This is a genomic window from Sphingobium sp. AP50 (assembly GCF_900109095.1).
Classification (GTDB): domain Bacteria; phylum Pseudomonadota; class Alphaproteobacteria; order Sphingomonadales; family Sphingomonadaceae; genus Sphingobium.
In genome coordinates this window covers 57,672-163,984 of record NZ_FNYZ01000014.1, presented here as the reverse complement: position 1 = coordinate 163,984, position 106,313 = coordinate 57,672, and the positions used below count along the sequence as shown (strand labels likewise).

Below are 106,313 nucleotides of genomic sequence, written 5' to 3'. Positions count from 1 at the left end.
GACGACGTGATCGAATATGCCCTCCCGGACGCGGTTGTCGCCCGAGCGATCCTGGAGGGCCGGCTGTCGGCCTTCGACACGGCCTCGGTCTCATGGGAGCAAGCGACCGGAGAGATCGAGGGACTGAGCCAGGCGGATCTCGCCCGGATTGCGGATGAATCGGCGAAACGGACCTTGCTCGCGGGGCGTGAGCGCGTGGAGACAGCGGATCTTCTCGCGGCGATCGCTGAGCGAAGGGCAGCGGCCCGACGGTAACGATGGCAGACGAGGAAGCGCGGCCGCATCCGCATATCTACCTGCAGGGGACAGGGGCGCGCCAGGGGTACACAGCCTATCAGGCGGGCGGCGATGGGGGCGGAGGACCGCCGCAGCGCGACAGGGCCGGTCACGCAAACGCTCTAGCCCAGGCCCTGACGCAGGTGGTGCAGCAGGGGGAGACGATCCTTGCAAGCCGCGAGCCCGCTGTGGCGGCGGGCGAGAAGGGCTTCTACGTCGAATTCACGCTGCCCGCGGACCAGGCGGACATCGTCGACAAGTTAGAGAACCGACGCGGCCGTTTTCCCATCGAGCTGGTAAACGTGCACCCTGCCGAAGAGGGGCTCGTCTCGGCAACGGTGTTCGTCCCGGAGAAGCAGAAGGACTATTACCTCAAGAAGGTCACAGCCTATCGCGACGAAGACACGGTTAGGCAGAAGACGCTCGACGATGGCTCGACCGTGGAAATTCGCAAGCCGAAAAACCAGCGCCTCGTCGCCTCGCTCGAGACGGCACGGCTGGCGGTCGCGCGGTCCTTCTACACCGACCAGGTAGATCTCTTCCCCGCGCCGGGTGTTGAGGCCTGGTGGGAGGTCTGGGTCCGAAAAGGGACGAAGGGGTCGTTCGACAAGGCTGCACAGGCGCTCGGCATGGCGACGCGCGAATATAGCCTCGAATTCGCTGAACGTGATGTCGTCGTCGCAAAAGGCACACCGGAACAGCTCGGCCGGGTCATCGCGAACACCGACAGCGTCGCGGAACTCCGCCTCGCACGGGATACGCCCTCGCTGTACATGGGCATGGACGGCGCCGAGCAGCGGACGTGGAGCGCCGACCTCGCCGACCGGCTCGTGCCGATCGACGGCGAAGTGCCCGCCGTCTGCCTGCTCGATTCCGGAACGACCATCGGCCATCCGCTCATCGCGCCCTATCTGGCGCCCGGAGACCAGCAGGCGTTTGACGCCGCCTGGAACGTCGAGGACGTTAGCACGCAGGCTCATGGAGGGCATGGCACGCAGATGTCGGGGACGCTGCTCTACGGCGACCTCATGGACGTGCTCGACGGGACGGGGCCTGTGACCGTCAGGCACCGGCTCGAGTCCGTCAAGATCCTGCCGGATCACGGCGCCAACGACCCCGATCTGTATGGAGCGATTACGGCCCAGGCTATTGCACGCGCCGAGATCGCGGCGCCGAACCGGCCAAGGGCGATCTGCCTCGCCGTCACCAGTCTCGGCGATCATGGTCGAGGGAGACCATCGGCCTGGTCGGCGAAGCTCGACGCGATCGCTTTCGGCCGCGACGAGGTGCAGCGCTTCATCGCGGTCGCCGCAGGCAATATCCGCGAGGCGATCGTCGCGGCCGACTATCCCGCGCGCAACGACACGATGCCGATCGAAAGCCCGGCCCAAGCCTGGAATGCACTGACGGTGGGCGCCTTCACCGAGCGCACGCTGATCACGGATCCGACCTATGCCGGCTGGAGCGCGCTCGGGGCGGCCGGCGACATCATGCCGCGCAGCCGCACCTCCGTCAGCTGGATCCGCGAGTGGCCGCTCAAGCCCGATGTCGTCTTCGAAGGCGGCAACATCGGTCACGATCCAGCGACAGGCCAGGGCGACCATGTCGATGATCTCGCCTTGCTAACCACCTATCGTACGATGGCGGAGCGGCCGTTCACGACGACGGGCGATACTAGTGCGGCGACCGCGCTCGCCGCACGCATGGCGGCAGAGATCATGGCGGAGAAGCCTACTTTGTGGCCCGAGACGGTCCGTGGTCTGATCGTGCATTCTGCAGAGTGGACCGCAGCCATGCGCGCCCACCAAGGCACCATTGGCAAGCCCGCTCTCGTGCGGCGATACGGTTTTGGCGTTCCGTCACTGGCGCGCGCGCTTGGCAGCCTCGATCACGATGTGACCCTCATCATTGAGGACGAAATCGTGCCGTTTAAGATGAAGAGCGGGGCGGCCGTTACAGATGAGCTGGCGGTTCATCAGTTACCATGGCCCCGCGAGGCGCTCCTAGCGCTGGACCCCGCGACACTTGTTCAGCTGCGGATTACGTTGAGTTACTTCATCGAACCGAACCCCGGCGAGCGCGGTCTCTCGCGGCGGCACGTCTATGCGAGTCATGGTCTGCGCTTCGACCTGAAGCACGCTGATGACCCGATGGATACCTTTTTGCGCCGACGCACATCGGAGGCGGGCGCTCGGCCTTCCAAACGCGCCGCATCAGACACCGGTTGGACTGTGGGTCCGCAACTGCGTAACAGAGGTTCGCTCCACGCGGATATCTGGGAGGGAACTGCAACCGAGCTTGCCGCCCGTGACGCAATCATAGTCTATCCGACTGGCGGCTGGTGGCGGGAAAATGTCGCGCAAGGCCACGTCGGAGAGCCGGTACGTTACAGCCTCATTGCCAGCATCCGTGCGGCACCAGGCACCGAATTATACGCGGAGGTTGTAGCGCAGGTCACTCCGGAGATCGCGATCGAGGTCTAGGGCAATGGATCAGGGGCAAGAAGGCCTCGTGCGGCGGCGCAAGTCCGAGCTTTGATATGCGGTTTTCGTCTACCATTCACCAAGTGCGAACCGGCGAACCGGCGAACCGGCGAACCGCTGAACGGTGACGTGGCTGTGCTCCTCCTGGCATGTTGGATGGGCGCAGTTGGGACCTTGCGGCCGTTCTTGCTTCAGTGTCTGAACGGCAGCGCCCGACGAAAGCCGATGTTCCCGATTTTGGCCATACATCGGCATTAAACGAGCGAGACTGGCCGAGAACGGACTGACATGTTTCCGGCGACGAGCTGCGGAAGCGGACCGTCGTTCGGGGGAACGCTTCGAGCCATCGAAGCGCCAGCGGGAATAGGATCATCGGAGGCTGTATTCTTCGGCCAAGCTAGCGAATCAGCGGCCTCCCCAAATCGCTTTGTGGAGCGCTCCTCACACGCGCTGGGAGGCTGAGGCACAGTTGTGTTCTGTCAAACCCGAGGCAGGCACAAACCTCGTCAAGCAAATGATCGGGAACTCGCATGCGCGCTTCCGTGAGCGCGGCAAATAAAACGTCGGCGAGTTGCTCGGCGTCCAACACGGCGCGGACCTGTGCGCTCAGAAGAAGGTCGGTAGTCGTGGCGACGGTGAGGACCGGAAATCGGGCGGCGGCAATGCTGATAGCTTTGCGCTCGTCGATCAGCGCGGTCGCGCCGAGGTGGAGTGCGAGTGCGAGCGTGGCGGCCTCGCCGTCGTCTAGCGTTTGGGTGGCGCGTCCGGCGACTAGGCTCAGGTAGACGTCCTCCGCCTCTGCCGGCAGGTCGATGACGGTGACGTAGCCGGCCGCGATCAGCGGAGTGATGCCATCGTGTGCGCTGCGGCCCTTGTCGCGCCCGCGTTCAAGTTCGCCGAGCGCGATGCTCGGGATGATCGTAGGCTTGGACAAAGTGCGCAGAACATCATTTGCGCGCCCCCCGGCGACGAGGTTGATCCAGACGCTGGCGTCCGCGACGAGCGGCGGTTCAGGCCGAAAACGAACGGGATCCATCCGTCTCAGCTCCTTCCGCCTCGAACTCGTCTATTAGGGTCCGGGCATCGACGCGATCGATGTGGAGGAGCCGGGCAATCTGGCCTTCGCTGAGCAGTGCCTGGCGCCAGGCTTCGCTGGCCATCACGCTCATGCGCATCGAGATTTGGCGCCGCGCGTCGACCTTCGCATCGTCCGGCGGGATCAAGTCGCCGAGCACCTCAAGCGCCTGCGCATCAGTGATCCCACCTTGTTGGACGAACCAATCCCACGTTCCCGGCTTAGCGAGCCCCAACTCTTCAAGACGCCGGAGCATGGCTTCCCGGGAGACGCCGAAAACGTGGGCCAGCAGGATGACGTGGCGGCGGGTCAGTTTCGAGGCCCCGGCGGTCATCTCTTGAAACTTGACGCTCACGGCCCGGGCCGGGGTAAGGAAGCACCGCGCAAAGGTGTTGGCATAGCGCTCCTCTCGGGTCGAGTCCGGCGTCCCGTCGTGAAGCGTATCCGGCGACTGGCGGGTCGAGATGAAGTGCCCCAACTCATGCGCCCCGGTCTGCGTGCGGCGGTCGCGCGGGTGATCGGCATTCAGCAGGATGCACGCACCCGCGCGCTCGTCGAAGGCGTAGAGTCCAGAGATTTTCGGATCGAGCTTGCGGACATAGACGCGCGCGCCAAGCTGAAGTTCGAGCAGGCTCACGATATCGTGGACCGGTGCCAGTCCGAGCCCCAGCCATTGGCGCAATTCCGCAGCGTCCTGTTCGGCCTGAAGGGCCACATTGCCCGGGACAAGAGGGCGCTCTGGCGGATCGAGCCGCGCTCGCTGAATACCCAGCAGGTCCTCAAACTCAACTTCGGCCTGAACGAGGCGGTTGAGCAATTCGATGGCTGCTTGTAGCTTGTCGCTCTGCTCGCCAGTGTGACGGAACCGGGGCCGCAGATCGATGCGGATGCTGTCTTGGCGCAGCAGTTCGTTGAGCGACAGGCCGTATAGAACCGCCAGTTTCTGAAGCTCGTCGACGCGCGGCCGGCGCTGCCCCTGCTCCATCGCGACCAGAGTGGTGCGCGCGACATCAAGCGCAGCCGCGGCCGCAGCCTGCGTGATCTTGGTGTTCTCGCGGGCCTGCCGCAGCAGGTCTCCCAAGTCCTTGGGCGACAAGCCGCCCGGTATCAGTGCCATGGCGACACCCTGGCCACGCGGGCGACGAACGAGCGATTGCCAAGGCTGGTGAGGAAATCGAGCCACTCGGCCCGGTGTCGCTCGAGCAAGCCCGTCAGGGCGCTCTCGCCTTCGGCCATTTCCATCCCGAGCGCTTCGGCAGTTTCGCGGGCGACACGCCGGACGGTCCGCTGATGCAACTCGGAACCGCTGAGCGCCGCGAGATGATCGAGATGGAGAATACCGGCCAGCGCATAGTCGCGAAAAGCCGGCGACATGCCGGAGAAGCCTGCCACGGCGCCATCTTCCAATTCGGCGGCGCCGAGGTTTTCCCAGATATATCGCGAGGCCGGTTCTTCGATCCCGGCACGGTGGATGCTCATGCGCCGCAACATGCAGGCTGCGCAGACGCCGCACTGACGGCGCTCGCCATCGAAGCTGACGCGGCGCGAATCCTGCCAGCACGAGCGCGTATCATGCCAGGTGGGCGGGGTGGCAAGAGCGCTGGCCAAGGCGAGGGTTTCCCCCTTGGTGTTCCAGATACGCGGATATTCATAGGTTGGGGCCTTGTCGGTAAGGGCTTGAAACAGCCGCTCGATACGTCGGGTGAACGCGGGATGGACCCGATAATCGGGATAGCTCTGTCCAGACGAGACGAGGATCGGTCCAAGCGCGCCCTGCCCGCTCTCGGTCACCACGATGCGGTCGACGGGCGCGAGTTGGGCGGCAATGCCTGTGATCACCGCGAACTTGAAGCCCCGAGACCGCGCGGATGATTCGACGCGCTGGCGTTTGCCGAGCCTTACGTCGAACGGTACGATCGCGAAGCGGCGCTTCTTGCGCGGGACCTTCGTGCTGTCGACCCCCTTGGAGCCGAGACGGACACGGACGAGGCCGCCTTTTTCCTGGTCCTCCACGATCGCGGCGACGGCCCGGGAGTCGAGCCCGTCGCTATAGGGCATGATGACCTTGTCGGGGGTGTCGAGTTCGAGGCGGCGCGGCGTGATTTTCACAACGGGATCGCGGCGTGTGGTGAAGCTCACGGTCCAGCGATCGCCAGTTAGAAAGGCGAGCGCCTCTTCGAGCGCGCTACGGACCGGCGGCGAGCTCCATTTCTCTTCGTCATGCACCGCGACGAGCAAGTCGAACGACCGTGCCCAGCCCCAGGCCGGCCGCCGGACGCTGAGGTCGCAATATTCGACGGCGGCAGCGATCACGAGCAGATCGATCAGATCGCGCCGCCAGTCGGCGAAGAAGAAGTCCTTGAGCCCTTCGATCGACAGCGTGATGGTCTGGCCGAGTGTCGCCACGCGCGCGCCCTCTCGCGGCGCTTCGTCCATCTCAATGGCATCGACACGGTGCGGCACCGCATCCGCGGCATGATAGAACTTGGCGGTCAAAGCGGAACTCCGTCATCAAGGCCGGAATAAACGACGGTGGCGGTTCGCGCTGGCGCATCCGGTGCCCGCAACAGAATCCGGGCGACGCCGGATACATCCACTCTGCCATGCGCCTCTTCGAGACGCGAACGGGTGGCGCGCGCCCGGTGATCCGAGGCTTCGCGGTGCATATGCTCTTCGATCTGCCGACTGCCCGCGAGCATCCGGTCCGACACGCTTGCCTCCGCGGCCCGCTGGAGCGCCGCCTGCCCGCGCAGCCCGTCTTGCAAAGCATCGATCGCGTTATTCACGAGCCCATGCTCCATGGTCGAGGAGCATTCGCGGTGCAGCGCATTCAGATCGGCGGTCGGAAGGTCACGAAAGAGCCCGGGCTCATCGGGGCCGATGATCAGGGCCGTTACGCGACGCACGAGCCCAGCGGAAAGCTCCGCACGGCAGTCACGCTCCGCTGCCTGCTGCAGCGCCTCGGAAATTTCGGGCGCCGAGAAAGACGACAGATAGGCGCGCTTCGCCGTCTGCTTCCACTTCGGTGACATCGGCAACGAACGGTACGGACCATCGCTCATTTGAAGTCCTCCTGTCAGGTTAAATGGTCGATTGACCTGACAATGTCAACATTTCTAGTGGGAGAACCTGTCATTCATCTGATCGTGACACTCCGCCACGCACCACAGTGGCCCCACCGCGTAGGAGCTGGCAGTTCGATAGGAATGACCTAGACTGCGCCATCAGTTTGCAACGAGCGTGGTTTGATGTTCATCGAAAAGCTCACCCTTACCAATTTCCGGTGCTTCGGGCCGGATGCGACGACAATCGAGCTTTGCCAGGGTCTCACCACGTTCGTCGGTGTGAACGGCGCCGGAAAGACCGCTGCCCTGCAGGCGCTTCAGCGACTGTTCGGGATTACAGGTGATGAGCGCCGGCTAAGGCGCCAGGACTTTCATGTGCCGGTCGACGAAAGCGCGCCGCCACTCAGCCGCACCCTGTCGCTCGATGTTATCCTCGCCTTTCCCGAACTCGATTCTGGCGCAGGAGCCAGCGCTGCCGTTCCGCAATATTTTCAGCAGATGGCCGCAAACGATGCCGGCCAGCTGAAATGCCGCCTGCGGATAGAGGCAACCTGGACCGACGACGGTTCGCTCGAAGGGACGGTGGAACAGAAGTATTGGGCTGTGCGAACGCTAGGAGCGTTCACTGAGCTCGACTGCATCGACATCAAGGCGCTCGATCGCGCGCGGATCCAGATGATCTACGTGCCTGCCTCAAGAGACGGCGCCTCGCAGGTCGCGTCTTTCCTGCGCGGGCGCCTCTGGCGGGCGATCAACTGGTCGCCTGCGGTCCGGCAGAGCTTTCAGGAGGCCGGCACGCAGCTCAATACCGCCTTTGCCGGCGAAGCCGCGGTCGGTTTGGTGGCAAGTGCGGTCACGCGGCGTTGGCAGGAGGTGCATACAGCGGGCACCGACACTACCCCTCTATTCCGCCCGATCGACCTTCGATTTCAGGAGTTCATTCGCAAGGTCCAGGTGATGTTCAGGCCCGATGAAGCTGGGCGCGAGCGAGCGCTCGACGATCTGAGCGACGGTCAGCGTTCACTGTTTCACCTCGCGATGACCGCAGCTACACTCGATGTCGAGGCGGGCATCGCCGGCGCAGGCGCCGGCACGGGTTTCCAGCCTGGAGGCGTCCCACTACCGGCGTTGACGCTAATCGCCGTCGAAGAGCCCGAGAACAATCTCGCGCCATTCTACCTCGCGCGGATCGTGAAGCAGATCGAAGATCTGACGGCAGGCGCGCGAGCGCAGGCGATCATCTCTAGCCATTCGGCGAGCATTCTGGCGCGCGTCGAGCCGGAGCAGGTGCGCTATTTCCGGCTCAAGCCAAAGAGCCGAACGGCGCAGGTCAGGCGTATCGAGCTTCCCGAGAATATCGAGGAGGCATCGAAGTTCGTGCGTGAAGCCGTGCGGACCTACCCGGAGCTCTATTTCGCGAAGTTTGTCGTGCTGGGCGAGGGAGCATCAGAAGAGGTCGTGTTACCACGCCTAGCAGAGGCGATGGGGCTTGAGATTGACCGGTCTTTCGTTGCGGTCGTGCCGCTTGGCGGCCGGCATGTGAACCACCTGTGGCGCCTGCTCAATGCGCTCGACATTCCGCACGCAACGCTGCTTGATCTCGACTGGGGACGCAATGGCGGCGGCTGGGGTCGGATCAAGACGAGCTGCGAGCAGCTCCTAGCAATCGGTCTGCCGGCGGCAAATGTTCTCAAGGACGGCCTGGACCTGCTCGGTGTCGCTGCCTTCGACGGCTTCAATCAGGCCGACACCGCGGGCATTATCGGATGGATCGAGCATCTCCGTCGCTTCAACGTCTACTTCGCGGCGCCGCTCGACCTCGACTATTCGATGCTGTGCGCCTTCCCGGCGGCCTATCGCGTGTCCGAACCGGGACGAACCGGGCCCTCCGGTCAGGGCGATCCGCGTGATGCAGTGCTCGGCGAGCACCATCTCGGCCATCTTTATGCCACCACGGCGGATACGGACCTCCGCTGGTATCGCTATCTTTTCCTCGGGCGGGGGAAGCCCAGCACCCACGTCCGCGTGCTAAGCGCGATGGCGCCGGCGGACATGGCGGCCAGCGCCCCGCCCGAGTTGCGCGCACTGCTGCAATCGATAGTGCAGCGCTTGGCGCCACCTCCTCCCGCACCGCCACCGGCGTCATAATATGCCCCTCATTGCCCCTGACGACTGGAGGCCGCGCGGGATCGACGATCTCGAACCCAATGCCTGGCGCGCTTTGCGAGCGCCGGGCTCGACCTCGATCATCGCCGGGCCGGGCGCCGGCAAGACCGAATTTCTCGCCCAGCGCGCGGCCTATCTGCTCGAAACAGGCATCTGCCCGGCCCCCTTCCGCGTGCTCGCTATCTCCTTCAAGACCGACGCTGCCGATAATCTCGCGGCGCGCGTGCGAAAGCGCTGCCCACCCGAACTCGCCAATCGGTTCACATCGCTCACCTTCGATGCTTTCACCAAAGGACTGGTGGACCGTTTCCAGCCGGCCATTCCGATGCCTTGGCGACCGAGCCGGCCCTACGATATCTGGTTGCCGACAAAACAGCAGACCGAGGGCCATCTGACGGAAAGCCGGCTGGCGGCGCCGGTTGAGTGGCAGCCGGCAATCGCAGGCATTTCCGCCTTCGGATTTGAATCCAGTTATGTCGGCCGGTATCGATTACCGTTACAGCAGCAGGCGGCGCAGTCGGGACCGGAGTTGGCAGTCCAGCGCTGGTGGCCGCGCATGCTCCAAGCCCAGCCGCGGTCGAGTATGACCTTCACAAGCCTGAACAGGCTCGCCGAACTGCTCATGCGTGCGAGCCCGCATATCCGCCGTGCGCTGCAGATGACCTATCCGTTCGTGTTCGTCGACGAGTTCCAAGATACGACCTACTCCCAGTATGATTTCCTGATGTCGGCGTTTCACGGCTCGGCGTCGATCATAACGGCGGTCGGCGACGACAAGCAACGGATCATGACCTGGGCGGGGGCCCGGCCCGACGCTTTCGACCGGATTAAGGCGGATTTCGCAGCCGCCCCGATCCCGTTGTTGTTCAACTTCCGCTCGTCACCTGATCTCGTGCGGATCCAGCATGTTGTTGCGCGGGCGCTCGATCCACAGGCGGCCGAGGGTGTTTCGCGGACCGAACAACAAGTCGATGGCGATGTCGCACAGGTGTGGAGCAGCGCCACGAAAGACAGCGAGGCGCTGCATCTCGCACGTTGGCTCTTGAGCGACATGCAGGCGCGCGGACGCCAACCGCGCGATTATGTGATCCTGGTCAAGCAACGCGCCGACCTTTTCGAAGCCGATCTTGCGAAACGCTTCTCGGAAGCGGGGCTTCGGATCCGCAACGAAGCACAACTGCTCGGCAAGATGAGCCTGCAAGATCTATTGAGCGATAGCGCAGCAAAGCTCGCACTCGCGCTTCTACGGCTCGGGGCGGATCAGCGCGCGCCAGCCGCGTGGCAGCACTGCTCCGACGCGATGCGCGATCTGAGGGCGGTTGCCGGCGACGATATGGTAGGCGACGCGCAATGCGAGGCGTTGCTCGCAGGCTGGGTGAAGAGCCTGCGAAGTGACATGGCCCAACTGGTGCCTGCGGGAGACAGCGCCGCCACGCTGGCGGGGCGGGCCTTCGCCTTTCTCGGGATGGATTCGCTTAGACGGAGCTATCCTGAATATGCCCAGGGCGAGCTCCTCGATATCGCTGTCGAAGCGTTCAGGACGCATCTCGTAGCGAGCGCCTTGGGTGCAACAAGCTGGTCCGCTGCTTTGGACGCCTTCGAGGGGACCGGTCAGATCCCGCTAATGACCGTACATAAGAGCAAAGGGCTCGAATATGACACGGTGGTGTTTGTGGGCCTCGACGATCAGGCGTGGTGGTCACACAAGCCGGGGGATGCCGAGGGGCTGGCGACCTTCTTCGTCGCGCTGTCGCGCGCGAAGCAGCGAGCGATTTTCGCGTTCTGCCGGGGACGGGGTCAGCGCAATAAGGTGGCGGAGCTGTTCCAGTTGTTGGCCAATGCGGGTGTTCCCGAGTTCGAGATCTAACGATCGGGATCGCGGCGACAATCACGGATCAGTGGTGCCCTCATACGGCGATAACCCACGTCCGGCATGTGAAGCAGTTCGAGCGCTTGGTTGGCCGCCTGAACGAACGGGTATTCACGGCGACGCCCGCGCCAAACCGGACAGGCTGGTTCCCCCCCAAAATCGCGCGATGCGGAAGCCGCTGCACGCGGCCAGCGGGTATGAAGCGGACTGCCTGCAATTTTGAGCACCGCAGAGCTCGGCCAAGGCGAAATAGGGCGCACGGCGGACTGGCAGGTTTGCGCGATCTGAACGACAGGTTGCGGCAAAAGCCGACGCTTACATCACCGACGCTGAATGTCTAAAGCTGGTCGCGAGCGTCCGGTTGCCAGACGCTCTACGTCTAGCGAAAGAGATCAATGCGCACAGTCGGTAAAGGTTGTTTTCTGTGGTAGAGAGCGCGAAAGGGTATGACGTGTCAGACGATAAAACTTGCCTATAATTCTTGGACGCCAGATCCGATTCCCTGCGATCGGGCCCGCGGCGTCAAAACTACGGATCACTTGATTTAGTGATTTTTAGGGCTCGATCTAAATTAGAAAGCACGCTGGTGAGCAAAGTTGCGGTTGTCGGGGCGGGCGCGATCGGAGCCACCGTTGGGGCGTGGCTGACAAAGCGCCCGGCAATCGATCTGACGTTTTGTGTACGGACACCCTTTGAACATCTGAATGTGGAGACGCCCCAAGGACTTATAACGGCAACGCCACGGCAGATCGTTGACTTATCAAAGGCCGAAACGGTCGATTGGGTGATCGTTGCCACTAAGACTTACGACGCCTTGGGAGCAGCGAGCTGGATCAATGCGCTAAGCGACCTCAATACGCGCGTGGCCGTCTTGCAGAATGGCGTTGAACATCTTTCGCGGTTTCCGTCGGTTAATCGCGATCGCATTGTACCTGCAATCGTGGACATCCCCGCGGAGCGGACAAAGCCGGGTAGCGTGAAGCAGCGCCGGGATGGGTCTATAGTCGTCCCTGCAAACGCAAATGGCCACGATTTTGCCGCGTTGTTCACTGACACGTCGATTGATGTTCAGACAGTCGAAGATTGGCAATCCGCTGCATGGCGCAAGCTTGCGATCAACTGTGCTGGCGCCGTCAACGCATTGACCATGCAGCCCTCCGGAATAGCGCGAGATGCAGAGATCGCCGAGCTCATGCGGGCATTTGTTCGCGAATGTGTCGCTGTCGGTAGGGCGGAGGGAGCCGTGCTAACCGATAGGCTGCCCGATGAAGTCGTGGACAATTACCAGAATGGTCCCCCAGATTCGATCAACTCCATCCACGCTGATCGTCTGGCTGGGCGTCAAACCGAGGCGGACGCACGCAATGGCGTGATTGCGCGTTTGGCTCGCCAGCATGGTTTGAGCGCCCCGCTAAATTTCATGGCATGTATCTTGTTGAAAGAAGGTCCCGCAGCAGTCTGATGCAATCGGGTTTCTATCGACGAAGCTCAGGACGATCCTCGAACGTCGGTGGATCATTGAGCAGCTGCTGAGCGCCTTTTAAACCCACGTATGAATGATTTGCACGGCGTCGACAGCTAGCCTGCGGAAACCTAGACAAAGGATTCCGTGTGAAACAGCTTGAAAATCAGACAGCGCTCATCACAGGCGCTTCGCGCGGTTTAGGCCGCGCAACGGCATTACGCCTCGCCAAAGCAGGCGCGCATATCATTGCGCATTACAGCAACAGCACGGCAGGCGCAGAAGCGGTCGCGGAGGAAATTCGAGCAGGGGGCGGACGCGTAGACTTGGTCGCTGCCGACCTGTCGGCGCCTGATGGCGCGCATCAAGTTGCGCGTGCGATCAAGGAGCTTGGAGTTTCCAAAATCGACATCCTTGCGGCGAATGCCGGTACCAGCGGTCTGAGTTCAATCGAGGAACAGACAGTCGAGAATTTTGACTATCAATTCGCCGTCAACGTGCGAGCACCGTTTTTCCTCGTCCAGCAGCTGCTTCCATTCATGCATACCGGCGGGCGCATAGTCCTGTGGTCGTCCAATGTTGTTTCTACTGCGATGAATGGCGCATCCGTCTACACAGCAACAAAGGGCGCCATTGCCGTATTGACGAGAAATCTGGCGAAGGAGCTTGGTCCTCGCGGCATTCGGGTCAACGCAGTTGCACCGGGGGCGATCGACACCGACATGGCTCAGATCGTTCTAGGTAACGAAGAGGGCCGCAATATGGTCAAGTCGATGCAGGCTCTTGATCGCATCGGGAAACCCGAGGACATTGCCGACGCAGTCTTGTTTCTCGTAACGGACCAATCGCGGTGGCTGGACGGTCAGTCCCTAGATTTGAGTGGCGGCTTCAACCTTTGAACCAAGCGCGCGCGAGGGCATGCCCTCGCGCGCGTTCTAAGGGGGAACGAACGCCTTACCAAAAGATAGCGAACCCTCCGCCCTGCTTACGCCTCAAGATTGCTCGGCTTGCCCGTTTAGATTGATTACTTGTTCAATCGGTGCGACGATGAGGCCGTCCCGACCGAGTACCGACAGGTCACCGATCCGTTCGCGCTCACGGGGTTTGATAGGACTACCCTCGAGGTAGCTTTGGAACACACCCTCATCGAGGCCGACAAAACGGACGAGGCCAGGCTGGGGCAACGACGCCGCCAGCGTCCTTGCCGTGTCGAGATCGACGTCGAGAAGGCCGAACGGAGATATGACCGACCCGGAGAACGATCGCTTCTCCTCGTCCGTGACAATGCGCATGCGTGAACGCGCGACTGGGATCAGTCCGTCGTCGCTCATCTTCAAAAGGCCAAGGCCCTGGGCTGTCTGTGCCACGTGGACGCGCGCGACGGCCTGTACGAGGTCATCATGTTCCTCGGGCGTCGGCTTGTCGCCCTCGGTCTCAGGGTCGAGAGCATATAGGAACGGATCGCGCGGCGGATCAGCTAGGCCCCAACGCGACATCACTGCCCATCCCTTTACCCGCTTGGAACGCCATTGGACCCGCGATCCCGGAGGCTGGCGCTTTTGGACACGAATGCCCGTGATCTGACCGCTGGCAGTCTTGATCGGCCCTGGGACACCGCCCCTTGTGGCATTGCCTTTCTGATGTGAGCCCTTGGCTTCCCCGATCGCAAGTTCGCCGGGACGTGCGCAGACCCAGTCTGGCATTTCGGTTTTCGAGCGGGGCTTGCGACTGACCCGCCAATTTCTGGACAGATGAAAATTATCGCCATCAATGGATGCGAACCAGACGAAGTCGTGATGCTGCGCAAGATATGCGCGCGCGAAGAATCTGCCGAACAGACCCGAAAAGGAGCGGCGCATTTCGGTGCCCCGTCCCGGACCGTTTTCACGCCATACAAGATCGGTCCCAGGCTCGAGTAAATCTTCTAGGAGACCGAACAGAGTCGAACCGCTCGGCGCCGTTTGGAGGATCTCATTCCACGCGCAGCGCGCCACTTCCTCGATGTCTAAGGTGACCCGGCCAAGCGGACCTCCGCTTGAACGCCGCAGATGCACTGGGCAGGCCGATTTGGGCTCGATGATGTAACGCTGCGAACGAGTGCTCATTTTCTACTCTCGACGACCCCGCACAGATGATGAGCAATGATCTTGGCTTCAGTACACTTAAGCGTCTGCCAGCCTTGGAAGCCGTTCTCTAGTCTCGTGTGACCAAATCATATCGATCAGCGTTCATAACTTTCGTCCAAGCAGCAACGAAATCCCGAACGAACTTCTCGCCAGCATCTTCAGAGGCGTAGACCTCTGAGATTGCGCGAAGCTGAGAGTTGGATCCAAAAACGAGATCGGTTCTTGTCGCGGTCCAACGCTGGTCGCCGGTTATGCGGTCATTACCAACAAAACAGCCGTCCTCGCTTTCCATCCGCTGCCACGCGGTTTCCATATCAAGGAGGTTGACGAAAAAGTCGTTGGTGAGGTGCCCGACGCGTGTGGTGAGCACGCCGCGTTCGGATCCACCATGGTTGGCGCCGATGACCCGCAAGCCGCCGATCAGCACGGCCATTTCGGGGGCGGAGAGCCCCAGCAGTTGAGCGCGGTCAATCATCAGCTCCTCGGTCGGGACGCTGAATGGCGATGCCAGATAGTTCCGAAATGCGTCTGCTTTGGGCTCGAGCATGCTCATGCCCTCGATATCAGTCTGGCTGGCGAGGGCATCGACGCGGCCGGGCGTGAACGGTACCGCTACACTGTATCCGGCAGATCGCGCCGCGCGCTCGATGCCGACGTTGCCGCCCAGTACGATCAGATCGGCCAGCGATACCTGTCGGGTGCCATTGTCGAACCGAGTTTTAACGGCCTCGACCGCTATGAGAACGCGCTCGAGTTCGATCGGCTCGTTGATGGCCCAGTTCCTTTGGGGGGCGAGCCGGACCCGCGCGCCATTGGCGCCGCCACGGTGATCCGAGGTGCGATGGGTAGCCGCTGACGCCCACGCGGTTTTCACGAGGTCCTGGGTGCTCAGTCCCGAAGAGGACAGGTCCGATTTGAGCGAGGCGATATCCTGATCGTCGAGAACATAGCTGCTTGGCGAAGGCAGTGGATCCTGCCAGATCAAATCCTCGGCGGGCACATCCGGCCCCAGATAGCGCGCCTTGGGCCCCATATCGCGATGGGTGAGCTTGAACCAGGCGCGAGCAAACATGTCGCCAAAATGCGCCGGGTCTGCCCGGAACCGCTCCATGATCACCCGATAGGTGGGATCGGCCTTCAACGCCATGTCTGCCGTCGTCATCATCGTCGGCACCTTGACCTCGGGCGTATGGGCCTTGGGCGCGAGGGTCTCTTCGGGGTTTCCGATCGGCTGCCATTGTTGCGCGCCCGCGGGGCTCCGCACAATCTCGTAATCGTGGTCGAGGAGCATATCGAAGAAGGTCATGTCCCAGGCGATCGGCGTCGGGGTCCAGCTGCCTTCGATACCGGAGGTGATGGTGTGGTCGCCGGTTCCGCTCTCGTGGGTGTTGTGCCAGCCAAAGCCCTGGAAGGCGATATCGGCCCCTTCTGGTTCGGCACCAACGAGCCTGGCATCGCCTGCGCCGTGCGATTTACCGAAGGTATGACCACCGGCTGTGAGCGCGACAGTTTCCTCGTCATTCATTCCCATTCGCTTGAAGGTTTCGCGAATGTCGCGCGCGGATAGAAGCGGATCGGGTGTCCCGCCGGGGCCTTCAGGATTGACGTAGATCAGCCCCATCTGGATCGCGGCGAGAGGCTCTTCCAGCGCCCGACCGGCCGCTTCGTCGATCCGGGTGAGATTGCCTTCCTGGCCGACCCATTGTTCCTCGGTGCCCCAATAGATGTCGCGCTCCGGCTCGAAGAGATCGACCCGGCCGCCGCCGAAGCCGAAAACGGGCCCACCCATGTCCTTGATCGCAACATTGCCGGCGAGGATCATCAAATCGGCCCAGCTGATCTTCCGACCATATTTCCGTTTGATCGGCCACAGCAGGCGGCGAGCCTTGTCGAGATTGGCGTTGTCCGGCCAGCTGTTGAGGGGGGCAAAGCGCTGCTGCCCAGCGCCTGCGCCGCCACGACCGTCGCCAGTGCGATATGTCCCAGATGAGTGCCACGCCATGCGGACGAAGAATGGGCCGTAATGCCCATAGTCGGCCGGCCACCAGGGCTGGCTGTCCGTCATCAGCGCGACGAGGTCGGCCTTTACCGCAGCGAGGTCGAGAGATTCGAACTCCGCGACGTAGTCGAAGTCGGTCCCCATCGGATTGCCCGACAGGCCATTCTGTTGGAGAATGTCGAGGGAGAGCTGGTCGGGCCACCAGTCGCGATTTGTCCGACCCAGAAGCGCTCGCTTGGCGGCCCTGCCTGCCATCGGGCAGCCAGAAGTTTCCTGGGTCAGTCGTGCGTCCATTGTCGATACCTCGTTCGCGCAAGGGCTTAAGCCTTGGTGTTTCCATCGGGGAAGATTGATGCACGGCGCGAGGTGCGGCTGTCGGCTATACGCTGCGCACAAACGGCATACTTGCGTATAGGTCAGGCGCCGATTTCGATCACGCTGGGCACCAGCCAACCGACTTCGTCCCGGTCGTGGCTGACATAGAGGACGGATACGCATAGTTCATCGCGGACAGAGGCTGTGTCGCAAGAGCAGGTGCTGCAAGAAACAGAATAGGGATGAGACGGCGAGGCGGATACTGAGCAAGAAGCGCCTGGTCATTTTCGAAAAAGCGGAAGGGGCCCATTTGGTACGGTGATCAAAAGTCGATGACATCGACCATTTCTCCGGCGGCAAGCGCGGGCGAATTGGGCGTCTGCCGGACGAGCAGCGTGGCGTTCGCGAGTTCAAGCTGCATGCCGGAATCCTGATTATCGACCTTCACGATACCGTCAGGGTCGGCATAAGCACGAAGAAATGTCTCACGAACTCCGGTCGATGGTAGCGGGCTGGCCAAACGGGCGCGGCGCCATTGCAACGCATGTGATGGCTCCCGTCCCGTAAGCCCTGCAAGGAGGGTTGTGAGGAACAGTCGAGCGGTGACCATTGCAGAGCTCGGATTGCCCGGGAGGCCAAGAACGAGCGTTGTCCCGAGGCGGCCGAACCATACCGGCTTGCCTGGCTTCATCAGAACCCTCGGGAACAAGATTTCTGCGCCGAGGCCGATGAATGCTTGCTTGGAAAAGTCCCGCTCTCCGACGGAAGCGCCGCCTGTCATGATGACGAGATCGGCAGAGCGCGCGGCCTCACCGGCCGCGTGGGTAATCGTGGCGATGTCGTCGGAGATGCGGTGCCGGCCGATGATCTGCGCGCCCCAAGTCTCAGCGAGCGCTGCGACCCCATAAGAAATGCTCTCGGGAATGGCGAACCGGCGTAAGCGCGCGCTGCCGGGAGGGAGCAGCTCGTCCCCTGTCCCTAATATGGATATGCGGGGTCGCCGCCAGACTTCGAGCTCATCCAGGTCGGCACCGGCTGCGGCCACTATCGCCTGCGGATCGAGCCGGCGGCCGGCCGGAAGGAGCGCATCGCCTGCCGCGAAGTCCAGCCCCGCCTGTCGAATGTGCCGACGCGCGGTGGACGGGTGGAGCATTGTCGCGAGTGATCCGTCGCGTTGGACCTCTTCCTGCACGACAACCCGATCGGCGCCGCCGGGAATAAGCGCGCCAGTGAATACCCGCACGCATTCGAGCAGTCTGACGGTGCCCTCAAAAGGTGTTCCTGGAAAAGCGGTGCCGACGACCTCGAACGGAGTGCTCAGCGAGAGGTCTTGATCCCGCAGGGCGTAACCATCCATCGCCGAGACGTCGCCGGCGGGCGAGGTAATTTGCGCGATGCACGGCGCCGCAAGAATCCGACCATGCGCATCGCCAAGCGCTACGGTTTCCGGACCCAACGGAAGCGCGGCTACTTTGACAAGCGCAAGAGCGTCATCGAAGGAGATCATGGCGCGTCCCATTCGCGCGAAATCGGATCATGGTCTGGCATTGATGCGAACGTACGGGGAGCGAGTGGCACTCACCAGCTATCCGCGAGGATGATTGGCCACCGTGCAGACAGCATCACCCGCCAGTCGCGCTCATGTGACGCGCGGTGGAGGGAGCGATGCCTCGTCCAATCTCGAACAGGTGGCGAGGGGGTTTGGCGCGCAATGCCTCATCCAACCCCGCGTCGAGGCCGGCCATGCCGCCATCACGATAGGCTGTTTTTAGGTCAACATAGTCTTCATGACCAAGGCACATCGTGAGCTGCCCGTCTGCGGTGAGCCGAATGCGGTTGCAGCCCTCGCAAAAATTCCCGCTCATCGGCGTAATGAGACCGAGGCGGGTGCTGGTGCCGGCAAGCTCGAAATAGCGCGCTGGCCCACCTGTTCGATGAGTGCTTGGACGCAGCGCGAACGAGCCTTCAAGGTCGGCGCGCACTGTCTCCAGCGAAAGATACCGGTCTGTTCGATCTTCCTCGACGACGCCAAGAGGCATCGTCTCTATCAGCGTGAGATCGTGCCCTTCGTCGCCACACCAACGCAGCATCGTCCCGAATTCCTGGTCGTTGAGACCCGCAAGGGCGACCATGTTGATCTTGATCCGAATACCGTTTGTCCGCGCAGCCTCGATCCCGTCCAGGACATGGCCGAGATCGCCCGTGCGCGTGATGTGACGGAACAGCGCTGCATCTCGCGTGTCGAGACTGACATTGATCCGGCGGACGCCCACGTCCGCAAGCAGGGCTGCATGCTGCGCGAGCCGTGTGCCGTTAGTGGTGAGCGTGACCTCTTCGAGCGGTGAAGTGGCTAAAAGGTAGCCAAGCCGATGCGCGAGGTCCGGCAGGCCGCGCCGTGTCAGTGGCTCTCCACCGGTCAGCCTGATGCGGCGGACGCCGCGTGCTATGAGCCGCTCGCTGATAAGCGCCATTTCCTCGACGCTAAGGAGGTCTGCGCGGGGAAGGAAGCGCATGGTCTCGGACATGCAGTATCGACAGCGCAGGTCGCATCGATCTGTGACTGATAGGCGCAGATAGGTGATGCGCCGTCCGAAACCATCGGCGAGGGCTGACGCTGGCTGCGGAGCCATAGTCTGCTCGCTTGCAGCGCTGTCCGTCATTGGCGCGTGGGTCCCCATCGTTTTCAAGTTGCCTGCTATGGCAGTTATCCGGCGATACTACACCGTGGGCGTCGTGCTGCGCGGCAGCTATTATACGCACGTATGCGCGATCCGAGGCCAGCGCGGCGAGGCGGCCATACCCGCGTATAATCCCACCGCGACGCGATGAGTGGGAAGACAAGCTGCCGCGACGGCCGCGTCGTCGCTTCTTTTTATGGAGCAGAATTCCAGTGACCGGGTTTGAGGCCGCAGCCGCGACCGCAGAATATTTGCGCTCGATCGATCCCGGTCGGGAAGCACGTGCGATCGCCTATACACAAGGAGCGCACTGGATCCTGCTATGGGCCCTCCTTCTGAAAATATTGGCCGACTGGCTCATACTGCGAATGAGACTGCTCGAGCGGGTACGCGACGGCGTCCAGCGCACGCGACTGCGGCCGAAGCTGGCCGCTTTCTGCTGCGTATCGGTCTTCTTGCTCGCGAACTGGGTGATCCTGCTGCCGTGGGCAATCTACGCGGAATGGGCGCGCGAGATCAGCTACGGGCTCTCGAGCCAGCCTCTCGTCCCCTGGATCGCGCAAGGTGCGATCGTCGCTTTGTTCGCAGCCCTTTTTCTGGGCCTGCTCGCCACCCCCGTTTATGCGCTCATCCGCCGATCTGGGCGGCGCTGGTGGCGCTGGTCGAGCCTTGTCGTGGTCGTCTTTGCCTTCGTCGGTATCGTCGTTGGTCCGGTCGCGTTCGGATCCTTGTTCAACACCGCGAAGCCGGTGCCGGCTGGACCGGTTCGTACAGCAGTGGTTGCCCTTGCGCGGGATGCCGGCATTCCGTCAGATCGCATTGTCGTCTCGAACAGCGCGAGCCAGACAAACCGTTACACAGCCACCGTGGTGGGCGGACCGGGCTTTGCCACGATCGAGCTGAGCGATGAGATGTTGCGGAGTGGCGCGGACCTCGCCGAGGTGCGCGCTGTCGTCGCCCACGAGATCGGTCACTATGTCCATCACCACCTGATGATCCTCGCGCTTGTGGTTGCGTTTCTGGGAACATGCGGCTTGTGGGCGGTCGATCGCACTTTCCCTTACATTGCGCGGCTGGCGGGACGGCCGGATCTCTCGATTGGCGACCCGGCGGGTGCGCCGGCGCTACATATGGCGTTGGTAACCTTCATGCTGCTGACGTCGCCAATCATCGTCACAGCCCAGCGGGCGGTCGAAAACGATGCCGACATGTTCGGTTTATCGCTCGCGAACGAGCCGAGCGGCGCGGCTCGCAGTCTTCTGCGAACGGTCGACTTCCGGGCAAGCAGACCGTCTGCGCTTGAGGAGACGCTGTTCTATGATCATCCCAGCATCGCGCACAGGATTGAGCGGGCCATGCAGTGGAAGGCAGTGCACCCCGGCCAAGAGGGTGCCCTGCGGTGAGAGCGCGAAGCCTAACCGCTGCAGCGGTGAGGCTCATTCTCAGGTGCTTGGTTCCATACCTGTGTATGGCGCCTGCGCCTGCAGGTACGATTTCTCTTTCCGGTCTGCGCTGCGATCTTGTCTCCATCGGCAAAATCGGAGGCAGACCCATGCGGACGCTGTGCGATCAAGTGGCTAAATATGGACCCTCGGCGAGCGTCATCGCCATCGTGCTGGGCGTCGCATTGTTCTCCGGGCTCCTGGCGTATCGTATCGTCGAGGACCCGGTCTGGACGGTCATCATCAGTGCGATGGTCACTGTCACCCTCGTCTCCGTGACCGCCCCACGATCGGAAGCGCGCAAAGGAGGGCATGGCCGTGCATAGGTTCGCTCACCGCGCTCGGCAGACCGCCTGGGCAGTTCTTCCGATCACACTGCGCATGTCGCCTGAGGAATTGACGTTCGTCGTGGCGAGCTCGCAGCTCATCTACACCGATCTCTCCAGGCGGATCGGCCAATTCTGCCGCGCCCACGGTGCCCGTCGCAGCGCGACGGATACAGGGACGGTGGGCTTGGTCGAGCAATGGTGAGGCCGCTCCGTATCCGGATCGTCGGTGGCTCGATTGCCGGTCTTTTCGCGGCAATCCTGCTTGATCGCCAGGGGATGGATGTCCGGATCTATGAGCGCTCAGGTGCCGATCTGTCGGGGCGTGGAGCTGGACTGACGGGCGGCCGCGAGCTGTTCGACGCGATCCACAAGATCGGCTGTAGCAATGTGAGCCGTTTGAGCGTGCTCTCGGACCGACAAGTCATGCTCGACCAGCAGGGCGGTGTGGTCGCTGACCAACCTGCATCCGGGTCACGCTTCTCCTGGGATTTGCTCTATCGGACGGCCCGCGCCAAGCTTTCCGACAATCAATATGTGCAGGGCCGCCATGTGGTCCGCGTCGAGCATCTCGAGGATGGCGCTGCGGTAGTGTTCAAAGACGGCGAGCAGGAGCGGGCCGATTTGGTGATCGGCGCAGACGGCGTGGCATCAGTCGTGCGGCAGCTGGTCGACCCTGATCATTTTGCCAATGATTATGCAGGCTATGCCGCCTGGCGCATCCTGCTGCCGGAACAGCAGCTCCCCCAAGGCCTGTCGTCGATGCGTAATGCGCTGGTCGCCTTCAGCTGGCCGGGTATTCAGTCGATCGGATATATGGTCCCAGGTGGTGCCGGCGAGATCGAACCCGGTCGGCGTCGGTATAGCTGGGGTTGGTACAGACCGGCGTCTGCGCGCGAACTGACTTCGCTTTTCACGACGGCAGATGGCCATCGGTTTGAATATTCGCTGCCTCCCGGCAGCATGTCCGAAGAGCGTGTCGAGGAATTTCGCCGTGATGCAGCAGCCCTTCTGCCGCCTCAATTCGCGGAGATCACGCAATCCGAGCACCGGCCCTGGATACAGGGAATATTCGATTATCTGCCTCGCCGTCTGGTCGCAGGGCGCGTCGTTCTTCTGGGCGATGCGGGGGCGCTTGCTCGGCCTCATGTCGGGATGGGCACGTCAAAAGCCGCCGGTGATGCGGTCGCGTTGGCCACCGCTCTCGGTGCTGCGGGCACGATCGGGGAGGCATTGCGCGCGTTTGAGCGTGATCGTCTCGCTTCCGCGCAGTGGCTGGTTATGCGCAGTCGCGAAATCGGGGCATCGTTACGCTTGGCTGGTTGACGGTCAACGCTGACCGCGTTTTAGGCAGCGTTGATGCCGTTTTCCGCCATCACGGATCGTGATCCGATCGGCATCGTGATGCAAAAGCGCACGCCGCGATCCGGTCTCGGGGCCGCGGTAATTGTGCCGGCATGCGCCTCGATGATACTTTTTGCGACCGACAGACCCATTCCCATTCCGTCGCTCTTCGTCGTAAAAAAGGCCTCAAAGACGCGGTCGGCGTCCGCGCCGAGGCCGGGACCTGTGTCGGAAACCTCGAAGTGGAAGCCCTCCTCGCCGCAACTGGAGCTGACCATGATGTCGCGCGTACCCTCCGGCTGATTTGCCATTGCTTGGGCAGCATTGACGATCAGATTGATCAAGACCTGCTGGAGTTGGATGCGGTCGGCGACGATCAAGGGGAGGTCGCGGACGAGCGCGACGCTGGTCTGCGCGCCAAGAGCCGCGGTCTGGCGCCGGGTGATGTCGAGCGTCTCTTCGATCATTGCGTTCACGTCGAACTCGGTTCTGGTCCCACTGCCCTTCATGGCCATGCGCCGCGTTCGTGTGATAATCTCGGACGCCCGTGTCGCTTCATTCATGATCCGCTGGATCGCGGCCTTCGCCTCGACGATGTCGGGCTCCGTGCGAGCAAGCCAACGGCGTGCGGCGTTGCTATTGGCAACGATCGCAGCAAGGGGTTGATTAACCTCATGCGCGATGGAAGCCATAAGTTCTCCCAGCATTGCCACGCGGCCGGCATGTGCGAGATCGGCCTGCGCGCGAGCGAGAGCCTTTTCCTTTCCGACTCGCTCGCTGATATCAACGAGGCCGACGACGACAATGACCTGTTCAGACGGGTTTTTCGGAAAGGCGCAACTCAAAAGAATGTCAATGAGCGCGCCGTCCTCGCGACGCATGACTGTCTCCGTCTCGTAACTTTCCTCGCCTGCGAGATAGGCGAGCAGATTACGATTCCAGGCATCGAGTCCGGCGTCGGGAACCCAATCGCCGAGCGATCGGCCAATCACGGTACTGCGCGCCAAGCCGAACATCGAACACGCTTTTTCGTTGAGGTCGAGCACCGGGGTTGCATTGAGGCCCCGGCGAACCACGCTCAAATCTGTTCGCAAATGGCGCACGAGGTCGGGTACGGTTGCCTCGAGCTCTGCGATGAGAGTGCGCAGGTTGCTGAGGTCAATTTCCCAGAATCCCACAGCGGTTCCATCGAACACGCTGTGGTAGCGCTGCTGTTCGCGGCTCAGGTCGAAAACGAGGGTATGAAATCCTTCGAACCCGTCGACCCCCATGCGCGGCACGTAGCGAATAGCGGCGTCGCGCCAACCATCCTGGCGATGAGGAACTCGAGCCTCAAAAGAAACCGACTGACCAATTTTGACGCGTTCAAGATACGGAATACGAGTTGAATAGGCCTCACCGCCAAGAAATTCGCTCATATGAAGACCAACCAGATCTTCTGGCGCACGTCCATACCAGATCAAGTGGTGATCGTTAGCGTATCGACACACATGATCTGCGTCAAAAAAAGAGATCAGTGCGGGAATGGCGTCGGTAGTATGCCGCACATAATCATAGACAATCGGTTTAGCAACGCCATCATCCATGCGTATAGGTCCCGTTGACGAGCGGTAACGCTGCCGTCAGTTTACTGTTGTTATGCCAATGCCTGAAATCAAAACGGACACGCCGAGCCCGATCGTCTACATCGTCGACGACGATGCGGGATTGAGAGAGGGGCTGGACGCGCTGTTTCGTTCGGTGGGTTACACGACGCGCCAGTTTGGATCCGCCACCGAGTTCATGGAGTCGGGCGCGGCGAAGACCGCTGGCTGCCTCGTCCTCGACATCCGTTTGCCAGGGTTGAGCGGCCTCGATTTTCAGGAGAAACTCTCGTCGGCGGGTATCACCATGCCGATCATCCTGATGACTGGACATGGCGACATTCCCATGACGGTGCGCGGCATGAAGGCTGGGGCGGTCGATTTCCTGCCCAAGCCTTTTCGGGAGCAGGATATGCTTGACGCTGTAGCCTCGGCCTTGGCACGCGATGCCTCGGAACGTGAAGAGCGCCGGCAGGACGAGGAGCTGCGTGAACGGGCCGAGGGCCTGAGTTCGCGGGAACGCGAGGTCATGTCGCGGGTCGCTACCGGCAAAATGAACAAGCAGATCGCTTATGACCTGGGACTGAGCGAGATCACGGTCAAGATCCATCGCGGCAATGCGATGCGCAAGCTCGGCGCCAAAACGCTCGCCGACTTCATCCGCATGATCAACACGCTCAACCTCGATCGCTGAACCCCGGGCGGTTCCGTCATCCGTGCGTATGATTCCCAGATGCCTGGATGTGGGGCAACAAGACACCGCCGGCCGTAACAGGCGGGCGGCAATGCAAGGATAGATCGATTGGCGCTGCAGCCTCTCATTGCAATCGTGGATGATGACGAGGGGCTGCGAGTCTCTCTGGATGGGCTGGTACGAAGTCTGGGTTATCGCGTCTCGACGTTCAGCAGTGCGGAAGCCTATCTGTCCTCCGCTGTGGCAGCGGAAAGCGCCTGCATCATCAGCGACGTACAAATGCCGGGCGGAATGAGCGGTATCCGGCTGGCCCAAAAAGTCAAAGCATCGAGTGACCCGATACCGATCATCCTTATCTCTGCATTCGTGGATGAAAGGGTAAGTGCCGAAGCCAATGCGGCTGGCGTGCACGCATTTCTTCGCAAACCCTTCGACGGTGAGGTTCTGATAGACCTGGTCGAGGAGGCGCTCTCCGCTTAGGCGAGGCGCCGGTGCGGCCGATCCAAAATGGATGACCGCGACGAAAGGCTTGAGGATGGTCATCAGCGCGTGATCGGCGGTTGATGAAGGGGGATGCCCATTGCCGGAACAGTCAGAATTTCGATCGCGCCGTGTTCGACCTCGGTAACGAGCAAGGCGTGATCGGACGGACAGAACGCGACATTAGTCGGCAGATGACCGTTGGTCTGCAGCGACGGAAGAAGCGTTCCATCCCCGCCGATCACCGCGACCCGGCCCTCGCCATAAATCGCGCAGTAAAGCCGTCCATCCAGGTCGAATGCCATTCCATCCGGGCCAGAGAATGTCATGCCGCTGTTTTCAGCGCTGACCTGAGCGAACAGCTCAAGTGCACCGTCCAGTTCTTGACGGAGGATTCGTCCGGTCAGCGTCTCATTCACATACATTGCGCCGGCAGCATCGAAGGCGATGCCGTTGGCGAAGCGTAAGTCGTTCGCAAGGCAGCGTAGGACCACACCGGTGGCGGGATCGATCTCGTAAACGCAACCCCGGTATGCAGCGGTAGCGAAATCAGATCGAATTGCGAGTCCGGTGATGAACGCTTCTGGCTGCATGCCGGAATCGGTCATGTAGAGCAGCCCATTTGGTCCGAAAGCAAGATCGTTGGGAAACAGGAACGGATGGTCGCGGTAGCCCGTGACCCGCAACAGCTCGCGCCCCAGGCAATCGATGCGCACCAGAGAATTGCCAGGGCCGCCTGCAACCCAAAGGTGGCCATCGCCATCAAGCGCGAGCCCTGTCGGGCGGCCTCCCGCGTTTGCATATATCCGCTGTGCAATCTCGTTATGCAGCAGGGTCACGCAAGCGCGTTCCTCGCCCATCTCCACCAGCGCGAACGTACCATTGCCAAGCGAAACTGGTCCCTCAGGTTGTGAGAAACCCTGAGCCAGCACGGGATTGCGGGGAGCAGCGCGAATGGACGGGCACGTCACAAGACGGCTCGCTTCGGAGAATTCCGATCCGCCAAGCGACGGCACACTAATACGCCCATTTCCCCACCCGCACGTTTCGCACACGCGTCCCGCATTTAACGGACCGCGCTGGCTCCGAGATGGACGCGACAGAATGATAGATTTGGGAAGCTGTTGCACAATCCCTCTGTTCAGGGGGGTCGGGCAATTATTTTGTCCCTCGAGACGAGGCTTCTTGGATGAGCCGATGACGCGACCAGGAAGAAAGGCCGCTCAAAAAACCGCGTCGGCCCTCAAGTTGACAGGTGGATGTCCCTCCATGGAGGAGCGGCGGGGAAGACCTCGCTTAGGAAAGAAAGGAATGCCTTCACATTCGGGTTCGCTCGCCGGCTATCGGGCCACAGGGCGGTTACATTAAAGACCTCGACTGAAAACGCGCCCAAGATCGGCGTCACTTCGCCGCGCGCGACAAAGGGCGCGGCAAGATAGGTGGGTGAAATGCAGATTCCACCGCCGCTCGCGACCACGGCGATAACGGCATCGCTAACATCGACAACTATGCCCGCCGGTGGTGTGATTTCAACGATCCTATCGCCAATTTTGAATGGCCATCGCAGCGTCTGTCCCGAACTCTGATATCGGAAATTGACGCATTCATGCTGTGCAAGCTCGTCGGGATGCTGGGGGGTGCCGCGCGCTGCTAGATATGCGGGCGACGCAAAGGCGCAGAGGCGATGGGGGGTTAGTTGCCGCGAGATGAGGCGGGAGTCCGCAAGATCACCCACACGTATAGCTACATCGACGCCTTCCTCGATGATATCGACCACGCGATCGCTCAAGCGCAGATCCACGGCCAACTTTGGATAGCGCACCCGGAAGTGCGTGAGAGCAGGTGCGAGAATGTGGACACCAATCGGCAAAGGCGCAGTCACCTTGATGAGACCGGCCGGTTCAGCCCGGGCCGCGAAAGCGGCCTGCTCGATCTGTTCCGCTTCGTGGAGCAGCCGAAGCGTTCGCTCGTGAAGATTTCGACCTTCAGGCGTGAGCGTGAGAGACCGCGTCGTTCGTGTGAACAGCGAGAGGCTGAAATGATGCTCGAGACGCTGGACGCTTCGGCTGACGGCAGATGGCGAAATCCCGAGTGATCGCGCAGCGGCAGTGAAGCTGCCAAGCGATGCGGATCGCGCAAAGGCGATCAAACCGGTCAGCCGCTCCAGTCCAATTTGTTCCGTCATGGTATAAGTAAAGCACCTTCGAGTATAATTATCAAACCCAAAGCAATGGACTATCTCACAACCAAGGCGCCGAGGCGGCGCTGGATGGAGAAGTGAAAATGTCCAAAGTGAATCCTGCCGCAGGTGTGGGCGTCGCCAATCAGCTCGTCGACCGCACTGTTGTCATCGTTGGTGGAACCTCGGGAATCGGGCTTTCGGCTGCAATCCAGGCCAAGGAAGCAGGCGCGAAGGTAATCGTCATCGGATCGAATCGCGAGCGCGCTGCCGAAGCGGCGACCCAGAACGGGCTCGACGGCTATCGGGCGGCGGATGTAACCGACAGCGTGCAACTCGAAGAAGCGCTGGCCGACATTCCGCACGTCGACCATCTTGTCCTGCTCGCTGGCAGTTTCATCGCAGGTAAGATCCTCGAGGCCGATATCTCCTACCTCAAGCGCGCGTTCGATGAGCGCGTCTGGGCGTCGATCTTCGCGATCCGCGCGTTGGGCGATCGGCTCGCCAAGGATGGTTCTGTGACCTTCATATCGGGCGTTCTGGCAGACCGTCCAAATGGATATGGCACTTCCGTCCTCGCATCAGCCTCGGCGGCAATGGAAGCGCTGGCCCGTGGTCTGACCCTTGAGCTCGCTCCGCGCCGCGTAAACACCCTCTCGCCGGGGCCGATCGATACGCCTCTGCTCAAGAAGACGCTTGGAGATGGACGCGACGCGTATGTCGAGCATCTCGAGGCAACTCTACCGCTGCATCGTCTGGGAACAGCCGAGGAAGCAGGCGCCGCCGTCGTATTCTTGATGGCCAACGGCTTCATGAACGGCACGACCCTGAAGATCGACGGGGGGGCGGCGCTCGTTTGAGCCCATCCTAATCCACTGGGCTCGACCCACTTGGGTCGAGCCTGCATGTTTCCCAGGAGGACCAAATGCCCGGTCTCTTTGACCCGATTGAATTAGGAGCGATCAAGGCTCCGAACCGCATCCTGATGGCGCCGATGACGCGTGCCCGCGGAACCAAGGCACATGTGCCGACGCCGATGATGGAGCAATATTATCGCGACCGCGCGTCAGCCGGGCTCATCATTTCAGAAGCCGTGGGGATTACCCAGCAAGGTCTTGGATGGCCTTATGCTACGGGCCTGTGGACGCACGAACAAATCGCCGGTTGGCGGCGGATCACCGATGCGGTTCATGAAGCGGGCGGACGCATCATCGTCCAGCTGTGGCATATGGGTCGTGCTGTCCATCCAAGCTTCCTGGATGGGGAACGCCCGGTCTCGGCGTCCGCCACGACAGCACCCGACCATGCTCACACCTATGATGGCCGCCAGCCTTATGAGGAGGCTCGCCATCTGCACGCCGACGAGATCCCGGTCATCCTTGCCGATTTTCATCGCGGCGCCCTGAATGCGATCGAGGCGGGCTTTGACGGCGCGCAGATACACGCCGCCAACGGCTATCTGATCGACCAGTTCCTGCGTGATAGCGCGAACTTGCGGGATGACGAGTATGGCGGTTCGACCCGCAATCGGATCCGCCTGCTCAAGGAAGCGACGCAGGCCGTCGCAGATGCGATTGGTGCCGATCGGACGGGGGTGCGTTTGTCGCCGAATGGAGAGACGCAGGGCGTCTCTGACAGCGACCCGCTTCCCTTGTTCGCTGAAGCGCTCGAGACGCTGTCCGAGATAGGCATTGCCCATCTCGAACTTCGCGAGCCGCCCATCGACGGCACCTTTGGGATCGGCGAAGTCGATCCTTTGGCAGCGCAGCTACGCCCCTATTTCAAGGGGCCCTTGATCCTGAACTCGGATTTCACGCCAGAACGGGCGGAAGCAGAAATTGCGGCGGGCGTGGGTGACGCCGTCGCCTTCGGCCGACCATTCATCGCCAATCCGGATTTGCCCTACCGCATTCGCGAGCATTTGCCGATTGCCACGGATGACGCGAGCACGTGGTTCACTCAAGCTAGCGAGGGATATAACTCTTACCCTGCTGCTATCTGACGAAGGCGCAAGCACTCGGAATTGTTCGCCCGCTACGCACAGCGTAGCGGGCGTTCGCGTTTGCAACGCGAGCACATTATTCACCCAGAAGGTCCTGGACCAACACGGTTTCCAGAGCGCTATCCGGTGACAGGCCCATATAAGCGCCGTGTCGCTATGCTTTCCAGGATTTAGGTCGGGCATCCTCGCGTATAATGGCCTGCGAAGTATCAAGAAGGGTATCTGAAATTTGTCGACGCGGGGTCGGCGGTTTGATGGAGATCAGTGATGCGTCACGAGGCGCAAGGCCAAATGCCCGGGCGCCTGAGCTCTGCTGGAGCCGTGGCCCATCTTCCTGTCCGTGATCCGCTCGCCGGGCGCATGGCGCATGATCTGCGCAACATTCTCCAGATCATCTCTGGAAACCTCACCCTGCTTTCGCGACGCCTAACCGATGATCCGGCCGCGATGAAGCACATCGACCGCGCGCTCGCCGGTGTCGACCTTGGCACCAGGCTTGCCGGATCGGTTATCGGCGGTAACCATGTCGCATGCAACGGGCGGCTGTGTGCAATTCAAGCCGAACGATCGACGATCGTAGCTACACTGGTTGAGGCTGCAGGTCCGGGTATCGACGTAAAGCTCGACATTCCAGCCCTATTACACCTGGTCCCGGTAGATCTGGCGGCGCTCGAGAATACGTTGATCAATCTCGCGATCAATGCGCGTGACGCCATGAACGGGCATGGCACGCTGACGGTTAGTTTTCGCAATATGTGTTTGCCTTCGGGTCCTGCAGTAGAATTGAGGGTTGAGGACACGGGATGCGGTATGTCCGCAGCGATAGCAAAGTGCGCATTTGAGCCATTTTTTACCACGAAGGGTAAAAGGGGCAGTGGGCTCGGCCTGGTCACCGTTCGGCAGTTTGCCGAAGATTGCGGCGGACACGCGTCAATCGACAGCGTTGAGGGGCGCGGCACCATCTTCCGCATCGTTCTTCCTTCGACGCCGATGTTCCGATGATCGAGCGGAGCTTCCCCAAGGTGGCGCCCGGCGATCCGAGCAATCCTCCTCCGACTGTCTTTGCCGCTGATCAATCGATATTTGATCCTGCTGACCCATATGTGAGGACCGAGCAAACCTTTCCGCATTTGTCGCCGGAGATGATTGACCGGGTCTGCACCTACGGCGCGAGTGAGACAATCGGCGCGGGCGGCGTGCTTGCATCGCCCGGCCAGCGCGGTGTCGATTTTTTCGTCATCACCAGCGGCCGCGTCGGTATTTTCGCCCGCGAACGCGATGGCACTCAGTCGCTGATTGTGGAACATGATGCGGGCCAGTTCACCGGCGAGCTCGATCTCCTCAACGAGCGCGAGAGTCTGGTTGAGGCCCGGGTGATCGAAGATGCAAAGATCGTGCGCCTTGATCGACCCTCGTTCCAACGGATGATCGTCGGGGAGCCCGATGCTGCTGAGATCATCTTGCGGGCCGTGATCCTAAGACGAATGGGCATCATTCGATATGCTCACAACGGGCTTACTGTGATCGGCCGAGCTAATGATGGCGCTACGCTCGAGGTCCAGCGCTTTTTGCTACGCAACGGCTATCCGCTGCGTGTCGAGGATGCGGACGAAAGTCCACAAGCACAAAAGCTCATGGCGGAGCTAAGCCTGGATAACGCCGACCTGCCTGCTGTCGTTCTCGCGAGTGGGGTAACCTTGCGGCGACCGACGATCCATGCGCTTGCGGACGCGATCGGCCTAATGGAGCCACTTGATCCCGCGCGTGTCCACGACATCGTCATCGTCGGTGCTGGTCCAGGAGGCCTTGCCGCCGCCGTTTATGCGGCGTCCGAAGGTCTCGACACCATCGTCATCGAAGGGCACGCGCCAGGCGGCCAGGCCGGCACGAGCAGCCGGATCGAAAATTATCTCGGCTTTCCGACCGGAGTCTCTGGCCAAGCGCTGGCGGGACGTGCGCACGTGCAGGCACAGAAATTCGGTGCGCGCCTCGCTATCTCACGCAAGGCAGTGTCACTCGATTGCAGCGTGGTGCCCTATCGCTTGGTGCTAGATGACGGCTCTGCCATTAACGCGCGGGCGATCGTCATTGCTACAGGCGCGCGGTATCGGCGTCTGGGAGTGAGAGATGATGCGCGCTACGAAGGGCGCGGCATCCATTATGCAGCCACCGCAATGGAAGCGAACCTCGCAGCTAATCAGGAGGTCGTTGTCGTAGGTGGCGGAAACTCCGCTGGCCAGGCGGCTATCTTCCTGTCGCGCGGCGCGCGCCACGTTCACATCCTCGTGCGCGGGGACGGGCTGGCCGCGACAATGTCGGATTATCTCATCCAGCGTATTGCCTCTTCTCCAAAGATCACGTTGCACAGCCATACGGTGGTGTCGGGGCTTTCGGGCGAGCCGTTTCTGCGAAAAGTTGACTGGCGAAATACGCTGACCGGAAAGGAGGGATCGATTGATACCTCGAGCCTATTTGTGATGGTGGGGGCCGAGCCAAATACCACGTGGCTTGGCGATTGCGTGCATCTGGATGAGCGCGGCTTCGTTCTTACCGGACAGAAAGCTGGCCGGGCGGATGACAGTATGTTCGAAACGTCACTCGCTGGCGTCTTTGCGATTGGTGATGTGCGCTCGGCCTCGGTCAAGCGTGTCGCATCGGCGGTGGGCGAGGGGTCCGTAGTCGTATCAGCGATACATCAGTTTCTCGATCCTGCCTGAAAGGAAGCTTTAGCATGGATGAGTGTAGCCATACGCGGGTCATCAACACGGTCACGCCAAGCGCCCGCGGCTGTGAGGAATGTCTCAAGACCGGCTCTTGGTGGCTTCACCTGCGCGTATGCCGGACGTGCGGGCATGTCGGATGCTGCGATCAGTCGCCGAACAAGCATGCAACGGCTCATTATCATGCGACACATCACCCAATCATTGAGGGCTACGACCCGCCTGAAGGCTGGGGCTGGTGTTACGTCGACGAGGTCTTCCTCGATCTGGGCGATAACGTCACGCCGCAGGACGGACCGATTCCGCGTTACTATTAAAACAGTATCGCGAGGCTGGCGGTCATGACGCATACGGTCAATGATAACGGCGGACTGGCCCGCGCCATCTCAAACGGACTTCTCAGGTTTCAGTTTAGTAACACTTCGGTCATGGCGGCCATGAAAACCGGCCCGGCTCCAAAAGATTTGTCGCGCTCGGCGCTTCGGGGCTGCCCGGATATTTTCGCGTATATGCAGGGCGACCGAAAGTTACCGCAGATCGAACGGTCAAGCTTCAATCACGGGAGGCATTGGGCGTGGTAGGAGACTTTGCTTCGACGTTCGAAAGGCTGACTGCGCTACCCAGGAAAGGCCGGGCGGCTACATCCACGCTTGAGGAGTTTATCGGGATAGATGGTCTTTGCAGGAGATATGGACAGTGAGTGAGCTCCAGGCGAGCCTCGACGCGGCACGTGCGGTGAATACAGGCAATGGCCGTTTCCAGGCTCATGTCGAAACGGCTGGTCTGTCTTTCTTCGCCGACGAACCGCTGGCGGCAGGTGGGCTCGGGTCGGGACCAACACCCTATCAATTGCTTGCGTCCGCGCTGGCCGCATGCACGACAATGACCCTCAAACTCTATGCCGCACACAAGGATCTCCTAGTCGATAGCATCGAGACTCGCGTGGAACATCGCCGCGATGAAGATGTCGTGCCGGCCGACATCTTTGTTCGCCGTATCAGGATCGACGGGACGTTGGATTCGGCGCAACGGTCGCGGTTGCTCGAGATTGCGGATCTCTGCCCTGTCCATCGGACACTCACCGGCGGTGCCCGGATTGAGACGGTCTCGGAGGGTGCCCCGCTGGCAGCGGCACCATCTACCAATCACGTTGTCGATATGGAGGCGCTCATTGCCGTCGGCCGCGGTTCATACGATTTCACCCAATGAACGCGGTGTCTTCTGCCGCAGAGGGTTTTCTCATCCGCGAAAGCGACCTTCCGTCCCGATCATTTGCTCACGTCTCGGCCTCAGGTGAGCGCCGCGTCATAGAACGGGTGCTTGCCGACGAAGTGCCAGTCGCGCTCGAATATCAGGGTATCGGCTACGCGGTCCTGATGGCTACGCCGTTCGATCTGGTTGATCTTGCGTACGGATTCAGCCTCAGCGAACGCCTGATCGATCAAGCCGACCATATCCTGGAAGTCGAAGAGCTCAGCGTCGAGGGCGGTATCCTCCTTAGGATCACCTTATCCGACAGTGTCTCGCCGCGCATCTTGGAGCGAGTTCGTCACCGCGCAAGCGACGCGTCATGCGGGCTGTGTGGCATCGAGAATCTCGAGCAGGCCATGCGACCATTGCCGCAAGTTACCAATCGCAGTGAGGCCAATGAGGCTGCGTGCTTTGCCGCATTGGATGCGCTATCCGAGCACCAGCGGCTCAATCATGCCACGGGTGCTGTTCACGCCGCCGCTGCCTGCGCCTCCAGCGGTCTTGTAACAGCTGTTCGCGAAGATGTTGGCCGACACAATGCCTTCGACAAGCTTATTGGGTCGCTATTGCGTGCCGGTAAGAGCTGGGACGGCGGTTTCGCCCTCCTCACATCGCGCTGCTCGTTCGAACTCGTCGAAAAGGCGGTATTGGCCGGATGCCCAATGCTCGCAACCATCTCCGCGCCGACTGCACTGGCGGTAGATCGCGCCGGCGAAGCGGGGCTATCGTTACATGTCCTGGTTCGGCCCGACGCCCTGCTGGTGAACCTGTCTTGATGCGCGTGCTCGGCGCGGTACTAGCTGGCGGTAGATCGCGGCGCTTTGGGAGAGACAAGGCTCTGGCGACTTTGGGCGGCCGGTCTCTCATGGCGCGTTCCCAGGACCTGATTTCCGGTTGGACGCAGGCGTTGGTCATCTGCGGCCGCGAGCCTGGTCTGGCCGATCGGCCAGCTCCGGACCAGGGGCCGCTCGGGGGGCTAAACGCTGCTCTCCATCACGGACGCAGCAATGGCTACGATGCGGTTCTGAGTATTCCCTGTGATACGCCCGTGGTTCCCAATGATGCATTTGCTATACTGCTTGGTATGGGGACTAGCTCTTATCTGGTAGGGTGTCCCGTCATCGGGCTATGGTCTTGTGACCTGGCCGATGAACTAGATACATTTCTTGCAAGCGGTCGGCGATCAATGCGAGATTGGGCGGCGCGCGCCGATGCTCGGCCGGTTGACTATGCACGGAAGATTCCGAACGTGAATACTGCGGCCGATCTTTTGTGGTTGATGGTAGACCACAGTTGAATGTTCCATTCGAAGGTCGTCAAACGGTGAAATACCGGTCAGAAGGAACTGACGATGATCAGACGCCCAACGAGCTTCACTGCTGAAAGCCGCTTGGATATGTGCACGTCTTAGCCGCTCATACGCCAGTATGAGGTGCTGAACCCGTCGTCTGATTTCGTCCCAATTCAGAATGCCGATGATGCCTGCATCACAATTTTGATGATGGGAGGCCATCCGCATGAACATGATCCCCGACTTCGAAGCGAAAGCCTTTTTCGGCCGCCGCGATGGCCGCAGCTGGCGTCGTCGTAGCCTGCTCCTCATACCGATCGCGGTGGTGGGAATCGTTGGGTTCAAGATTGCCGATCACGGCGATCCGGCAGTGGCTGCCGCGCCGCCCCCCAATGTGAGCGTCGCTGTGCCGCTCTCTCGCGATGTGACCGAATGGGATGACTATATCGGCCGTTTCGTGCCGAGCGAGACCGTCGAGGTGCGACCGCGGGTCTCTGGGCAAGTAATGGCCAGGCATTTCCGCGACGGTGATATCGTTCAGAAAGGCCAGCTGCTCTTCACAATAGACCAGCGTCCGTTTCTTGCGGCCCAGGCCGAAGCACGCGCTTCGGTTGCGAGTGCGCAAAGCGCAGTCACGCTCGCCAGAGCCGACCTGGGCCGGGTTGATCGTCTGACCGGTGACGACGCCGTCTCGGGCGGTGAAATCGACGCGCTGCGCGCTAAGCTGCAATCAGCACAAGCCGCGTTCGCAGGCGCCCAGGCGCGGCTGCGGCAACGCGCGCTCGAGGTCGAGTGGACCCAGGTGCGGGCGCCGGTCGCGGGCCGCATCTCGGATCGACGGGTTGATGTGGGTAACCTGGTAGCGGGGGGAGAAGCCAATACAGGCAGCCTCCTGACGACCATCAACGCACAGGATCCGATCTACTTTTCATTCGACGCGTCCGAAGCGCTCTTTCTCAAGACCAAACGAGCTCGCGAGAACGGCGAACCTGCGACCGCTGTCGAAATCCGCCTTCAGGATGAAACGGGCTATAAGTGGCAGGGCAAGCTCGATTTCACCGATAATGGCCTCAATCCGAGCTCAGGAACGATCCGCGGCCGCGCGACGATTGCGAACCCTAAGAATTTCCTGACGCCCGGTATGTTCGGCAACATGCGCCTCGCTGCTGGCGGGCATGCACGGGTGCTGCTCATACCGGATACGTCGATCCAAACGGATCAAGCGCGCAAGACGGTTCTGGTTGTTGGTGCTGACGGAACGGTAGTCACAAAGCAGGTGACGGTCGGCGCACTGGTCGACGGCCTTCGTATCATCCGAACGGGTCTTTCAAGTTCCGACCAGGTCGTCATCGCGGGCATGCAGTCGGCGACGCCGGGCTCCAAGGTGACCGCTACGCGTGGAAAAGTCATGCCTGAGGCAGCACCGCTATCGCCAAACTCGAGCATTCCCGTCGCGGCGCAGGCCTCCTTCGCCACGTGATCCAGTCCGGGTGGGGCGGCAAGGCCGACCCGCCCACTGGTCCTTGGCCCGTCTCCTGCGGCCGGGGACCACCCTCTCTTGCATCGAAGGATTGGAGCCATGCGCTTTTCCCGCTTCTTTATCGATCGGCCGATCTTTGCTGCCGTCATTGCTGTGCTCATCACCGTCATTGGCGCGCTTGCCTATTTCGCTCTGCCGATCTCGCAATATCCCGACATCGTGCCGCCGACCGTGACGGTGACCGCACAATATCCTGGCGCGTCGGCCGAAACCGTCGCTGAAACAATCGCCTCGCCGATCGAGCAGGAAATCAACGGCGTTGAGGACATGCTCTACATGAGCTCGCAGTCCACCGGCGACGGGAAGGTGACCATCACCGTGACCTTCAAGATCGGCACTGATCTCGATTCAGCGCAGGTACTGGTGCAAAATCGGGTGGCCGTTGCCACGCCGCGACTTCCTGAGGAAGTTCAGCGACTAGGAGTCGTGACACGCAAAACCGCTCCAAACTTTCTGATGGCGATCAACGTTCTGTCACCGGATGCGTCGCTGAAACCGGATTATGTTTCCAATTACGCATTGACCCAGGTGCGCGACCGTCTGGCTCGCATTGAGGGTGTTGGCGACGTAAATATCTACGGCGCTCGTGATTATGCGATGCGGATCTGGATTGATCCGGGCCGCGCCGCAGCCCTAAACCTCACTGCCGACGAGATCGTTGGCGCGCTTCGCGCGCAGAACGTCCAGGTTGCAGCCGGTGCGGTCGGCGCACCACCCTACAACCAGCATAATGCGTATCAGGTCGGCGTCGAGACGCTTGGTCGGCTTTCCGATCCGCAGCAATTCTCCGATGTAGTCATCCGTACCGACGCAGACGGGCATCAGGTTCGCGTCGCCGACGTCGCCCGGGTCGAACTTGGGGCCGCTGACTATGGTACCAACGCCTATCTCTCGAACAAGCCGTCGGTCATCATGGCAGTGCTGCAGCGGCCGGGCGGCAACGCCCTATCGTCGGCGCTCGCGGTCCAGGCGGAGATGAAGCGGCTAGGCAAGCGGTTTCCGCAAGGTCTTGAGTACAAGATCATCTACAACCCAACCGAGTTCATCAGCCAATCGATCGATGCGGTCTACCATACGCTCGGCGAGGCCGTGGTGCTGGTCGTCCTCGTTATCTTGATTTTCCTGCAGAGCTGGCGCGCGGCGGTCATTCCGATCATCGCCATCCCTGTGTCGCTGCTGGGCAGTCTCGCGGTACTTGCTGCGGCCGGCTATTCGCTGAATACGCTTTCGCTGTTTGGCATGGTGCTCGCGATCGGCATTGTCGTAGATGATGCGATCGTCGTCGTCGAAAATGTCGAACGCAATATGGAGCGGGGCCTCAGCCCGAAGGAGGCGGCACGGATATCGATGGACGAGGTTTCGACCGCGCTCGTTGCAATCGTGCTGGTCCTGTGTGCGGTGTTCGTGCCGACCCTTTTCCTGACAGGCTTGTCGGGTGCCTTTTACAAGCAATTTGCCGTGACCATCTCGTCGGCCACGATCTTCTCGCTTGTCCTCTCGCTGACCTTGTCGCCGGCGCTCGCCGGGATCCTGCTCAAGCCCAAAAGCGAGCATGCTTCGGGGAATGACAGTCTTGTCCGACGGTGGGCAAGGCGGGGTGCCGATGCATTCAACAATGCCTTCGAACGCCTGAGTGATCGCTATGCGAGGCTCACTCATTATCTGGTGCAGCAGCCCAAGAAGATGCTTGTCGCCTACGTTGCACTGATCGGAGCGACGGTCGCGATGTTTACCGTCACGCCCTCAGGTTTCATACCTGCGCAGGATCAGGGCTTCTTCCTCGCCGTAATCCAGCTGCCTTCGGGTTCATCCCTGGAGCGGACGGATGCAGTGACGCGTGATGTCGCCGCCAAGATCTTGCCGGTGAAAGGATTGCGCGGCGCGGTGATGTTCGCCGGATTTGATGGCCCATCCCAGACAGCCGCACCAAACTCGGCCGCAATCTACTTCCCCTTCAACAGCTTCGATGAGCGCAGGAAGGAGGGTGTGACCTACGCCGGCATCATGGAGCAGGCCGGTAAGGCGGTGGCCGGTTACCGCGATGCGCGCGTACTTTTGGTGCCGCCGCCGCTCATCCAGGGCATCGGCAATGCTGGCGGCTATCGCATGATGGTCGAGGATCGCGAGGGCCGTAGCTACAAGGAGCTCGCGCAAGTCGCCAATGACCTCATCACGAAAGCCAACAAGACCGAGGGAGTGAAGCAGGTTTATACCTTCTTCGAGACGGCAACACCGCGGATTTTCGCCGATGTTGATCGTCGCAAGGCCTCGATGCTGGGCGTGCCGCCTGAGCGCGTACTCTCCACTCTCCAGAATTATCTTGGTTCGTCCTTCGTCAACGACTTCAACCTCCTTGGCCGGACGTATCGAGTGACGGCGCAGGCAGAAGCGTCAGCGCGCAATTCGGTGGCGGATATCGCTAACCTCAAGACCCGATCGGACTCGGGAGCCATGGTGCCGGTGGGCGCCGTCTCGACCTTCCGGGACAAGACCGGCCCTTACCGTGTCGTCCGCTACAATCTGATGCCGGCCGTAGAAGTCGATGGCGATACGCCAGCGGGCTTCTCGACCGGACAGTCTCTCCAGGTCATGGAGAAACTGGGTGATGCAATGCCGGCGGGCTACGACCATGAGTGGACGGGCATCGCCTATCAGCAGGAAACCGCTGGCAACACGGCGGGCATCGTGTTCGCCATGTCCACGCTGTTTGTCTTCCTGGTGCTCGCTGCGCAGTATGAAAGCCTGACACTGCCGCTCGCTATCATCCTGATCGTGCCGATGTGCCTATTCGCAGCGATGATCGGCGTGAACGTGAGAGGGATGGACAATAATGTCCTCACCCAGATTGGCCTGGTGGTGTTGATTGCGCTTGCGGCCAAAAACTCGATCCTGGTGGTCGAATTCGCAAAGCAGGCCGAGGAGCAGGGTAAGAGCTGTATCGAAGCTGCAGTCGAAGCAGCACGTACGCGGCTCCGTCCGATCCTGATGACGAGCTTCGCCTTCATTCTTGGCGCCGTTCCGCTTGTCATAGCAGACGGGGCAGGAGCGGAGCTTCGCCAAGCACTCGGCACTGCTGTTTTCTTCGGCATGGTCGGCGTGACCGGCTTCGGCTTGCTGTTCGCGCCAACCTTCTACGTCGTCTGCCGTGGGCTAGGCGACCGCCTCTCTAACCACCCGGCCTGCAACGCGGCCGAGGATTTCCTCGCCAAGCTGTGTGCCCGCAAGAACGGCGCTGCTGCGCTTCAGCCCGCTGAATAAGGATCAGATCGATGACCAAGACCCTCTTCGTCATGCTCCTCGCGAGCGCTTCGCTGACCGCATGTGCTGCCGGTCCCGACTATCGCCGGCCCGAAACCGCATCCAGCGCGGCAAAACCTTTCCTCGGGGCTGGAAATCCAAGTGTGACAGCGGACGCCGCCGTCGATGCCCAATGGTGGCGGCTGTACAATGACGAGGTCCTCAATGGGCTCATCGTCGATGCGCTGCGGGCCAATACCGACTTACGGGTTGCGGTGGCCCGGCTCGAGAAAGCGCGGGCCAATCTGAAGGGTGCCAAAAGCGACCGCTTGCCGCAAACCAATATCAATGCTTCGCTTGTCGATCAGCGGGTGCCAAGCCAGCAGGGCTTTGTGACCGGCCGGCGGTTCTGGAGCGCCGACCTTGGGCTTGATGTCTCTTATGAGGTCGATCTCTTTGGACGAGTGAAGCGAAACGTGGAAGCCGCCCGCGGTGACTGGCAGGCGGCCGAGGCGGATCGCGATGCGGTGCAAGTCGCGGTCGTGTCCGACACGGTGCGGGCTTATGCCGACGCGACGGCTTCGGCGCAGCAGATCGCGGTGGCCAAGGAAACGGTCGATCTTCTCGACCGGTCGGTGCGAGTGACAGGAGCACGGGTCGACGCGGGTCGCTCGCAGCGCCTCGACCTTATCCGCATCACGGCATTGCGCAATCAGCGGCAGGCGGATGTGGCCCCGCTCGAGGCTGAGAGAGACAGTGCATTGTTCCGGCTCGCGACGTTAACGGGACGCACGCCGCAGGACCTACCCCAGTCGATCAGAGATGCGACAGTGCTTCCCAAGATCGAGCGCCCGATTCCGATTGGTGACGGGGCGCAGCTGATTGCACGCCGTCCGGATGTGCGTGCCGCCGAGCGCCGCCTTGCTGCGGATACGGCTCGGATCGGTGTCGCGACCTCGGACCTCTATCCGCACATCTCGCTTGGCGGACAAATCGGAACGACCAGCGCGGGGCTTTCCGACGTATTCGGGGGTGGGCCTTTCCGCTGGTTGCTGGGACCGCTCATCAGCTGGAGTTTCCCCAATATCGCGGCGACGCGGGCGAAGATTGCTGGGGCCAGGGCTGATACTCAGGCCTCGCTCGCCACCTTCGACGGGACAGTTCTCACCGCGCTCGAAGAGACGGAGACGGCGCTGTCTGCTTATGCACATGAGATTGATCGCCACCAAGCCCTGGTTGCCGCCCGCAGCGAGGCTCAGCGCGCGGTGAACGTCTCCATGGCGCGGCAAAAGCAAGGAACGATCGACTTTCTGACGGTGCTCGACGCCCAGCGAACACTGGCAGACGCACGGGCCGATCTTGCAGCTTCCGATGCCCGCATCGCATTTTTCCAAGTCGATCTGTTTAAGGCACTCGGCGGTGGTTGGGAGCAGAAGGACTTGGCTACGAATGTCGCATCACGCTAAATTCGATCTGAATTGAAACGCAAGTGATAGGCTGGTCCGAAGCTCCAATGTGTTACCATGTGTGCGCTAGCTTCTGTGCGGTAGTCTTGCGGAGATGAGATTGACTCATTTGTTATTCTCTGTCTTCGTTCGTATGCGATGAGGACGGCCCATCATAACCTGAGGAGTTTCATTTTATCAGGCTGGGCTGTGCGCTGATACTGAATCATGCTTATGGATCAGCGTGGATGTAAGGCCCAGTAGCGGGCTGGCTCCTATTCGTGTTATTCTGATTACACTCGCGTCTGTCCGATTTCCGAAGGGCACCCCGAACCTGTTGCGCGGGGGAGACGCGAATGCCGTACGTCAGCGAAGGGAGGGCTAGGTCCCGGCAAAGAGGCTTGGCCGTCTGGCGCCTGGCTACTTTGCTCTTTGTTACTCTGTTCATCGGGGTGACCGGCGGTTTGGCTGCGGATTCGTCAACACCCGACACGCTACCAGGCTGGGCAAAATCCTCGCTCGCGAAGCGTGATGGTGCGCCTTCCTCCATAAGGACGATTACGCAGGACGGGCCCGGTGCTATCTGGATCGCCTCGGCTGGAGGCCTGTACCGGTACGATGGCGTAAACTTCGAACGCATCCCGACCCCGCGGGCGTCGCCGTCCCTCGCTGAAGCTGTGGTTACGCTGTTAGCCACCCCTGATGGAGACCTATGGGTCGGTCACGATTATGGCGGACTGTCGCTACGCCGCCACGACGGAACGACCCGTGTCCAAAGTTTGCCGGGAACGGCTTTCTTTATGGCTCGCGGCCCGGACGGAACCGGCTGGTACATGGCGGCGAGTGGTCATATTGTGACAATCTACCGACTGGACGGCGAGCGCTGGATCGCTGTTGCCAAAGATAAGTTGCTGGGCTTGGGCGGAACCAGCTTCGTCGTGGCTCGCAACGGATCGCTCGTCTACGTTCTCGATGGGAAGCTCAAGGTCCTTCGCGCTGGCCGCAAATCTGTAGAAACGGTGATGGCGACTTCGATTGACGCGCACGTCGCAGTCTCGCCGCGCGGAGAGTTGTGGCTGTGGTCGAAGGGCGTGCTTACGCAATGGACGGCCCAATCTGATGGCGGCATCGTTCGCATCGCTGGTAGCGAGTTCAAGATGGCGGTATCGTCGCTTGCGCTTCTTGCGTTCGATCGGTCCGGAGCCCTTTGGCTGGGAGACGGCTCGGGGAAAATCGATCGCTTCGAACGGACCCATTCGAAGGAATTTCCGTGGCGCCTGGTTGGAGCGTCGCCGTTTGAGCGGGGCGAAGTCAGTTATGGTTTCTCCGCGTTTGTTGACCGTGAGAACGGGCTCTGGCTAGCGGGCAAGGCGGGACTTGAGCGGCTCGCCAAGACCGCTTTCGATGTCCCGACCGAGCTGGTGGGCCGCGAGGGAATCAATTTCGACCATTCAGCAGTGCGCGACGGCCTTGGAACAGTGTGGCTGCGCGAACATGAGACGATCTTCTCTATCACGCCCGAAGGCGCACTTTTGAAGCGATCCTTCGTGCTTCCTTATAAAGCGAGCTTCTGTCCCGCTTCGACGGGCGGACTGTGGGTTCCCGCACCAGGCAAGCGCCTGACCATCGCCGGTGGTTCGTCGCGTCCAGCCCTATCGCTCGTGGACACTACGGCGTTCGGCACGTCGAATGTGTTGCATTGCGTTGAGGACAGCCGCGGGCGTTTGTGGGTCTCAGACTATTCACGACTGAAGCTTCTAGGTCCGGCTGGCGCGAGGACGGTAGATTTTGGGAAGTACACCGAGCACACCGCTAACCTCACACTCGCAGCCGATCACCAAGGAGGCGTTTACGTCTACATCGGCCGTGTCGGGCTGTTCCGCTCGAATGGTGACCAGTCAACCCTTTTGCTGAGCCAAGGCCAACTTCCGGTGGGTTTCGCAGAGGTCGTCTTTCAAGGCACGCGCCATCTCTATCTGGGCGGCGATCGCGGATTGTTGCGGTATGACGGACGGCGGTTCACGTTCCTCTCTCGCGACCGCTTTCCATGGCTCACCTTCGTGTCCGGGATTGCCGAAACACGAGACGACACCTGGGTGCAGGGTATCAATGGTGTTGCGCGGCTTCGGACAGCCGACCTCGACCGGGCGTTTGGCGACCGGAATTTCAAGCCGCCCGTGCATCTGTACGATTCGGCCGACGGCATCCCGGGCAACGCGGTCTTCTGGAACGTGAATAGTTTAGCTTCGGATGCAGAAGGACGCGTATGGGTTATGACGAGCGGCGGCCTCGCGCGCTTCGACCCGGCGCGTGGCACCAACGCAACTGCACCGCCGACCGCTGTCATCACCCAGATACGCGCCCGCAGTGTATTCGGCCCGGCTCCTACCGCTATACGTCTCCCGAGCGGCACCACACGGGTCGAAATCCGGTTCACCGCCTATCGCTATGCCGATCCCCAGCGCATGCGCTTTCGGTACACCTTGTCGAACGTCGATAATGTCTGGGTGGACGGGGGGACGAGCAGAAGCGCTACCTATACCGCGCTCAGCCCCGGTACGTATCACTTCCGCGTCATTGCCGCTGATCGCAATGGGGCATGGAGCACCGTGGCAGCAGAGACGACATTCACGATCGCGCCGACTTTCTTACAAGGCTGGTTGTTCAAGGCGTTGTGCATTGTGGCAGCGCTCTTGCTAATTACCGTCCTATATAAACTCCGCCTTCACTACATGGCGAACCGCATACGGCAGCGAATGGAGACGCAACTTCACGAACGAGAACGTATCGCCCAGGACCTTCACGACACCCTGCTGCAAAGCGTGCAAGCTCTTATCATACGCGTTCATGGCCTTTCGCTTCGCCCCAGCATCGATATGCCCACTCGCGACGCGATCGCTAGCGTGCTGGACGAGACCGAACGCGCGCTCGCCGTCGGACGCGAGCATGTTGCGGGATTGAAGCGCGCGCGCACCGTTGCTCTGCATCGCCAGATTGAAGAAATTGCAAGTGGGTCGCCTGTAGCCGAAGATGTGCAAATTTGCGTCGATACCGAAGGCGAAGAGCGCCTTCTCACGCAGTTGGTTGCCGAGGAGGCTAGCCTAGTTGCAGGCGAGGCGTTCCGAAATGCTGCGCGTCACGCGCAAGCCAGCAATATCCGGGCCACAGTCAAATATTCACCGGACTGGCTGGAGATCACGGTAGCCGACGATGGCGTTGGAATCGACGAGGAGGTTCTGGTTCACGGGGGACGCGAAGGTCATTTCGGGCTCAGTGGCATGCGGGAACGCGCCATCCGTATCGGCGGGAGGCTTAACATCGATAGCGGACCATCCACCGGGACAACCGTTCAACTCATCGTTCCCGCGCGGCTTGCCTATAAGGTCGACCATACCCGCAGATCTGGGTTCTGGCGCTGGCGTCGCTAGAGCGATGATATCGGAGGTCAGCTACCTAGCGTCGCTGAACCCTGAAGTTCGCTGTCGGTCGGTAAGTTTGCGTCAGATCGTGTGAAGATCGATACGTCAAAAGCGCAGGCGCTTTGACTTGTCCTCTGCTTCCTATTTGGCATGCCGTATTGCTTGAACGATCGGTCGCTTGTCAGGCAGGAGGCGCTGTCCGAGCACGGCACAGCGCCCCCGGAACGGTGTTCAGCTTTTGATAAAGTCGAGCACGTCCTGATTGAAGGCATCAGGCGAAACCTGGGCTAAGCCGTGGGATCCGCCGGGATATGTTTTCAATGTGCCGTTCGGGACAAGCTTGATTGTCTTGTGGGCGGAGGCAGCGATCGGCACGATCTGATCGTCTTCGCCGTGGGCGACGAGGGTCGGGATCGTCATTTTCTTCAGATCCTCGGTGAAGTCGGTCTGCGAGAACTCATAGATGCAATCGAAGGCCGCCTTTACACCCGCTTGAACACCCATCAGTTCGAAAGTGTCGCGCAAGCCTTCGGCGACCTTCACGCCCTCGCGGTTGAATCCGTAGAAAGGCACCGACAATTCCTTGAAGAAGCTTGCCCGGTCGGCGAGCGTGCCCGCGCGGATATTGTCAAAAACCTCGAGGGGCGTCCCCTCGGGATTGCTTTCGCTTTTCAACATGATTGGAGGCACGGCGCCGAGCAGAACCGCCTTGGCGACCCTTGCCGTTCCGTGCCGCCCGATATAGCGGGCAACTTCGCCGCCGCCGGTCGAATGGCCGATCATAATGACGTCGCGCAGGTCAAGCGCTTCGATAAGTTCCGCCAGATCGTCGGCATACTGGTCCATATTGTTGCCGTCCCAAGTCTGGTCCGAACGCCCGTGACCGCGCCGATCATGTGCAATCACACGATAACCTCGCGCACCGAAAAACATCATCTGATGGTCCCAGGCGTCAGCTGCGAGCGGCCATCCATGCGAAAACGTTATGGGCTGGCCCGATCCCCAATCCTTGTAGAAAATCTTGGTACCATCTTTGGTGGTGATCGTGCTCATCATGCAGCTCCTTGAGAAGGGACGGTGGTGCTGGTGACGATCTATGCCGAACGGGCCCATAGAGCTTTCGTGCGACCGTATGCTGGCAGGAGACGATCGTCTGACCCTCTCATACCAGTGTCTGACTTGTACAGCCGCCGGCGCCTGTCCGAGCAGGATAGCGCTTTCTGCATGGCGCCTGGCCATGGCGCGTCTGGAGTTGCGTCGCGAAGGCGCAGTCTCGCTTACAGACTTGCCCAACAGGGATCGCACGGTTGGCATACCCCTGGTTCGAAGATGTCTGCGCGCGACCCTGCAATCTTCATTGCATACATGATGCAAGGAGGCGACGACGCATCGATTGGCGATGCAGTTCAGCAGTTTGGCGCAGAAATCACTCAGGGTAGGGAGGCGCTGCCGACCGTCCCGCGCAAATTCCAGCGCCTATCGATCGATTTCAATAGTGTGAGGTTCGCTCGTTGGGAGGGCGCTTATTTTGGGTTTGCTTTGGTGACATGTCTAGCTGTGCATATTGCGGCCACAACAGCTAGTTCTATTGTGCGAATACCCACGGGACACGCGGCTAGGCGGGGTGCATGTGCTCGCGCTCTTGTGACACAGACCAGCTTCAGGGATCATGCCAGCCAGCCACGCGTATAATTTCGAAAGCGGCGCGGACAGTGCAGATGGGAACTATGTCACGCACGGAGCGCGGCAAGAGACGAAGGACGAGCAGAGGTGACAGATCAACCGCTGATTACGATCGTCGACGATGACGCCGGCATCCGGTCGTCGCTCGATGGTCTCGTCCGCAGCTTGGGCTATCGCGTAGCGCTGTTCGATAGCGCGGAAGGATTTCTTGAATCGCAGGCAGCGAGCGAGTGCGATTGCGTCGTCAGCGACGTTCAGATGCCAGGGGGGATGACGGGAATCGAGCTTATTTCCGCGCTGAAGGCGACCGGTCGTACAGTGCCGATCATCCTGATCTCCGCTTTCACAGGACAGGATGCGCGCGCTGAGGCCCAGAAGGCGGGTGCGTACTGCGCGTTGCGCAAGCCGTTCGACGGCGAAGACCTCGTCACCTGTATTGAGCGCGCGCTCACTGATTGAGTCCCGACCCTACGGGCGCTCAAGGCGCCTGGGTCTGGACCACAGCTCCCCTTTTGCCATCAACCGATGTGGTGATAACCAGATAACGCTTCGCTTCCGATGCGTCCGGCCGAACAATCTGCCGGATGGGACCTGTGGCGTTCACGATCGCGGCGCCTGCCGGATTGGTCATAAATTTTGCAAGGGGTTCAAGACTTCCGCTCCCATCGGAGCGATCTGACAAGGCCAGGACGTAAGGCTGCTTCGGTGCAAGACCGGTTACGGCTGCCTGAAGGATCTGGATCAAGCCTTGATCGAAGAGGGTGACCGTCGTGAGCGGCGTCTTGCCATTGACCGCTGCCAGTGACAGGTGAGCGGTGTTGCCAGCAATGCCCAACGGTTGCAGGTTACCGGTTCCAGCCCCAGTAGCGACAGCGCCAGGAACATAAGCGATTGCTTGTGGTGCCTGACCAATTGGTATTTGTGCCACCACCTTGTTTGTCGCGGTGTCGATTGCGGCGAGGGCGTCAGCGTTTTCGAGGCCAACATAGATCCGCGTGCCGTCGCCAGACGGCCATACACCATGGGGAAGGGCACCAACGTCGATGTCTGCAACGGACGCGAACGTGTCGGTACGATATGCCTTCACCTGGTTCGTTCCGCCGATCGTAACATAGGCGATGAGCCCTCGGGCCGTACGAGCAAAGTTCACGTGATTGGTAATTGGTCCCGTGTCGATGGTCTTGAGGACCGTGAATGGCGGCCGCGCGGAGAAAATGACAGTCTTGCCGACATCCTTCAGAGTGAACCATACTTGCTTACCATCTGGCGTCGCTGCGGTATTGGGGCAGAATGGACTGGGCTGCACAACCCGGCCTGCGGGCTTGCGATCAGCGACGTCGATTACGACAAGTTCGGGATTGAAAGACGAGCATATATAGGCGTAGCGCCCATCGGGCGAGAAGATCGTCATACCGGGCCCGCCCGGCGTTTTCACGCGCGCTTTTTCGACATAGGTCGTAGCGTCGAGAACGGCTATATAGTCCTCTCCGCGCACGGTCACCCAAACTTCCTTGCCATCGGGCGTGAAAAAGGCTTCGTGGGGGCTGCGACCGACATAGGTCGTGTGCTTGACACTGTTTGTGGCCGTGTCGATGAAAGTGACGGAATTGGAGCCGATCGAGACCACCGCTAGTGTGCGGCCGTCTGGAGAAAATCCAAGCCCGTGGACCAGAACTTGCCCTTTATAGAGGGGCGAGAAGTTCATAGGCTGGGGCTCGCCGAGCCGAATAACCCCCAACAAGGTGTTGGTCGATGGATCAGACACTGACACCGTGTTCGAGAATTGTTCGGCGGCATAGATCCGATCGCTGCCGGAAATGGGTTTGTCCTTTGCTGCCCACGGCGCCTGCTGTGCGTGGGCTACGCTAGTGGACATGACTATGGCGGCAAGTGCAGCGAAGGTCTTCATTGCGGCGCGTCTCCTACAGAGGTGTGAACATGGGTTGGACTGGTGGGAACAGGCGCGCTCGCTGGCAGTGGAAGGCCTACTGCCATGCGCATAGCCGCGATCTCCTGCTGCTGATCGACGATGATCTCTTGGGCGATCCGGCGCAGTTGCTCGTTTTTGCCGAATCTCAGTTCGGCAATTGCCATGTCGATCGCGCCTTGATGATGCGGCTCCATCGCCGCGACAAAGTCTCTATCGACGTCGCCGGTTGGCGTGGTCTCCATGGCCGCCATCATGCGATCCATGGCTCCCGATAGGAGTTCTGCGAATTCGGTGGGCGCTTTGGCCTGGGCGGTCGCTGCGATGCCAATGGTCAGCCCGAACGCGGCCGCTAGCAATGTTTTGCCGTGGCTATCCGATATCCTGCGAGTGCAAGCCGCCAAGGACCTCATCAAGCCAGTCAATGCCCTCGAACGGTTAGCTGAATTCTGTGTGCGCATGTCGGAAACTCTTGTGAAGGTATCTCTGGGGGCGAATGTCGGTCATCTGAGCCGCTTGTGATTGGGCAGCGTTCCGGAATCGTGGCGTGGCTCCCCAGGCCCGTCGGTCCGTGCCGCAGCAAGATAGCTGCCAACGATGAAAACGAGACCGCCTGCGACATTGCCGATCGAGACAATCACGAGGTTGCGGCCAACGCCGAACAGGTCGATCGTTGATCCCGGCGCCAGAAGACCGAGCGTGAGCGCAGTCATGTTGGCGACAGAATGTTCAAAGCCTGAGGCGACGAACGCCATGAGGATCCAGGCTAGGACGATGCATTTGGCTGCGTCTCCCTGCACCCGGGCTGCCGTCCAGATTGCCAGGCAGACAAGCCAGTTGCACAACACGGCTCTTGCAAAGAGTGCGCCGGTCGTGCTCGCGACCTTATGGCTGGCATATAGGTGAAGGGCATCGGCCGTCCCGGCGAAGATCGAGCCTCCTCCGCCAGCGTTGAAAAGAGCACATAGCGCCATTGCGCCGGCCAGGTTGCCTAGCCACACAACTACGAGCAGGCGCGCGATGTCGTAGCCACCGACGGTATGCCGCGCGAGACCAAAACCCAGATACATCACGTAGCCAGTGAAAAGCTCAGCACCCGCAAAGACGGTCAGGATCAGGCCGATACCGAAGACCGAGCCCATGACAAGTGGTCGCAAAGCCGCCGGAATGCCGGAGCCTACGCTCAGGGCAAGGATCATGGCGATACCGATATATGCGCCGGCGCAAGCTGCCGCGATAAAGAAGCCGGCTGGTGATCGCTTCAAGGCATCTGCCTTTTCGCGAGCTAGTTCTGCGAAATGCGTTATCGTGGGCTCATACATCGTCGGGTATTCCTCCCCATCGGGCGGGCGCGAGATCCCGTAAAATGCTCGCGGTGACCCGATTTGCATCCCAGTGCGTTGCGGGTAACGACCCTATTCTTTGCCCGTCATGGTGTAAGGACAAGCTGGTACAAACCAAGCATACGTAGGTATGAAAGTACGAGAGCCGCGCGTCGTCGACTGCTTCGTTTTTGCGTCGTGCAGATTTATAAATCACGCGACCACGCTCATACCCATGACCGTGTCATCCGGCGCATTTGTTTTCTCGGCTGCATGGCGCGCGCGCCGATCGTTGATCCATTCGGCGCGGGCGACCGGATCGATATCCAGACCGTCGAGCACGGCCTCTACCGTATCAAGACCGCTAGACCCTGCACGCTCGACGATTGGCTGAAGTCCAGCCTCGGCGAACCTTACCGCTTCGGCGGTGGAGGAAACGACGGCAAGCCGGGTCACATATGGAAAATAATGCTGCGCTATCGGGGTAATGCGAGAAGCGATATCCAACAACGGCTCGGTGAGTACGCTGATACGACGTCCGGCAAGCGAGACCGGCTCCCACATTCGCGGATCGGTGATGTCGCCGAAGGCAACTCGATATCCATCCGCAAGCGCCTCGCGAAGACGACGCTGGTCAGATTCCATCGCCATGTAGCCGATGTCGAAATGCCCCAGCGCATCGGCAATCGCACGGCCGACCGGGCCCATCCCGACAATGAGTACGGGGCCCAGGGCTGCGTTGGGGAGGAGTTCGGGGTCCTCGATGCCTGACCGGTTCGCCCGCAGACGCCCTGCTAGAGTGCGTCCCCATGTGGCGATATTGGGCGTGATCACAAGCGTCAGGGCAACAGCCGGTACGATGACGGCTGTTAGTTGCGGGCCCAACAGCAGTTGTACAGGCGGGAGACTGAAAATCACGAACGCGAATTCGGAGCCTTGCGCGAGCAGGAATGCGAGATGCACAGACCCGGGGACCGACCATTGGAATAGTAGGCTGGCGGCCATGTTTGCCGTGATCTTCAGGCCGAGGAGACCGGCTGCGGCAAAGACAATCAAATACCAATGGGAAACGACAGACTCGACATCGAGCGATAGGCCTACGGAGACAAAGAAAAATCCCAGCAGGAGTCCTCGGAAGGGCTTGATCTCTGACTGGATGATCGGCCGGAACGGAGTGTCGGCGAGCATGGCGCCGCCAAGAAATGCGCCAAGGGTGACAGAGAGGCCGAGGCTGCCCGTCACCCAGCCCGTCGCAAGCGCGACGAGTAGAGCCACTGCAGTGAAGATTTCCTCGTTCCGCGCGCGCGCAATGATATTGAGAACAGGCTGAACGGCAATCTTGCCGAGAAGCATTGCCGCGCCAAAACACGCCGCAGCTTTGCCGAGCGCGTCGATCGACGTTCCGATCGGCGAGGCACCCGAGCCAATGGACGCGGCAATAATTAGGACAAAGATTCCAGCGAGGTCCTGGAAGACAAGTATGGCTGTAGCGGTGACGCCGACAGGGCAATCCTGTTGATGGCGATCTGCGATGATCCGAGCAACGACGGCTGTCGAAGATAGGGCAAGCGTCGCGCCAAGAAGCAATGCTGCGCCAAAAGCAATGCCAGACATCCAGGCAATTACACCGACGATGGATGTGGCGATTGCAACCTGTGCCGGTCCGAAGCCGAAGATGTCGCTAGCTTGTGCACGAACCTTTCGAAACGAGAAGTGCAGGCCAATATCAAACAGCAGAAACAAGACGCCAAGTTCAGCAAGCACGTCGATCGTCTGCTGCGACGGCCCGAGCGGTAGTCCAACGGCTTTGAGCACAAGGCCAAGAGTTAGGTAACCCACGATCGGGCTGAGACCGATCCAACGCGACAAGATCGCTGCGCCGATGCCGAATGCGAGTAGAACAATCACGGGCATCAGCGCAGAGAGCAGATGGGTGCTGGTCATGACGATAAGTCTGGCCTGACCGAGCGGGGCGTTGCGGGCATTGATCTTCCTTGCTTTGAACGACCCGCCACACGGGACAATAGAGCATTTTGTCACGCAAAAGGCTAAATCGATGCGCGGATGCTCGCCATTAGCCTCGCGTATGGTTGCTTCGCACGATCAGCACTGCTCTCAACCCACGGAAAGCGCCTCCAGCTCCTCGCTCATTGTCCACAGTTGGCGAGCCGCCTCAGGATCTGCCGCCCATGTCCGGACGCCTTCGGGCCGCGGGTCATCTCCCTCACGAAGTGGGGCGATGTCGCAATTCTCGCAGTAGACGCCGCCCTTTTCCGCGAGCATCGGACTGCTGGCGCACCAAAGGGCCGTAGCGGCACCTTGAGGGATTGATTTTAAATCCCGTTCGGGATCGATCCGGACGCCGCCATTCTCATCATAGGCACCAAAGGCCGCGATCTGCTCACGCGTGAGATGACGCGCGAGATCCGTGAGAATTGAGCCGGGATGCACCGAAAAGGCGCGGACCCCCCTGGACGACAAGCGGCGATCGGCTTCGAGTGCAAAAAGCGCGTTGGCCGTCTTCGACTGTCCGTAGGCCTTCCAAGGATCATAGGGACGCGTTTGGAACTGAGGGTCAGTGAAGTCGATGGCGGCGAGGCGGTGAGCGCGCGACGACAGCGCGATAATCCGAGCGCCGTTCGCCGCCTCAAGCAGCGGGAGCAATCCCGCCGTGAGTCTGAAAGGTGCTAAGTGATTTACCGCGAAATGCATTTCGCGACCTCGTGTATCGCGGCCAAGGGGCGATGCCATGATGCCAGCCGAGTGGATAAGGATATCCACGTGCCTCCTGGATTGGTGCATTCGGTCGGCAAATGCGTCGATTGCCGCGCTATCTGCGAGGTCGACCGGGAAAATCTCTACCTTGTCTATGGCTGCCAGGGCAGCTTTGGCTTTGTCCAGCGATCGGGCGGGGACGATTACGTCTGCGCCAGCATTCTGCAAGGCTTTCGTCATTTCCGCACCCAGCCCTGAATAGCCGCCAGTGACGATCGCGACCTTGCCTTCCAAGCTGATACCGGAAAGCACGTCTTGTGCGGTGGTGAAGGCGTTGAACCCGCTGTTGAGTGAAAATTGAGGCGTTGTCATTCTTGCTCCGATCTTGAAGACGCGATATCGGCGGAACACGCGGACGATCAAGCCGGTAGAGTCCAAGAAACTGCAATGAGCGTCCAATGATGGATCTTTTATCATCCGTGCTGCGCATGGTTCATGCTCGAGCCGGCCTGTCGGGCCGCTTGCGCGCGGGCGGCGATTGGTCCTTGCGCTTTCCTCCGCCAGATGAGGTCAAATTCAATGCAGTCGTTGAAGGAGATTGCTGGCTGATCGCAGATTCGGAACCGGAGCCCATACACCTGCGTGCGGGCGACAGTTTCCTGCTCGTCAAAGCTCAGTCTTATGTGCTGACGAGCAATCCCCTACTCACGCCTCTGCCTGCGGGAACCGTCTTTAGTTCGTTGGTTGATGGCATTGCCGTTGCAGGAAGCGGCGTCGGGACGTTGGTGATCGGCGGTCAGCTGGCGCTTGAGCAGCGCAGCTCTGCCTTGCTTCTTGGACAGCTGCCTCCCCTTGTGCTTGTCCGCGCGGACAAGGCAGCGAGCGAGGATCTGCGATGGGCGCTGCACCTGCTTGTTGGTGAAGTCGGCACAGGCGAACCTGGCAGTTCGCTTCTTGCCGATCATCTCGCCCAGATGATCGTCATCCTCATCTTGCGGGTCTTCCAGGCGAGCGGAGGCGCGCCCATCGCCGGATGGATGCGCGGATTGGGCGACCGTCAGGTTGCGGCCGCGCTTCACGCCATCCAAACAGAGCCAGCAAGGTCCTGGAGCGTACGTGATCTCGCAGCGGCTGTGGGAATGTCTCGTACCAGCTTTGCCGGACGCTTTGCGCAACTGGTCGGTCTTGGTCCGATGGGCTATTTGACCGAGTGGCGTGTCCAGCTCGCTGCGGACTTACTGGGACGCGAGACTATATCGCTCGCTGCTGTTGCGGCCAGCACGGGTTTTGCGTCAGAGGGTGCGCTGACGGCTGCGTTCCGAAGGCGCTTTGGCATGACGCCAGCGCGCTATCGACGCACGCTGTTAGTCGGAAGCAAGCTGGCGTGATCGAGGGTCAGGCGGCCGATATGCCCCCGCCCTTTTGTACTTCGCCTTGGGTTGGAGCCTTGCCCTCACCCTCGAGCTGAACTTTCCCGCGGAAGACCCAATATGCGTAACCAACATATCCCAGAATGACCGGCACGATGCCGACGAGTAGCCATGCCACGATCCTTTGAGTTCGCGGTGCGGACACGGCGTCAGCTAACGGCAGAACACCGGGAATTGCATCGGGCCAGACACTGACCCCGATCCCAGCGAGTGCAAAAATGAATATGCAGACCGCGCTGGCGAACGGGCGCCAATGTTGGGCGTGCCACAGGTTGCGCCATGTAAGGGCCCAAGCGATCACGCTGCCAAGCGGAAGGGGGGCCAGAAATAAAGGATTGGGCCAACTGAACCAACGCGTCCAGATCGAGGAGAGCGCGAACGGGGTCCATGCGCCGACCAACAGGAGCGCGGCGGCGGTCACCAGTAACGCTGGCCGTGCAATCTCGCGTGCGAACGTCTGCGTTGCGCCTTCGGTCCGCCAGATCAGCCAGCCAGCGCCAAGGACAGCATAGCCCGCCGCGAGCCCGACACCAACGGCCATTGGAAAAAGTCCGACCCAGTCGAAAGGGCCTCCAGCGAACCGACCGTCGACGACGGCGATCCTCGACGAAATAAGCGATCCCAAAACGGCGCCTTGGCAAATGGCCGCAAGCAGCGATCCGCCTGCAAAGGCCGCTGACCACGCAAGGCGCGAGGCCCCGCTCTGGGACCGGAATTCGAATGCGACACCGCGGAGTACCAATCCAAACAACATCAGGGCGAGCGGCACGTAGAATGCCGGAAGCAAAATCGAGAACGCCACGGGAAAGCCGGCCAATAGGACCATGCCGCCGAGAACGAGCCAGGTCTCGTTGCCATCCCAGATGGGCGCGAGTGAGGTGATCATCATGTCGCGGTCCGCACTGCGGGGCGCGAACGGGAACAGAATTCCGACGCCAAGGTCGAAGCCGTCGAGGATCACGTAGAGCCCAATGCCGAGCGCCGCCATGATCGCGAAGAAGAGCGTGTATCCATCGGGCGTCATGACGGGTCTCCGGCGGGTGTTGGACTAAGCACCGGCGCGATGGCTTTGGCCGCGACCGGCCGGGTTACCGGCGGTAGCGGCTTGTCGGTGGCAGGACCCCGCCACACCAGACGGCCGGCGAACCACCAGAATCCTAGAAGAAGCAGGTTATAAAGTACGAGGGCGATCACCAACGAACTGGCAACGGCACCCGCCGCGACCGGAGAGACAGCATCGGCTGTGCGCAGCTGGCCGTAAATCACGTAGGGCTGGCGTCCGACCTCGGTGACGGTCCAGCCCGCCAATGTCGCGACGAACCCGAGTGGCGTCGCCGCCATGGCCGCGAGTAGGAACCAGCGTTGGTTGAAGAGCTTGCCCCGCCAGCGCAGGAAGAGCGCCGTCCAGGAGATCGCGAGCAAAGCAAGGCCGCAGCCCACCATGATGCGAAACGCAAAGAACACGGGCACCACTGGTGGCCGCTGGTTCTTCGGGAAGTCCTTCAGACCACGGACTTCACCGTCGAGCTCATGCGTGAGGATGAGCGAGCCGATGACGGGGATCTCGATCGAGTAGCGGTTGGTTTCGGCCTGCTCGTCGGGCCATGCGATTGCGGTGATGGGAACGCGACGCGCGGTTTCCCATCGCGCTTCGATCGCTGCGATCTTGGCGGGCTGATGCTCACGGGTATTCAGCCCGTGCTGGTCGCCGATGAAAATCTGGAGCGGCACTAGGACCGCAAGGAGGCCCAGCGAAAGCGAAAAGGCGGTTCGGGCCGGCGCCGCTTCGCTTTCGCGACCCCGCCAGATCCAGAAGGCCGAGACTCCGGTCACGACGAATGCGCCGGTGACGAAGCTCGCCATGATCATGTGAGCAAACCGATACGGCATCGATGGATTGAACACGACGCCCCAGAAGTCGGTCGCAACGAAACGGCCGCCCTCCTCGATCTGGTAATGGACTGGGGTGTGCATCCAGCTGTTGGCCGAGATGATCCAGAAGGCTGAAATGACTGTGCCCGTGGCGACGATCACGCAGGCAGCGAAGTGGATTCGTTCGCCGACGCGCTCTTGGCCGAACAGCATGATGCCGATGAAGCCTGCCTCCAGGAAGAAGGCGGTAAGTACCTCCAGCACGAATAGAGGCCCGAGCACATCGGCCGTTGCTTTCGCATAGCCTGACCAGTTGAGACCGAGTTGATAGGAGATGACCACCCCGGTGACGACGCCCATCCCAAAGGCAAGCGCGAAGATCCGGATCCAGAAGCGCATCAGCTGGCGATAGACATCCCGTCGCGTACGCAGCCAGGCGCCGTTGAGCACGACGACGAACCAGGCGAGCCCGATCGTGAAGGCAGGCCAGAGGATGTGGTAGCCGATCGTAAAGGCGAACTGCAGTCGCGAAAGGAGGAGTTGGTCCATGGGCGTTCAGTCCTCCTCGCGGGGGTGCGGCGCCGGAAGACTGATGCGCTCGGCTTCCATGATGGCTCGCCGGATGCGGACCGGCACCGATTTGTAGGATGGGCAGAAGCTTGCCGGGTCGTGGTAGGCGAGGGCTACAAGTGCCTGCGCCTCGGGGTAATAGGCGCCACATGAGCCTTCGGGGAGATCATAGCGGACCGCCGTGAGACCCGGCACGATACGCGGCGGCTCCTCATCGTCGTAGGCAGTTTCCACATCGACCAAGTGGCCATCGGCAAGACCGAGCTTTTTGAGGTCGTGAGAACTGATGAAGAGAATGTCGCGGCGGCCGAATACGCCGCGATAGCGGTCGTCCATGCCATAGATTGTGGTGTTGTACTGATCGTGGCTGCGCATCGTCGTCAGCCGCAGCACCTGCGGATCCTTGACGACCATATCTTCTTCGAGGCCGGGGAAAACGATGAAGTTCGCCTTGCCCGTGGACGTGCGCCACTCGCGGTTGGCGGCGGAGTTTGGCAGCTGGAAGCCGCCAGGCCTGCGGATGCGGTCGTTGAAGGCCTGGAAATCGGGGAAGACCGCTTCGATTTTGTCGCGGATCAGGGCGTAATTGCCGACAAGGGCATCCCAGTCGATCCCGCCACCGTCCTTGAGAGTGGCCTTGGCGATGCCACCGATGATCGCTGGCTCTGACCGCAAGTCAGGTGACGGCGGATTGAGGAAGCCGCGAGAGGCATGGACCATGGACATCGAGTCCTCGACCGTCACCGACTGGGGACCGCTTGCCTGGACATCGAGATCTGTCCGTCCGAGACACGGCAAAATGTATGTTGCCTCGCGCGCAGTCAGCAAATGGGTCCGGTTGAGCTTGGTCGCGATGTGCACCGCGAGATCGACATTGCGAAAGCCTTCGTAACAGGCCTGCGGATCGGGCGCCGCAACGGCGAGATTGCCGCCCAGACACATCACCGCGCGGGCTTCGCCGGAGCGCATGGCGGCGATGCTCTCGACGACCGAATGGCCGATCTCACGCGGCGGCTCGAAACCGAAGGTCGCTTTCAGGCGATCAAGAAAAGCTGCCGCGGGCCGCTCGGTGATCCCGACCGTTCGATCACCCTGGACGTTTGAATGTCCACGCAGCGGGCAGACCCCTGCGCCCTTCCGGCCGATATTGCCTTTCAGGAGAAGGAGGTTGGTGATCTGCTGGACATTGGCCGTGCCAGTCCGGTGTTGGGTGATGCCCATTCCGTAGCAGACGATCGTGGCGTCAGCCGTTGCATAGGCCTGTGCTACGCCCTCAAGCGCGGCACGCGACAGGCCGCTGGCCTGCTCGATCGCCGTCCAGTCGCTCGATTCGAGGTCCGCGCGAAGAGCGTCGAACCCGGCGGTATGACCCTTGATAAATTCATGGTCGAGGATTGCGGCGCGCCCGGCTGCAACCGCTGCATCGTCAAGGACGAGGAGCGCCTTGCTGATGCCCTTGATCGCTGCGGCGTCACCACCGATCCGCACCTGGAGATAGGTCTGCGCGATCGGGACGGATGTCATCGTCGCCATCTCGATGGGCGCTTGCGGAGCTTCGAAGCGCTCAAGCGCGCGCTCACGAAATGGGTTGATTACGATGATCTTCGCGCCGCGCTTTGAGGCATCATGAAGCGAGGTCATCATGCGGGGATGGTTCGTCCCCGGATTGTGGCCGATCGACAAGATCAGGTCGGCATGCTCGAAATCCTCGAGCGACACCGTGCCCTTGCCGATCCCGATGGTCTGCGGCAGCCCGACGCTTGTCGGTTCGTGGCACATGTTCGAACAGTCAGGGAAATTATTCGTCCCATAGCGCCGGACGAACAGCTGGTAGAGGAAGGCGGCTTCGTTGGACGCTCTGCCTGAGGTGTAGAACTCTACCCGGTTTGGATCGTCGATTGCAGCGAGCCGCGCCCCGATATCGGCGAATGCCTCGTCCCAGCTGACCGGCAGAAAGCGGTCGCTTGTAGCGTCGTAGCGCAGCGGGTTGGTGAGACGTCCCTGCATCTCCAGCCAGTGATCCGGCTGCTGCCAAAGGTTCGAAACGGTGGTCTCAGCGAAGAGCGATGGCGCGGCACGTTTCGCCGTCGATTCCCAAGTGATCGCCTTCGCCCCATTTTCGCAGAACTCGAACGACGATGTGTGCTTGGGATCAGGCCAGGCGCAGCCAGGGCAATCGAAACCTCCGGGTTGATTTGCGTGCAGGAGCGTGGCGGGTCCTTGAACCACAATCTGCTGGCGTTTCAGGGTCGTCGCCACCGCCTTGAGCGCACCCCAGCCACCGGCCGGCTCGTCATAGTCGCGTATCCCATCAGGCCGCTTTTCAACCATGGCGGGCGACCCTCCTCATGCCGAGACCGAGGGGACTGCTGCCCGGCGTTCCGGCGTTGCGAGCGACGGGGCTCAAAAAGCAATGGGGATACTTGTGCATACCTCCCTGTCTGACGAACTTTCCAATCCAGCGCAGTCATACGCGAGGATGATCGGAGTAGACGTTCGGTCAATCCATGATGGGCAGACACATGCAAGTCGGCGGCGTTTTTCGTTGCATGCGCCAGCTGCCTCCACTGTGACGGTAGCTTGGGCGCAATGCCTTTCGCCTGCTGCTCCAAGACCGGATTGACCGCCGTGGATGCGGGATCGTTGCCGAGGAGCTGGCCGACGTCGTGGCGGGCTTTCTCGCGACCTGGCCAACCGACATCCCCGTCATTCTTCCCTGAGTTTCTTCACCTCGTCCGCCGTGATGTGGGATGGCACCGATCCGAAGCGGCCCGTCACATAATTGGCGACGGCCGCGATCTCCGCATCAGTGTAGCTCTCGCGAAAGCTCGGCATGAATGCGCGGGGATTACTCGATTTGCCGAAGCCATTGAGAATCATCAGCGCGACGTTGGCAGCGGTCGCGTCGTTGACGGCGCGGTTGTTGGTCAACTGGGCCTCGACGACCAAGGCGCCGCGACCATTCCAGTTGTGGCAGCCCGCGCAGCTACCCGAGAAAATCTTTGCTCCGGTTCCTGTGAACGGCTTTCCCGCCACGGGAGACGTCGGGGCAGGTCCTGCCATCTGAGGCTGTCGTGAGGACGATACCGGCGGTACGGTTCGAAGGAACGTGACCATCGCGGCGATATCGCTGTCGGTCATCTTGCTGAAGCTGAGCTCGACGGCCTCGGCCATCGGGCCGGATGCAACGCCGCGGCCGGGCGCGTGACCCTTCTTGAGATATTCGGCGATTTGCTGCGGTGTCCAGTCGCCGATACCGCTCTTGCGATCCGAACTGATATTATAGGCGTTCCAGCCCTCTGCCGCGCCACCACCGAATTTGCTTCGTGTGTCCATCGCCTGCGCAACCGTGCGCGGTGAGTGGCATTCGCCACAATGGGCGAGGCCTTCGACAAGATAGGCGCCGCGGTTCCATTCCGCGCTGCGCTCCGCGACCGGACGGAAGCCATCGGAGGGTCGGAAGAACGCGCTCCAGAAGATCATCAGCCAACGCTGGTTGTAAGGAAAGCTGAACGCGAGTGGCTTGTTGGCCTGGCGGACCGACGGCACGGTCGCGAGATAGCGCCGGATGGCCAGCACGTCTTCGTCGGTGAGAAGAGCATAGGATGCGTAGGGGAACGCGGGATAGAGGCGTGAACCATCGCGCGAGATGCCCTTGTGGACAGCGCGGATGAACTCTGCGTCGCTCCAGTTCCCGATCCCGGTCTCGCGATCCGGCGTGATATTGGGCGTGTACATCGTCCCGAAGGGAAGTTTAAACGCCCGCCCGCCAGCAAACGGCTTGCCGCCCTTGGCAGTGTGGCAGGCCATGCAGTCCGCCGCTTCGGTGAGATACTTCCCCTTGGTCAGATAGTCCGCGCCGGCAAGCTCCTTTGGCACGCCAGTCACCTTGTCCGCATAGGCGCCAAGGTCGACTTGGGTCCCATCGGCGAACGCCAGTGGACCTGGCAGGAACAGCATCCGCCATGCGATCAGGAGGGCCGCGATTAACATCACGACGCCTGCGCCCGATATCCTGATCTTGGTGGTCCTGGTCACGATCTGATCGATCGGCGCATGTGATGCTGCCGCCCCTAGTTTGATTGGTAGCCTTCATTGCTATGCGCGAGCGTGAGATAAGGCACTTATACGCGGGTTTATGTTCCGTGCCCGCAAGCTACAGTCAGGTTCGATACAAGGCGCGGCGTGAGGCGCTTGGATGATACCCGCGTATAGTTGCTTGGTGAGGGGGGCAGGTGATTACTAACGGCGAGACCCTGGCCAGTGATCGAAACGTGCTGGCGGGCGGATATTCTAGCAAATCGCCGAGGACGGAATGGTCAATTTCGAAGTCAATGGCAAACAGGTTATGGCCGACATCGAGGAGGGCACTCCCCTTCTGTGGGTGCTACGCGATGATCTCGGCCTGACAGGAACCAAGTTCGGGTGCGGCATCGCGCAATGCGGTGCATGTACGGTCCATGTCGATGGCGAGGCCAAGCGCTCCTGCCTGCTTCCTGTAGAGGAGGTCGAAGGCAAGCACGTCACCACGATCGAGGGGCTTGGCGGCGACGGGCTTCATCCGATCCAGCAGCTCTGGATCAAGCATCAGGTGCCGCAATGCGGTTATTGCCAGTCGGGCATGATCATGGCGACGGCCGCCTTGTTTCACGAAAACCAATCGCCCAGCGATGAGGAAATCCTGGCGCGTATGACCAACATCTGTCGATGCGGCACCTATCCGCGCATCCGGGCGGCCATTGAGGAGGCGCGCGCCGGTGCCAAGAAGGTTCTCGCGGCATGAGTGATTTTGCGACCTCGAGGCGCACGTTCATTCGCTCTTCGCTTGCGCTGATCCCCGGATCGCTGATTCTAAGCGTACCGTTGATCGCATCGGGAGCCGATGCAGAGGCCGGATACAAGACCGCCTTTTTGCGCATTACTGACAAGGACGAGATTATCCTCGTGTCGCCTGTGGCAGAGCTCGGCCAGGGAACCTCGACGGCCTATGGGATGGTCCTTGCCGACTCCCTTGACGCGGACTGGAGCCGGATCAGCATCGAGCTCGCTCCGCGCGACGATGCCTATATCAATCCGATCCTCGGTGGCCAGCTCACCGGAGCCAGCACCGGCATGGCGGCGTTCCACCCCGCATTCAAGAAGGCTGGCGAGACTGCCCGAACTATGCTGCTGCAGGCTGCGGCCCAGCGCTGGCGGGTGCCCGTGACACAGGTGCGGACCGAGAGCGGACGTGTTCTTGGTCCGCAGCCTGGGCAAGACCTGCGCTTCGGCCAGCTCGCAGTGGCCGCATCGCGCCTGCCGGTGCCGGCACCTGACAAGATCATCGCGCGTACGGATACGCGCCCTCGTTACCAAGGCAAACGTCTGGGGCGCTTCGATATCCCGTCAAAGGTCAATGGGAGCGCGATCTACGCGGTCGATTTCAAGCTGCCGGACATGCTGTATGTCGCCGTTGCGGCCGCGCCGGTGTTTGGCGGCAGAGCCACCGCGGACAAACGTGCAGATGTGCTCAGGGTCAAAGGTGTGCGCGGCGTCGTGGATCTGCCCCACGGAGTGGCGATCGTGGCCGACCGGTGGTGGACTGCGCGTCGGTGCCTTGAGCTCCTCGAGATCGTTTGGGCCGAAACGCCGCACGATAATGTCAGCTCGCAAAGCATCACCAGCCAATTCGAGCGCGACCTCGCGGCACAGGACGGCATCGTTGTCGAGACGCGGGGAGAGCCCGTCGCCGGCCTGAAAGACGCCGACAGGGTAATCTCTCAGCGATATGAGGTCCCTTATCTCGCACACGCGACGATGGAGCCGATGAGCTGCGTCGCGAAAGTCGAAAATGGCCGGTGCGATATCTGGCTGGGATCGCAGCAGCCAGCCAATGCCTGCGCGGCGGCTGCGCGGGTGCTGGGTATCTCGGAAACGGCGGTCGACTATCATCCGCTTGTTGCTGGTGGCGGCTTTGGCCGTCGACAAGAATTCGACATGGTCGAGCAGGCGGTGATCGCTGCGAAACATTTTTCCCCGCGGCCGGTGAAGCTGATCTGGACGCGCGAGGAGGATGTCTCGCATGACTTCTATCGGCCAGCCGGCATCTCGGAGCTCAAGGCCGGGATCAAGGGTTCGGATATTTCGGTCTATAGCCACCGAACGGTAAGCCCGTCGATCCTGCCTCGGATGTACCCGGTGGCTATGGGCAAGTTCGACTCCGTGGTGACCGACGCGGTCGGCTCGCCCTATGACTTCGATCATGTCGACACGCGTTGGGTCCGCAGTGAGACGCACATTCCGACTGGCATGTGGCGCACGGTCGGGGCCGGTCAGACCGTTTTCGCGATCGAGAGTTTTATCGATGAAGTCGCCCATGATCTCGGCGTCGACGAGTATGAGCTCCGGCGGAACTTGCTGGCGAAGAAGCCTCGGGCGCTTGCGGCGCTCGCGAAGCTGAAAGAGATGGTGGGTGGCTCCTTTGCAACCAGACCTAATGGTCGGGCGATCGGATTAGGCGTTAGCCATAAATGGCAGGACTGCTTTGTCGCGCAGGCCGTTGAAGTTGTAATCCGGGACGGAGCACCGGTTGTCGAGGCGGTCTATTCTGTTGCGGATCCGGGCAAGGCGATCAATCGCGATGCTGTAGTGGCTCAGATCGAAGGATGCGTGATCTGGGGCATGAGCTCTGCACTCTATGGCAAGGTCAGTGTCGCAAACGGGGCCGTTCAGGAAACCAATTTCCACGATTACCGCATGGTTCGCTTCTCGGAGACCCCGCAGTTCCACACGGTCATCATCGATGGTGGTGAGTCGATCGAGGGCACGGGCGAGGGCGGTTCACCCAACATAGCGCCGGCAATCTGTAATGCGATCTTCAAGCTCACCGGCAAGCGGATCCGCAAGCTGCCGATCATGGAGAATTTCGCCTGATTGCCGTGCTCAATTTAGAACCGGAAAGCCCTCGCAGACAGGCATGTCACCGAGGGGGATATCGATCCGGAAGACCGTCCCACGGCCGGATCTCGGCTGCGCGTCGATTACACCGCCATGCGCTTCGATGATTCCCTTTGCCACGGAGAGGCCCATCCCCATTCCGTCTTTCTTGGTCGTGTAGAACGCTTCGAATACCCGGCCGGCATGTTCGCCGAAACCAGGCCCCGTATCCGCGACCTCGATCTGGACGGCGTCGCGACTCTGCTGACCCGATCGGATCTCGATCAGTCGCGCTTCGGTTTGCTCTGCCATGGCCTGAGCGGCGTTGACGATAAGATTGATGATGACCTGCTGAAGCTGGATACGGTCAGCCGCCACGAGCGGAAGATCTGGTGCGAGCGTCTGGATTACATGCGCGCCGAGCCCAGATGCCTGGCGCCGAGTGATATCCACCGACTCCGATATCATCTGATTGAGGTCGAACTCGGACGGGGTCGTTTCCCCTTTGACCGCCATGCGCCGGGTGCGGGCGATGATCTCCGAAGCACGCGTTGCCTCGCTCATCATCCGGCTGATGGCCGCCTTGGCTTCATCGACATCCCTGTCGAGCCAGCGCAGCGCAGCATTGCCGTTCGCCACCACGGCAGCCAGTGGCTGGTTCACCTCGTGGGCGATCGATGCCATCAATTCGCCGAGCGTGGCGACCCGAGCCGCATGGGTCAGATCCGCCTGAACGCGGGCAAGTTCCTTTTCTTTGGCGACGCGCGAACTGATATCGACGAGACCGACGACGACGATCACCTGCTCGTCAGGCCTTTTGGGATAGGCGCAACTGATCAGGATATCGATCGGTGTCCCGTCAGCACGCTCGAGGACGGTCTCGGTCTCGTAGCTCTCGGCGCCGGCAAGATAATTGAGCATCACGCGGTTCCAGGCATCGAGGCTCCCGGCCGGCGACCAGTCGCCCATTGTACGTCCGATAGCGCTTGTTCTCTCGACCCCGAACATCCGGCACGCTTTCTCGTTCAGATCAAGGACTGGGGTGATGTCGAGAACTTTGCGCACCACGCTGAGGTCAGCTTCTATATGGGCCCTCAGATCGGGGACGGTGCCGTCGATCTCGTCCAGGAAACGCCGCATGAACGTGAGATCAATTTCCCAGAAACCGACCGCCGTACCATCAAACACGCTGTGGTAACGGTGCTGTTCGCGGGTCAGGTCGAAGACGAGTGTATGGAAGCCCTCAAAGCCCAGCGGGCCGATGCGTGGCACATAGCGGATGGCGGCGTCACGTGCTGTCCCGTCGAGATAGGGGACGCTTGCCTCGAACGACACCTGCTCGCCGGCCGCCACCCGATCGAGATGCTCGCGACGCATGTCGTAGGCATCCGACCCGAGAAACTCTCGCATATGCAGCCCGACCAAGTCGATAGCCGCACGGCCGTACCAAAGCGCGTGATGATCGTTCGCATAGCGGCAGATATGCTCCGCATCGAAGAACGAGATCAGCGCCGGCACGGCATCACTGGTAGAGCGAACATAGTCGCCACCGTCTATGCGTAGAGATCCATCATCCATCGTTGTGCACCTCCCAGGCAAATTGCCTGGATTGAGCCGCCGATCCGATATTACGGAGCTAAGTCGGCTTCCGCGCATTTCACCTTCAGGGGCAGTTGTCGCACCTCTCTTGAGTCGTGCTTGGTTGTCCCGTCCGCTACTGCGCGCGCTCAGAATAAACTCCTGCGTTTGCCCGACAATTCCTTGGTCGAGTAGGCGCTGGAATCCCTCGACTGGGGGATCGACTTTTGGTTGAAAACAAGACAGCGAGGAGAGCAATTCAGCACGGCTTTCGCTGCGCCCCGGGCCCGCGCGGGGGAGAGGATGCCTACCAAACATGACCGAGATCAAAAAAATACGGATCCTCATCGCGGATGATCACTCGCTGATCCGAGTGGGCGTCGCGTCGGTCGTGAGTATGCAGGAGGATATGGAGCTTGTTGGTGAAGCTGATGACGGCCACGGCGCGGTAGATGAATACCGCCGGCTTCGGCCAGACGTGGCACTGATCGACCTTCAGATGCCGCGCATGAGCGGGCTGGAGGCGATCATTAGGATCCGTCAGGAGTTTCCCACCTCACGGTTGATTGTCCTCACCACCTACGCGGGAGACGTGCAGGCCCTCCAAGCGCTCAAGGCGGGAGCGGCAGGATATTTGCTGAAAAGCACCTTGCGTCACGAACTGCTCAACGTGATCCGCGGCGTCCACGAGGGCGGTTTTCACGTCCCACCCGAGATCGCGAACGACATCGGTATGAACGCCGTCCGGGAGATGTTGACCGATCGCGAGCTCGAGGTGCTGTTGGCCGTATCGCGAGGCCTTCCCAACAAGGGGGTAGCCAGGGAGCTTGGTATCACCGAAGAGACAGTGAAAGCGCATGTGAAGAGTATTTTCGCCAAGCTGGGAGTTGCTGACCGAACCGAAGCCGTCACGGTCGCGGCCCGCAGAGGGATCATCGATCTGACACCAGGCAGCGGTCCGAAACTTTGATGCGAGTGGCGCTGCCTGACGACGGTCAGGAAGCCTGCCGTCAGAACTGGGTGCTGTAATTGTTGAGCCCGTGAGAACGAGCATCCGTGGTGACCTGGTAAGTCTGCGGAATTCCCTCGTCGTCGCGGAAAGACCCGCAACGCCGCTCGAGCACAGCGTAGTAGCAGGCTGCAGCCCTTTCGGATCCGCCCCAAAGGTCGTGCGCGAGATGATCGTACCAGCTCAGCGTTGGCGTAATTCTATGATCCCGCGCCGATTGGCGACCGTGACAGCATGCTTGTGATAGCGAGGCGGAGTTCTGACCCATTCAGCGCGCAAGCTGCGGCCAACGAACCCAAGAAAATCGGCCTTTGCGTTCGATTCGTCGGAAGGCGAAGCGCGCTGGAACCTCGAGACGGATCGACGTACCCTTGCCGTGCTCGCTTTGTATCTCGAGACGGCCGCCGATCCGTTTAGCGCGGTCGGCCATGCCCTTGAGCCCGAAATGCCCGTCGCGACCGTTTTGAAGTACATGCGCGTCGATGCCGGTCCCGTTGTCACAAATGCAAACCGACAAGTGATCGGCATGATAGGTGATGTCAGCGCGAATGTCTGACGCGCGGGCGTGCTGGGCCGCGTTGTTCAGGGCTTCGCGCGCGATCATTGCTGCCTCCTGTGAGACGATGGGCTCGAGGAGACGCTCGTCACCCTGCGTTGCAACGCACAGCTTGGTATGGTCGGCAAGCTTGAGGCGAGCCGCAGCTTCCTCGATCTGCCGGTGAAGGCTGATGACGCGCGCGCTCTTGAGGCCCGCCACCTGCTCGCGGCTTTCGACGAGCGTCGCTTCGGCCTCATCGAGCGTCTCATCGATGACGTGCCGCGTATCGGCATCAAGGTTTGGTTTCATCGAGAGGCTATGAAAGCGGATGATAAGGCCCTGTATGCTCTGGAGCAATGTATCGTGCAAATCCTGTGCGATGCGCTCGCGTTCCGAGAGCTGCACCTGCATCCGTGCGCGGATCCGGTTGGCGACGTAGCGAAGGCGCAGATTGTAGAGGAGCGTCAGCAAGGCGATCGTGGCGGCCGCGCACAGGAGCTTGAAGATTGGCGATTGGATGAACGTCGGAGGGATTGTGAAGCGGATCTCGGCAGGTTGCCGGCTCCAGACGCCATCGTTGTTAGAGGCGATGACCCTGAACCGGTAGGTGCGGGGTGAAAGGTTGGTGTAAAAGGCCTGGCGTCGCGAGCCCGGGTCGACCCAGCCCTCGTCCACCCCGTCGAGACGATAACGGAACTGGTTAACCCGGGCGTTGGTGAGGCTGGCTGCCGTAAAATTGATCGAGAGGTTGCGTAAGCCAGCAGGAAGCGTCGGATTCTTCGGCTCCGCGAGCAACAGGTCGCGCGCTTGAAGAGACGTAATGATGACCGTCGGTGGAACCTTGTTCGAGGAAACCCGGCGGGTGTCGATCTGCATGGCGCCCGTGCGGCTCAAAACCCAAAGCCGACCATCCCTTAGAGCGAAAAAGTGGTTTCCTGGAACATTGAAGGATTGGACGAGCTGCGGCCCGGCTTGGGAATCAAGGAGTATATGGGGAAGCGGCGAACCGGGCTTGGCAAAGGCCTGGTCCAGGTCACGCGTTGCGACGCTATACACGCCGCGCGGCGAAAGCAGCCACGTCCTCCCTGAAAAATCCTCGGTGACATCCCGAATCTGGCTGAGCCACGGATATTGACGCGACCGTAGAACCGCGATCCGGCCATTCTCGACCTTGGCGATCCCCTTGTATCCCGACACAAGCGCGTAGCGCGAACCGCTCGACACGTTGTTGATGAATTCGAGACCCAGTTGGTGTGCCGAGATAACCCGGATTTGCAGACCCGCGACGATACCAAGCTTGAGCCCCGAGAAGTTGAAGAGGACGTTGCCGTCGGGCGTCGAACGGACATCACGGGAGTTATTGACGCCCCATCGTGAGAGGGGAGTCGAGTGCCATCCACGCTGGTCATGCCATCGGATTGCGCCTTCGCCGCCGAGCCACAGGCGCCCGTCCTTGTCCTCGGCACAATCGTAGATGACGGCAGGTGGACCGGGCACTGCAACAGGCGCTTCCACAGCTCGGCCGAGGCGAAAAAGGCGATCCGTATAGGCAAGCCAAATGCCGCCGTTTCTGGCCGGGCAAAAGCGCTGCCAGTCGCCGGCTGGATGAGGCAGGCTTTCGAAGCTCGCGCGATTTGCCGACACCCGAAAGAGCTGACGATTGACTTGGACATAGGCGTCGCCGTTGACGGCACGAACTGAGGTGATCCAATCTCCCGCCGCCGGCTTTGGCAAATTCGGTTCAGGCCCGATCGAGACCGGGCGGAACTGATCCAGTCCCGCTTGGGTGCCGATCCAAACATTACCTTCCCGATCAACCAGCCGCAGTTTCGCGACGTTCGAACTCAACCCGTCACTTTCCTGATAACGCTCGACGAGACCGGGTCGATTTGGATCACCGATACGGAAAATGCCGGCGGTCGAGGTCGATCCCCAGATGGCGCCTGAGCGGTCGAAGGAGATGAACGAAAAGCCCTTGTCCGATACGGGAGGAAAATTAAGCGCCTCCTCGGTTGCTTTGCCATCCTGCGCGATGCTCAGCCGACGCGTTCCTGCTGAATCGGTGACCCAAGTCCGGCCGCTGTTGTCGCTGGCGACGAACGGAAATCGGCCCTTGATCGGCGAATAGACGAAATGATCGCCGCGCGGCGGTAAAATGGCCACGCCCTGCGCGGGGAGAACGCGGTGCGTAGAGGAAAGGACGATCGCGCCGTCAGGCGTCACATGGGGATTATACGACGCCCCCCAAGGCAGCTTGAGTTGCTTACTCATCGGCTGCCAGCCTCGTTTGTCGAGCCGCCACAGGGACTCGCCCGAGCCGCCCCACAGCGCCCACATCGTGCCGCGGGCGAAGAAGAGGCCGGTGATGACCAGCGGCGGGGACGCCATATGGGTGTCCTCGAGCCGACCGTTGCGAAAGACCGCGACGCCGCCGCCACGGTCGTATCCGACATAGATTTCGCCTGTGCCACTCAGCCCGATCATCGTGGGCCTGCTGCCATGATCGGTAGGGCCAGGAGGCGAAGCGATCGACTCGAACTTGAGGCCGTCGAACCGAACGACACCTTCCGCGCCCGCGATCCAGATAAAGCCCTGCCTGTCCTGAACGAGCGCCGAAATCTCAGTGGGTGCTCCGTCATCAGCAAGCCACCGTGTGTGCTTATACCAGCTTAAGTTCGGGGACGCTGCGCGGACGGGTGCCGCAAATCCAAGAAGCAAGGTCGCGAATAGCGCGTCCATTGCGACGAGCAGACTGCCGGTAAGAAGTCGGTTAAAACGGATCGACGCCCATCGGCCCATCGCTTGTTTCGAACCCCGTCGCCCTCAGCTCTCCGGATGCGGAAATGGACTGAACATCGCCGGATAGACGACATGCTCCCGTCTCAGCAACTATACGCGGATATAGGGCGTGGGCGAGGGATTTCTGGAGCGGCGATGAACGAGGGTGGTCTGTTCTTTGCGGGGCGCGCAATGCTTTCCAAGCCGCGCTTTGCGTCGAATGCGAGCCCGTATATCCGCAGGTATGACTTGAGCATCGCGCCAACATGATCGACCTTCCATCAAAGGTCATCGGGCAGCGTTCCGTGATCCTCACGCAAGAACAGGACATGGCCGATGGCAGATCCAATCGAGGTGCAGCTTCTCAATGCGAGCATAGAGCGCGTCTGGAACGAACATGATGACGTCCTTCGCCTGGCTGCGATCGGCGAGATCTACCATCCGTCCGCAACCATCTATGAGCCGGCACGACCCGTCACCGGGCATGAGGCCATTTCTGAGGTCGTAGCAGGGGTTCTTGCAGGCATGCCGCCTGGTTTTCGCTTTGAGGTCACGGGGCCGACCCTCGGTCACCATGGTGTGTCGGTCACGCGCTGGGAGGGTGGACCGCCCGGAGAAGTCACCGTGAGTGGCGCTGACGCGGTCCGCGTCGCTGATGACAAGATCATCGAACACTATTTCTTTTTCGATCCACCGTCTCCGGATGTCTCGGCGGACGGCCTGGAGCCCTGATGGTGCCGGTGACTAACCTTCAAGCCAGTGAGTGAACCTCCCCATGCACGAAAATATCGAAGCCCCAGATGTCACGCCAACCGAGAGGCAGCTCGCTCTTGTTGCCACAGGGCGCGGTCATGGCGATATTCTTCGCCTGATGAGTCCTTCGGATCTCGGTGAGCATCTTAAGCCGTTCGTATTTCTCGACCTCTTCGCGGGCGACATGCGACTAATGCAGGAGGCGATGCCAATCCATCCTCACTCGGGCATCGCAACCGTCACGGTCTTTACTGACGGCGACGTTTGCTTTGATGATCCCCAGGCGGGCTCAGGCCGCCTCGACTATGGCGGCGTGGAATGGATGCGCGCTGGGGGCGGTGTCTGGCACGGAAAAGAGCTCTCCGCCGGGGAGTCGGCAACGATCCAGGGTTTCCAACTGTGGATCGCGCTCCCACCTGAACTGGAAAACGGGCCAGTCGAAAGCCAATATATCGAAGCGAGAGAGGTGCCCGCAGCCGGGCCAGCCCGAGTGATCCTAGGAAAGTATGAGGGCGCGACAAGTCCGGTGCGGGCACCAGACGGTATCGTCTATCTTCTCGTTCGCCTGGGCGCTGGGGAACGATGGACTTTCACTCCGCCTGCCGGCCACACGGTGGGATGGCTCGCCGTGGCGAAGGGCGAACTGCGCTTGGGCCAGGTGGTCCAGCCCGGCCAGATTGCCGTGTTCGAAGAGGGCAGGGAGCCGATCGCGCTGGAAGCAGGGCTAGACGGTTCATCATTAGTCATCGGCACGGCCGAGCCGCACGATCACCCGCTCCATCTCGGCTATTATTCCGTTCATACGTCGGCCGCTGCCCTCGAGGCGGGTGAGCGGCGGATCGCTGAGATAGGAGAGCGGCTCAGTGAGACGGGCGATCGCCGGACAACGACTGGAACGATACCGGTTTACCGGTAGGGAATCGACGTCGTTGCCTATCGCGCTTTGCTGCTGAACCGAAAACTTGCCTCAATTCCTATCGTTCTCGGCTGCAAACGCAGCGCACTGATGTCAGGGTCACGGCCAGCACGCGGCGTAACCAAACGCGCGTCGATCGCCCCCATCTCATTGAGCAGATTGTCTGCAAAAAAAGCGAACGACCATCGATCCCGCTCCAGACCGAGACGAGCATCTACGCGGTCGATCGTGCTGCCTGCTCGATAGCTAGTCGAGACAGTATAGCGACGTGGCGAGCTATGTTGCCAGCTGACGCGGGCGATGCCGTCGATGCCATTCCCGAAAGGACGGCGATAGTCGGCAGAAAAATTGGCGGTAAACCGTGGAACCTCGTCGGCAGCACCGCCTTTGATGATGCCTGTACCTGGGATCATCGCTGCGTATGAGGCGTCGACATAGGCACCACCCGCCGATAGCGCGAGCCCGCGGATGGGCTGGCTTGCCAAGCTAAGTTCGACACCTTTCGATCGCACGCCCTGCGAATTGATTAAGCCGTTGAATCCCGTTGTCCCGATCGGAATGCGGACAGCTTGGTCCTTCCAACGCGAGTAGAAAACCGCGCCTTCAAGGTAAAGCGTACGCCCGAGGAGATCCGCCTTGCCGCCCAATTCATAGGTCCAGATCGAATCCTGCTTGAGCGCCGTCGGCAGTGTGAACCCGGGAACCGTGGCCGCTAGCGTCACGGAGAGCGTCGGCTGGAGCTGTCCTGATCGAAAACCTTTAGCGGCGCTCGCATAAATCGTGGCAGAGGTCGTCGGATGCCACGCAAGCGAGAAGCGTGGATTCCAGGAATGATAATAGTCGCCCGGCTGTGCAGAAACGACGCCGGCGTTGCTTTCCACACCGCGCAGGTGGTCCTGAAAGTATCGCAGGCCGGCGGTAAGGTCGATCGGGGCGTCCGGGAGTGAGTAGGTGGCTTCCCCGAAAACGGCGTGCGAAGTGCTCCGCGTGGTGGAGGCGTTATCAATCCCAAGCGGCGGGAAGCGTACAGGATTGAAGCGATCGGTCGAGCGCTGATAGGCGCCGATCGTCCATTTGAGCCGAGACACGCCATTCGAAGCGAGACGGACTTCGTGGGAGGTGTTGCCTATCTCGTTGCCGACCGTGAGTGTCCCGCCCGCGAATGGGCCGCTTACCGGAAGTGAGAGGTCGAGATGGGAGAAGCCGTAGAAGAGCTCGCCCCAGTCGACATCATATCGTGCGGTTGCCCCATAGAGTGTATATCTGAGCTTGCTTGGCCGATTTCCGGAACCTGATGCAAAACCGTTTTCGTCGCCAATCGGCCCGCCGGCCGGAAAGTCGTCGTTTACTCGCCAATAGGACGCTTGAAACGAAAGCCGCTCGGTAGGATCGAACCGCACTTTGGCGCGCAAAGTATCGTACCGTTGTTTGTTGATGTCGCGCCGGCCGGTAGCGGCATCATCGAGCCAACCAGCATAACGTTCGCGGGTGCCGGCCACTCGGACGGCTAGGACGTTCGGAATGACGGGGACATTGAAAGCGCCCTTGAAACCGGCGTTCGTTCCTCCTTCGTTGATATTCGAGACCAGGCCGCTCGCTTTGATTTCCCAGTTCTCAAGATCCGCCGCTTTTGTGAGAATCCTCACGGTTCCCCCCATGGATCCTTCGCCAAAAATCGTGCCCTGAGGCCCCCGCAGGACTTCGACACGCTCCAGATCCCAGGCGCGGACGTCAGGTGTAATCGGGGTCGTGACGCCCGAAAATGGAAGGTCGTCGAGATAATAGCCGTTTTCATTGGCGCCGAGCGTGGCCGAGATCCCTCGAATGGTGATCTTCGCGGTCCCGTCACCGGAATCGTATGTTCCAACGCCCGGTGCTTGCTGCAGAAAATCGCTCAAGTGGACGACCCCGCGTCGTTCCAAATCGGAGCCATCGAACGCGGTCACTGCGAGAGGGACATCGACGATACGTTCTTCGCGCTTACGGGCCGTGACGACAATATCGCCTCGTGTTGCAACGGCTCCTGCGGCATCAGATCGCCCTTGGCCCAACGCAGATGTCGACAACAGTAGGCCTACCAGACCTAGAGACGAGCGTATCGCTTGCTTCACCATCACCCCTTTGGTCCACACTCTATCACGACAAAGGGATTAGTTTAGCAACAACCGCTTGTGATCGCCCTAATCATTTCGTGCACAAGATAATGAGGTGAAAGGCAGTGCAGAGCCGTGATGTGAGAGGGGCGGGCATCTCCGACCGGCCAGAAGCGCTTGATTCATCGCATCAACCATTGCTTCGAAGCACAGGCTGATCGATGCATGGCGCGCGGGGTACGCCCGTGCTGACGCGAAAAGATCGAGCTTTGGCCATGGACCTGGATCGCTGCGCGTACCGCCAAGGTAGCAAGCGAGCGCATCTCGGGATGCGATTACTTCCTCAAGCGATCGCCCGATCGCATGCGTGCTCATCAGTGCAGCCGACGCTTGCCCGAGGGCACATGCCCTTACCTCCATACCGAGATCCCTTATTCGGACGTGAGGATCTAGCGTAATATCGACGATCACCCTGCTGCCGCAGATTGGCGACCGCCGCTCGGCCGAGCCGTCTGCCATTTCTAGCCGACGATGGTGTGGGATGTTCACCGCGAGCTGGAGGATTTCTGCGCTGTAAAGTGCACTCGCCCTGGTTGTAGGCGCAAGATCAACAGAGCGCATATGAGCTCACGGCGGAATGCCGAGCCTCCGTCACTTCTTCGATTATGATGTCAACGTTCCGGCGGTTGAAGGTCACGAAGAGGTAGTGTTGAGAGGAGGGGGTGCCGACTGGCCGGGCTGTCGGCGCTTTACACCGGAAATCGGCCGGTGCTGTCGGCAAAAATCCTGTCAGTGCGCCAAACCCCCATGCAGACAGCGGCTAGCGAAATTTTGCCAGCCGTAGCGACCGCCCGCGTCGACGAACGTCACCCGAACAGCTTGGTAGCAAGGCGGCCCACCAATTCACCTTGGTGGCGTGCGCCATCTAACTCGATTGTCGAGGGCTGGCGCGAGCCGTCGCTGCCCGCAATTGTCGTAGCGCCGTAGGGCGCTCCACCCACGATCTGCTCGATCGTCATCTGTCCTGAGTGACTGTAGGGTAAGCCGACGATCGTCATGCCAAAATGCAGAAGATTGGTGATGATCGAAAAGAGTGTGGTTTCGTTGCCGCCGTGCTGGGTGCCTGACGATGTGAAAGCCGCGCCGACTTTACCGTTGAGCGCGCCACGCGCCCACAGCCCACCGGCTTGGTCGAGGAAGGCGGCCATTTGGCCCGAGATTCGTCCGAAACGTGTCCCTGTTCCAACAACGATCCCGTCATAATATTCGAGGTCGGCGATCGACGCGATGGGCGCTGACTGATCCAATTTGAAGTGTGCATTACGTGCAAGATCAACGGGTACGGTTTCGGGTACTCGCTTGACGTCAGCCGTAGCACCAGAGGCGCGCACGCCTTCGGCGATTGCGTTCGCCATAGCTTCGATATGCCCATAGCTGGAATAATATAGAACGAGTATTTTTGCCATTTCATCGTCTCCGGAATGGAGCCGCACAACGTGTAGGCTGCGGCTATCAAGGCTTGACTTTATCTGACAATTTCAGCGCCCTGATGCAGCCAGACGCGCGCGTGATCCGGCCATACTTGCGTATGATCGTGAGCATCCACCGCAGGAACCATATCTTATCCGAAGCGATGGCGATCCTCGGCAGGCACCATCAGAAGGTCTTCTTTGACCGCGGCCATACCTAAAGATGAAAGCGCGAGCCGTGAGCATGATTTCGGTGATCTCGCTTGTCAGCAAAAAGCTACTGAAGCCGGATTGCGGAGCGCCAAACTCAGCAAAAGAGCGCCTAATGAAAATTTCCCAGCGGGAACTGACCTGTGCCGGGTCTTCGAGAGACTCGGGCCCGCCGGCACCTTTGAAAGGTCTGTCATGGACATCGTACCCACCAATTCGACCGCAGTTGCCAAACCCGTTTCGTGGATCGCGATAGGTTCGCTTGCGATTGGCGCCTTCGCCCTCGTTACGAGCGAGTTCCTGCCAGTCGGCCTCCTTCCGCAGATTGCGACCGATGTGGGTGTCACAACGGGCGAGGCTGGACTCATGGTCACAATGCCAGGCTTTCTGGCCGCAATAGCCGCGATCCTGACTATCCAATTCGCCGGCCATGTCGATCGACGTCGCGTGCTTACAATCCTGCTCGGATTACTGGTCGCTTCGAACCTGGTAGTCGCGACGGCAGCGAGTTTCCCCCAGCTTCTGGTTGGACGCATGCTGCTCGGGATCGCCGTAGGCAGTTTCTGGACGATCGCCGGCTCTTTGGGACCGCGTCTGAAACCGGGCCCCGACGGCATTCGTGCGAGCGCTCTTATACTTTCGGGCGTATCAATCGGCACCGTCGCGGGCGTCCCCGCTGGCGCACTGATCGGTGACCTTTTTGGATGGCGTGTGGCTTTCGGCGCCGGAGCGGGACTCGCGGGCATGGCGATCGTCGCGCTTGTCAGTCTGCTACCAGCGATACCCGCTGAGCGCAGCAATGGTTTGAGCGAAATCCCTTCGATCCTGCGCGAACCACGCGCGCGGTTGGGCCTGCTTGGCGCGATCTCGATCTTCGTCGGTCAGTTTGCCGCCTACACTTATGTGGCGCCGTTTCTGGATATCAAGGCGGGCATCGCCGGCGGAACGCTCAGCATGCTGCTGCTTGCCAACGGCGCTGCTGGATTCTTCGGCAATATAACCGGTGGATGGCTGTCATCGAAGGACTTGAAGGCATCGGTTGTGCTGACGGGTCTTGTTCTCGGCGGTTCGGTACTGCTGCTGAGCATGTTTGGCACCCACCCCAGCATTGCGGCGCTCTTGGTTGTGGCATGGGGCTTCGGCTTCGGCATGATGCCGATCTCATTGCAAAGCTGGATGTTTAGCGCCGCGCCTGGCAGGCTGGAGGGCATGCAGGCCTTGTTTGTCTCCGTTGCGCAAGCTGCGCTTGGCAGCGGTGCGCTCATCGGTGGGCTGATCGTGGATCATGTCGGCATTACCGGCGCCCTAGTTTTTGGCAGTCTTGCAGCTCTTTGCACCGCCATGCTGCTGGGCATTTTCGGTCGGGCCGCAAAGCCGGGCGCGGCTGTTCAAGGTCTCTGCGACCACCCAGCTTGAATGCCTTGGCACATTAGATGCCCGTCGCGCGACGCGGGGCGGGGCGGGGCAGGCCGATCCTGAGTCCCCGGCGCACATAAATGCCATTCCTATACGTCAGTATGATTTGGAAATCCGCGCGGCTAATTGGCCCACGATCCGCAAGGATTAAACTGTTCCCCTAAGAAAAAGGGAGAGTGATCGTGTTCGACCCTCGCTTTTCAAGGCGTGAACTTATCGGCAGCGGTATCGCCTTGGCGGCGCTCGCAGGAGCTGCGAAGGCTGCAGTTCCCGGTAGCCAGTCAATCACGCCATTCAAGATCAACGTTCCGGATTCTGATCTTCAGTATTTGAAGATGCGTCTCGAAAATACACGCTGGCCTGACAAGGAAATCGTCGATGATCTGAGCCAGGGCGTGCCGCTTGCGCGGATGCGAGCGCTAGCCGACTACTGGCGTACAAAATATGACTGGCGGCGAGCCGAGCGACAGATCAACGCCTTTCCCCAATTCATCACACGGATCGACGGGATCGACATCCACTTCGTCCACATTCGCTCCAAGCATGACGAAGCGATGCCACTGATCATGACGCACGGCTGGCCGGGATCGATCGTCGAACTGCTCAAGGTCATCGGGCCGCTCACCGACCCAACTGCTCATGGTGGTAAGGCATCAGACGCATTCCACCTCGTCCTTCCGACCATCCCGGGCTTCGGCTTTTCGGGCAAACCCACCGAAAAGGGCTGGGGGCGCCACCGCGTTGCGAAGACGTGGGGCATACTGATGGAGAGGCTTGGCTATGCTCGTTACGTGGCCCAAGGGGGCGACTGGGGATCGGTCATCACGCAGGCAATGGGTCAGCAGGCCCCCGCCGGCCTCGTCGCGATACATGTAAACATGCCAGCGACTAAGCCCAAGGTGCTACCGGCCACGTTGACTTCTGATGAAGCGTTGGCGGCCAAGCAAATCGAAACCTTCTACGGCACGGGCGCTGGCTACGCGATTATCCAGTTCACGCGGCCACAGACCATTGGTTATGCGCTGGCGGATTCTCCGATTGGTCAGGCGGCATGGATCTACGACAAGTTCATCGCATGGACCGATAGTGGCGGCGTGCCCGAGCGGGTCCTGTCGGTCGATGAGATGCTCGACGATATCATGTTTTACTGGCTGACCAACGACGGCGCATCGTCCGCGCGTATGTATTGGGAGAATGGGGATCTGAGCTACGACCGAATGGGTGGTGTCAATATCCCGGTCGCTGTCAGTGTCTTCCCTGCAGAAATATATCAAGCTCCCAAGAGCTGGTGCGAACAGTCGTTCCCAAACCTGTATTATTACAACAGACCCGCCAAGGGCGGTCATTTCGCGGCGTTCGAACAGCCCGAGCTCTTCACGCAGGAGATACGCCAGGCTTTCCGCCAGTTCCGCCAACCCGCTTGAGCGTTAGCGACCAGCGATCGGATCGATCATGTGCCTACCACAGACCATTCTTGCGCCCGTAACATCGTCTTCAGGACCGACGAATGCCATCAAGGGTGACATCGACAACTTCGTGAAGCGCCGCGCGCGTGGCCCCACTCGCCGCTTGAACGGCAAGGCCATGAATGACGGTCGACAAGAACCGCGCCACCTTCGCGGGGTCGCCGCCAACGCTCTGGTCGCCAGCTGCCAGCGCACTGCGTATTCGCTCTTGGAGAAGGGGTTCGATCGCAAGGCGCCGCTGGGCCAGCACTTCCCTTATACCGGCAGCCTTGTCGCTGCATGTCAGTGCCCCTTGCACATAGAGGCAGCCGGCGGGGCGGGCGGGATCCGTATCTGCGTCGGCGGTGTCGCGCAGAAGTTTTTCAATCGCCTTGTAGGCGGTAGGCTGATCGAGCGCCGCCTGAACTATGGCTTCGCCGCGCTGGGCATAGAGGCCCACGACGCGCTCGAACAACTGTTCCTTACTGCCGAACGCTGCGTAAAAACTGGGCGGCTTGATACCCATGACAGCAACAAGGTCGCTGAACGTTGCTCCTTCATAGCCTTTCTCGATGAAGATCGGCAGCACCGCAGCTACCGCCTGTTCAACGTCGAACGCTCTTGGGCGACCCATCGCCATAGCTTCCTCCAAACTTATTTAGCTACGGCTACATAATATGCTTGACTCCGAAAGTCCAGCACATATGTAGCGCTGACTACATAACTTGAAAGGATGTACAATGAACCTCCCTCTTGAGGGCAAAGTCGCAGTCGTCACGGGTGGATCGCGTGGCATCGGCGCAGCCATCGTCGAACGGCTTGCCAAGGATGGCGCGGATGTCGCGTTCAATTATTCAAATTCCAAGCAGCGTGCAGACCAGATCGTTGCGAAGGTGGCGGGTCTTGGACGCAAGGCGATCGCCTATAAGGCCGACCAGGGAAGTGCCGCAGATGTGCAGAACTTTATCAAATCCGCGCATGCAGACCTTGGTCGTATCGACATCCTGGTAAACTCCGCGGGGGTGTTCATCACAGGCCATGTCGGTGATCAGGACGCGGACCTCGCCTCGTTTGATCGTCAAATCGATATCAATATCAAGGGTGTCGTTAGCGCAGTACGTGCGGTTACCCCGCTCATGAGCGATGGGGGGCGTATCGTCTCGATTGGCACGACAGGTGCCGAGCGGATCCCTTTCCAAGGGGCGGCTGACTATGTCGCCACGAAAGCGGCGATCGCAGCCTACACACGTGGCTGGTCTCGAGACCTCGGGCCACGAGACATCACGGTCAACATCATTCAGCCCGGCGCGATCAACACCGAGATGAATCCGGAAGACGCGGGACATGCCGACGCGCTGCGCGCGCTGACGTCGCTCGGTCGATACGGCCAGCCACAGGACATCGCGGCAGCGGTCGCGTTCCTGGTGGGACCTGAAGCTGGCTACATCACCGGCTCTACCCTCAACGTCGACGGCGGCCAGATCGCCTGATCCAGCAGTGAGGTGCGCCCGAGGCGCACCTCCGCAATTCCAAAGGAATGTTTTGGTGGCAAAAATAATCGAGATAAGCGCGAACGGTGGTCCGTCAGTCCTTGAGGTTAAGGAGGCAGGTGTCGGCGCGCCCGGTCATGGTGAGGTTGGCCTGATCCAGGAAGCGATCGGGATCAATTATGTCGACGTGCTCGTACGAAAGGGGCTTTATCCGCTTGCGCTACCAGCCATTCCCGGGTTCGAAGGCGCAGGAACCGTCGACACTGTTGGATCTGAAGTAACCGGCTTTGCTCCGGGCGATCGGGTCGCGTATTTCTTCGCCAAAGGCGCTTACGCCACCGCGACATTGGTACCAGCAAATACTCTGGTCAGACTACCAGACGACATATCGAGTGAAGTCGCGGCCACGTTTCTCGCGAAAGGCCTGACTGCGTGGATGGGTCTTCGAGCACTCCACCAGGTCAGCGCGGGCGACAAGATACTAGTCCTGGGCGCCTCTGGAAGCGTTGGCTCAATTCTTTCGCGATGGGCCAAATCACTGGGCGCTACGGTGATCGGCGTGGCAGGTTCCGCCGGAAAGCTCTCCAAGGTCCAAGCCGGTGCGACGCATGCACTCTTGGCAGGCGATCCGGATATCAGCGCGACAATTCACCAGATCGCTCCCGCTGGCGTCGATGTAGTTTATGATTTCGTCGGTCAGGCGACCTTTGCTCTGGCGACCGCGGCGGTTCGCGACGGCGGCGTTATTGCGACAATCGGCGCGGTGACAGGCCAACCCGCGCCGGAGGACAGTGATCTTGTTCAGCGCGGGGTTCAAGTCCGCGGCGGCGGGATGCCGCAATATGTTCGTGGGGACACCGTCGAACAAGCCACCAACGAATTGTGGGACGCAATTCGCAAGGGACTCTTTGCCGACCTTGATACCGTCCGCTTCGCCTTCGAAGACATCGCCAAAGCCCACGAAGAGATGGATGCCAGGCGTCTTAGCGGTTTGCCGGTCCTGATTACCTGATCGAGCGCCGGAGGTGCGGGCGGCCCGCATCTCGCCGGTGCTGCTGCGGGTGGGCCGACAATCCTACCCCAGCCCAACATATCGGAGTGCATGCCATGAAAACCACTTTTACCGCTTTAGCCCTTCTCTACACCATTGCCGCATCAGGCATTGCTTATGCCGACGCACCGAATTCGCCTCCTGACAATTCGGTTGTCCAGGAGCTGAAAGGCTTCACACATCATTATGCTCAAGCGAATGGCATCCGGCTGCACTATGTCTCGGGAGGCTCCGGCCCCACGGTGCTGTTCATTCACGGCTGGCCTTATTCCTGGTACGAATGGAAGGACGTTCTCCCCAAGGTGGCAGCTGCAGGATATCGGACGATTGCGATTGATATGCCGGGCTATGGTGATAGCCAGTGGCCCGACAGGGGCTATGATAAACGATCGATCGCAGAAGACATTCATCAGCTGCTGGGGCAGCTCGGGGTGAAGGAATTCTACCTTGTCGGTACTGATATCGGTACGATGGTGTCCTACTCCTATGCAGCCGCCTACCCCCAAACAGTCAAAAAGCTTGTCATCTCCGAATCTTTGATTCCTGGCTTTGGCTTGGAGAAAAGCATGGATCCGGATGTACAGGGCTTTTGGCACTTCGGCTTTCACCGCCAGTGGGAGATGGCTAGCGAATTGATCGAAGGCCAGGAATATTACTACCTGAACACGATCGCATGGACCGCCGGTTACGGGAATGCCGGCGTCACTGATGAAGACAAAAAAGTCTATATGCGCACATTCGGCGCGCCCGGTGGAATGAAAGCCAGCTTTGGCGTCTATTCTACACTGTACGAAGACGGAAAGTACAACCGTGACCAGCTTGCTAAAAATGGTAAGCTGAAAATGCCAGTTCTTGTTCTCAATGGTGACAATGGTATTCCACAGCGTTTGCTTCTGCCAGGCGTAAAGGACGTGGCGGTCAATGTTACATCTGGATACATAAAAGACAGCGGCCATGCGATATCAGAAAATCAGCCTGGTGAAGTCGCGGCAGCGGTTCTCAACTTCATAAAAAAATGATCAGCAACAGGCTGGGCAGCGAAGTACGGTTAACGCTGCCCAGCCCGATGATTTAGACGCCGCAACAGAGCAGCGGTCCTTCGTACAGACCAATCATTCTCGCGGCTGAGTTCTACGCCAGCCAAGATCATCGACCCTTCCGCGGCCACTTTCGAGGGTGAGGAGGGGGTGTGGGATCGTGAAAATGAGCTTTCCAAACCCACGCTTGAGAGTTCCAACAGCGACAAAATCGCGGTGTATACCGAGGATTCACGGCCAGTTCTTCGAACGTTTTCGGCGCGGACTAGCGAGTGTCGCATTTGCCATTGGTGGATGCGCGCTGACGATCGCGGGGTTGCCTGCCACCGCGCGTGCAGGGCAGACGAGCGACGGAACGGCCGAAGTCCCAGACAGCTCAGTCAACCAATTCTTGCCAAAAGCAGAAAACGCCAGGACCCCCGTTCGCGAGGGCGCGATCTTGCTGCAGGACAATCCGGACGCCTCCGGCAGGACCCTAGGAAAAGCCGCCGCAACCGGCAATGCTGGAGCCTTGGGCGACTGGTTCGGCGTGAAACCAAAAAAAAAACTCCGTGAGCTGGGGATCGAGGTCTCCGCCCTCGACATCAACGAAGCAGGTCTGATCTACTCTGGCGGCAAACGGTCCTCGCCGGCCGTAGCTGGGCAGTTTATGCTCACCTTTGATGCCGATATGGCGAAACTCGCAGGAATGCCTGGAGGGCGCGTTCGGTTTGGAATTAACCGACGTTACGGGGTTGGCCTTGACCCCCATGCGGGACTTCGCACGCTTCAACCCACGATCGAAGTCCATGGGCGCGGCAACGTGCTGAGACTCACCACATTATGGTACGAGCAGTCTTTCGCGGGGGATACGGTACGTTGGAAAATCGGCCGATCGAACCCAGGAGAGGATTTCGCGACCTTCTCCTGCGATTTTATGAACGTCACATTCTGTGGTTCGCAACCAACCGAAATCCTTGATCGATACTGGGTCGCATCACCAATCTCGATGTGGAGCACGCGAGTACGCGTTCAGATGAGGGCGCTGTACGCGCAGATTGGCGCTTATGAGATCAACCCCCGCAACCTTGATGAGCGGTTTAGCCTAGGACACCTTCATGGCGCGACCGGCGTTCTGATACCGGTCGAGGCGGGCTGGACCCATGGCGGTAATGGGGACGGTCTGGTGGGTGTAGTGAAAGTCGGCGCGTTCGTCAGCACGGCCGATCAGCCAGACGCTCTCCTGGACAAAGACCATCGGCCCGTACCCCTCACCGGCCAAGCAGCTTTGCTACGCGAAGGAAGCTCAGGTTTTTACTTGAGTATAGAACAGCAGGTTACGGGGCGTACCGCCAATGGCCAGGCGATCTCCGGCGTAACTTTATTCTTCAACGGTACCAAAGGAGATCGTAGGACGGCACGTATTGAGGATCAAATGTCCTTTGGCATGTTTCTGTGCGGTCTGTTTGCGCCAAGGGACACGATCGGTTTGGCGGTTGGGCGCACTCACATCAACCCCCGCTTCGCTGAAACAGAACGGCTTTCGGGTAGAGAGGCACCTCGCTCGGAATATGCGGTAGAGTTCAATTATAAGATGCGGCCAGTGACCTGGCTCGCAATACAGCCGAGCCTGCAATGGGTGAAACATGCAGGAGGATACCAGTCCTCCAAGAATGTCGCATTCGCCGGTGTGAAGACGGTCCTTACCTTCTAGCACGGGTTCGCCAGTATTTGGTGAGCCAGCGCCCTACGCGCAGGCCTATGAAGCAGGCGCTCTTCATACTCACGAATGAAGCGGCCATGCCTGTGGCTTATTCTCATACTCCGAAAGCTGAGGCGAAGCGCAGACCGGCTCCCCATAGATTGGTTGCCCAGTTCACTCGAAAGGAGATAACGTCATGCGTAAATTCGGCCTTGCAGTGGCACTTGGTAGTGCCCTTCTGACCTCATCTGCAATGGCACAGGCGCTGGATCCTGCCGTCCAGAAGTTTGTCGATGGGCTTGAAGGTGCCAAGCCAATCTACACCCTCACGCCACAGGAGGCGCGCGACGTGCTGGATACCGTACAGTCAGGTCCCGCAGCGGCACCTGCCGTTGATGTTACAGAAAAGACACTCGCGACCGGACCGTTCGGCAAGACCAAAGTCGTCGTCTACCGACCGAGGGGCGTCACCGGCACTCTGCCGATCCTCATGTATTATCACGGCGCCGGCTGGGTGATGGGTGGCCAGAAAACCCACGACCGTCTCGTGCGCGAACTGACCGTTGGCGCTGGCACGGTCACGGTTTTTGTCGATTATCTTCGCTCGCCTGAGAGCCAGTTTCCGGGCGCAGTCGCAGAGGATTATGAGGTTACCGAATATGTGGCAAAGCACGCGAACGAATTCGGTGGAGACCCCGACCGGATCGCCATCGCAGGCGACAGCGTCGGCGGCAACATGACTGCGGTTGTAAGTATGATGTCCAAGGATCGCAGTGGCCCAAAGTTCAAGGCGCAGCTGCTGTTCTACCCAGTGACCGATGCCGGGATGGCGACCGGATCCTATCAACAGTTCGCCGACGGGCCCTGGCTGACCAAACCGGCAATGCAATGGTTCTGGAATGCCTACCTGCCTAATGCGGCGATCTGGACGACGCCTCATGTGTCTCCGCTGCGCGCCACAACCGACTACCTCAAGGGCCTGCCGCCGGCGCTGGTGATTACGGCGCAAAATGACGTGCTGCGCGACGAGGGCGAAGCGTATGCCAAGAAGCTGGCCGACGCGGGCGTTTCGGTCACGCAAACCCGTTACGATGGCACCATCCACGACTTCGTGATGCTCAACGCACTCAGTCAGACGAAGCCGACACGGGCCGCGATCGCGCAAGCGATTGATTTCCTCAAAGCCAAGCTTGCAAAGTAGCGCGGGCGGGCTCCTAATAAAGATTGTCGCCGCAGGCCGAGATCACACTCTTGGTCTGCGGCCAATCGATTCAGGCAGGCATGTTGTGACCGCTTGCAGCCCGCACTGTTGCAAGGTGATAGAAGTTCGGCAATCGAACCGTTGCTCCCTCAGGAGCGCCTCATCTCGCAGCTTTGTGGTGTCGCCGATTGCCACAAGGGCGACATTCGAAGATGATTGCCCGGACCGGCCCTCATCAGCCAGAATGCGCTGCAACCACGGGTTCGTAGCACAATTGCACTCGCCGATCACGGTCTCGTTATGATTGTGCCCTTCCTGCTGACAGGGGATGGGGCGCTTCAACCTGCTTGACCTGAGCGTACAGTCGGCGCGTGGGATTCAGGGATGTTCGCCCCGCAGACCCTACACAGGCACCTTTCCGCTCTTCATCCCTGCAGACCTGTCGTATCTCGGTGAAGACCGGATCGTTCGGGTCCGGTTCTACGTCCGTAACCTATCTCGATCACCCGAGGCGGGTCGCTGTCGGCAAAGTTGATGATGGCAAGAAAGGAGCGGGCTGGCCGGGGGGCATTGGCCAGCCCGCTCAAATGTGCCGGATCGCAGGAGCGTGGCACCCAGACACCGGCTCGGGGGAGGGGGGAAGAGCCCGGTGCCCCCTCTACCTAGGTGGTCAAAAGCGGCGCGACGATCAGACCCGCGTTCGCATCATTCATCCCTGAGTATGTGGAAGTACCTGCCGGAATGAAGCTTGATAAGCCCAACGGATGGCAATCGCTGCTTGGGTTGAGGCGTAGCTACACCTACCTGGCCTTCGCACCATACCTGAGTCTGGCGAAAGTGAACGGAGGCACAACGCTTGACCGTCAGTGTATGGCGCGTTGAACCCTAAGACTGAAAAACCTGTCTGCGGAGCTGATTCAGGCAGCTCTTTCCGTCTCCTAATTCCAAGTCGACGGCAGCCAATCGCGGTTTCGCCGGAAATTTGGAGACAACCCATGTACAGCAAGTTTCTCATTCCGGCGCTTGCCGCCGTCGCCGCTATCTCCGGCGCTGCTCACGCACAGGATTTCAACGGTCCCTTCGTCGGCGCCCAAGCCGGTTGGAACAAGTCGGACGTTCGCGACCCTGGAACCGGTGTCGGTATCACCCAGATCGACCAGTCGCGCGATTCCTTCGTGGGCGGTGTTTTTGCCGGCTATGATCGCGAGATCGCGCCTTCGATCGTGCTGGGCGGACAGGCCGACTTCAATATCGGTGCCAGCGACGACATCACGCAGCGCACGGCGCTCGGCGCCACCCGTCTCGATCCCAAATGGGGTTTCGATCTGACGGCTCGTGCGGGCTACATCGTGGCGCCCAAGACCCTCGTCTATTTGCGCGGCGGCTATGCCAATGAGCGAGTGCGCACGTCGGTAAGCAATGCCAGCGGGATTCGCACCGATAGCGCGAACCGCGATGGCTGGACGGTCGGCGGCGGTGTGGAACGGATCGTCTGGAACAAGGTCTCGGCTCGCCTCGAATATCGTTATGCCGATCTCGGTAGTCAGGGCGGCAAATGGGATCGCCATCAGGTCCTCATCGGCGCGGCCTATCGCTTCTGATGTGGGTCCATGCGCGGCGGGCGGTCGTTCCATCCGGCCGTTCGCCGGTGCGTGACGCTCGACATCTATCCATCAGTCTGGCCGTTTGGCCGAAAAAGGCAGGGAAGCTGTCGAGCTCATACTTAGGTCTCATCACGCCGATCCCGCGGGTGATTTCACGACCAGGACGAGAGGATCAATATTCTCTCACAGTTCAGCTTCTCCCCAGGAGATCGATCATGGCCTTCATGTCCTTCAACGAATTCTCAGCGCCGCACCCCGACCAACAGCTCGAGAGCATTGCGTCGACTTCTACAGCGCGCCTCAGCCCGCTCGAATGGGCTGTGGTTGCACTTGCACGCCGCGACAACCTCGACACACTCGAGACGCCGACCCGCATGGGGCAGGCGATGGCGGTGATTTTCGGCCGCCGGCTCAGCAATCGTCTCGCCGACGATCATCTCGAAGCGCTTCGGCGGATGTCCGTTCTCGTGTGGCATGCGCCTGACAGATTGACTGCCGACGAGGTCGAGCAGTTCGAGGAAGCCGGTTATACGCCCGAGCATCTTGAGCTACTTAATGAAAGCGTGCGCGCGGCGACGCGGCACTAGGCGTGAACTCGCCGGACGCGCACCGGTTCGCCGGTGAACCTCCCGGCGCTTCCCCATTACGAGGCGGTTCCTATGCTATACCACGACCTGATCATCACCCTGGTTTCGAACAGGGCCGATCCCTAGGCCTTGGTCGATTTGCCCCTGATGGCATCATGCTAGAGACACCCATTGGGTGCCGCCGCTGAAGTGTAGGGTGAGGCAGCTTTTGGCGGCAGAGAAAAACCCGGGTTTCGAACACGCTGAGGCGTAATGTTGTGTCGGTGGGCTAATGGCTAATGGTAAGGTCCTTCGGCGGATTTCTGCCAAATCGACCGTCTGGCGCTCAAGCAGCCCCCTGAGCCGGACACGGACCGGTGCACGCCGAATTTCGGGCGCTTCGATGCAAACGAAACGGATCTCGGAACGCGCTGAGCGCGACTGCTAGAGACTGGCTCCTCGCTAAGAGCTTAGCTCGCGAGTAGGCCTATTTCGCGGGCGATCCGTGAGGAACCGGTCTTCTGATCAACCGACGGCCGGATCCGATTGGATCACTCGTTAGGAGCAGCCCTCCGCATAGCCGAGTTCAGGCATCATGCCGACATGAATCAACTTTACCTTGCGATCTTTTCCGATCTCAAAACGAACCGCTGGATCACCGCTGGCAGCGTTCGGCGCTGTTAGATACTTGGCCGGCGAGTCTTCGTATTTGTGCGGTTCACTGCGGAAGCCTGCGAACCATTTTTGGACCTCGTCCTCGGTTGAGCCGATCCCGACGCCCTCAACAAGCTTCACATCTGAGTTCTGCCCCACCGTGATCCGCCGGACTGTACCCTTCGTTACCAAACCATAGACACCCGGATAGTCCGGAGAACTGACTGTGCGACATTCGGCGCCAGTTTGAGCTCCTCGCTCGGTCCAGGATCCGCCAACTGGGAGAGGTTTTCCGATCCGAAGATCGGCAAGTCCCTCCAGCCCAATCGCCTTGGACAGGTCAGGCGCAGATGCTTCCCCAGGTGTGAGCGAGTTCAATGGTGCGGAGGTCCCAATGGTTGTGGGCGCTGCCGCATCGACCTGAGCGTTCGCCTCCGTCGTGTCAGCAGACTGGCCATCCGAACCACCCGAACAGGCGGCAGCGCTAAGGCCAAGCGCAATAGCTGCAGGCGAAATAATCGACATATGTTTCATGACGCTTCAAACCGCTAGCAGGTCAATTCGGTTTCGCAAAAGTCTGCTGCGCTTAACACGCAACAAAAAGTATGATAGTAATCAATAGTCGGAAGCTGAAATGCTAGCTTTGAAGACTGATTGTCGAAGTTTGATAATATATGTTATGTTAAATTGAAACTGTGTTCCGCTAATATTAATCTGTATTTCCAAAAGTACTTTCCCAAGACATTTGTACGGCGGCTGCCACTTGCCTCAGACGTATGATGGACGCATACGTCCGTATGATAGCGATCCAATCACTGCTCGCGCATACCCGAGGAATGGACCAGATCACGATCAGCGAGGGTTTGAAGCGCGGCCTGCGGCGCCATTGCCCGCATTGCGACTCCCCGACCTTGTTCAGCGGTTACCTTACGGTCCAGCCAAGGTGCCCAGTGTGCGGCGCGGACAATGGACAGCACCGCGTCGACGATATCGCGTCCTATTTTACGATCCTGCTGGTCGGCCATCTCGTGATTGCCCCCTCTTTGGCGATCCCGTGGGTTTGGTCCGCTCCCCTGTGGGCGTCGATGAGCATTCTGATGACCCTCGTTTTAGTCATCACTCTGACAGCGTTACCCTATATCAAAGGTGGCGTGATCGGGGTGCTCGCTGCAACAGGTGACAAGAAGGCGGACGACGCGAAACAGCGGCCTGCCTCGCGCACAGATTAGACCTTATACCTCAGATTGCTGCGCGCACTCCGCGGCCGCGTGCGCATTTTGCCCTACTCAAGTGCAGGTAGCGTCGGCACTGCAAGCCAGCCCCTAGCCGAATAGAAGCTCACCTTGCGCTGCGCGGGCAACCGGTGTCGGCCGCCGGGGCGGTGTCCGCATGAGCCCACGCGCTGCCTCGGCGAGCGTATAAACCGCGTGACGCTTTGCTCCGCGATTGTGATGATCGACGCGATAGCCCTGATAATGACGCTTGAGCAGACCCGCCTTCACCAACTCGGAAACCGCCCGGCTTACGTTGGTCTTCCCTGATGACCGCAAGCGCGAGCGCACCTCGTCGTCCACGACCGAGCGAGCCTCGTCCTCTACCTTGGGCAGCTGGCCGAGATTTTTCAGCTCAGCATGCACCTTGTTCTGGAGAGCAATACGGCGCGGATCTCGCTGTCCCATCGGCGTGAGCGCGTCGCAAAGCCAATCTCGCAAGTTTACGCTCGCTCCGTCTGCAATGATGGTCGGACCTGCGCTTCCGTCAGCCTTAGCTACTTGTGCGATCAGATTGAGCACCATGAACGCATAGCGCGGACGCGACGAGAATTGTGCCAGCACCTCCAACAAGGAGGGCATGTCGAGCACATCGCCAAATTCTGCATCGATCGGACCGTGAAACATGACGTGAATGAATCAAGCACATACCAAGTCCAATGTGAATCCCCTTTTCTCGTCACCATGCTGTTTGTCACCAGCGACACTTTGCCCGAAGGTAAAGTGTCGCTGGCGGCTGTTTTCGATATGATTGGACCGGAACCCGATAAACGGCGGCTCCGTTCATCGCATTAACATCAACATTTATCGCTATTTGCTCCGAAGGAGGGTGGACGATGCCGAAATCGGGCGCCGATAATCGGCAGATTATGGACCGGTTGATGGACAGAGGCTTCCTTGGGGAGATTGCCGCCTTCGAAAATCACTCGAAGATGTGTCAGTCCCTTGGCGATCTGACTTCGCTGATCGATGCTGCAATCCGCGGTTTCGGCTTCAGGTGGTTCGGCCTCCTTCACCATGTGGACTTTTCCAAGACCGATCAGGCCGGCATCAAGCTCACGACCTATCCGAGTGTCTGGCGTGACGAGCTGATAGAGAGCGGCATGTTTCTCGACGGTCCCGTGCAGGCCGCCTCCAAGCGTTCCTTCGGCGGTTTTACATGGAGTCAGCTGCGCGACATCATTACCGTGACCGATCGACATACAGCCATCCTCGAGCGCGGTCGGCAATATGGCCTGAACCAAGGCTACAGCCTGCCGGTACGTATGCCCGACGAGCCAGATGGCATCTTCACTGTGGTTCAGCGAAGCGATGAAGAGATTACCCAGGAACAGGCGCTCGCCGCTCGTCTTCTCGGCTCGATCGCCTTCGACCGCGCCCGTGAACTGCACGGCGACAAGGTGCAGCCCGATCCACCGATTGCGCTCAGTCCACGCCAGATCGATTGCTTGCAGCTCGTCGCCCAAGGCAAGAGCGATTGGGAGATCGGCCAGATCCTTGGTCTCAGCAAAGATACCGTTCACGAGTATATCGAAGGCGCGCGTAAGCGTTACGGCGTTCGGCGACGAACGCAAATGGTGCTGCGTGCCGTTCGCGATGGAAATCTCGACATCGATAATCTGATTTAATTCATCCACATTGGATGATAAACGAAAGTCTGTCTGCAAGAGCAGACAGTCGTTGCGGGCACTCGGCACAGAACAACAGCAATTTACACCATCGATGAAGGGTTCCGGCAGGCATTTTTTGTTTGCCTCCCCCTCGGTGGGGGGATTGTTGATCTAGCCCTCGTCAGGCTCTCTAGGCATCCGAACCGACACGGTCACTCGCGAGTGCCCTTACGCCGCACAACTGTGCGGGAGGGAGGTAACGATGCGTAGCTTCATAGTCGGCGGCGCGGCGCTCATCGCGTCCGCTGTCCCAAGCGTGCCCGCACACGCCAGCACCCTGAGCTGCCAGGTGATCATCTGCCTGTCCAACCCGGGCGGACCGACACAGTACCGCGAGTGCGTGCCGCCCATCAGCGAATTGTGGCGAATGCTCGCACGCGGAGCCTCGTTTCCAAAGTGCAGCGAGGGCGGTGTTGTCAAAAGCGTTGTGCGCAACCTCAAGTCGCCTGCCCGCCGGTCGGTCGAGCTGACCTATCGCGACGGCCGACGTGAAACGCTTTCTCTGGCGAACATCGAACAGAACTCCCCCTCCGCCGCTCGAACGGTCCCACGATGATCCTCGAGCTCGCCGCCGTTGCAACCCTCGCGCGCCAGTGCGGCCCCAGCGTGGCGCCGGAGACGCTCATATCGCTCGTCCACGCGGAGAGCCATTTCGACCCTTATGCTATCGGTATCAACACCAAAGGGGTGACCGCACCGAGAGCTCAGGACGCAGCCACTGCGGCGATCGCCGCTCGGCGGCTCATCGCCCGAGGCTTCAACATCGATCTTGGCCTAGGACAGATCAACAGCTCCAATCTGCGCCGCCTCGGTCTGTCGGTCGAGGACGCATTCGATCCTTGTCGTAATCTCGCAGCCTCGGCTCGGGTGCTCACCGAAAACTACCTCGCTGTCGCACGGTCCAGCCCGGACAGCGAAACTGCCATCGCAATGGCAATGTCGATCTACAATACCGGCAATGCGTCTCGTGGCTTCGGCAACGGCTATGTCGACAAGGTCTATCGCTCTTCGGCGACTGTCGTGCCTGCGCTCACCGGCACCCCTGCAACTGCCAGCACCGCGCGTGCGCCGGTCCGGCCGGTCAGCGTGCCCGCAGAAGCACGACCTGCGACAGCCCAGAATCTACAAGTATGGAACACGTCAGCAGGGGCGCAGACGGCAGGATTGGTGGTGTTCGGGGGGCAATCAACAGCAACTTCGAAAGGACCATCTGAATGACAACACTGGCCCTCCTCCGTCCCGGTTGGCTGTCGCCGCGAACCAGTCAGATTTTGAAGAGCCTCGCGCTGATGGCACTGCTGGTATCTGTCTCGATGCTGATCAGTGACCCTGCTCACGCGCAGTCGGCGGACGGCATCACGTCGATGGCGGAGAACATCAAGACCTGGTTGACCGGCACTTTTGCCAAGACGGTCGCGGTGATCGCCGTTGTCATCGTCGGGTTCATGTTCTTCACCGGTCGTGCCAGTCTTGGGCTGCTTGTGACCGTCATCGTCGGCATCTTCATCGTGTTCAGTGCGCAATGGATCGTCGACACCATCACTGGCGGCGCGTGAGTACGGCGCCATGAAAGACGAAAAGCTTCGGGAAGAGACCCTCTTCCTCGCGGTAACAAGGCCGACAATGTGGCTTGGCGTTCCGATCGAGGCATCTTTGCCGATTGCGTTGGCCTCTTGCCTCACGCTGATCATCACCGGCAATCCGCTCTACGCCGCTGCGCTCGCCGGTGCATTTCTGGCAATCGCCCGTCTGATCGTCAGGCATGACGCCAACGCATTTCGACTGCTGTGGCTGTGGACGATGACCAAAGCGAAGTGTCGCAACCGCAGCTGGTGGGGCGGAAGCTCATACTCCCCCCTGCCCGTCCGCGGCACAAAGCGCCGGGGGTTTGCACATGGCTAGCGCCTCCCTGTTCGGTAGCGTCAACGCCGCCAAAACGCCTTGGCGGATCCTCAAGAACGAGGCCGATCCCGATCGCTACCTCCCCTACGCCCGCCATATCAACGAGCATATCATCGCTCTCGACGGCCGCGACATGATGATGATGTTTAGGCTCGACGGCCTGGCGTTCGAAACCGCCGATCCGAGCCACCTCAATGATTGGCATGAGAAGCTGAACAGCACGCTCCGTAACATCGCGGATGATCGTCTCGCGTTGTGGACCCATGTGGTGCGGCGGCCGATAACCGACTATCCTGAAGGTCGTTTCCGCTCGGACTTCGCGGCCGATCTCGACGCCAAGTATCGGGCGCGGGTCACCGCCCGCCGCCTCTATGTCAACGAGCTATATCTCACGTTCGTGTTGCGGCCCGCCGTGGGCTCGACCGATCGGACCGGCGTCCTGCTTCGCCGGCTTTCGAACGCCCGGCGCGATGGGCAGGAAGTAGATGACGAAGAGATTGGCCGCTTCGAGGACAAGGCGCGCGACGTTGAGAAGCTGCTTGGACGGTGCAAGCCTCAACGTCTCGGTCTCTATGATTTTGAGGGGCTGATGTTCTCCGAACCTCTCGAGGTCCTTGAGCTCGTGATGATGGGCCGTCCGTCTCGTGTGCCGCTCGTCCGCGGACATCTGGGATCGGCGCTCTATGGCGACCGTGTGATATTCGGGCGCGAGACGGTCGAAATTCGCGCGCACGACGAGAGCCGCTTCAGCGCCCTGTTCGGCATTCGGGAATATCCTGCCATGACGCGCCCGGGGCAGCTCAATGCTTTGCTATCCCAAGATTTCGCGTTTGTCCTCACGCAGTCCTTCGCCTTCATGGGAAAGGCGCGCGCGTCCGAGCGGCTGCGCCGTCGTCAGAACCAGATGGCATCGACAGAAGACGCGGCAGCCAGCCAAGCGCTCGACCTTGCCGATGCGGCAGACGATCTCCAGAGCAACCGTTTCGTGCTTGGCGAGCACCACCTCTCGCTTGCGGTCTTTGGCGAAAGCCAGAAGCGCCTTTCCGACAGTCTTTCGGTCGCGCGGGCGGCGCTTGCCGATGCGGGGCTAGTCTCCTCTCGCGAAGGCCCCGCAATCGAAGCCGCATTCTGGTCGCAGCTGCCGGGCAATTTCGCCTGGCGGGCACGCCCTGCAGCCATCACATCGCGAAATTTCGCCGCGCTCTCTCCCTTTCACACCTTCCCGGCTGGAAAGGCCGAAGGAAATCATTGGGGATCAGCGATCGCGCTGATGAAGACTGCGGCGCTGTCTCCCTTCTACTTCAACTTCCACGTGAATGATCTTGGTCATACGCTGATTATCGGGCCATCAGGGGGCGGCAAGACGGTCGTCCAGAATTTCCTGATGGCTCAACTCGAGAAGACTGGAGCCCAACAGATCTTCATCGACAAAGACCGAGGCGCCGAAATCTATGTCCGCTCTTCGGGCGGCACCTACTTAACTCTGACAAACGGTATGCCGACTGGGTTCGCACCCTTGCGCGCCCTCGAACACACACCGGGCAATGTCGTTTTCCTTTCCCGCCTGATCCGGCACCTGGTGGCACCTGACGGCGTCACCCTCGGGGTCGCACAGGAAAAGATGATCGACGAGGCGATCGCTGCAGTGGGCCGCCTGCCGGCGGAGCAGCGTTCCATCCTCGCCCTGCGACAACTGCTCGGCCAGCGCGATCCCGAGGGGATTGGCGCTCGTCTCGAAAAGTGGTCGCGCGGCGGCGCGCTCGGCTGGGTGTTCGACAACGATAGCGACGAGCTGTCCCTCAATGCCCGCTTCATCGGCTTCGACATGACGGATTTCCTCGACAATCCCGAGGTGCGGACCCCGGTCATGATGTACATGTTCCACCGGATCGACGCGCTCCTCGACGGCCGTCGCCTCGTCATCGACATCGACGAGTTTTGGAAGGCTCTGGGCGATGAGGCCTTCCGCGCTTTCGCGCAGGACGGGCTGAAGACCTACCGGAAGCAGAACGCTGTCCTCGTATTCGGCACCCAGAGCCCCGCCGACGCCCTGCGTTCCGATATCTCACACAGCATCATTGAGCAGGTGGCCACGAAAATCCTGTTGCCCAATCCGAACGGCCGCGAAGCTGATTATGTTGACGGACTGGGGCTCACGCGAGCCGAATTCCGACTGATCCGCAACGAGCTCATCCCGGAAAGCCGTCGCTTCCTGGTGAAACAGGGCCACGATTCCATCGTGGTCGAACTCGATCTCGCCAGTCTGCCTGATGAGCTCGCGGTGCTGTCGGGCACCACCGAAACCGTCGGCCTCCTTGACGAAATCAGAGCGACCCACGGCGACGATCCGGCGGTGTGGCTCCCCCTCTTCCACGATCGCCGACGGAGTGCGTCACCCAGGAAAGGATAAAGCCATGCGTATCGTCCGATTGCTCATGATGTCAGGAGGCCTGTGCCTCGTCGTGCCGGCCAACGCCCAAGGCATTCCCGTCTACGACAGCTCCACGTTCCTTCAGACCGTATCGACCGTGAAGAATACGCTGTCGATGATCGAACAGGGCAAGGAACAGATCTCTCAGGCGACGCAGCTTTTCGACAGCTTTAACCAGATCACCAATGTGAACCGGATCGCACCGTCGCTCGCCAACGATTCTGTGCGTCATCTGCTACCTACTGAGGCACGCGACATTCAGCGGCTCATGTCGTCCGACATCACCGGGATGGGCGGCCTTTCGTCATCCGCCGAGCGGATCCGATCTGCCCATCGCTTCAGTCTGCCGACACTAGGCACCGACGCCAGCGAATTCGAACGGAGTGGGAGAGAAGCACTTTCTCAAAACGGCGACTTAGCTGCGCGAGATGCAGCAGTCGCCGAGGCCGCGTACACCGTCACCGCCCAACGAACGACCGGACTAGAAGAACTTAGAAGCTCCCTGGACGGCGCTTCAGATGCGAAGCAGGTGATGGATATCCAAGCGCGCATCGGTGTCGAAACCGCGCATATTCAGAACGACGCGGTCCAACTTCAAGCTCTGCAGATGCGCCAGGTCGCCGAAGACAGGCTGCGGTCACAACGTGATAGCGAGCGCGCGCTCGCGAAACTCGACGAAAGCCTTGGAGCCCGATGATGAGCCTTCAAAGAGCCGGCTTCGTCGCAGCCACACTACTTCTGGCAGCCTGTCAGAAGCCGGTAGGGAAAGATGCTCTGCGCGAAGACCAAGACCTCCGAAATCAGGTGCTGCGCGACTGCGCGGATGGCACCCATATCAATAGCCAAGAGTGCAGCAATGCAAAAGCTGTCGATAATGCCGACAAGCTTGAGCGGTCGCTCGGCTCTAAGTGATGGTTTGAAGCGATGGCATCGACACTGTTCGCCGATATTTACACCAACATCGATGGGAAGCTTGATCTGTTTCTCAACGAGCGGCTCAATAATGTCATTGAGGTTGTTCGTGGGCCGCTCGCGCTCGGCCTCGTGATCTACATCGCCCTGTTTGGATACATGGTCATGCGCGGCATCGTCAGCGAGCCATGGGGTGAGCTGTTCTATCGAATGTGCAAGCTGTGCCTTCTCTATCTAGCCGCGACGACGGTGGCCTATTCCGAGTGGGTCACCAATCCGCTCTTTCACGGTATGCCGGACGCCATTTCGCAGGCTTTGGCGGGAAAGACGGTCACCAGCGTTGGAGGCGCCTTCGATGACTACTTTGCTCAGGTCGATAACATCGTTCGCATAATTCGTACGGAAGCGGAGACCTATCTTGATATCAATCCCTGGAAATTGGTGCTCTTAACGCTCGCTATCGCGATCTACGCGCTCGCGGGCCTCTCGGCTGCGATTGGCTTTGCCATTACAGTGTTCGCCAAGGTCGCGCTGGCGATCGTGATTGCGCTCGGTCCGATTTTTATAGCTCTTTCACTGTTCGAGCCGACGCGTCGATTCTTCTACGGCTGGCTTGGCCAAGCCGTTAATTTCATCTTACTGATAGCAGTGATCATCGCTATCACGACCCTCATCACTGATCTCGGAGCTACGGCATTAGCAGCCGCTGAGAGCACGCCGGACGTCACCATCGGCGCGGTACTCTTCGCAGTCTACATCTTCCTCGGCACAATATTTTTCCTCCAAGCGCCCTCGATCGCGACCGGCATTTCTGGCGGTGCATCTGCTGGCATCGGTGCCTTCGCAGGCAGTGCCTGGGGCACAATGGCCGCGCCCTTCCGTCAAAGCCGCGCGGTGCGTGATAGCCGCAACCTCGACAGAGCCGCCCGCCGAGGCGGCTCGGTCAGCCAAGCCTGACAAGGAGATCCCATGATCAGGAGCCATCATATTCTTATCGTCGCGAAACGGACCCTGCTCTTGGCAGCGCTTCTTCCGGCAGTCTCCACCGGAGCGTCCAACCCGAAAAAGCTCCCAGTTTGCAACGGCAAGCATCTGCGCGACGTGAACATCTACGGCAGCGTGCTTCCAGGATCAACGATCCCGGCCGTCACCGCCGCCCCTCCCCCGCCGCCCAAGCCGGATATCAAGCCCGCGCCAGCAGGAGATGAGGCTCCGCCACCTGTGCCGGAGCCACCGGCCGACAAGACCTCGGCTCTGTCTCCACCATCCACATTTGCGAGTTGCTGACTATGCGGAGCTCGACCGAAGGCGTGCCGTCCGCAGATGCTGAGCGGTATTTCAATCAGGCCCGATCGTGGGACCAGGATCGTCAGCGCAAGTCGCTGCGATCTGAGCGGATCGCCTGGATCATTGCTGGCCTCGCCGTTCTCGTCTCTCTGGTCGAAGGGTTTGCCCTCGCCGGACTAGCCCCGCTCAAGTCGGTCGTCCCCTACGTGATCCGCGTCAATGCCACGACCGGCGCGGTCGACGTGCAAACTGCGCTCACCGACAAGCCAATGCGGTATGATGAGGCGGTCACGAAATTCTTCCTCGCGCAGTATGTGCGTGCCCGCGAAAGCTGGCTGCCTGCGGCTGCAGAGGAAAACTTCCGCTCGGTCACGATCCTTTCCGATCCTGGCGAACAGCAGCGCTGGGGCAAGTTTTTCAGCTCCAATAACAGCGCCAGTCCTCAGGTCGTATGGGGTAAAACGGCGACGGTGCAGGCGCGGGTGCGCAACATCGCCTTCATCAACGACCGCGTTGCGAACATACGCTTCACGCGCACCGTTCAGACAGACACCGACACCCAGAGCAGTGACTGGATTGCGACGGTGACGTTCAAATATACGAATGCGCCGATGGCGGAGGGCGACCGCTATCGCAATCCGCTCGGGTTCCAGGTCGAGAATTATCGCGCCGATCCCGAGGTGGTCCGGTGAGGCGGCTCTCGGTCATCGCAGTCGCCCTGCTCGCCCTATCGACGCCGGCCCTGGCCGAGGATGTTCCGCGAGGCGGGCCAGCTGACGCACGCGTGAAGTTCGTCGAATATCAGGAAACGCAGGTCTATCGCATCGTCGGCACTTTCCGGACAGCAACCCAGATCGTTCTCGGACCCGACGAGAATATCGAGCATGTCGCGCTCGGCGATACCGTTTCGTGGGAAGTCGCGGTTGCCGGCCACATCCTGTTCCTCAAGCCACGCGAACGGGCTGGGCCCACCAATCTCATCGTTACGACCAGCCGGAACGGGGAGCTGCGCAACTATGCGTTCGAGCTCACGACCAGGCGCGGTGCGATTACCAGCGCCAACCACGACGCTTATTTTCAGGTGCGCTTTCGGTATCCGCGTGACGAGGCAGAACGCGCTGCTCGCCTGCGCGCCGTTGAGCAGGCCCAGCGTGTCGCGGCGCTCGAGGCAACCGCAGTGCGAGGTGCGCTCGATCACGGCGTGATCGAAGGACCGCGAAACCTCAACTACAAGGTCCAGGGGTCAAGCGAACTGCAGCCGTCGGAAGTCTCCGACAACGGCCAGTTCACCGTCCTGCGCTTCCCCGGCAACCATGAGGTACCCGCAATCTATCTGGTTCGCCCCGATGGGTCAGAAACCCTCGTTCCGTTCGATGTCCGGGACGAATTCGTTGTGGTCCACCTCGTCGCCGCGCAGCTTCGCTTGCGCCGCAACGGCGAGGTGCTCTGCATTTATAACCAGGCGCCTACCCCTTATGGCGTCGATCACGGTACGAACACGGCCTCTCCGCATGTCGATCGCGCCGTCCAGAATCCAAAGGAGTGAGCGCGATGGACGACTCCGCGCCTCAGGCGAACAACCAGCGGCCGCGTGATCCCACGCCCGAACGTGACGAAATCATCCGCGAGCGCGGTATCGATCCGATCGGCGGGATGACGCCGGCAAAACGCAACACGGCGCTGATCTTCGCAGGGACCGCCATGGTGCTCGGTCTCCTATGGGCGAATTCCTCTCCGAGTTCGAAACGTCCGAGCCTGATCGCACCGCCAGAAGCTACCGCCAAACGCCCCGATCTCGCGGCGCGCGAAACCGTGTCCTATGACGCGGTCGCCGCCAGACCCAAGCCGCTCGGCACGCCGGGCGTCGATCCCGATGCGCCAGTCCTCAACCCTGCGACCAGCGGCGCCGTAATCGGCGCGGATGGTCAGATCGTCCCGGCCATGCAGCCCGGCGCCGCACCCGGCACGTCCTCCTCCTCGCAATCAGGTCGGCCTAATCTTGCAGAGCAGGCGCGTCGTTCCACGCTGATAGCCTATGGCGGTCGATCGATGTCCCCTCAGGGCCAACCGCAAAGCGGAGCAGGCCAGGACGGCGCGCAGTCGATGAGCCCCGCTGCGCCCGGCACAGGCGACCGCCCTGAAGGTGCTCCCAACGCGCTGGATGCCTTGCGCCAAACTTCGGCGATCGGCGAGGCGCGCGCGTCGATGCTGCCGAACCGCAACTATCTCATCACTGCAGGCACGCTTATCCCGTGCATTCTGCAAACCGCAATCAATTCAGCACAGCCGGGATATACATCCTGTCTCATCCCGCGTGATGTCTATTCAGAGAATGGTCGCGTCATCCTGATGGAAAAGGGCACCAAGGTGCTCGGCGAATATCATGGCGGGATCCAGCAGGGGCAAAACCGTCTGTTTGTGTTGTGGACGCGCGCGGTCACACCGCAGGGAGTGAAGATCGATCTCGCATCGCCCGGGTCAGATGCGCTGGGCCGTGCGGGCATAGCCGGCGCGGTCGATACCTTCTTCTGGGCTCGCTTCGGCAGCGCGCTGCTGATGTCCCTGGTTGACGATGCGGCATACATCGCGGGTCAGGCGGTTTCGGGTGGCAACAACAATTTCAACAACACAACGCGCACCCCGAGCGAAGGGGCTGCCATCGCGCTTCAGAACAGCATCAACATCCGGCCCGTGCTCAAGAAAAATCAGGGGGAGGAAGTCGGGATTTTCGTCGCCAAGGACTTCAACTTCGCCGACGTCTACAATCTCGAATTGCGGCGCTGAGCGTGACCGACACAACCATCCTGCGCCACTATCTCGCTCCTCTCCTACCCTTGCTGGAGCCATCCGTCGTCACCGAGCTGGTGATCAATCGGCCGGGCGAGGTCGGCATCGAGGACAATGACGGCTGGCACTGGCACGAGGTACCCGACCTCGACAGCGACTGGCTTTCTACCCTCGCCGTGGCGGCGGCGAGCTACACGCGGCAGGATATCAATGGCGAGACACCGATCTGCTCGACAATCCTGCCCGACGGCGAACGCTGCCAGATCGTTATTCCCTCTGTCACGCCCACCGGCGCGCCCTCGTTCACGATCCGCAAGCCATCGCGTGTGACGCTGCCGATCGACCAGCTCGCGAACCAGGGACTGTTCGGGACCACCCGTTCGGCGACGCGGGGTATGAGCGACGTCGATGCACAGATGACAGCGCTGCGCGACGCGGGCGACTGGCCGGCCTTCTTTCGGGTCGCGGTTGGCGCTCGCAAGAATATCCTCGTGAGCGGGGCAACGGGTTCGGGCAAGACGACCTTCGCCAAGGCGCTGATCCAGCTCATCCCATCTCACGAGCGCCTGCTGACGATCGAGGACACGCGCGAGCTCGTGGTCGATCATCGCAATGTCGTCCACATGGTCTATTCGAGCGAAAAGCAGGGACTGGCTAAAGTCGGACCTAAGCAGCTGCTGGAGAGCGCCCTGCGGATGCGTCCTGACCGGATCCTCTTGCAGGAGCTGCGCGACGGGACCGCCTTTTTCTACCTGCGCAACGTTAATTCAGGCCATCCCGGCTCGATCACCACCGTTCATGCAGGATCGGCTGCAGGCGCGTTCGAGCAGCTCACGTTGCTCGTGAAAGAATCCGAAGGCGGCCGCGATCTCGCCCGCGACGACATCCGCGGCCTGCTGCGCATGCTGGTCGACGTCGTGGTCCAGACCCGCAAGCAGAACGGAAAATTCGAAGTCGAGGAGGTCTATTTTGAACCGCCTGTCGGACGCACGACCAGCCACTAAGGCTGCTGTCCTGTGCGGAATTGCGCTGCTGGTGCTTGCCGGCATGGTCGCCTGCACCCTGCTCGTCGCACTGATCGGGCTGCGCCAGATTGGTCCCCGGCTCGACGTGCTCAGCCTGCCGGCATGGCTATGGTATTATCGCGGCGATCCCCTGCTGCACCTTTGGCTGAAGCGCGGCGCGCTGGTCAGCAGCGCAATCCTCGTCGTGGTCCTGCTCGCCGTTCTGCGCAATCGACGCTCCCTTCACGGAGAGGCCCGCTTTGCAAGCGAGGGCGAATTACGCCGAGAGCGCCTGCGCGACAAGAACGGTATCATCGTTGGCCAGAAGGGCGGCCGTTATCTGGTGTTCGGTGGCACCGAGCATGTGCTCCTCGAAGCGCCGACCCGCGCGGGCAAGGGTGTCGGGGTCGTTATCCCCAATCTGTTGAGCTGGCCGGACTCGGTCGTCGTCCTCGATGTGAAGCGCGAAAACTGGACGATAACGGCTGGGTTTCGCGCGCGCCACGGGCAGACCGTCTATCTGTTCGATCCTCTGGATCCGGAAGGTCGATCGGCACGGTACAACCCGTTGAGCTTCATCGACCGCGAAGACGACACGGATGTCGTCAACGAACTGCAGAAGATAGCTGGCATGCTGTTCCCGGCCCCGGAAAAGGCTGACCCGTTCTGGGCCGAGGCGGCGCGCGGGGCATTCGTCGGCGTTGGCGCCTTGGTCGCGGCCAACCCCGCTCTGCCCTTCACGATCGGCGAGATCTATCGACGCCTGACGACAGGTGATCCAAAGTCCGAGCTCCCGCGTGTGCTCGAGGAAGCCCGGCGGACCGGCCAGCGTCTCAGCCAGGCCTGTGTCTCGGCGCTCAGCGATTTCACCTCCGCCTCTGACAACACATTTTCGGGGATCAAGCAGACGATCACCTCGAAGCTCAACCTGTGGCTCAATCCGTTTGTGGACGCAGCGACTTCGGAGACCGATTTCGATCTCCGCCAAATCCGCCGTGAGCGGATCTCGATCTATCTCGGCGTGTCGCCCGACAATATCGACCGGATCGCTCCGGTCTATAATCTGTTCCTTCAGCAGCTCATCGACCTCAACACTCGCGAGCTTCCCGAGACGGGGGGTGATGTGCCGGTGCTGGTGCTGCTCGATGAATTTGCGCGCCTGGGGAAGGCGCCAGTCATCGCCTCGGCCTTTTCCTATGTCGCGGGATACGGTCTGCGGTTGCTCCCTGTGATTCAGAGTCGCTCGCAGCCGCGCGGCATCTACGGCGCGGACGTGACCGACGAGATCATCGCCAATTGCGGACTCGAAATCGTCTTCACCCCCAAGGAGCTTAAGGTCGCCAACGAGCTGTCCGAGCGGCTTGGCTTCTTCACGATGAACGTCAAATCGAAAAGCCGCACGATCCATGGCTTTCTCGCCAATCGCAGCATTTCAGAATCGGATCAGCGCCGCGCGCTGATGATGCCTCAGGAATTGATGCAGATGCCCAAGCGCGACCTGCTCCTTCTACGCGGCGGCATCCCGCCGGTGCGGGGTCGCAAGATCGAATATTTTCGTTCGCGCCGCTTCACTGCCCGCGTGTTTAATCCTCCGCAGGTCGCCCCGCGCCTCGTGCGGCTCAACACCCCAGCGCCTCTGGCGAACGCTGCCACCGATGTGCTCGGGGCATCGGTTGCGGCGAAAAAAGCGGCACTGACAACCGGCGGACAGCAGGAGGAGATGATCGTGACCCGCCCACTGACCAGCGAGGAAATATCTGGTGCCGTCGAGATCACCGACGACATGCTGGTGTTGGGCGAGCTCGAGGAACTTCCACCGCCTGGCGACGAAAAGGCTGCGCTCGCTTTCGTGCTCGCGATGGCTGACCGCGCGGTTGCCGACGCCGATGAACCCCAGGGCATCGCCCCGGACCTGATGGAAACGAGGGAAGCATATGGCCGATGAGGAAAAAGCGCCCGGGCGGGCCAAACGCGCCAACAGCGTCAGCGTCGATAGCCGTGCCGCAATAAGACAGGGTGCTGCTCCGGACGCCACTGCGCCCAATCCGGAAGAGCGGCGCGGCGAGCCTGCAAGCGGGCGATCGGGAAAGTCAGACGCCGAGCGGCCTCTATCGATCGATCCCGGTGACGTGCCGGATGGCGTGCGCAAACGCTATTATTCGCAAAAGTCTCGCTGGTCGGGTGAGCCGGCTTTTTACACCTCGGCGCAAACCAAGGATCCCGCGTTTCGCGACCAGGGCCGCCGCCTTGTGACGGCCACCGAAAGTCAGGAGGTCGTCAAGGATCTGGTCGCGATTGCTCAACATCGTGGATGGGACCGGGTTCATGTAACTGGTAGCGAAAGCTTCCGTCGGGCCGCTTGGCTCGAGGCTAGCCAGAAGGGGCTCGAAGTGCGCGGCTACAAGCCGAACGAGCGCGATCTGCAGGAGCTCGACCGGTTGCAAGGCGAGGCCAGCCGTAACTCCATCGCGCCAGCCGCCGGGCGTGATGGGGCAGCGCCGCGTGGCGGCAGCGAGAAAGCCGTTTCCTCAAAAGCAAACGGCAAGGACCTTGGCGACGTTCGCCGTGTCGATGTGCGCACCGGTCCCAACGAGAAGGCGGCCGACAGCCAGTTGCGCGTGATTGAGGCTGTGATCCGTCGAACCCTGTTCGAAAACCCCGAGGGAGTCGATCGGGTGATGTCGGTCGCACGCGCCCAGTTCGACGCGCACATCGCGGCCGGCCGGACGATCAAACCTGCGGTGGTGCGTGACACTGAGCGGTCGAAGGCGATGGAGGTCACTCAGCCCGCCGGCCGCGGACGAACGCCCCCAGCTGCGCCCGGCCGAGAACCTAAGCCGCAAGATCGGGTGCGTGCACGGTAAATGGCGTTTCCCCAGGAAATGAATCTATCGCCCCTCCTTATTCGCGCATTCTGCCGGACGACCTGCTAGGCAGGGATAATGAGCACCCAGATTCCCACGCTCGGTGGGGACGGTTATGCGGCACTACTGGATGAGCTGAAGGAACGGATCCGCACGGCTCGCTTGCGCGCTGCGGTCACCGTCAACCAAGAGCTGATCCGCCTCTATTGGAGCATCGGCAACGACATTCTGAGCCGGCAGGACGCCGAAGGCTGGGGCGCGCGCGTCATTGATCGGCTGGCTCAGGACCTGCGCCGCGACTTCCCGGACATGACGGGACTGTCGCCGCGCAATCTGAAATATATGCGGGCCTTTGCCGAGGCGCATCGCGATCCCGAGATCGTGCAACAGCTCGTTGCACAATTGCCGTGGGGGCATAACATAAAGCTGGTCGAGGCCATCAAGGATGGCGAAGAGCGGCTTTGGTACGCGCGCGAGGCCATCGCTCATGGCTGGAGCCGCAACGTCCTTGTCCACCAGATCGAGACCGATCTCTATCGCCGGCAGGGCAAGGCCCTCACCAACTTTGCGCGCACCCTGCCCGCGCCGCAATCGGACCTCGCCCAGGAGTTGGTCAAGGATCCCTACAGCTTCGACTTTCTGGCGCTCGGCTCCGAGATCTCCGAGCGCGAGCTCGAAAAAGGTCTGATCGATCATCTGCGCGCTCTCGTCCTCGAACTGGGCAAAGGCTTCGCGTTTGTCGGCAGCCAGTATCACCTCGAGGTCGGCGGCCAGGATTATTATCTCGACCTGCTCTTCTATCACCTGCGGCTGCGGTGCTTCGTCATCATCGAGCTGAAGATCGAGGAGTTCAAGCCCGAGTTCGCCGGCAAGATGAACTTCTATCTCTCGGCGGTCGACGACCAGCTACGCCATGTCGATGACGCACCGAGCATCGGCATCATCCTGTGCAAGGGGCGCAACGAAGTCATCGTCGAATATGCGCTACGCGATGCGAACAAGCCGATGGGTGTCGCGGAGTATCGCCTGTCCGAGGCGCTTCCCGAACGCCTGCAGGCTGAGCTACCGACCTTGGCCGAATTCGCGCGCGAGTTTCCGCTCATGTCGCTCGTCCGGCTACGGATCGAGATCGAGCGCGAACTGCGCCGGCTTCAAAATGACGAAGCGGCGTCGATGCGTGTCACCGGCATCGGCCAGATGCTCAGCGATCTGCAAAGCCGCGGACAGCTCAACGTCGACGTTGAAAGCCTGCGTCCAGCGGTGAACGCGATGAACCGCGCCGCCCATGGACAGGATGTGGAAGACAGCGCCGCACAAGAGGCGGAGCGGCTTGGCGCTGCCCTACTCGAGCAACTGCGCGGGATCGGGCAAGACTGAGGACAGATCCGGGAAGCGCTACCTTTGTTCCTTTTATGTTCCATGCTATACAGGCAGCGTTTCGAGTCCCTGCGTGAGGGGAAAGGCTGTCTCATGTCTCGATTGCACATCTTCGCCGCCAGTCTCGTCGACATCGCGACGCACTTCGACGTGGCCGATGTGCCGGAGATCGATCTGCCGAGCGAGACCATCGAGGGCGCGCGCGGCTTGGCTGTGTTCGAACATCAGGGCCAGCGGCGCCTGAAGGGAATGGACTGGGGTTTCCCGCGCGTCACCCGCGAGATGCGGGAGCGCGGCGAGATGCCCGGACGCGTCGGCCTGGTCGCAGATCTTACCAACCCGCTGTGGGACAAACTGGTCGCCGATCCTCGCTATCGCTGCATCATTCCGATCACCCACTTTGCCAATCCGGATGGCGCACAGGGCAGCAAGACACGGACCTGGTTCTCGATGAAGGGCCAGCGGATGATGGCCTGGGCCGGCTTCTGCCGCAACGTGCCGGACTACGGCCCTGTCTATGCTGGAATGACGATGCCCGCCAACGCGGCGGTCGAGCCAACCAATGATCGCATGCCGGTTCTGCTGGAACCCCGTCATTATGAGCGGTGGCTCAAAGGCTCGATCCGCGAAGTGATCGATTTCCAGTTCAGCGCGCCGGCGGCAGCGGCGCGCATGGAGGTCGAGAAGACCGAGGATCTGTGGCGAAGCGGAGCCCTGCCGGGCAGCGGCAGGCCGCAGCTCGCTTTGCTCTGAACGCTATCCGCGGGGCCGACCTTTTTGACGATGTTCGACGATCTGTTCGGCACCCCGCTCGTTCCCGGCTTCACGCATGCGGAAGACTTTGTGAGTCCAGATGAGGAACGTGCATTGATCGAACGGATCGATGCGCAATCCCTGAGCCCGTTCCGCTTTCAGGGATGGCTTGGCAAGCGTCTCACGACCTCGTTCGGCTGGTCCTACGATTTTGATCGCAGCACATTCGATGAGGCGCCTCCGATCCCGCACTGGCTCGCGCCTCTGAAAGCGAGAGCGGCCCACTTTGCTGGTCTTGAGGACGACACCCTCGTTCAGGCACTGCTGCTTCGTTACGATCCAGGTGCGGGCATCGGCTGGCACAGGGACCGGCCTGTGTTCGAACATGTCGTGGGTGTATCGCTTGGCGCACCGGCAACGATGCGGCTGCGCAAGCGCACCGAGACAGGGTTCGATCGGGCCGCAGCACCGCTGTCGCCGCGCTCGATCTATCACCTGGCCGGCGAAGTGCGCCACGATTGGGAACATAGCATCGCCGAGATGGACGTGTCGCGCTGGTCGATCACATTCCGCAGCTTTTCAGCAAGAGCCAATCGGCGCCAGATCGCGGAGCACAATCGGAGCTTGCGTGTTTGATGGGATAGGCCGCGCATTGATGGCATGGTGGCTGACTGACCGAAATCGAAGAACTGAACCATGGCGACCGAACCTACAGAAACCTTGATCATCGTTTGCCCCAACTGCGCGGCATCCAACCGCGTACCCCGCGAGAAGCTCGGCGCCGGAGGCAAATGCGGGAAGTGCCATAATCGCCTGTTCGCTGGTGTACCGGTCGAACTGACGGCCTCCAACTTCGACGCACATGCCACCCGCGCCGACATCCCTCTGCTTGTAGATTTCTGGGCATCCTGGTGCGGCCCATGTCGGCAGATGGCTCCGGCCTTTGCAGCCGCCGCCCGCCAGCTCGAACCGGCCGTTCGGCTTGGAAAGCTCGATACAGAAGCCGAGCAGGCTATCGCCGGGCGCTACGGTATTCGCAGCATCCCCACGATGATCCTGTTTCGAGGCGGTCGTGAAATCGCACGCCAGTCAGGTGCCATGCCCGAACGCGCGATCATCGACTGGGCCCGCCAAGCGGTTCGGTAGAATGCCGAAGCAAGCCGGCGGCCATCCCGTTACGCCAGATGGGCGGTATTTTGTGGTCCGCGGACGGCTCTGGCGAATGAGCAATCCCCACCTCAATCCCGAGCGACACACGGCACTTGTGAAGGACCTCATGACAGCCCGTCGCGCCGTTGCGTCCGCAAAACGCACGTCTGACATGCACGCGGAAATCGCGGCGCATGATGCTGTGGATGCGGCCAAACTGGCTCTGGGGGAGCGCGGACCGGTCTGGTGGGATGATGGCGCACCAGATCTCAATCGCCATATGGTCCGGACTACGGACTATGCCGAATGGTTTGCCGCGCAATCGCCATGAACCTTCATGGGCGCCCACGAATCTGATAGGGTTGCAAGATGTGCAATCTCTATACGGTCCGCAAAAGTGCAGCCGAAGTCGCGGCACATTTCGGGGTGGAAGCACCCGAGCCGGTCAATGCCGCGGAAGAAGTGCTGCCCGGATATAGTGGCATGGTTGTGCGTGAGCAGGACGGTCGGCGGGT

At 60.6% G+C, this 106,313-nt stretch carries 91 protein-coding genes and 1 pseudogene (1 of these 92 only partly in view); 63 read left to right on the top strand and 29 right to left on the bottom strand.

Annotated features, from left to right (window positions below; genetic code table 11):
* Window positions 1-255: pseudogene (locus tag BMY84_RS29870) on the top strand (hypothetical protein); the annotation flags it as partial.
* A 2-nt stretch (window positions 256-257) separates the two neighbouring features.
* Entirely contained in the window at window positions 258-2,759 is a 2,502-nt protein-coding gene (locus BMY84_RS20185; protein ID WP_093086067.1) for a S8 family peptidase, read from the top strand.
* A 397-nt stretch (window positions 2,760-3,156) separates the two neighbouring features.
* On the opposite strand, the gene BMY84_RS20180 is transcribed toward BMY84_RS20185, so the two are convergent.
* From BMY84_RS20180 to BMY84_RS20165, 4 genes are read right to left on the bottom strand one after another with little or no spacing between them, the layout of a single operon-like run.
* Entirely contained in the window at window positions 3,157-3,795 is a 639-nt protein-coding gene (locus BMY84_RS20180; protein WP_093086066.1) for a hypothetical protein, read from the bottom strand.
* Window positions 3,770-4,951, bottom strand: coding sequence for a helix-turn-helix domain-containing protein (locus tag BMY84_RS20175; RefSeq protein WP_093086064.1), 1,182 nt, complete (start codon window positions 4,949-4,951; stop codon window positions 3,770-3,772). The genes BMY84_RS20180 and BMY84_RS20175 overlap by 26 nt, the downstream gene beginning before the upstream one ends.
* Window positions 4,942-6,330, bottom strand: a complete 1,389-nt coding sequence (locus BMY84_RS20170) for a 7-cyano-7-deazaguanine synthase (protein ID WP_093086063.1) — start codon at window positions 6,328-6,330, stop codon at window positions 4,942-4,944. Before BMY84_RS20170 ends, BMY84_RS20175 begins: the two co-directional genes overlap by 10 nt.
* Window positions 6,327-6,896 (bottom strand): hypothetical protein, encoded by a 570-nt coding sequence (locus tag BMY84_RS20165; protein ID WP_143075105.1) that lies wholly within the window; start codon window positions 6,894-6,896, stop codon window positions 6,327-6,329. Before BMY84_RS20165 ends, BMY84_RS20170 begins: the two co-directional genes overlap by 4 nt.
* Window positions 6,897-7,082: 186 nt before the next feature.
* Between BMY84_RS20165 and BMY84_RS20160 the strand changes: the two genes are divergently transcribed.
* The 4 genes from BMY84_RS20160 (at window position 7,083) to BMY84_RS20145 (ending at window position 13,296) form a co-directional block, all read left to right on the top strand.
* Window positions 7,083-9,047 carry an AAA family ATPase gene (locus BMY84_RS20160; protein ID WP_093086060.1) on the top strand — a complete coding sequence of 655 codons (1,965 nt, stop codon included), beginning with the start codon at window positions 7,083-7,085 and terminating at the stop codon, window positions 9,045-9,047.
* A 1-nt stretch (window position 9,048) separates the two neighbouring features.
* Window positions 9,049-10,932, top strand: coding sequence for a UvrD-helicase domain-containing protein (locus tag BMY84_RS20155; protein WP_093086058.1), 1,884 nt, complete (start codon window positions 9,049-9,051; stop codon window positions 10,930-10,932).
* Window positions 10,933-11,521: 589 nt separating this feature from the next.
* Window positions 11,522-12,397, top strand: a complete 876-nt coding sequence (locus BMY84_RS20150; RefSeq protein WP_093086057.1) for a 2-dehydropantoate 2-reductase — start codon at window positions 11,522-11,524, stop codon at window positions 12,395-12,397.
* 149 nt (window positions 12,398-12,546) lie between these two features.
* On the top strand, window positions 12,547-13,296 hold the full coding sequence (locus BMY84_RS20145; RefSeq protein ID WP_093086055.1) for an SDR family NAD(P)-dependent oxidoreductase: 750 nt from the start codon (window positions 12,547-12,549) through the stop codon (window positions 13,294-13,296).
* A 93-nt stretch (window positions 13,297-13,389) separates the two neighbouring features.
* Here the strand turns inward: BMY84_RS20145 and BMY84_RS29365 are convergent, their stop codons facing one another.
* From BMY84_RS29365 to moaA, 4 genes are all read right to left on the bottom strand, one after another.
* On the bottom strand, window positions 13,390-14,502 hold the full coding sequence (locus tag BMY84_RS29365; protein ID WP_143075104.1) for a hypothetical protein: 1,113 nt from the start codon (window positions 14,500-14,502) through the stop codon (window positions 13,390-13,392).
* A gap of 88 nt (window positions 14,503-14,590) precedes the next feature.
* The gene (gene katG / locus BMY84_RS20135; protein WP_093086052.1) at window positions 14,591-16,816 is read right to left on the bottom strand and encodes a catalase/peroxidase HPI; all 2,226 of its coding nucleotides are present in this window, start codon (window positions 16,814-16,816) and stop codon (window positions 14,591-14,593) included.
* A gap of 343 nt (window positions 16,817-17,159) precedes the next feature.
* Window positions 17,160-18,344 carry a molybdopterin molybdotransferase MoeA gene (locus BMY84_RS20130; RefSeq protein ID WP_093086051.1) on the bottom strand — a complete coding sequence of 395 codons (1,185 nt, stop codon included), beginning with the start codon at window positions 18,342-18,344 and terminating at the stop codon, window positions 17,160-17,162.
* 115 nt (window positions 18,345-18,459) lie between these two features.
* Window positions 18,460-19,467 (bottom strand): GTP 3',8-cyclase MoaA, encoded by a 1,008-nt coding sequence (gene moaA / locus BMY84_RS20125; protein WP_093086049.1) that lies wholly within the window; start codon window positions 19,465-19,467, stop codon window positions 18,460-18,462.
* A gap of 260 nt (window positions 19,468-19,727) precedes the next feature.
* Here moaA and BMY84_RS20120 point away from each other — a divergent pair, with 260 nt between their 5' ends.
* From BMY84_RS20120 to BMY84_RS20105, 3 genes are all read left to right on the top strand, one after another.
* Entirely contained in the window at window positions 19,728-20,918 is a 1,191-nt protein-coding gene (locus BMY84_RS20120; protein WP_177204100.1) for a M48 family metalloprotease, read from the top strand.
* Between the two features lie 149 nt (window positions 20,919-21,067).
* Window positions 21,068-21,283 carry a hypothetical protein gene (locus tag BMY84_RS20115; protein WP_093086046.1) on the top strand — a complete coding sequence of 72 codons (216 nt, stop codon included), beginning with the start codon at window positions 21,068-21,070 and terminating at the stop codon, window positions 21,281-21,283.
* Window positions 21,284-21,481: 198 nt separating this feature from the next.
* Entirely contained in the window at window positions 21,482-22,609 is a 1,128-nt protein-coding gene (locus BMY84_RS20105; RefSeq protein ID WP_093086042.1) for an FAD binding domain-containing protein, read from the top strand.
* Between the two features lie 20 nt (window positions 22,610-22,629).
* Here BMY84_RS20105 and BMY84_RS20100 read toward each other — a convergent pair whose 3' ends face one another.
* A complete protein-coding gene (locus BMY84_RS20100; RefSeq protein WP_093086041.1) occupies window positions 22,630-24,213 on the bottom strand; it encodes a PAS domain-containing sensor histidine kinase in 1,584 nt (527 codons plus the stop codon).
* Between the two features lie 58 nt (window positions 24,214-24,271).
* Between BMY84_RS20100 and BMY84_RS20095 the strand changes: the two genes are divergently transcribed.
* Together BMY84_RS20095 and BMY84_RS20090 are read left to right on the top strand one after the other, a co-directional pair.
* Window positions 24,272-24,904: a response regulator transcription factor gene (locus tag BMY84_RS20095; protein ID WP_218146994.1), complete on the top strand. Its 633-nt coding sequence runs from the start codon at window positions 24,272-24,274 to the stop codon at window positions 24,902-24,904.
* Window positions 24,905-25,012: 108 nt separating this feature from the next.
* Window positions 25,013-25,384 carry a response regulator transcription factor gene (locus BMY84_RS20090; RefSeq protein WP_177204099.1) on the top strand — a complete coding sequence of 124 codons (372 nt, stop codon included), beginning with the start codon at window positions 25,013-25,015 and terminating at the stop codon, window positions 25,382-25,384.
* Window positions 25,385-25,446: 62 nt separating this feature from the next.
* Here the strand turns inward: BMY84_RS20090 and BMY84_RS20085 are convergent, their stop codons facing one another.
* A complete protein-coding gene (locus BMY84_RS20085) occupies window positions 25,447-26,223 on the bottom strand; it encodes an SMP-30/gluconolactonase/LRE family protein (protein ID WP_371262433.1) in 777 nt (258 codons plus the stop codon).
* Between the two features lie 404 nt (window positions 26,224-26,627).
* Complete coding sequence (locus BMY84_RS20080) at window positions 26,628-27,569, bottom strand: LysR family transcriptional regulator (protein WP_093086035.1); 942 nt, start codon at window positions 27,567-27,569, stop codon at window positions 26,628-26,630.
* Window positions 27,570-27,667: 98 nt separating this feature from the next.
* Here BMY84_RS20080 and BMY84_RS20075 point away from each other — a divergent pair, with 98 nt between their 5' ends.
* From BMY84_RS20075 to BMY84_RS20020, 12 genes are all read left to right on the top strand, one after another.
* Window positions 27,668-28,423, top strand: a complete 756-nt coding sequence (locus tag BMY84_RS20075) for an SDR family oxidoreductase (protein ID WP_093086033.1) — start codon at window positions 27,668-27,670, stop codon at window positions 28,421-28,423.
* A 65-nt stretch (window positions 28,424-28,488) separates the two neighbouring features.
* Window positions 28,489-29,565, top strand: a complete 1,077-nt coding sequence (locus BMY84_RS20070; RefSeq protein ID WP_093086032.1) for an alkene reductase — start codon at window positions 28,489-28,491, stop codon at window positions 29,563-29,565.
* Window positions 29,566-29,832: 267 nt separating this feature from the next.
* A complete protein-coding gene (locus BMY84_RS20065; RefSeq protein ID WP_093086030.1) occupies window positions 29,833-30,567 on the top strand; it encodes an ATP-binding protein in 735 nt (244 codons plus the stop codon).
* Window positions 30,564-32,282: an FAD-dependent oxidoreductase gene (locus tag BMY84_RS20060; protein WP_093086029.1), complete on the top strand. Its 1,719-nt coding sequence runs from the start codon at window positions 30,564-30,566 to the stop codon at window positions 32,280-32,282. The genes BMY84_RS20065 and BMY84_RS20060 overlap by 4 nt, the downstream gene beginning before the upstream one ends.
* A 14-nt stretch (window positions 32,283-32,296) precedes the next feature.
* Window positions 32,297-32,602, top strand: coding sequence for a UBP-type zinc finger domain-containing protein (locus BMY84_RS20055; RefSeq protein WP_093086027.1), 306 nt, complete (start codon window positions 32,297-32,299; stop codon window positions 32,600-32,602).
* A 379-nt stretch (window positions 32,603-32,981) separates the two neighbouring features.
* Window positions 32,982-33,494, top strand: a complete 513-nt coding sequence (locus BMY84_RS20050) for an OsmC family protein (protein WP_093086026.1) — start codon at window positions 32,982-32,984, stop codon at window positions 33,492-33,494.
* Entirely contained in the window at window positions 33,491-34,312 is an 822-nt protein-coding gene (gene fdhD / locus BMY84_RS20045; RefSeq protein WP_093086024.1) for a formate dehydrogenase accessory sulfurtransferase FdhD, read from the top strand. Before BMY84_RS20050 ends, fdhD begins: the two co-directional genes overlap by 4 nt.
* A complete protein-coding gene (locus BMY84_RS20040; RefSeq protein WP_093086023.1) occupies window positions 34,312-34,833 on the top strand; it encodes a molybdenum cofactor guanylyltransferase in 522 nt (173 codons plus the stop codon). Before fdhD ends, BMY84_RS20040 begins: the two co-directional genes overlap by 1 nt.
* 220 nt (window positions 34,834-35,053) lie before the next feature.
* Window positions 35,054-36,307, top strand: a complete 1,254-nt coding sequence (locus BMY84_RS20035) for an efflux RND transporter periplasmic adaptor subunit (RefSeq protein WP_093086021.1) — start codon at window positions 35,054-35,056, stop codon at window positions 36,305-36,307.
* Window positions 36,308-36,406: 99 nt separating this feature from the next.
* A complete protein-coding gene (locus BMY84_RS20030; protein ID WP_093086020.1) occupies window positions 36,407-39,625 on the top strand; it encodes an efflux RND transporter permease subunit in 3,219 nt (1,072 codons plus the stop codon).
* An 11-nt stretch (window positions 39,626-39,636) separates the two neighbouring features.
* Window positions 39,637-41,070 carry an efflux transporter outer membrane subunit gene (locus tag BMY84_RS20025; RefSeq protein ID WP_093086018.1) on the top strand — a complete coding sequence of 478 codons (1,434 nt, stop codon included), beginning with the start codon at window positions 39,637-39,639 and terminating at the stop codon, window positions 41,068-41,070.
* Window positions 41,071-41,450: 380 nt separating this feature from the next.
* Window positions 41,451-44,477 carry a sensor histidine kinase gene (locus BMY84_RS20020; protein ID WP_177204096.1) on the top strand — a complete coding sequence of 1,009 codons (3,027 nt, stop codon included), beginning with the start codon at window positions 41,451-41,453 and terminating at the stop codon, window positions 44,475-44,477.
* Window positions 44,478-44,699: 222 nt separating this feature from the next.
* On the opposite strand, the gene BMY84_RS20015 is transcribed toward BMY84_RS20020, so the two are convergent.
* Window positions 44,700-45,521 carry an alpha/beta fold hydrolase gene (locus BMY84_RS20015; RefSeq protein WP_093086014.1) on the bottom strand — a complete coding sequence of 274 codons (822 nt, stop codon included), beginning with the start codon at window positions 45,519-45,521 and terminating at the stop codon, window positions 44,700-44,702.
* Window positions 45,522-46,238: 717 nt separating this feature from the next.
* Here BMY84_RS20015 and BMY84_RS20005 point away from each other — a divergent pair.
* A complete protein-coding gene (locus BMY84_RS20005) occupies window positions 46,239-46,610 on the top strand; it encodes a response regulator transcription factor (RefSeq protein WP_093086011.1) in 372 nt (123 codons plus the stop codon).
* A gap of 19 nt (window positions 46,611-46,629) precedes the next feature.
* Here the strand turns inward: BMY84_RS20005 and BMY84_RS20000 are convergent, their stop codons facing one another.
* Both BMY84_RS20000 and BMY84_RS30525 read right to left on the bottom strand, forming a co-directional pair.
* Window positions 46,630-48,060 (bottom strand): YncE family protein, encoded by a 1,431-nt coding sequence (locus tag BMY84_RS20000; RefSeq protein ID WP_093086009.1) that lies wholly within the window; start codon window positions 48,058-48,060, stop codon window positions 46,630-46,632.
* Window positions 48,057-48,335, bottom strand: a complete 279-nt coding sequence (locus BMY84_RS30525) for a DUF305 domain-containing protein (protein ID WP_256215327.1) — start codon at window positions 48,333-48,335, stop codon at window positions 48,057-48,059. Before BMY84_RS30525 ends, BMY84_RS20000 begins: the two co-directional genes overlap by 4 nt.
* Between BMY84_RS30525 and BMY84_RS30520 the strand changes: the two genes are divergently transcribed.
* Window positions 48,322-48,600 carry a hypothetical protein gene (locus BMY84_RS30520; RefSeq protein ID WP_256215326.1) on the top strand — a complete coding sequence of 93 codons (279 nt, stop codon included), beginning with the start codon at window positions 48,322-48,324 and terminating at the stop codon, window positions 48,598-48,600. The genes BMY84_RS30525 and BMY84_RS30520 overlap by 14 nt on opposite strands.
* Here the strand turns inward: BMY84_RS30520 and BMY84_RS19990 are convergent.
* The 3 genes from BMY84_RS19990 to BMY84_RS19980 all read right to left on the bottom strand — a co-directional run bounded on the left by BMY84_RS19990 (window position 48,582) and on the right by BMY84_RS19980 (window position 52,538).
* Window positions 48,582-49,400 (bottom strand): formate/nitrite transporter family protein, encoded by an 819-nt coding sequence (locus tag BMY84_RS19990; protein ID WP_093086008.1) that lies wholly within the window; start codon window positions 49,398-49,400, stop codon window positions 48,582-48,584. The two genes, BMY84_RS30520 and BMY84_RS19990, sit on opposite strands and share 19 nt — an antisense overlap.
* A gap of 213 nt (window positions 49,401-49,613) precedes the next feature.
* A complete protein-coding gene (locus BMY84_RS19985; protein ID WP_093086006.1) occupies window positions 49,614-51,344 on the bottom strand; it encodes a cation:proton antiporter domain-containing protein in 1,731 nt (576 codons plus the stop codon).
* 171 nt (window positions 51,345-51,515) lie between these two features.
* Window positions 51,516-52,538, bottom strand: a complete 1,023-nt coding sequence (locus BMY84_RS19980) for an SDR family NAD(P)-dependent oxidoreductase (RefSeq protein WP_256215325.1) — start codon at window positions 52,536-52,538, stop codon at window positions 51,516-51,518.
* A 35-nt stretch (window positions 52,539-52,573) separates the two neighbouring features.
* Here BMY84_RS19980 and BMY84_RS19975 point away from each other — a divergent pair, with 35 nt between their 5' ends.
* On the top strand, window positions 52,574-53,503 hold the full coding sequence (locus BMY84_RS19975; protein ID WP_093086004.1) for an AraC family transcriptional regulator: 930 nt from the start codon (window positions 52,574-52,576) through the stop codon (window positions 53,501-53,503).
* A 7-nt stretch (window positions 53,504-53,510) separates the two neighbouring features.
* Here the strand turns inward: BMY84_RS19975 and BMY84_RS19970 are convergent, their stop codons facing one another.
* From BMY84_RS19970 to BMY84_RS19955, 4 genes are all read right to left on the bottom strand, one after another.
* Entirely contained in the window at window positions 53,511-54,569 is a 1,059-nt protein-coding gene (locus tag BMY84_RS19970; RefSeq protein ID WP_093086002.1) for a cytochrome d ubiquinol oxidase subunit II, read from the bottom strand.
* Window positions 54,566-55,966 (bottom strand): cytochrome ubiquinol oxidase subunit I, encoded by a 1,401-nt coding sequence (locus tag BMY84_RS19965; protein WP_093086000.1) that lies wholly within the window; start codon window positions 55,964-55,966, stop codon window positions 54,566-54,568. The genes BMY84_RS19970 and BMY84_RS19965 overlap by 4 nt, the downstream gene beginning before the upstream one ends.
* 6 nt (window positions 55,967-55,972) lie before the next feature.
* Window positions 55,973-58,318 (bottom strand): FdhF/YdeP family oxidoreductase, encoded by a 2,346-nt coding sequence (locus BMY84_RS19960; protein ID WP_093085999.1) that lies wholly within the window; start codon window positions 58,316-58,318, stop codon window positions 55,973-55,975.
* A 375-nt stretch (window positions 58,319-58,693) separates the two neighbouring features.
* Window positions 58,694-59,947: a c-type cytochrome gene (locus BMY84_RS19955; RefSeq protein ID WP_256215324.1), complete on the bottom strand. Its 1,254-nt coding sequence runs from the start codon at window positions 59,945-59,947 to the stop codon at window positions 58,694-58,696.
* 355 nt (window positions 59,948-60,302) lie between these two features.
* Here BMY84_RS19955 and BMY84_RS19950 point away from each other — a divergent pair, with 355 nt between their 5' ends.
* Together BMY84_RS19950 and BMY84_RS19945 are read left to right on the top strand one after the other, a co-directional pair.
* Window positions 60,303-60,770, top strand: coding sequence for a (2Fe-2S)-binding protein (locus BMY84_RS19950; RefSeq protein WP_093085996.1), 468 nt, complete (start codon window positions 60,303-60,305; stop codon window positions 60,768-60,770).
* Window positions 60,767-62,899 carry a xanthine dehydrogenase family protein molybdopterin-binding subunit gene (locus BMY84_RS19945; protein WP_093085994.1) on the top strand — a complete coding sequence of 711 codons (2,133 nt, stop codon included), beginning with the start codon at window positions 60,767-60,769 and terminating at the stop codon, window positions 62,897-62,899. Before BMY84_RS19950 ends, BMY84_RS19945 begins: the two co-directional genes overlap by 4 nt.
* Before the next feature lie 9 nt (window positions 62,900-62,908).
* On the opposite strand, the gene BMY84_RS19940 is transcribed toward BMY84_RS19945, so the two are convergent.
* Window positions 62,909-64,480: a PAS domain-containing sensor histidine kinase gene (locus BMY84_RS19940; protein WP_177204095.1), complete on the bottom strand. Its 1,572-nt coding sequence runs from the start codon at window positions 64,478-64,480 to the stop codon at window positions 62,909-62,911.
* Between the two features lie 316 nt (window positions 64,481-64,796).
* Here BMY84_RS19940 and BMY84_RS19935 point away from each other — a divergent pair, with 316 nt between their 5' ends.
* Complete coding sequence (locus BMY84_RS19935) at window positions 64,797-65,450, top strand: response regulator (protein ID WP_093086085.1); 654 nt, start codon at window positions 64,797-64,799, stop codon at window positions 65,448-65,450.
* Window positions 65,451-65,757: 307 nt separating this feature from the next.
* On the opposite strand, the gene BMY84_RS19930 is transcribed toward BMY84_RS19935, so the two are convergent.
* The gene (locus BMY84_RS19930) at window positions 65,758-68,511 is read right to left on the bottom strand and encodes a sensor histidine kinase (protein ID WP_177204094.1); all 2,754 of its coding nucleotides are present in this window, start codon (window positions 68,509-68,511) and stop codon (window positions 65,758-65,760) included.
* A gap of 630 nt (window positions 68,512-69,141) precedes the next feature.
* Between BMY84_RS19930 and BMY84_RS19925 the strand changes: the two genes are divergently transcribed.
* Together BMY84_RS19925 and BMY84_RS19920 are read left to right on the top strand one after the other, a co-directional pair.
* Window positions 69,142-69,537 (top strand): nuclear transport factor 2 family protein, encoded by a 396-nt coding sequence (locus tag BMY84_RS19925; RefSeq protein ID WP_093085989.1) that lies wholly within the window; start codon window positions 69,142-69,144, stop codon window positions 69,535-69,537.
* 43 nt (window positions 69,538-69,580) lie between these two features.
* Window positions 69,581-70,474, top strand: coding sequence for a pirin family protein (locus BMY84_RS19920; RefSeq protein WP_093085988.1), 894 nt, complete (start codon window positions 69,581-69,583; stop codon window positions 70,472-70,474).
* Between the two features lie 17 nt (window positions 70,475-70,491).
* Here BMY84_RS19920 and BMY84_RS19915 read toward each other — a convergent pair whose 3' ends face one another.
* From BMY84_RS19915 to wrbA, 3 genes are all read right to left on the bottom strand, one after another.
* Window positions 70,492-72,588, bottom strand: coding sequence for a TonB-dependent receptor (locus tag BMY84_RS19915; protein ID WP_093085986.1), 2,097 nt, complete (start codon window positions 72,586-72,588; stop codon window positions 70,492-70,494).
* Between the two features lie 66 nt (window positions 72,589-72,654).
* The gene (locus tag BMY84_RS19910; protein WP_143075103.1) at window positions 72,655-73,188 is read right to left on the bottom strand and encodes an iron-sulfur cluster assembly scaffold protein; all 534 of its coding nucleotides are present in this window, start codon (window positions 73,186-73,188) and stop codon (window positions 72,655-72,657) included.
* A 245-nt stretch (window positions 73,189-73,433) separates the two neighbouring features.
* Complete coding sequence (gene wrbA, locus BMY84_RS19905; RefSeq protein WP_093085985.1) at window positions 73,434-74,033, bottom strand: NAD(P)H:quinone oxidoreductase; 600 nt, start codon at window positions 74,031-74,033, stop codon at window positions 73,434-73,436.
* A gap of 204 nt (window positions 74,034-74,237) precedes the next feature.
* On the opposite strand from wrbA, the gene BMY84_RS19900 reads away from it, so the two are divergent.
* Both BMY84_RS19900 and BMY84_RS19895 read left to right on the top strand, forming a co-directional pair.
* On the top strand, window positions 74,238-75,662 hold the full coding sequence (locus tag BMY84_RS19900; protein WP_143075102.1) for an MFS transporter: 1,425 nt from the start codon (window positions 74,238-74,240) through the stop codon (window positions 75,660-75,662).
* A 182-nt stretch (window positions 75,663-75,844) separates the two neighbouring features.
* Complete coding sequence (locus BMY84_RS19895) at window positions 75,845-77,086, top strand: epoxide hydrolase family protein (protein ID WP_218146993.1); 1,242 nt, start codon at window positions 75,845-75,847, stop codon at window positions 77,084-77,086.
* 70 nt (window positions 77,087-77,156) lie between these two features.
* On the opposite strand, the gene BMY84_RS19890 is transcribed toward BMY84_RS19895, so the two are convergent.
* Window positions 77,157-77,696: a TetR/AcrR family transcriptional regulator gene (locus BMY84_RS19890; protein WP_218146992.1), complete on the bottom strand. Its 540-nt coding sequence runs from the start codon at window positions 77,694-77,696 to the stop codon at window positions 77,157-77,159.
* 151 nt (window positions 77,697-77,847) lie between these two features.
* On the opposite strand from BMY84_RS19890, the gene BMY84_RS19885 reads away from it, so the two are divergent.
* The 7 genes from BMY84_RS19885 (at window position 77,848) to BMY84_RS19855 (ending at window position 85,758) form a co-directional block, all read left to right on the top strand.
* Window positions 77,848-78,597 (top strand): SDR family NAD(P)-dependent oxidoreductase, encoded by a 750-nt coding sequence (locus tag BMY84_RS19885; protein WP_093085980.1) that lies wholly within the window; start codon window positions 77,848-77,850, stop codon window positions 78,595-78,597.
* 55 nt (window positions 78,598-78,652) lie between these two features.
* Window positions 78,653-79,609 (top strand): zinc-binding dehydrogenase, encoded by a 957-nt coding sequence (locus BMY84_RS19880; protein ID WP_218146991.1) that lies wholly within the window; start codon window positions 78,653-78,655, stop codon window positions 79,607-79,609.
* A gap of 95 nt (window positions 79,610-79,704) precedes the next feature.
* Entirely contained in the window at window positions 79,705-80,667 is a 963-nt protein-coding gene (locus BMY84_RS19875) for an alpha/beta fold hydrolase (protein WP_093085979.1), read from the top strand.
* 184 nt (window positions 80,668-80,851) lie between these two features.
* A complete protein-coding gene (locus BMY84_RS19870; protein WP_093085977.1) occupies window positions 80,852-82,378 on the top strand; it encodes a carbohydrate porin in 1,527 nt (508 codons plus the stop codon).
* 184 nt (window positions 82,379-82,562) lie between these two features.
* Window positions 82,563-83,567 carry an alpha/beta hydrolase gene (locus BMY84_RS19865; RefSeq protein ID WP_093085976.1) on the top strand — a complete coding sequence of 335 codons (1,005 nt, stop codon included), beginning with the start codon at window positions 82,563-82,565 and terminating at the stop codon, window positions 83,565-83,567.
* A 995-nt stretch (window positions 83,568-84,562) separates the two neighbouring features.
* Window positions 84,563-85,168, top strand: a complete 606-nt coding sequence (locus BMY84_RS19860) for an outer membrane protein (protein ID WP_093085974.1) — start codon at window positions 84,563-84,565, stop codon at window positions 85,166-85,168.
* Between the two features lie 218 nt (window positions 85,169-85,386).
* A complete protein-coding gene (locus BMY84_RS19855) occupies window positions 85,387-85,758 on the top strand; it encodes a hypothetical protein (RefSeq protein ID WP_093085973.1) in 372 nt (123 codons plus the stop codon).
* A gap of 537 nt (window positions 85,759-86,295) precedes the next feature.
* Here the strand turns inward: BMY84_RS19855 and BMY84_RS19850 are convergent.
* The gene (locus tag BMY84_RS19850; RefSeq protein ID WP_093085971.1) at window positions 86,296-86,925 is read right to left on the bottom strand and encodes a hypothetical protein; all 630 of its coding nucleotides are present in this window, start codon (window positions 86,923-86,925) and stop codon (window positions 86,296-86,298) included.
* Window positions 86,926-87,227: 302 nt separating this feature from the next.
* Between BMY84_RS19850 and BMY84_RS19845 the strand changes: the two genes are divergently transcribed.
* On the top strand, window positions 87,228-87,620 hold the full coding sequence (locus tag BMY84_RS19845) for a DUF983 domain-containing protein (protein ID WP_177204092.1): 393 nt from the start codon (window positions 87,228-87,230) through the stop codon (window positions 87,618-87,620).
* A 93-nt stretch (window positions 87,621-87,713) separates the two neighbouring features.
* Here BMY84_RS19845 and BMY84_RS19840 read toward each other — a convergent pair whose 3' ends face one another.
* On the bottom strand, window positions 87,714-88,289 hold the full coding sequence (locus tag BMY84_RS19840) for a hypothetical protein (protein ID WP_093085967.1): 576 nt from the start codon (window positions 88,287-88,289) through the stop codon (window positions 87,714-87,716).
* Between the two features lie 209 nt (window positions 88,290-88,498).
* Here BMY84_RS19840 and BMY84_RS19835 point away from each other — a divergent pair, with 209 nt between their 5' ends.
* From BMY84_RS19835 to BMY84_RS19730, 22 genes are all read left to right on the top strand, one after another.
* Entirely contained in the window at window positions 88,499-89,290 is a 792-nt protein-coding gene (locus tag BMY84_RS19835) for a helix-turn-helix transcriptional regulator (RefSeq protein ID WP_256215323.1), read from the top strand.
* 244 nt (window positions 89,291-89,534) lie between these two features.
* Window positions 89,535-89,888, top strand: coding sequence for a hypothetical protein (locus BMY84_RS19830; RefSeq protein ID WP_093085966.1), 354 nt, complete (start codon window positions 89,535-89,537; stop codon window positions 89,886-89,888).
* On the top strand, window positions 89,885-90,550 hold the full coding sequence (locus tag BMY84_RS19825) for a lytic transglycosylase domain-containing protein (RefSeq protein ID WP_093085964.1): 666 nt from the start codon (window positions 89,885-89,887) through the stop codon (window positions 90,548-90,550). The genes BMY84_RS19830 and BMY84_RS19825 overlap by 4 nt, the downstream gene beginning before the upstream one ends.
* Window positions 90,547-90,888, top strand: a complete 342-nt coding sequence (locus tag BMY84_RS19820) for a TrbC/VirB2 family protein (RefSeq protein WP_093085963.1) — start codon at window positions 90,547-90,549, stop codon at window positions 90,886-90,888. Before BMY84_RS19825 ends, BMY84_RS19820 begins: the two co-directional genes overlap by 4 nt.
* Before the next feature lie 10 nt (window positions 90,889-90,898).
* Window positions 90,899-91,234 carry a type IV secretion system protein VirB3 gene (locus BMY84_RS19815; RefSeq protein ID WP_093085961.1) on the top strand — a complete coding sequence of 112 codons (336 nt, stop codon included), beginning with the start codon at window positions 90,899-90,901 and terminating at the stop codon, window positions 91,232-91,234.
* Complete coding sequence (locus tag BMY84_RS19810) at window positions 91,227-93,644, top strand: VirB4 family type IV secretion/conjugal transfer ATPase (protein WP_093085960.1); 2,418 nt, start codon at window positions 91,227-91,229, stop codon at window positions 93,642-93,644. Before BMY84_RS19815 ends, BMY84_RS19810 begins: the two co-directional genes overlap by 8 nt.
* Window positions 93,645-93,648: 4 nt before the next feature.
* The gene (locus BMY84_RS19805; RefSeq protein ID WP_093085958.1) at window positions 93,649-94,362 is read left to right on the top strand and encodes a type IV secretion system protein; all 714 of its coding nucleotides are present in this window, start codon (window positions 93,649-93,651) and stop codon (window positions 94,360-94,362) included.
* Window positions 94,359-94,577 (top strand): EexN family lipoprotein, encoded by a 219-nt coding sequence (locus BMY84_RS19800; RefSeq protein ID WP_093085957.1) that lies wholly within the window; start codon window positions 94,359-94,361, stop codon window positions 94,575-94,577. Before BMY84_RS19805 ends, BMY84_RS19800 begins: the two co-directional genes overlap by 4 nt.
* A 12-nt stretch (window positions 94,578-94,589) precedes the next feature.
* The gene (locus BMY84_RS19795) at window positions 94,590-95,534 is read left to right on the top strand and encodes a type IV secretion system protein (RefSeq protein WP_093085955.1); all 945 of its coding nucleotides are present in this window, start codon (window positions 94,590-94,592) and stop codon (window positions 95,532-95,534) included.
* Between the two features lie 12 nt (window positions 95,535-95,546).
* Window positions 95,547-95,864, top strand: coding sequence for a hypothetical protein (locus tag BMY84_RS19790; RefSeq protein ID WP_093085954.1), 318 nt, complete (start codon window positions 95,547-95,549; stop codon window positions 95,862-95,864).
* A gap of 2 nt (window positions 95,865-95,866) precedes the next feature.
* Window positions 95,867-96,556, top strand: coding sequence for a virB8 family protein (locus BMY84_RS19785; RefSeq protein WP_093086078.1), 690 nt, complete (start codon window positions 95,867-95,869; stop codon window positions 96,554-96,556).
* Window positions 96,553-97,410 carry a P-type conjugative transfer protein VirB9 gene (gene virB9 / locus BMY84_RS19780; protein WP_093085952.1) on the top strand — a complete coding sequence of 286 codons (858 nt, stop codon included), beginning with the start codon at window positions 96,553-96,555 and terminating at the stop codon, window positions 97,408-97,410. Before BMY84_RS19785 ends, virB9 begins: the two co-directional genes overlap by 4 nt.
* A gap of 5 nt (window positions 97,411-97,415) precedes the next feature.
* The gene (gene virB10 / locus BMY84_RS19775; RefSeq protein ID WP_093085951.1) at window positions 97,416-98,648 is read left to right on the top strand and encodes a type IV secretion system protein VirB10; all 1,233 of its coding nucleotides are present in this window, start codon (window positions 97,416-97,418) and stop codon (window positions 98,646-98,648) included.
* Between the two features lie 2 nt (window positions 98,649-98,650).
* Window positions 98,651-99,655 (top strand): P-type DNA transfer ATPase VirB11, encoded by a 1,005-nt coding sequence (gene virB11 / locus BMY84_RS19770; protein ID WP_093085949.1) that lies wholly within the window; start codon window positions 98,651-98,653, stop codon window positions 99,653-99,655.
* Window positions 99,656-99,698: 43 nt separating this feature from the next.
* On the top strand, window positions 99,699-101,600 hold the full coding sequence (locus BMY84_RS19765) for a type IV secretory system conjugative DNA transfer family protein (protein WP_093086076.1): 1,902 nt from the start codon (window positions 99,699-99,701) through the stop codon (window positions 101,598-101,600).
* Window positions 101,590-102,519: an LPD7 domain-containing protein gene (locus BMY84_RS19760; RefSeq protein WP_093085948.1), complete on the top strand. Its 930-nt coding sequence runs from the start codon at window positions 101,590-101,592 to the stop codon at window positions 102,517-102,519. The genes BMY84_RS19765 and BMY84_RS19760 overlap by 11 nt, the downstream gene beginning before the upstream one ends.
* A gap of 78 nt (window positions 102,520-102,597) precedes the next feature.
* Window positions 102,598-103,896 (top strand): PDDEXK nuclease domain-containing protein, encoded by a 1,299-nt coding sequence (locus BMY84_RS19755; protein ID WP_093085947.1) that lies wholly within the window; start codon window positions 102,598-102,600, stop codon window positions 103,894-103,896.
* A gap of 93 nt (window positions 103,897-103,989) precedes the next feature.
* Window positions 103,990-104,649 carry an SOS response-associated peptidase family protein gene (locus BMY84_RS19750; RefSeq protein WP_093085945.1) on the top strand — a complete coding sequence of 220 codons (660 nt, stop codon included), beginning with the start codon at window positions 103,990-103,992 and terminating at the stop codon, window positions 104,647-104,649.
* A gap of 30 nt (window positions 104,650-104,679) precedes the next feature.
* The gene (locus BMY84_RS19745) at window positions 104,680-105,285 is read left to right on the top strand and encodes an alpha-ketoglutarate-dependent dioxygenase AlkB (RefSeq protein WP_093085944.1); all 606 of its coding nucleotides are present in this window, start codon (window positions 104,680-104,682) and stop codon (window positions 105,283-105,285) included.
* A gap of 60 nt (window positions 105,286-105,345) precedes the next feature.
* Window positions 105,346-105,795: a thioredoxin TrxC gene (gene trxC, locus BMY84_RS19740; RefSeq protein WP_093085942.1), complete on the top strand. Its 450-nt coding sequence runs from the start codon at window positions 105,346-105,348 to the stop codon at window positions 105,793-105,795.
* Between the two features lie 76 nt (window positions 105,796-105,871).
* Window positions 105,872-106,129, top strand: a complete 258-nt coding sequence (locus BMY84_RS19735; protein WP_371262432.1) for a hypothetical protein — start codon at window positions 105,872-105,874, stop codon at window positions 106,127-106,129.
* 38 nt (window positions 106,130-106,167) lie between these two features.
* Window positions 106,168-106,313, top strand: the start of a protein-coding gene (locus BMY84_RS19730) for an SOS response-associated peptidase (protein ID WP_093085940.1). The gene runs 508 nt beyond the window's last position; only the first 146 of its 654 coding nucleotides appear in the window; it begins with the start codon at window positions 106,168-106,170; the stop codon falls past the right edge of the window.

Excerpts from the sequence above, each read along its gene's own strand:
- BMY84_RS20185 (WP_093086067.1), top strand. The coding sequence starts at position 258 with ATGGCAGACGAGGAAGCGCGGCCGCATCCGCATATCTACCTGCAGGGG.
- BMY84_RS20180 (WP_093086066.1), bottom strand. The coding sequence starts at position 3,795 with ATGGATCCCGTTCGTTTTCGGCCTGAACCGCCGCTCGTCGCGGACGCC.
- BMY84_RS20175 (WP_093086064.1), bottom strand. The coding sequence starts at position 4,951 with ATGGCACTGATACCGGGCGGCTTGTCGCCCAAGGACTTGGGAGACCTG.
- BMY84_RS20165 (WP_143075105.1), bottom strand. The coding sequence starts at position 6,896 with ATGAGCGATGGTCCGTACCGTTCGTTGCCGATGTCACCGAAGTGGAAG.
- BMY84_RS20160 (WP_093086060.1), top strand. The coding sequence starts at position 7,083 with ATGTTCATCGAAAAGCTCACCCTTACCAATTTCCGGTGCTTCGGGCCG.
- BMY84_RS20155 (WP_093086058.1), top strand. The coding sequence starts at position 9,049 with ATGCCCCTCATTGCCCCTGACGACTGGAGGCCGCGCGGGATCGACGAT.
- BMY84_RS29365 (WP_143075104.1), bottom strand. The coding sequence starts at position 14,502 with ATGAGCACTCGTTCGCAGCGTTACATCATCGAGCCCAAATCGGCCTGC.
- katG (WP_093086052.1), bottom strand. The coding sequence starts at position 16,816 with ATGGACGCACGACTGACCCAGGAAACTTCTGGCTGCCCGATGGCAGGC.
- BMY84_RS20130 (WP_093086051.1), bottom strand. The coding sequence starts at position 18,344 with ATGATCTCCTTCGATGACGCTCTTGCGCTTGTCAAAGTAGCCGCGCTT.
- moaA (WP_093086049.1), bottom strand. The coding sequence starts at position 19,467 with ATGGCTCCGCAGCCAGCGTCAGCCCTCGCCGATGGTTTCGGACGGCGC.
- BMY84_RS20115 (WP_093086046.1), top strand. The coding sequence starts at position 21,068 with ATGCGGACGCTGTGCGATCAAGTGGCTAAATATGGACCCTCGGCGAGC.
- BMY84_RS20105 (WP_093086042.1), top strand. The coding sequence starts at position 21,482 with ATGGTGAGGCCGCTCCGTATCCGGATCGTCGGTGGCTCGATTGCCGGT.
- BMY84_RS20100 (WP_093086041.1), bottom strand. The coding sequence starts at position 24,213 with ATGGATGATGGCGTTGCTAAACCGATTGTCTATGATTATGTGCGGCAT.
- BMY84_RS20095 (WP_218146994.1), top strand. The coding sequence starts at position 24,272 with ATGCCTGAAATCAAAACGGACACGCCGAGCCCGATCGTCTACATCGTC.
- BMY84_RS20080 (WP_093086035.1), bottom strand. The coding sequence starts at position 27,569 with ATGACGGAACAAATTGGACTGGAGCGGCTGACCGGTTTGATCGCCTTT.
- BMY84_RS20075 (WP_093086033.1), top strand. The coding sequence starts at position 27,668 with ATGTCCAAAGTGAATCCTGCCGCAGGTGTGGGCGTCGCCAATCAGCTC.
- BMY84_RS20070 (WP_093086032.1), top strand. The coding sequence starts at position 28,489 with ATGCCCGGTCTCTTTGACCCGATTGAATTAGGAGCGATCAAGGCTCCG.
- BMY84_RS20065 (WP_093086030.1), top strand. The coding sequence starts at position 29,833 with ATGCGTCACGAGGCGCAAGGCCAAATGCCCGGGCGCCTGAGCTCTGCT.
- BMY84_RS20060 (WP_093086029.1), top strand. The coding sequence starts at position 30,564 with ATGATCGAGCGGAGCTTCCCCAAGGTGGCGCCCGGCGATCCGAGCAAT.
- BMY84_RS20055 (WP_093086027.1), top strand. The coding sequence starts at position 32,297 with ATGGATGAGTGTAGCCATACGCGGGTCATCAACACGGTCACGCCAAGC.
- fdhD (WP_093086024.1), top strand. The coding sequence starts at position 33,491 with ATGAACGCGGTGTCTTCTGCCGCAGAGGGTTTTCTCATCCGCGAAAGC.
- BMY84_RS20040 (WP_093086023.1), top strand. The coding sequence starts at position 34,312 with ATGCGCGTGCTCGGCGCGGTACTAGCTGGCGGTAGATCGCGGCGCTTT.
- BMY84_RS20035 (WP_093086021.1), top strand. The coding sequence starts at position 35,054 with ATGAACATGATCCCCGACTTCGAAGCGAAAGCCTTTTTCGGCCGCCGC.
- BMY84_RS20030 (WP_093086020.1), top strand. The coding sequence starts at position 36,407 with ATGCGCTTTTCCCGCTTCTTTATCGATCGGCCGATCTTTGCTGCCGTC.
- BMY84_RS20025 (WP_093086018.1), top strand. The coding sequence starts at position 39,637 with ATGACCAAGACCCTCTTCGTCATGCTCCTCGCGAGCGCTTCGCTGACC.
- BMY84_RS20015 (WP_093086014.1), bottom strand. The coding sequence starts at position 45,521 with ATGAGCACGATCACCACCAAAGATGGTACCAAGATTTTCTACAAGGAT.
- BMY84_RS20000 (WP_093086009.1), bottom strand. The coding sequence starts at position 48,060 with ATGAAGACCTTCGCTGCACTTGCCGCCATAGTCATGTCCACTAGCGTA.
- BMY84_RS30520 (WP_256215326.1), top strand. The coding sequence starts at position 48,322 with ATGGCCGCCATCATGCGATCCATGGCTCCCGATAGGAGTTCTGCGAAT.
- BMY84_RS30525 (WP_256215327.1), bottom strand. The coding sequence starts at position 48,335 with ATGATGGCGGCCATGGAGACCACGCCAACCGGCGACGTCGATAGAGAC.
- BMY84_RS19990 (WP_093086008.1), bottom strand. The coding sequence starts at position 49,400 with ATGTATGAGCCCACGATAACGCATTTCGCAGAACTAGCTCGCGAAAAG.
- BMY84_RS19985 (WP_093086006.1), bottom strand. The coding sequence starts at position 51,344 with ATGACCAGCACCCATCTGCTCTCTGCGCTGATGCCCGTGATTGTTCTA.
- BMY84_RS19975 (WP_093086004.1), top strand. The coding sequence starts at position 52,574 with ATGATGGATCTTTTATCATCCGTGCTGCGCATGGTTCATGCTCGAGCC.
- BMY84_RS19970 (WP_093086002.1), bottom strand. The coding sequence starts at position 54,569 with ATGACGCCCGATGGATACACGCTCTTCTTCGCGATCATGGCGGCGCTC.
- BMY84_RS19965 (WP_093086000.1), bottom strand. The coding sequence starts at position 55,966 with ATGGACCAACTCCTCCTTTCGCGACTGCAGTTCGCCTTTACGATCGGC.
- BMY84_RS19960 (WP_093085999.1), bottom strand. The coding sequence starts at position 58,318 with ATGGTTGAAAAGCGGCCTGATGGGATACGCGACTATGACGAGCCGGCC.
- BMY84_RS19955 (WP_256215324.1), bottom strand. The coding sequence starts at position 59,947 with ATGCTGTTCCTGCCAGGTCCACTGGCGTTCGCCGATGGGACCCAAGTC.
- BMY84_RS19950 (WP_093085996.1), top strand. The coding sequence starts at position 60,303 with ATGGTCAATTTCGAAGTCAATGGCAAACAGGTTATGGCCGACATCGAG.
- BMY84_RS19945 (WP_093085994.1), top strand. The coding sequence starts at position 60,767 with ATGAGTGATTTTGCGACCTCGAGGCGCACGTTCATTCGCTCTTCGCTT.
- BMY84_RS19940 (WP_177204095.1), bottom strand. The coding sequence starts at position 64,480 with ATGGATGATGGATCTCTACGCATAGACGGTGGCGACTATGTTCGCTCT.
- BMY84_RS19935 (WP_093086085.1), top strand. The coding sequence starts at position 64,797 with ATGACCGAGATCAAAAAAATACGGATCCTCATCGCGGATGATCACTCG.
- BMY84_RS19930 (WP_177204094.1), bottom strand. The coding sequence starts at position 68,511 with ATGATCGGGCTGAGTGGCACAGGCGAAATCTATGTCGGATACGACCGT.
- BMY84_RS19925 (WP_093085989.1), top strand. The coding sequence starts at position 69,142 with ATGGCAGATCCAATCGAGGTGCAGCTTCTCAATGCGAGCATAGAGCGC.
- BMY84_RS19920 (WP_093085988.1), top strand. The coding sequence starts at position 69,581 with ATGCACGAAAATATCGAAGCCCCAGATGTCACGCCAACCGAGAGGCAG.
- BMY84_RS19915 (WP_093085986.1), bottom strand. The coding sequence starts at position 72,588 with ATGGTGAAGCAAGCGATACGCTCGTCTCTAGGTCTGGTAGGCCTACTG.
- BMY84_RS19910 (WP_143075103.1), bottom strand. The coding sequence starts at position 73,188 with ATGCGCTCTGTTGATCTTGCGCCTACAACCAGGGCGAGTGCACTTTAC.
- wrbA (WP_093085985.1), bottom strand. The coding sequence starts at position 74,033 with ATGGCAAAAATACTCGTTCTATATTATTCCAGCTATGGGCATATCGAA.
- BMY84_RS19885 (WP_093085980.1), top strand. The coding sequence starts at position 77,848 with ATGAACCTCCCTCTTGAGGGCAAAGTCGCAGTCGTCACGGGTGGATCG.
- BMY84_RS19875 (WP_093085979.1), top strand. The coding sequence starts at position 79,705 with ATGAAAACCACTTTTACCGCTTTAGCCCTTCTCTACACCATTGCCGCA.
- BMY84_RS19870 (WP_093085977.1), top strand. The coding sequence starts at position 80,852 with ATGAGCTTTCCAAACCCACGCTTGAGAGTTCCAACAGCGACAAAATCG.
- BMY84_RS19865 (WP_093085976.1), top strand. The coding sequence starts at position 82,563 with ATGCGTAAATTCGGCCTTGCAGTGGCACTTGGTAGTGCCCTTCTGACC.
- BMY84_RS19860 (WP_093085974.1), top strand. The coding sequence starts at position 84,563 with ATGTACAGCAAGTTTCTCATTCCGGCGCTTGCCGCCGTCGCCGCTATC.
- BMY84_RS19855 (WP_093085973.1), top strand. The coding sequence starts at position 85,387 with ATGGCCTTCATGTCCTTCAACGAATTCTCAGCGCCGCACCCCGACCAA.
- BMY84_RS19850 (WP_093085971.1), bottom strand. The coding sequence starts at position 86,925 with ATGAAACATATGTCGATTATTTCGCCTGCAGCTATTGCGCTTGGCCTT.
- BMY84_RS19845 (WP_177204092.1), top strand. The coding sequence starts at position 87,228 with ATGGACCAGATCACGATCAGCGAGGGTTTGAAGCGCGGCCTGCGGCGC.
- BMY84_RS19840 (WP_093085967.1), bottom strand. The coding sequence starts at position 88,289 with ATGTTTCACGGTCCGATCGATGCAGAATTTGGCGATGTGCTCGACATG.
- BMY84_RS19835 (WP_256215323.1), top strand. The coding sequence starts at position 88,499 with ATGCCGAAATCGGGCGCCGATAATCGGCAGATTATGGACCGGTTGATG.
- BMY84_RS19830 (WP_093085966.1), top strand. The coding sequence starts at position 89,535 with ATGCGTAGCTTCATAGTCGGCGGCGCGGCGCTCATCGCGTCCGCTGTC.
- BMY84_RS19825 (WP_093085964.1), top strand. The coding sequence starts at position 89,885 with ATGATCCTCGAGCTCGCCGCCGTTGCAACCCTCGCGCGCCAGTGCGGC.
- BMY84_RS19820 (WP_093085963.1), top strand. The coding sequence starts at position 90,547 with ATGACAACACTGGCCCTCCTCCGTCCCGGTTGGCTGTCGCCGCGAACC.
- BMY84_RS19815 (WP_093085961.1), top strand. The coding sequence starts at position 90,899 with ATGAAAGACGAAAAGCTTCGGGAAGAGACCCTCTTCCTCGCGGTAACA.
- BMY84_RS19810 (WP_093085960.1), top strand. The coding sequence starts at position 91,227 with ATGGCTAGCGCCTCCCTGTTCGGTAGCGTCAACGCCGCCAAAACGCCT.
- BMY84_RS19805 (WP_093085958.1), top strand. The coding sequence starts at position 93,649 with ATGCGTATCGTCCGATTGCTCATGATGTCAGGAGGCCTGTGCCTCGTC.
- BMY84_RS19800 (WP_093085957.1), top strand. The coding sequence starts at position 94,359 with ATGATGAGCCTTCAAAGAGCCGGCTTCGTCGCAGCCACACTACTTCTG.
- BMY84_RS19795 (WP_093085955.1), top strand. The coding sequence starts at position 94,590 with ATGGCATCGACACTGTTCGCCGATATTTACACCAACATCGATGGGAAG.
- BMY84_RS19790 (WP_093085954.1), top strand. The coding sequence starts at position 95,547 with ATGATCAGGAGCCATCATATTCTTATCGTCGCGAAACGGACCCTGCTC.
- BMY84_RS19785 (WP_093086078.1), top strand. The coding sequence starts at position 95,867 with ATGCGGAGCTCGACCGAAGGCGTGCCGTCCGCAGATGCTGAGCGGTAT.
- virB10 (WP_093085951.1), top strand. The coding sequence starts at position 97,416 with ATGGACGACTCCGCGCCTCAGGCGAACAACCAGCGGCCGCGTGATCCC.
- BMY84_RS19765 (WP_093086076.1), top strand. The coding sequence starts at position 99,699 with ATGGTCGCCTGCACCCTGCTCGTCGCACTGATCGGGCTGCGCCAGATT.
- BMY84_RS19760 (WP_093085948.1), top strand. The coding sequence starts at position 101,590 with ATGGCCGATGAGGAAAAAGCGCCCGGGCGGGCCAAACGCGCCAACAGC.
- BMY84_RS19755 (WP_093085947.1), top strand. The coding sequence starts at position 102,598 with ATGAGCACCCAGATTCCCACGCTCGGTGGGGACGGTTATGCGGCACTA.
- BMY84_RS19750 (WP_093085945.1), top strand. The coding sequence starts at position 103,990 with ATGTCTCGATTGCACATCTTCGCCGCCAGTCTCGTCGACATCGCGACG.
- BMY84_RS19745 (WP_093085944.1), top strand. The coding sequence starts at position 104,680 with ATGTTCGACGATCTGTTCGGCACCCCGCTCGTTCCCGGCTTCACGCAT.
- trxC (WP_093085942.1), top strand. The coding sequence starts at position 105,346 with ATGGCGACCGAACCTACAGAAACCTTGATCATCGTTTGCCCCAACTGC.
- BMY84_RS19735 (WP_371262432.1), top strand. The coding sequence starts at position 105,872 with ATGAGCAATCCCCACCTCAATCCCGAGCGACACACGGCACTTGTGAAG.